This is a genomic window from Arthrobacter sp. P1_B11 (genome assembly GCF_056406715.1).
The window spans coordinates 110,569-224,295 of sequence record NZ_JBFTZQ010000009.1 but is presented as its reverse complement, the minus strand read 5'-3'; the positions used below and the strand labels follow the sequence as shown (position 1 = coordinate 224,295).

Sequence of the window (113,727 nt, the reverse complement as noted above, 5' to 3'; positions counted from 1 at the left end):
CGGCGAGCCGGAGCTGCGCGTGGCCGATGTCGTTGAGCTCCAGGCTGGACGCGCCCTCAAGCTTGAAGGTGGCGAGATCCAGCTTGCCGCTGACGCTGCGGACCAGGGCCTGCACGGTGCGCGTGCCGTGCTTGACCAGCACCTTGGCACCCTCGCGGAGCGGCTTCGGGGACAGCCAGCAGAGCGCGGCGTACAGGTCAGCCGAGCTTTCGCGGACGGTGCCTGCGGCGGCGATCGTGTCACCGCGGGCGACGTCGAACTCGTCGGCCAGGCGGATCGCCACGGACTGCGGCGCGACGGCTTCGTCCAGTTCGGCACCGGCGAAGTCGATGCCCGTCACCGTGGTAGTGCGGGGGTCCTGGCCGGGGGTCAGCACGCTGACCTTGTCCCCCACCTTGACCGAGCCCTCGGTGATCTGCCCGGCGTAAGCGCGGTAGTCGCGGTACATCTCCACGTCGAGTCCGCCGGCAACCGCGTCGGGTGCCAGCGCACCCTGCGGCCGGACCACCAGCTGCACCGGGAAGCGGAAACTTTCCAGGTGGCTTTCCAGCTCGTCGGCGGCGGGCAGGGTCTCAAGCACCTCGAGCAGTGCCGGGCCGGTGTACCAGGGGGTGCGCTCCGAGCGCTCCACCACGTTGTCGCCGTCGAGCGCGGAAACCGGAACCACCAGCAGGTCGGTGATGCCGTCAGCGCCGAGGCCGAGCTCGCGGCCCACCTTCTGCACGTCGGCTTCGATCTCGCGGAACACGCTTTCGCTGAAGTCCACCAGGTCGATCTTGTTCACGGCCACGATCACGTGGGCTACGCGCAGCAGCTGCAGCACGGACAGGTGCCGGCGGGTCTGCTCCAGGACACCCTTGCGGGCGTCAATGAGTACGACGACGGCATCCGCAGTGGACGCGCCGGTCACCGTGTTCTTGGTGTACTGCACGTGCCCGGGGCAGTCCGCGAGGATGAAGCTGCGGCGGTCCGTGGCGAAGTAGCGGTAGGCGACGTCGATGGTGATGCCCTGCTCGCGTTCGGCGCGCAGGCCGTCGGTCAGGAGTGCCAGGTCAATGCCGCCGGCCGAGCCGCCAAAGCCACGGTCCGCAGAGGTCCGGGCAACGGCGTCGAGCTGGTCGGCGAGGATCGCCTTGGAGTCGTGGAGGAGGCGGCCCACCAGGGTGGACTTGCCGTCGTCGACCGATCCGGCGGTGGCGAAGCGGAACAGCGAGGCGTGAGCGAGGGGTGCCTCGTCAAGAAGGGCCGCCGCGCGGGCTGTATCGATTTCGGTGCTCATTAGAAATAGCCATCCTTCTTGCGGTCTTCCATGGCGGCCTCGGAGATGCGGTCATCTGCACGGGTGGCGCCACGTTCGGTGATGGTGGAGGCGGCAACTTCGATGACGACGTCGCGCACGGTGGCGGCAGCTGACTCAACAGCGCCGGTGCAGGACATGTCGCCCACAGTGCGGTAGCGGACGGTCTTGGTGATGACTTCCTCATCGGGGCGGGGCTGGGACACTTCGCCCACTGCGCGCCACATGCCGTCGCGGGCAAAGACCTCGCGGTCGTGGGCGTAGTACAGGCCGGGCAGCTCGATGTTTTCGCGCTCGATGTAGCGCCACACGTCCAGCTCGGTCCAGTTGCTGATGGGGAACGCGCGTACGTGCTGGCCAACGGTGTGCCGGCCGTTGTAGAGGTTCCACAGCTCGGGGCGCTGGTTGCGCGGATCCCACTGTCCGAATTCGTCGCGGAGGCTCAGGATGCGCTCCTTGGCGCGGGCCTTGTCCTCGTCGCGGCGGCCGCCACCGAAGACGGCGTCGAACTTGTTGGACTGGATGGCGTCCAGCAGCGGGACGGTCTGCAGCGGGTTGCGGGTGCCGTCGGCACGCTCGGCCAGTTCGCCGCGGTCGATGAACTCCTGGACAGAGCCGACAACCAGCTTCAGGCCGAGGCGCTCAACGGTGCGGTCGCGGAAGTCGATGACCTCGGGGAAGTTATGGCCCGTGTCGACGTGCAGGACCGGGAAGGGAACCTTGCCAGGCCAGAAGGCCTTGGTGGCGAGGTGCAGCATCACGACGGAGTCCTTGCCGCCGGAGAACAGCAGCGCAGGCTTCTCGAACTCGGCGACGACTTCGCGGATGATATGGATTGCCTCGGACTCGAGGGTGTCCAGGCTGGAGAGGCGCGTGGAGGCTGCGACGTCAGTCACCTGGGTGGGCTCCTCAGTTAAGAAAGTGCTCATGCGTGTAGTCCGCATTCTGTCTTGTTGGTTCCTGCCCAGCGGCCGGCGCGGGGGTCATCGCCGGGTGCCACCTTGCGGGTGCAGGGCTGGCAGCCGATCGACGGGTAGCCCTGGGAGAGGAGCGGGTTGACGGGAAGGAGGTTGTCATCGGAGTACTGGACCAGCTGATCGAACGTCCAGGCCGCAACCGGGTTGACCTTAACCAGGCCGTTGGCTTCGTCCCACGTCACCAGGGGGGTGTTGGTGCGCGTGGGGGCCTCGTCGCGGCGGACGCCGGTGAACCAGAGCTCGTAGCCGGCGAGGGTGCGGCGCAGCGGAGCCACCTTGCGGAGGGCGCAGCACTGGGCGGCGTCGCGGGCAAAGAGGTCCTTGCCCAGGAGCCGGTCCTGCTGCTCCACCGTGTTCTCCGGGAGCACGTCCACCACGTTGACGCGGAGGTTGGCGGCCACCTCGTCACGCGTGGCATAGGTTTCCGGGAAGTGGTAACCGGTCTCGAGGAAAAGAACGTCGACGCCGGGAAGCTGGTCCGCCACAAGCGCCGGCAGAACGGCGTCGGCCATCGAGCAGGCCACGGCCACGGCGGGCAAGTCGAAGTTGCGCTCAACCCAGGCGATCACGTCGCGGGCCGGGGCGTCCCAGCCCAGCTCGGCGGCGCCGGCCTCGGCCAGTGCCTTGAGCTCCTCGACGGAGCGCTTGGCAGGGGTTTCAACCGGCTCAACCACGGGGTCAATCCCAAAAGAGGGGCCACGGCCGCCGGGGTCCCCGGCCGAGCTTGCGAGGTTGGGGAGTGGCTGGGGATTCACTGGAGTGCCTCCTCGTCTGCTGCGTGGGCCCACTCGGCGAAGGTCTGGCCTTCGGCGCGCTCGGCCACGAACTTGCGGACAACCCGCTCCACGTAGTCCGGCAGGTCCGCGACGTAGACCTTCAGGCCGCGGACGGTACGTCCGAGGCCGGCCTCTTCGCGGTCCGACGAAGCCAGCCCGCCGCCCAGGTGGACCTGGAAACCCGGGGAGGGGTCGCCGTCGGGCGTGGGAAGCATCATGCCCTTGAGCCCGATGTCCGCGGTCTGGATGCGGGCGCAGGAGTTGGGGCAGCCGTTGATGTGCAGGGACAAGGCATTCGGCAGCTGTCCGCTGTCTGCAAGGTCCGCGAGGCGGCGTTCCAGCTCGGCGATCGCAGTGGCTGCGGTGACCTTCGTTTCCACGATGGCCAGCTTGCAGTACTCGATGCCGGTGCAGGCAATGGTGCCGCGGCGGAAAACGGACGGCCGGGCGGAGAGGCCCAGGGTGTCGAGCTCGGCGACCAGCGGTTCCACCTCGTCCTTGGGCACGTCCAGCACAACGAGCTTCTGGTGCGGCGTGGTGCGCAGGCGGTAGGAGCCGCGGGCCTCGAGGGTGTCCGCGAGCTTCACCAGCTGCGCGCCGGAGAGGCGGCCTGCAATAGGGGTGGCGCCGATGAAGAACTTGCCGTCCTTCTGCTCGTGCACGCCCACGTGGTCGCCCGGCGTGGCCGGCTTGGGTGCGGCGGGGCCGTCGGCGAGCTTGTAGCCTAGGTATTCGTCCTCGAGGATCTGGCGGAACTTCTCGGGTCCCCAGTCGGCCATGAGGAACTTCAGGCGGGCCTTGGTACGCATGCGGCGGTAGCCGTAGTCGCGGAAGATGCTGGTGACGCCGAGCCATACGTCGGCAGCCTGCTCGGGCGTGACGAACGCGCCGAGGCGCTTGCCCAGCATGGGGTTGGTGGACAGTGCGCCGCCGGCCCAGAGGTCGTAGCCGATGCCGAGTTCGGGGTGCTTGACGCCCACCAGGGCGAAGTCATTGATCTCGTGCACCACGTCCTGGCTGGGGTGGCCCGTGATGGCGGTCTTGTACTTGCGCGGCAGGTTGGACAGGATCGGGTTGCCGATGAACCGCTCGCTCAGCTCGGCGATGAGCGGGGTGGGGTCGATGATCTCGTCCTTGGCGATGCCGGCCACCGGCGAACCCAGGATGACGCGGGGGACGTCGCCGCAGGCTTCCGTAGTGGACAGGCCGACGCCTTCGAGCCGGTTCCAGATCTCAGGGATGTCCTCGACCCGGATCCAGTGCAGCTGGATGTTCTGGCGGTCGGTGAGGTCCGCGGAATCGCGGGCGAACTCTACCGAGATGTTGCCGATCACGCGCAGCTGCTCGGTGGTGAGCGCGCCGCCGTCGATCCTCACGCGGAGCATGAAGTACTTGTCTTCGAGCTCGTGCGGCTCAAGCGTGGCGGTCTTGCCGCCGTCGATCCCGGGCTTGCGCTGGGTGTACAGGCCCCACCAGCGGAAGCGGCCGTGCAGGTCCTGGCCCGGGATGGAGTCGAAGCCGTCCTTGGAATAGATCGACTCGATACGCTCGCGGACGTTGAGGCCGTCGTCTTCCTGCTTCCAGGTTTCGTTGGCGTTCAGCGGCGTGGTTCCGTCCACCTTCCACTGGCCGTGAGGCTTTGCGGCGGGGCGGGAGGCACGGGCTGGGCGCGCGGGCTTGTCCGTGGCCGCTCCGGCTAGAGCTGTATCAGTCATGCATCGACTGTAGGGCCGCCCGGAAACCCGTCACAAAGGCCCCGGAAACGCTAAGTCACCTAGGGAAACATTTCGTCATGAATCGCCGAAGGGCCTTGAACAGCCGTCCCGCCTGTGCTTCGGGCTCGCGGCGGAATCACCCCTGCGAAACCAGCCCTGCGGGGCGTCAGGCCGGAACGTCAGTGCCGGGGCGTCAGGCCGGAGCGTGCTGCGCCGCAAGCGCCGCGTCGTAACGCTCCAGCGCGATCTCGGCGAGCACAGGCGACGGCAGCAGCGGTTCCGTCACCAGGTCCGCCCCGGCCTTGGCGAGCTGGTCATGGAAGAAGCCCGGCGCCAGGAGGTACGACGCAATGACCACGCGGCCACCCAGATCCACTGCCCCGGCGGACTCCCCCGCCCCGGCACCGCCCGAGGCCTCCTCGCGGAGCATGGCGACGGCATCGGGGACTGACGGCTTGGCGGAGGCGCCGTAAGCGGGCAGGATCCGGTTGGAGCGCAGCGCGCGGAGCTGGCCGGCGAGCTCCTCAACGCTGAGCGCGGCGTTGGGGTTCGAGGAGCCTGCGGCGGCGAGGACGATCGCGTCGTTGTCGGTGACGCCGGCCTCGCGGAGGCGCTGGTCCAGCAGCGCTGCCAGTCGCGGGTCCGGGCCCAGGGGCGCTGCCGCGATGCTGCCGGGCCGGCTCTTGACGGCCCGCGCGATGTCCACCTTCACGTGATAGCCCACGCTGAGCAGGAGCGGGACCACCACGGCGGAGGGGCCGGCCGATCCGCCGTCGGGGTCCTCAGGAAGTCCGGCCACCACGTCCACAAGATCGGGCTGCTGGACGTCCACATAGGCCTCACGGACGTCGAGTCCCGGGCGGAGCGCCGCGATGCCGCCGCGGAGGGCGTTGACCTCGGCAGCTCCCTGCGCGTTGGACGTCCCGTGGGCACAGGCGATCATGATCGGGCTATTCATAGGGGCTAGCGTAACGTTGGAGCCGCACTGTCCGCCCCTTGAAATAAGCCGGGACGCTCCATGACATTCCCTTTTGACATCGCCCTGGTATGGCTGGACTTGGCCGGTATCTTCTTCTTCGCCGTCTCTGGATCGCTGCTTGCGGCGCGGAAACAGTTCGACATCATCGGTTCCCTCCTCCTCGCGTCCATTGTTTCGCTCGGTGGCGGCGTGATTCGCGACATCATCCTCAACACCGGTCCGCCGGCTGCCTTCACCAACCCGGCCTACCTGGCGCCTCCTGTGCTGGCCACCGTGCTGGTGTACTTCCTGTTCTCCAGCGTCCAGCGCTTCACCTCCCTCCTGATCCTGTTCGACGCCGGCGGCCTGGCCCTGTTCTGCATCACCGGCACGCTCAAGGCACTGTCCTCCGGGATGAATCCGGTTGCGGCCGTCCTACTCGGCGTTACGACGGCGGTGGGCGGGGGCCTGCTGCGCGACATCACCGCCAATGAGGTGCCCCAGCTGTTCGACCCCAAGGACATCTATGCTCTCCCGGCCTTCACCGGTGCCGCGCTGACCACCGTGCTCTGGGTTTCGGGGGCCTTCAATGCGGTGACCGCGTGTGCCGTGGCGGCCGTGGTGTTCGCCTTCCGCGTGGCTGCCTGGCGCCGTTCGTGGCACGCTCCGCTGGCCGTCCGGGGGTGGCACCGGCTGGGGCTGGACTCGGGAAATTCTAGGGGCCGGGATTAGCTAGGATAAGAGCCATGACTGACATGTTCCTCGAGAAGTTCCGCGCGCTTGTTCCGAAGTATCTCGAAGACGAATGGCAGGAAGAGGACGGGCTTCCCGACGCGGAGCTCGACGCGGAACTCGCCGAACATCAGTTCACCATCCCCCTGGTGCTGCGCGAGTTTTACCTGGCCCTCGGCGGGTGCGAGGACCTCATGGAGGCCTACCACTACTTCTGGGACCCCGAGGAACTCGAGGTTGACGACGAAGGCTTCCTCATGTTCCTCGAGGACGAGGAGGAAAACTTCACCTGGGGCTTCCGCATCGGCGACCTCAGCGTCCCGGATCCCATCGTGTACCGCCGCAACAACGCCCGCGGCCAGTGGAAGAGCGAGGAAGGCACCTTCTCGGAGTTCGTCTTCGACATGTTCGACTGGGCGTTCAACGACGAGGACTGAGGCTCCGCCTCCGCCGGCGCTTCCTACTCCGCCGCCCTCCTGACCTCGAATGACGGTCTGGTGGCAACAACACGCCGTGGCACCTGCGTGTCTCCGAGGACGGACCGTCAAAGAAGGTCACGACGGCGGCACCCCCTCGGGCGCGGCGGGTCACCAGCCGGGGGCGAACCAGCCAGGCGCGAACCGGCCCAGGGCTCGGAGCCGGAGCACCGCCTGGACCTGCTCCACCATGGCCGTGGGGTGGTGCACCACATCGTCGTAGTAGTAGCGCAGGGTGAGGTGGCCGCCAAGCATTCCAACATTGTTCCTGCGATGGTCCTTCTTGACCTGCCGCGGCTCAAAATGCGAGGAGCCGTCCAGCTCCACCACGACACATTCCTCCACCAGGCAGTCCACCTCGCCCACGCCTGGCAGGATGACATGCATCCGGACGCGGAGGCCCGCCCCGACGAAATGGGTGTGGGCCAGGATTTCCAGCACCGAATCTGCCCTCGGAATGAGCAGGTCCAACACGGCGCGGGCCCTCCCGTTCCTGTTACCGGCAAGCTTTTTCCTGACGAACGCTGCCGAGATCTGGCCGCTGCCAGTGGCGGACTGCACCAGCACCAGTGCATCCAGCTCCGGCAGGCACCTCAGCGCGTGGAGAAGCACGTCTGCCAGGCCGGCCACAGGATAGGCCGGATGCGGGGCATGAGTGCAGGGCGCGTGGTCAACGACACCCGCCTTGGGAACGCCGTTCCCGCAGCTCAGGTGGAATGCTGCCTCCGGACGCAACGTCCACAGGTTGTAGAAGCGCGCTGCCGAGATGCACGTCAGCCGGGCGTTGGCGCGAAAGGCGGCCAGGACGCCGTCGTCCGCGTTGCGCGTCGCGTAGACGCCGCGAAATGGACGATACAGCTGGCCGGCGCGGACCGCACTGTCGAGCTGGAGACGCCGGAAGCCGGCCTGCAGGAGATCACTGCGCTTGACTGCCCCACCCCGGTGCCGGACAAATCCGAGAAGCTCCATGGAGCCATCGTGGCCAAGGTCCGCGGCGCCGGCTACCGACCGGTGGCCCTATGTGGACAATCCCTGGCTGCCGCTCCCGAACTGCTTTCACGCCCGATCGGTCGCGGCGCGCCACCTCGCCGGCGTGTCCCGGGCCCCCACCGTCCGAACAGGGTCACGACGGGAGCAGCAAGACCGTGACAGGCTGGTTAACAGCGGATTTGATGTTTATGACAAAGCTGTCATAGACTCATTCACGGATCCACTAAACGCCTCCGGTGGATCTGATGCGAACGGAGAAACGGCCCCGGTTCCTGGCAGTGTGGCGCTGCAGGGAACCGGGGCCGTTCCGTTTAAGCCCGTGTGGCCAAGCCCTTGTAGCCAAGCCTGTAGCCGGGGACGGAGCTAGCTCGCGCGGTCCACCACGGCCCGGGCGAAGCTGGTCAGCGAGTCCTTCACCACGCCCTCCGGCAGAGGGGCAAGGGCAGCAATCGCTTCGTCCGCCCAGGCCCGGGCAACAACCCACGACTCGGCGGTCACGGGGTGCTCGCGGAGGCCGGCAACAGCTTCGGCGAGTGCCTCGTCCGAGGTGAGGTCGCCGTCGATCAGTTTGAGAAGTTCGACGGCGGACTGGTCGCCATTCGTCGCAGCGCTGCGCAGCAGCAGCACCGGGAGGGTGGGAACGCCTTCGCGCAGGTCCGTTCCCGGGGACTTGCCGGACTTCACCTTGATGCCCGTGACGTCGATGACGTCGTCGGCCAGCTGGAAGGCCACGCCCACCTTTTCGCCATACTCAACCAGGAGCTCCTCGTAGGCTTCGTCGGCACCTGCGAAGATCGCGCCGAGCTGGCCGGAGGCAGCCACGAGCGAGCCGGTCTTGTCCGCGATGACCGAGAGGTAGTGCTCCACCGGGTCCTCGTCGGGGCGCGGGCCAACGGTTTCGTGCAGCTGGCCCAGGCACAGCCGCTCAAAGGTGCGGGCCTGGATTCCCAGTGCGCGCGAGCCCAACTCGGACACCAGGATCGACGCACGGGCGAAGATGAGGTCGCCGGTCAGGACGGCCACCGAGTTGCCCCAGACCTCGTGTGCCGTGGGGGCGCCGCGGCGGAAGGGTGCCGAGTCCATGACGTCGTCGTGGTACAGCGTGGCCAGGTGGGTCAGTTCCACCACCACCGCGGCCTGCACCACGGCGGGCAGCGAGGCGTCACCAAGGTGGGCGCAGAGCAGGGTCAGCAGGGGGCGGATGCGCTTGCCGCCGGCTTCCACGAGGTGGCGCGACGTTGCGTCAGCCAGCGGATCCGAGTTGGCGATGGCTTCGCGGAGTTTCTTCTCCACGCGCGCCAGGTTGTTGGTGATCGCAGGCCCGAGTTCGGGGTCCCCCGCAATGGCCGCGAAGCCTGCCGGCAGCTGCAGTCCGGTGGCGATGGCGGTGGTGTTGAGGCTGGGTTCGGACGTCGGCAGGCCATGCCCGGCGTGCGTCCAGCTGTGGTTCGCGGAGTTGGTCACGGGTTAACCCTAACTTTTTGTTGCGGAAACCGCTGATTTGAGGCCGGACGGCGGCTGGACAGACGAATTGGACGTGGCCGGCACCAGCAGCTCCAGCACCCGGATCACCCGGTCCTCGAAGCCTTTGGCGGACGGGTCGGTCAGGTTGGCCAGCAGCCGGACCACGAAGCGCATCAGCACGGGGAAGGGCATCCCGGTCCGCAGGGCGAGCTTCATCACCGCGGGCTTGCCGATCAGCGCGGCAAATGCGCGCCCCAGCGTGAAGTGCGATCCCCACTGTTCCCGCACATAGTCCGCATACCCCGCGAGGCGGGCATCGGCGTCGGACGCGTTCCAGCCGCCGGAAGCGGGCCGGCTGGAAGCCAACCGAGACGTGTCGATGATGAACTCGGCCGCGAAGCGGGCGGACTCCATGGCGTAGGAGATGCCCTCGCCGTTGAACGGGGACACCATGCCGCCGGCGTCGCCGAGCAGCAGCAGGCCGGGCGAGTAGTGCGGCGTGCGGTTAAAGCCCATCGGCAGCGCGGCGCCGCGGATCTCGCCCACCTGGTTTTCGGGCGTGAAGCCCCACTCGGCAGGCATGCCGGCAGTCCACTCACGGAGCACCTGCTTATAGTCGAGCTTGCCGAATTCCTTGGACGAGTTGAGGATGCCGAGGCCCACGTTGGAGGTGCCGTCGCCCACGCCGAACACCCAGCCATAGCCGGGCAGCAACTTGCCGTCGCGGCCGGGAAGCTCCAGCCAGCCCTCCATCCAGTCGTCGTCGTGGCGCGGCGACGTGAAGTAGGTGCGCACCGCGACTCCGAGCGGGCGGTCATCGCGCTTTTGGATGCCGAGCGACACGGCGGTGCGGGTGGAGTTGCCGTCCGCGGCGAGCACGACGTCGGCGGTAAAGTCGCGCGTCTCCCCCGTCTTGCGCCCGGACTCGTCCAAGAGCGCTGCGCGGACGCCGCTGACGCGGCCGTCCTCGCTGCGGAGCGCTTCGGTGACGCTGTGGCGTTCGAGCACCACGGCGCCCGCGGCCTGCGCGTGCCGGGCCAGCTCCTCGTCGAAACCGAGGCGGGTACGGATCAGGCCATACTGCGGAAAGTCGGACACCTCGGGCCAGGGAAGTTCGATGGAGCGGCCGCCGGCGAGGAGGCGCAGGCCCTTGTTGCGGCGCCAGCCGTCCTCTTCAGGGTGCGGCAGGCCGAGCTTCTGGATCTCCCGGACGGCCCGCGGAGTGAGGCCATCGCCACACACCTTTTCCCGCGGGAAGCTGGTTTTTTCGAGGACCGTGACATCCACGCCGGCCTTGGCGAGGTAATACGCAGCGGTGGATCCGGCCGGGCCTGCGCCGACAATCAGTACGTTCACGGTGTCAACGGGCGCCGCGCGGGATGTTGCGGCGCAGCTTGGCCACCGGCCCGGTGTGGGCGGCGATTGCGGCAGCCCCGCCGTCGGCCAGCGGCTTGTGCGCGCGGTGCACCGCCACGATTCCGCCGCTGAGGTTGCGGTAGGTCACGTCTTCCCAACCGGATTCCTGCAGCCACGCGGCGAGGTGGTCCTGGTCCGGCCAGGCGCGGATGGATTCAGCGAGGTACACGTAGGCGTCCGGGTTGGAGGACACCTTGACAGCGATGGCAGGCAGCGCACGCATGAGGTATTCGGTGTACATCGTGCGCCACAGCGGCACTACCGGCTGGGAGAACTCGGCGATGACCACCTTGCCGCCGGGCTTGGTCACCCGGAGCATCTCGGCCAGGGCCTTCTTGGGCTCGTTGACGTTGCGCAGGCCGAAGGAGATGGTGCTGGCGTCGAAGGTGTTGTCCGCGAACGGCAGGTTGGTGGCGTCACCGGCGATGAAGTCGATGTCCGGGCGGCGGCGCTTGCCCACCTTGAGCATCCCGAGGGAGAAATCGCAGGCCACCACATCTATGCCTGCATCGGCATATGGCTCGCTGGACGTGCCTGTTCCGGCGGCCAGGTCCAGCACGCGCTGGCCTGCCCTCACATCCATGGCTTCCACCACGACCTTGCGCCAGCGGCGGGTCTGCCCCATAGAGAGGACATCGTTAACGACGTCGTATTTAGCTGCGACGTCGTCAAACATCGTGGCTACTTCGTCCGGACGCTTATCCAAGGATGCTCGGTTCACCCTGACAATCTACCTGAATCTACCGTTTTGTATTTGCCGCCACGGGTAGGAACAGGCAGCTTCAAGTACCGGAGAGTACTGTTGATCCATCATGACCAGAACGCTCCGCACCTTGACAGTCCCTTTGGATGGAGAATCGACTCCCGGGGGGCTGCCGTCGTATCTGGTGCGGGACGATGTCCTCTGCTGGACCCGCCGCGAAGCCGGCCTTGTGGGCTTCGGCGAGGTGGCACGGTTCACGGCCACCGGCCCGGAGCGCTTCCTGGAGGCCGACATCTGGTGGCGTCACCTCGTCATCGAGGCGGACATCACCGACCACGTCGAATGCCCGGGCACCGGCCCGGTGGCCTTCGGCTCGTTCGCGTTCTCCAAGGTTTCGGCCCACGAGTCGCGGCTGATCGTGCCGGAGATCGTGGTGGGCCTCCGTGACGGCCGCACCTGGCTCACCCAGATAAGGGCCGACGACGGCGAACTCACCGAAGAGGGCGCCCTCGCCGCACTGAACGGGTGGCTGGAGGCGTCCGGGCCCGCCGCCCCTGGTTCCTCCGCTCCTGGTTCGTCCGCTCCGACCGCCTCCCGGGGTACCCCCGCTGCCTCCCGTGGCGACGTGCCCGCTGAGGCGGGGACCGCCGTCGGGCGTTCAGAGACTGCCACCCTGCAGACCGGTTCTCTGAGCGAAGAGGACTGGATGACCGCGGTCGCCGCCGGGGTGGCCGAAATCCGCACCGGCCGGCTGGAGAAGCTGGTTCTTGCCCGGGACGTCGTCGCCACAGTCCCGGACGGCGTTAACGCGGCGGAAGTGCTCCGCGAGCTCGCCGTGCGGTACCGCGAATGCTGGACCTACGGAGTGGACGGGCTGGTGGGTGCCACGCCCGAAATGCTGATCCAGGTGGAAGGCCGCACAGCGCAGGCCCGCGTCCTGGCGGGAACCCTGGACCGCCGCGACGCTGTCGGCGAGGCCGGGCTCCCGCTGGACTATGCCGAGCGCGTGCTGGCTGGCTCCGAAAAGCAGCGGCACGAGCACGAGATCGCGATCCAGTCACTGACCACGCAGCTGGCGCCATTCTCGGAGGCGATGAACGCGCACAGCGAACCGTTCATCTTGGAGCTCCCGAACGTGTGGCATCTGGCGTCGGACGTCAAGGCGGAGCTCACCGAGGTGGAGGGGCACGTCCCCACGTGCCTTGCCCTGATTAACGCGCTTCACCCCACGGCGGCGGTGTGCGGCACGCCAACGCAGGTGGCCGGTGCCCTGATCCGCAAACTCGAACACCTGGACCGCGGGCCGTACGCCGGGCCTGTGGGGTGGCTCGATGCCGCGGGGAACGGCGAATGGGGCATCGCCCTGCGCGGAGCCGTCATCGAATCACCGAACACCGTCCGGTTATATGCCGGCTGCGGAATAGTCGAGGGATCGCATCCGGAGGCCGAGCTGGCGGAGACGTGGGCCAAGTTCCGTCCGATGCTGGAATCGCTGGGCATCAGCAGCTAGGGCTACCGCAAAGCCAGGGTAGGACTGGGCTAAGCGGGCGGGGTGGCGTAGATTGACAGAGTCCGGGATTCCAGACACGTGACGGTGCCAAGGTCTTGAAATCCGGTGTGCTTTAGTTGTCCAATGGTGAAACTAAGTTTTCTGTGATGCACATCTCTTATTCAGAGATACACTATGAACCGCTTTAGACCCGCATACTCCTGCAACAAAAGGTAAGAAACATGCAGCTCAAGTCCCTTGCCACGGCCAAGCTCAGCGCCAAGGCCGCCGCAATCCTCGCTGTCGGGGCCCTGAGCCTCACCGCATGCGGCGGGGGCGGCTCGGCTCCCGCGGCAAGCAGCAGCACTGGCAGCGTTCAGCTCATCAACGCCGGCAAGCTCACTGTCTGCTCGGACATTCCCTACGAGCCGTTCGAATTCCAGAAGGACGGCAAAAACGTCGGCTTCGACATGGACATCGCGGCCGAGCTCGCCACGGATATGAAGGCCGAGCTCAACGTGGTGGACAGCTCCTTCGAGGCTATCGAAACCGGGACGGCCCTGACCCAGTGCGACGTCTCGATCTCCTCCATCTCCATCACGGACACCCGCAAGTCCGTCATGGACTTCTCCAACCCGTACCTGAACGATGACCTGACCCTGGTTGCCACCGAGGCGTCCGGCATCACCAACATCGACAGCGCCAAGGGCAAGAAGGTGGGCGTCCAGCAGGCCACCACCGGTGCGCAGTACGCCAAGGACAAGGGCCTCGACGCGCAGCAGTTCGAGGACACCGGACTCCTGGTCCAGGCCCTCAAGGCAGGCACCATCGACGCCGCGCTCGGCAACCAGTCGGTTCTCGGCTATGCCATCAAGGACGATGCCAAGATCAAGCGCGTCGAAAACTACGCCACCGGTGAGAAGCTCGGCATCGCCATCAAGAAGGGCAACACCGCTATGGCTGATCAGGTCAACTCGACCCTCAAGCGCCTGGCCGACGGCGGCTCCTTGAAGAAGTACGAGACCACCTGGTTCGGCGAAGCAGCCAAGTAAGCCAGCGCTTCGGCCTGAGACCTACGCAGCCGGGGCCCCGTTCAGGATCTGCTCAGCAGTCCGTGCGGGGCCTCAACTGCGCAAAACGAATGTGAGCACACCATGGCAATGACCGCACGTCAACGAGCCAAAGTCAGTCTGTACATCCAAGCCGGAATCTTCGTCGTGGCCGTGGCCGCTCTGATTCTGGCAACGGACTGGAAGACCGTCGGCAACAGCGTCTTCAACTTCGGCAAGATCGGCCCGATGTTCCCCGGAATCATCCTCGTCGGCCTGAAGAACACCCTGATCTACACCGCGCTGGCGTTTGTCGTCGGCCTGTCCGGCGGCCTCCTGCTGGCACTCATGAAGCTGTCCACCTTCCCCCTGTACCGCTGGATTGCCACCGGCTACATCGAATTCTTCCGCGGCGTGCCGGCGCTGCTGGTGTTCATTGCGTTCGGCTACGGCGTGCCACTGGCCTTCGGCGTTTCATGGGACGTCAACATCGTGGTGATGGTTTCCCTCGGCATGGTGGCCTCCGCCTACATCGCCGAGACCCTGCGCGCCGGCCTGCAGGCCGTTCCGAAGGGACAGATGGAAGCCGCGCGGTCGCTCGGCATGCCGATGTGGCGGGCCATGGTCACCATTGTGATCCCGCAGGCCTTCCGGATTGTGCTGCCCCCGCTGACCAACGAGGTCATCCTGCTGACCAAGGACTCCTCGCTGATCTACGTGCTGGGCCTGACCGCCTCGCAGTACGAGCTCACCAAGTTCGGCCGTGACGGCATCTCCAGCTTGGGCGCGGGCCTCACGCCGCTTCTGGTGGCCGGTGCGTTCTACCTGGTGATCACCATCCCGCTGAGCCTCCTGGCCCGGAAGTTCGAAAGCCGCTCCGCGCGGACCAAGCGATAGGCAGAGAAGTCATGAACGACGTCGTAATTCCCTCCCGCAACCACACCGGGTCTGTCCATGCCGCCGGGGTCTCCATCAAGGACCTGCGCAAGTCCTACGGCTCCAACGAGGTCCTCAAGGGCATCAGCCTGGACGTTGCCCCGGGCGAGGTTGTCTGCCTGATCGGCCCGTCCGGCTCGGGCAAGTCCACGCTGCTGCGCTGTGTCAACCTTCTGGAGCAGCCCAACGAGGGCACCATCCACGTGGGCGGCTTCGAGGCCACTGACCTGGACGTGGACATCGACAAGATGCGCCGCAAAGTGGGCATGGTGTTCCAGCAGTTCAACCTTTTCCCGCACCTGAATGCGCTGCGCAACTGCACCGTGGCGCAGACCAAGGTGCTCAAGCGCTCCCAGGCCGAGGCTGACAACGTGGCCCAGGCCAACCTTGACCGCGTGGGGTTGGGGCACCTCGCCGACCGCTTCCCGGACCAGCTGTCCGGCGGCCAGCAGCAGCGCGTGGCCATCGCCCGGGCGCTGAGCATGGACCCCGAGCTGATGCTTTTCGATGAGCCCACGTCCGCTCTGGACCCCGAGACCGTGGGCGATGTCCTCTCTGTCATGCGGAACCTGGCCAAGGAAGGCATGACCATGCTCGTGGTCACGCATGAGATGGGATTCGCCCGGGAAGTCGCCGACCGCGTGGTCTTCATGGACGGCGGCGTGGTGGTGGAGGAAGGCGTGGCCGAGCACGTCATCAGCTCGCCCACGCAGGGCCGCACCAAGGAATTCCTCAAGCGCGTGCTGGACCCGACGCACATCGAGATCGCAGAGTAGGCTTCTTCGCTGCGCTTCTCGCTTGACGCTGCGCAAATGCCCTGACGCTACTGGAATTCCGGTAGCGCCGGGGCATTTGGGTGTCACGGGGGAATTTGCGCATCCGCTGAACGGGCGCGACGGCGGGGCACGCCGGCCGTCGCCAGCTTCCGTTCCAGTCGCCCGGGGGTCGTTAGGTCCGACCAGATCCACCGGACTACGGCACGACCGGTCGCCCGGATCCGGTCCTCCCTGTACTTTTCATCGACCACGGCTTGGGACGGGCTCCGGCCTTGGAGGTACTCCGGCTTCAAGTACTTGTCGACGCCGTCGAACTCGCCGGCAACCCGGACGCCGCGCCAGTAGTAATCTGCGTAACCAACGAGCCCATCCGCATCACGGACCTCGTACTGCAAGACCGGTGGCTCAAAGCCCTTAACGCTCATGAGGGCACGGCCGTACGACTCTCCCGCTGAACCAGAAAGCGGATCCGCAAAATCAACGGCCGCCGCGATCCTGCGGGCGGCCGCGGACGTGTAGTTTCCAGCGACACCAGCCAAAAGCGCTTCCTTGGACAGAGCCGGTAGCCCCTTCCCCTTGTCCGGCCTGAGCACGTGGTCCGGCGGAACGATGGCCTCGGCAAAGGACGTGAACGCAGCGAGATCCAGCACGGTGCGCACCCGTCCGGTGACCAAAAGTCCCTCGCGCCGGACCGCCGTCAGGCCAGCCGGATCCGCGTAGTGCCGGCGGACACCGGCACGGGACAGGCCGCCGTCGTTCTGGAGAGTCAGGGCATGCACCACTTCCTGGCGGCCAACCGTGGGGATGCCCCAGACGCTGGCTGCGGAATGGCGGGCAAACACCGTGGGTGAACCGCAGGTTTCCGCTGCGGCACTCACCCGTAGCCGCTATTGCTCCCAGGGTTTGAGGGCATGCCAGGCGACCCCATCCACGTACACGCCGTGCCGGATCCTGACCAGCGCGCCGGCATTGGAGCGCCGCGCGAGGTCCTTGGGTGTCAGCCCCTGCTGTATGTGATCGCGGGCGAGAATCAGTCGCGGCAGTTCGGTCATGGATGGAACAATCGCAGCTTTGGGCAGCGCCGAACAGCGGCGATCGGGGCTATGTGGAAAATCCGGCCGACGCCCTTTGACGACGCGCACCTTGCTCCGCGACGCGCACATTGCCCCGCGCCCATGGAATTCCCGTAGCGTCAGGTATTTTCCGCGTCGAAGGGCGGAAAGCTAGTCCGCAAGCACGCCCGCCACGGCCGCGCTCACTGCCGCCTTGATCCGTGCGTGCAGGGCACGGAGGTCGTGCCGGTCGGTGCGCACTTCGATGATGGTGCGCCCGGCGAAGGGTGCGGCAAGCGCTTCGGCGAGTCCCGCCGTCGTACTCACCGCGCAGTGCCCGACGCCGTACGCTGCGGCGAGTGCCGCAATGTCCACTGAGTGGGGGGTGCCGAAGAGGCGTTCGACGGCGTCTCCGTAGCCGCCTGCCTCGGCCACCGCGCCGTGCTCCAGGAGGCTGAAGATGGCGCCGCCGGAGTCGTTGAGCACCACGATGCGCAGGTCGGGCTGAGCTTCGTCGGCGCCGAGGAGGAGGCTGCCGGCGTCGTGCAGGAAGGTGACGTCGCCCAGCAGCAGGGTGGTTTCTTGGTGGCCGCCGAGCGCGATGCCGGTGGCGGTGGAGACGGTGCCGTCGATTCCGGCGAGGCCGCGGTTGGCGAAGACTGTGGCCGACGGTCCGGGGGCGGGCTGGCCGGCGAGGTCAGCGTCGCGGATGCCGTTGGACGAGCCGAGGACCAGTTGGCCGCGCGAGTGCTGCCAGACGAGGGCGCCGACGGCCGGGCCGGTCGCCGCTTCGGCGTCGGCGAGTATGCCGTCTATGGCATGCTGGGCGGCGGCCCCCGCAAGCAGCCAGGCGTCGAGCCACGCCGAGGAACCGCGGCCCGCGAACTCCGCCAGTTCGGTCAGGCTTGTGATCGGGGTTTCGCGGCGGCGGCCCGGCTCGTGCCAGGCCACCGGGACGGGCTCGTACAGGGCGGCGGGGATGTCTGCCCGGGCCAGCAGTGCCGAGACGGGCCTGGAAAGTGTGGGACGTCCGAACACCACCGCGCGTTCGATCGGCTGCGCTGCCTCGGGGCCGAAGTGCTCCAGCAGCAGCCGGTACGGGCCCACAGCGTTCGGTCCGAACCGCGAGTTGGACGACGGCTCGGCCAGCAGGGGAAGGCCGTGCGCGCGGGCGAACGCCTCGGCGACCGGCCCGGCGTCGTGCCCTGCGAGCACTACTGTGCGGCACTCGGGCAGATCTGACGTTGTGTGCGTCAGGGTCATGGTGAGCGGCTCGGTGCCGATCCGGAACGTGCCGTGTCCGCGCTGTTCGGGCAGCCGCTCCCCCGCCTCCGGGACCAGCGGATCGCGGAACGCAAGGTTGAGCTGCACGGGCCCGGGCGGCGAGTCCTCGAAGGCCCCCGTGGCGGCGGCGAGGGCTGTGTCCACGGCGCGTTGGGGGCTGTCGCCGGCTGGGACGTCGACGGCGAAGCGCACGTGCTCGCCGAAAAGGTCCAGTTGGACGGTGGTCTGGTTTGCGCCGGTGCCGCGCAGCTCCTCCGGCCTGTCGGCCGAGAGCACGACGAGCGGCACAGCGGCGTGGTTGGCTTCCATGACCGCAGGCAGGAGATTCCCGACGGCGGTCCCTGAAGTGGTCAGGACAGCCACCGGAGCGCCGGTGGCCAGGGCAAGGCCCAGGGCGGTGAAGCCGGCGGAACGCTCATCGATCCGGACCAGCAGGTCCACCCTGCCCGCCGCCGACGCTTCCGCCAGCGCGTACGCCATGGGGGCCGACCGCGAACCCGGTGCGACCACCACGTACCTGACACCGCCGTCGAGCAGCGCGGCGACCGTGATTCTGGCCGCGGCCATCGATGTCAGACGGCTTTGGGGGCCGGCCAGCGGGGTGGAGTGCGTCTCGCTGCCCTGGCCGGCGGGCGGGGTGGAGTGCGCTGGAATGCTGACGCTGCCCGCACGGGCCTGCCTCGTAGGTGCCGCGCTGCCGGCGACGGGCCCTGTGGGCCTGGAGATAGCGGGCGCGGAAGGCTCGGTTTGGTCCTCGGAAGTCACCGAACCAGTCTGCCACCATCCCAACCCTCCCGCAGATCCCGCCCTCCCCCGCCACAGGACCTGCGAGAGGGTCGGCCAGAAACCCACAGAACCTGCGAGAGGGTCGGCCAGAAACCCACAGAACCTGCGAGAGGGTCGACCAGAAACCCACAGGACCTGCGAGAGGGTCGACCAGAAACCCACAGGACCTGCGAGAGGGTCGACCAGAAAGCCACAGGACCTGCGAGAGGGTCGGGAGCGGAGCCCCTACGCGCTCTTGCGGAAGACCTGGATCACGGACGGCCGCGGTGCCCGGACCTGGCCGCGCTTCGGTGTGGCACCGGCAGGCACGTAGTCCGGGAAGTACGAGTGCGGCGCCTCGAAGGTGCCTTCCTCGCCCGGGTGCTGCACGGAAACGAAAACAGTGCGTTCGTCGTCGTGGACGATGGGGCCGCACGTTTCGGCGTCGCGCGGGACGGCGAGGAACTGCTCCACGCGGCCGCGCTCGGTGCCTTCCAGGGTGACTTTGAAAAGCCCGTCCGCCTTGCCGATCCCGGAGGGGGCGCCGTCGGTGGAGATCCAAAGGTTGCCCACGGAGTCGAAGGCCAGGTTGTCCGGGCAGGAGATCGCCGAGACCTGGTCTGCCGGGAAACCGGAGAAGTAGGTGACGTCGCCGGTAGCGGGATCACCGCAGACCATCAGCAGGTTCCACGTGAACTTCGTCGAGGTCTGGTCGCCGTTCTCGGTGATCTCGACGATGTGGCCGTCCCGGTTTTCGTTGCGCGGGTTGACCTCCGTGGCGCCTTCCTTGCCCACCTTGCCGCGGTCGGAGTTGTTGGTGCAGGCCACGTAGACCTTGCCGGTGTGCAGACTCGGCTGGACGTCCTCGCAGCGGTCCATCTTGGTGGGGCCCACCTTGTCCGCGGCCAGTCGCGTGTAGACGAGCACTTCCTCCACGGACATCCCGGCGACCTTGGACTTCCCGCTCACCACGAGGGGCAGCCATTCGCCGGTGCCGTCGAAGGAACCGTCGGCCGGAACCGAACCGGAGCCGTCGATCTGGGACGCCGGTGCGTCGCCGGTGAACTTGGCCACGTACAGGTCGCCCTCGGAGAGCAGCGTCATGTTGTGACGGCGGTTCCCGTCGATGAACTTGTTCTTTGAGACGAACTTGTACAGGTAGTCGAAGCGCTCGTCGTCGCCCATGTAGGCCACAACGTGCCCGGACCTGGCCACGATCACGTTGGCGCCTTCGTGCTTGAAGCGGCCCAGGGAAGAGTGCTTCTTCGGGGTGGAGGTGGGGTCGAACGGGTCGACTTCCACGATCCAGCCGAAGCGGTTGGTTTCGTTCTCGTAGCCGGAGTTGTTGGCGTCGAAGCGCGGGTCATCAAGTTCCCACTGGCGGGCCGTGGGCTTGTTGGTGAGGCCGTAGCGCTTATCGGCGGCGGACGTGCCCGGGGCGACGAAGTAGCCGTTGAAGTTCTCCTCGCCGGACAGGACGGTGCCCCACGGCGTGGTGCCGCCGGAGCAGTTGCCCAGCGTGCCGTTGATCCAGCGTCCGGCCGGATCGGCAGTCGTTTTGACGAGGAGGGAGCCGGCGACGGGCCCCGTCAGCTCGTAGCGGGTGCTGTTAAGGTACCGCCGGTTCAGGCCGGCGCCCTTCACGTAGCTCCACGGCTGGTTCTTGTTCTTACGCTCCAGCTCCACCACGGTCAGCCCGTGGGCGGCGGCACCGACGGCCCGCATCTCGGCGGCCGGCATCGTGGCCGGGAACATGATGTTCTCGTTGGTGTACTCATGGTTGGCGAAGAGCAGGGCGCGGCGGCCCTTGCTGCCCGGGATCTCCAGGATGTCCGAGTAGTCGTTGTTGTAGCCGAACTGCCGCGACTGTGCAGCGGCGGTCTGGTTCGTGAGATCGAACGCGGGGGCGTCGTTGAAGATCGGGTCACCCCAGCGGATGACTGGCTGCCAGGTGAAGCCTGCCGGAACGGTCACGGCGTCGACGTCGGTGCCGATGGAGGGAATGGCGGTGAACTGAAGCTTGGACGTGCCCGCGCGGCCGTAACCGTTCGTCGCGGCGGCCGACAGGCCGGTCCCGCCGTCGGCAACGGCAGTTTCGGAAGAAGTCAGGGAGCCGCCGAGTACGACGGCGAGAGCACCGGCGGCGCCGAAGCCCAGGGCGGCGCGGCGGGACAGGGTGGTGGACGCGATGTCACGGAAGTAGCTGTTGGAGCTGGTGTTGCAGACGTCGCCCGAGCAGGCGTTGTCGCACTTCAGCGCACAGGTGACGGGGCTGCGCTTGCCTTTGGTGTGGCCGAGCATAGGCAGCAGGGCAAACTTGCGCCCGGGGATTTCAGACATGGAGAGACCTTCCAAGGGGTGAGATGCGGTCCCGGCCACCCTTCCAGCGAGAACTAAATGTGAGAGGACGCTCTGGTTAAGATCCGGTGAACTTACAGACCTGTAAGTTCATGTTCGCAGCGCAGGAAGAAGCAACTGCCGGGCGCCGGCGGGTCAGCTGATCCGGGCCGGGTTGAGCTTCAGCCGGCGCAGCAGCTGGGCGTTGAGTGCAACGACGATCGTGGACAGGGACATCAGCACCGCGCCGGCGGCCGGTGAGAGCACCACTCCCGCGAAGGCCAGCACACCGGCGGCCAGCGGGACGGAAATGATGTTGTAGCCGGTGGCCCACACCAGGTTCTGCCACATCTTTCGGTAGCTTGCCCTGGACAGATCCACCATGGACAGCACAGACCGGGGATCGTTGCCGGCCAGGATGACGCCCGCTGACTCGACGGCCACGTCCGTGCCGGCGCCGATCGCGATGCCTACTTCCGCCCTGGCCAGCGCCGGCGAATCGTTGACGCCGTCGCCCACCATGGCCACCTTCAGGCCGCGGCCCTGCAGCTCGGCCACCTTCTTGTCCTTGTCCGCAGGGAGCACCTCGGCGAATACCTCGTCGATGCCCAGCTCGGCGGCCACGGCCTGTGCCACCTGCCGGGCGTCGCCGGTGATCATGGCCACCCGGATACCCCGGTGCTGAAGTGCGGAGACAGCCCGCCTCGATTCGTCGCGGACGGCGTCCTCAAGGCTCACCGCTCCGAGAATCCTGTCGCCCTCCACCACGTGCAACACCGCCGCCCCGCGGCCCTTCCAGCGGCTGGTGGCTTCAGCCAATTCTCCGGTTTCCGCAATGCCTAGCTCCCGGAGCAGCGCAGGGCCGCCCACCTGAACGAGGCGGCCGTCCACGGCGGCCCGCACGCCCCTGCCCGTCAGTGACGTGAAGTCAGTGGCCAAGGGAATACGCAGTCCCTGCTCCCGTGCTGCCCGCACAATCGCCCGGGCCACGGGGTGCTCACTGTCCGCCTCAACCGCGGCGGCGAGACCCAGCAGCTCTTCCCTGCCCACGCCGTCCGCGCTGGCCGCATCCTTGAGTTCCGGCTCGCCCCTGGTCAGCGTGCCGGTTTTGTCGAACAGCACGACGTCGATGGTCCGCATGCTTTCCAGGGCCATCCGGTCCTTGATCAGCACGCCGACGCGGGCGGCCTGCTCGGTGGAGATGGCGATGACCAACGGGATGGCCAGGCCCAGGGCATGCGGGCAGGCGATGACCAGCACGGTGACCGTGCGGGTAACGGCGTCCGGAACGCTGCCGAGCAGGGTCCAGACAATGAACGTGATGACGCCTGCGCCTGCTGCGAAGTAGAAGAGGAAGGCCGCAGCCCTGTCGGCCAGGGCCTGCGCTTTCGACGACGACGCCTGCGCTTCCGCGACCAGCCGCTGGATGCCGGCCAGCGCCGTGTCGTCGCCGACGGCAGTGATGCGGACGCGGACGGAACTGTCCGTAGCTACAGTCCCGGCGACCACGGGGTCGCCCACGCCACGGGGAACAGTCCTGGACTCGCCGGTGATCATGGATTCGTCGAATTCAGCCTGGCCACCGATAATCGTGCCGTCCGCGGGCATCCTGGCTCCGGAACGGACCAGCACGGTGTCGCCGCTCCGGAGCTCCAGGACGCTGACGGTTTCGGTGCCGTGGCCGGTGATTCGCTCGGCCTCGTCCGGCAGCAGTGCCGCTAGCGCGTCGAGCGCCCCCTGGGCGGAACCGAGGGCGCGCATTTCGATCCAGTGGCCCAGCAGCATGATGGCCACGAGCAGTGCCAGCTCCCACCAGAAATCGAGGTCAAATCCGCCGATGCCCAGGCTCGTGGCCCAGGAGGCAGCGAAGGCGACGCTGATGGCCATGCCGATCAGCAGCATCATGCCGGGGCGCCGGGCCTTGAGTTCGGACAGGCCACCGTTGAGGAAGGGCTGGCCACCGTAGAAGAAGATCACTGTACCCAGCACTGGCGGAATCCATGTGGATCCGGGGAACTCGGTCGGCATGTAGCCGAGCAAGTCCCCAAACATGGGGCTGAAGTAGACGACGGGAAAGGACAGGGCAAGGCTGAGCCAGAACCTGTTCTTGAACATGGCAGTGCTGTGCCCGGCATGCTGGCCGTGCGTGTGCACCTCATGATCGCCGTCCGGCCACGTGGCATTCATCGCGTGGTCCGAGTGGCTTTCGGTGAGGCCGTTGGTTCCGCGCCCTAAATGCGCGTGAGTTGGTGCGTCTGATCCAGGCATTTCAGTTCGTTCCTTCACGGAAAGAGGTGATGAGGATGCTGGGGTTGAACGGCTGTAACGGCCCGGGACGGGAGGCCTGGACAAACCACTTCACTGACAACACGATTAACATACCCCAGGGGGGTATGTTCGTCAAGGACCGCCGGTCACTCGATCTCCGCGTAGGCGCGGCGCAGCCGGGCTAGCCACCATTCCCTCCTCTCCGAAGAGGCGGCGTACTGCTCCAGCAGCCCCTGGTCGGCGAAGGCCTCACGGAGCCGGATGGCGCCGTCGTCGGCCACCAGCGGATCAACGGTGACGTCCCCGGCCAGGAGTGACACCGTCCCCAGGCCGCACGCGTAGGGCAGCTCCGGCAGGGCGGCAGCAAGCGCAAGGCCCGCACGGATTCCCACGGACGTGTCCAGCGCGGAACTCACCACGGCGGGCATCCCGGCCTGCGCGACGATGCTGAGCGCACGCCGCACTCCCCCCAGTGGCGCCACCTTGACCACGATCAGATCGGCGGCGCCGGCGCGGGCCACTTTGAGCGGATCGTCTTCCTTGCGCACGCTTTCGTCGGCCGCGATCAGCACCGGAATACCCGCCGAGCGCAGACGGCGGCGGACCTCGGCAAGGCCCTCGATGTCCGGCGCCGGCTGCTCCGCGTATTCCAGCCCGACGCCGGCCAGCCTGGTGAGTGCTTCCACGGCCTCCGGAACGTCCCAGCCTCCGTTGGCATCCACACGGATGGCGGCGTCCGGCAGTGCGGCGCGGACCGCGTCCACCCGGGCGGCGTCGTCGTCGAGGGTCTGCCCGCGCTCGGCGACCTTGATCTTGACGGCGTCCACGCGGCCGAACCGGGCCAGGATTTCCGGCACCTGCGCGGCGGGGACCGCCGGCACCGTGGCATTGACGGGGATGCTGGTCCGGAGTGGCTCCGGGAAACCACGCCAGCCGGCCTCAATGGCGGCGGCGAGCCACCGGGAGGCTTCGGCGTCGCCGTATTCCGGGAAGGCGCCGAACTCGCCCCAGCCTACGGGTCCCTTTAACAGGAGCGTTTCGCGTTCGAGGATGCCGCGGAACTTCACCCGCATGGGCAGCACCACCACGTGGGCGGCGCCGATCAGCTCCTCAACAGGGGGCATGTCGCCCGGAGAACGCAACGCCGGCGCGGAAAGCGACGGAAAATGGGAAGGCCCGGGAGGCCGTTCGGCAGGCATGGCTTCACTGTACCGGTGCCCCAAGCCGCCGCCTCAGCAGGAATCACGCTATGTGGACAAGCCTCCCGAACGAGCCGCGTCCCTCACTCCGGTCGGGTGGCATGCCCCAGAATGTGAGCCACCGGCGGGGCGAGCGGATGACCGGAGAAACCGAAACGCTCGTTGTCCTTCACCTGAAATCCTGCAGCACTGATGGCCTCCAGCGTGTCCCTGTTGGGGTGGCAGCCGCCCGCCACCCGCTGCCAGCCGGGCGCCAGCACGTCCTCCGCCGCGGCAATGATCCGGCGGCTGGAGCGGACATGCTCGTAAAAGGCCAGCGTTCCACCCGGGCGCAGCACGCGAAAGACTTCCGCCAGGACGCCTGCTTGGTCCGCAACGCTGCACAGAACCAGGCTGCAGACCACCGCATTCGCGCCGGCATCCGGCGCCGGGATGTGTTCGGCCGATCCCGCAACCAGGACAACGGGTACCGGGGCCGAAGCCGCCCGCCGGTCGGCCAGTCCGCGCAGATAGTCGTCCGGTTCAATGGCCAGGACGTCCGTCACGGTCTCCGGGTACAGCGCAAACGATGACCCCTCGCCGGCCCCGATTTCGATTACGCTTCCTTGCAAACCGGACAACAGGCGCCGGCGGTGGTCGGCGCCTCCTCGGCGGTTCATCCCGACGACGGCCCGTGCGTATGCGCGGGCAAAGCGGGGGTGCTGCAGTCCAGCGGGACCTTCCGGGCTCTGCGATGTCATTTGACTGAGCTTTCTTTGAACGACGCCGGCCCCCCAACGTCGTGGGGGGACCGGCGGCTTTTGGGGCGGCGCCCTGTTGACGAGGGAGCCGCGATTGAGACCTAGCAAATTGTGTGGTGCAGGAATGTTGTGCAGAAATTAGGAGGGAAACCGAGAAACGGCCTTTTGGGCCTGCAATTGGGCGCGTTGCCGTTATGGCCTGGGAAGTCCGGGCCAGATCGCGACCCCCAAGACCGCAATCCAGCCGACGGGCAAGTGCCACGACAGCAGGACGAGCCGCTGCACCCCAATGCAGCAAGCCTAAACCTTCAAAAACGGCGGCACCGCCGCTGCACCCAAGACCCAAAGGACCCACAGAAATCCAAGGATCCCAAGGCTCCTAGGAACCCCAAGCGCCGAAGGTTCCTAGGGAACCGGCTGCGGCACCCCAGGGACGTCCCCCGGGACGTCGTCGTCGATGTCATCGTAGACGTCGGCGGCCAGATCCGCCTCGACGCCGACGCCGAACCGGGCAATCACTGTGGTCCCCCGTCCGGGAGCCGACATCACCTGCAGGGTCCCGCCGGCCTCGCAGATGGTGTCCCGCATGATCCGCAGGCCGAAGTGGCCCTCGGGTGATCCCAAGCTCTGGTCAAAACCGCAGCCGTCGTCGTGGATCCGGATTTCGGAGCGTTTCCCGTCCTGCCTGAGCTGGAGCTCGGCGTTGGCCGCTTTGGAATGCTTGGCCGTGTTGGCCAGGGCCTCCCGCGCCACTCGGTAGAACAGGGCGGCACGGTCCCGGTCCAGCTCGCACTTGGCCGGAAGCTCGAGCGCGAGGCTGATTCCGCGTTCCTCAAGTGGATCACCCAGTCTGGCAAGGGCGCCTGACAGGCCCAGCCGGTTGAGGTCCGGCGGGTAGAGCTCGCTGGTCATCGCGCGCAGGCTCCGGACGTTATCCTGCAGGATCCGCCGGGCATCAGCGAAAAGCTGGCGCTGGCCTACCGGACCGTGCAGCTCCTCGGATTCCAGCACGTAGGACAAACCCGAGAGGTCCTGGATCACTTCATCGTGCAGGTCACGCGCAATCCGCTGGCGTTCCAGTTCCGAGGCTTCAATGGCTCGGTGCAGGAGGCGGCTGCGGGCGGCCTCATAGGCCTGGATACGCTTTGCGAGCCTAACGGCCGGGAAAAGTTGTGCCAATTGCAGCACGCCCAATGCAAGGAGGAAGGGCGGCGCCATGCCGAACAGCACCGCAGTCTGCTCCAGGCGGACAGCACCGACGTCGTAGTAGGCCTCGAACACGAGCAGCTCACCGTTGGGTGCAGTGACGGGAACGTAGACCTCAACCAATTCCTCGGTGGAGGCTCCTGGCGAACTGACCTCGTCCTTCTGCATATCCAGGTTGGCCGGCACATCCTGGCCGTTCAGCACCTCGGCGGCCTCCCCGGGCAGCTCGAACGTCTGCCCGATCAGCTTGGGGTCCTCCGAGTAGACGATGCGCCCGTTCTTGTTCCAGAGCCTGATTTCAAAGACAGACCGGTCATCCATCCAGGGACGAAGCCGCGCATCGAGGCGCGCCACCGCGGCCGGGTTTCCGGACAGCACTGATTTGTCCAGGAGCGGCCCCACCACGTTCTGCGCCAATTGCTCCGTGGAGTGCTCCGAATTCTGCAGCGCATGTCTTTCGGCCTCGGACCAGATCCAAAAGGCCACTGGCGTGATAACCACAACCAGGGCCACCAGACCCATGAGCAGGAAACGACGGACGGCCTTGAAGACTTCGGAACGCTCGGATGCCGGCGATTCCAGCGGACGGAACAGTACAGGCCTCCGGAGGGATGGCCTAGCCATTGGACGGCTGCTCGAGCATGCCGCGCCGTGAAGCTTCCATAACCGATTCGAGCTGAGAATGGGTTCCCAGCTTGGCGAAGATTGCCTTCACGTAGCCCCGGCAGGTGTTGAGCGAGATGTCCAGCTTGCTTGCCACTTCCTTTGAACCGTGACCGCCGGCCATCAGCCTGAGCACGTCCAGCTCGCGCGGCGTCAGCACCGGACCGCCCGGCTCCACTTCGCGGACAGCCGCGGCGGGCTTCGGAGTGCTCATGCCCAGCTGTGCGACCAGCGACGGGTGAACAACCATGTTGCCGGCCCGTGCGTACCGGAGCGTATCCAGGAGCGTGGACAGCGAGCCGCCCTTGGGAAGGAAGGCGCAGATGCCCATCGAGGCGGCTGTGCGCAGCGCCTCCGGAGTCGGGTCGCCGGTCAGCATCACGATCCGCGTCTGTGGAGCATCCGCCAGGATGCGGGCAGCGGCGGTGAGGCCGTCGCCGTCGGGCAGGTGGTAGTCCATGATCACGACGTCGGGCTTGAGCGCCATGCTCTGCTCGACGCCGCTCTTGGCGGTGGTGGCCGAGGCCACGCTGCGCAGGTCCGGCTCGCGGTCCAGGGCAGCGGTGAGCAGCTCGGTGAAGGTGCTGTGGTCGTCGATGGTCAGGATGCTGATCTCCCGCATACGCTGAGAAGAAAGCGGGGGAAGCGGTGAATCCCCGTCGGACAGGTCAGCAGCTTCATCATCGCTCACGGCGGTTGCCTGGAGCAGCCGGGCGTGCGCATCGCGCAGAGCCCGCCCGGGCAGGCAGCCGATCTCCTGGTCCATGACACGGCGGCAGCGTCCGTACGCCCGAAGCGCCTCCATGTACTGTCCGGATTCCTCGAGGCCCAGCACCAGTGCGGTCCAGGCCCTTTCGTTGATGGGGTCATCCAGGAGCAGTTCGCTGGCGAGGGCCACGGCGCGCTCCGGCTGGCCCACGGTGACGGCGGCTTCGGCGGCCCGGGCCTTGATGCTGGCCACGCGGGCTGCGTGCAGCGCCCGTTCCTCTTCGGCCCAGCCGGCTAGGAGCTCATCGCCGAGCAGCGGCACCGAGGCGATCTCCAGTGCCTTCTCAAGCATCTTGTAGGACTCCGCGGGGGCGGCGTGTCCGGCCTGCTTCAGGAGATCGTCGAACCGGTCAAGGTCCAGGTCCACCGCGGCGCGGTCAATCAAGTATCCGCCGGTGACCGTCCGAAGCGCTCCGCCCTTGCCGGAGCCCGGCTGCAGGTGGCGCCGCAGGACGCTGACATAGCTTTCGAGAGTGGACAGGGCCTCGGCGGGAGGCTGGCCGTTCCACAGGACGTCGATCAGGTGGTTCTTGGAAACCGGTGTTCCGAGCTTGAGCAACAAGATCTCAAGGACCTGCCGCGGTTTCGGGCCGCCCAGCTCGTGGGATCCGATGACCACGTTTCCGCGGCGGACCTTGAGCGGACCCAGGATGCTGATCGAGAGCCGCGCCGGCGCTCCACCCTCACCCTCTGAGGCTGTCGGAAAGTGCTCGTCTTCGTGGACTCTCCTTGACCAGCGAGTGTCCTCTGCAACTGTCTGAACCATCTTGCACCTACTATCCCCATGACTGCATTCCCCATGAATGGCTTGGACTCATACTTGTCAATCAGGCAAGCACGGGCACGAGTAGCGGGTACTCGAATTTTCGGGAAAGGACTACTTGGTTGCTTCCCCAGCCAAGGGGTGACCACTTGGCTTGGCCCCTTCAGGCATCCCCCTTAAACCTTGGGGATGGGGCGTCTGGGGCTACAAAAGTGCAAGTTTTTCCCAAGAACTCAGGCGTAGTTTGGTATTACCGCAGTTCCCAGCGGCGTTCATGCGATCCTCACCCCGGAGGACCGCCAGATATGCATGAAATGGGTGACCTCATGACGCTGACCGTGGCCGTACCCAGTACAAGCAAGTACTCCGAGTACCCGGCAATGCGTGGTGTTTTCGGTGGCCCCTGGACTCAAAAAAAATCTTCGGCCCGAGGGAAATTGCGTGCACCGTTACGCGGTCAAGTCTGTAGGCACGCGCGTAAAGAGCTGTACGGGCCGCGCTTCCACCGGCCGTCGCCGCATCCGCAGATAGAAGAGGCACAACGGTGAAGGCCGACGGCGAGCATCGGTCAAGGCTGCGGTTTGCCCGGCGGCCAGGCCTGCGGCCGGCTCAGCGCCACGGCCCGCGGCCGGAAAAGCGACTAGAAAAGCGACCGGAAAGGCGGTCAGACGTCCGGGCCGAGCTGCACGCCGAATTCCATTCCGTCCGCTTCCGGGTGCTGGCCACGCTTCTGGTCTTCATGGGAGTGGGACTTTTCGGCTCGGGGGCTTTCACGCACGCCGCCCAGCTCAGTGCCCTCAACAACAGGGTCAACGCGGAGCTGCGCCTGCCGGCCGCACAACTTGAGGACCTGGCAAAGAAAGGCGTGCCGGGTTCCGGGGGTGCTTCATATGGCAGCCTGGATGACCTTTTCACCACGTTCCTGCGGAGCGGCACACCGGGCGGGTACGAATCGGTCATGACCACGATCCGGGGCGGGAACACCATCCTTCCGTCCGTGCCGCAGGGTACCAACCTGAGCTCCGGGCCCCTGATCCAAAGGATCTGGAACATGCGCGCTCCCGGCCGGACCGTTCTTCGGGACACGACCATCGACGGCAGGACGGTCCGGCTGGCAATCACGTCGGTGTCTTTGGAAGGCACACAGGACGAAGGGCTGCTGGTTGCAGCCAACGAGATCGGCAAGCAGCGCCACCTGGTGTTCGTGTCGATGTGGAATTATGCGCTGGCCTCGGCTGCGACGCTGTTGTTTGCCGGAGTTGTCGGGTGGATGGTCATCGGGCGCCTGCTCAGTCCCGTCCGGCGCCTGCGGGAGGCCACGCAGGCCACAACGTTCGAAGACCTGACCAAACGGGTCGAGGTCCCCGCCAGCACGGATGACGTCGCCCAGCTGGCCAAGAACTTCAACCATATGCTGGAGCGGCTGGAGTCCGGCTTCGAGAACCAGAGCCGCTTCGTGCACGATGCCAGCCACGAGCTCCGGACGCCCATGACGATCATCCGCGGCTACCTGGAACTCCTCAACGCCGGCGATCCCGAGGACGTCGGCCAGACCCGCGACCTGCTCCTGGATGAGCTGGACCGGATGCAGTCGCTCGTGGACGAGCTGCTGATCCTCGCCCGCAGCGGCCGTCCGGATTTTGTCTCCCCGGACTGGATCGAAGCCGACGATTTCTTGGATGACATCTTGAACCGGATCAAGGTTCTGGGCCCGCGGCACTGGCAGCTGGACGCCAAGCCCGGCGGCCTCATCCATGCGGACCGCCGCCGGCTCACCCAGGCGCTGGAACAGCTCGCGGCGAACGCAGTGAAACACACATCGGAGGCGGACCGGATTTCGGTAGGGGCGGCCTGGGAAGAGAACGACGGCGGCATGGCTTACGGCGCGCGGGCCGGCGCGGCTAAGGACTTCGAAATCTGGGTGGCGGACACCGGCACCGGCATTCCGGCGGACGAGCACGAGCACATCTTTGAACGCTTCGGGAAGGGCCACAATTCTGCCGGCACCGAGGGCTCGGGGCTGGGCCTCTCGATCGTCAAAGCCATTGTTGAGGCGCACGGCGGAACGGTTCGGCTGGAATCGGCCGTGGGCGAGGGAAGCCGCTTCGTGCTGAGTATTCCGTCCGGGGGCGGTGACGGCACCGAAGAAAAAATCAGCGATGCTGAGACAATCACAGCGGCCCCCGCCGCCAAACCGCGGCTGGCTGGACCGGCGTCGGGCCCTGCGGTGGTGGCCAGCACGGTAGGCACTCCGTGACCCGGATTCTGATCGCCGATGACGAGCCCCGCATCGCCGCGTTCCTCGCAAAGGGGCTCACCGCGGCGGGTTACACCACCACCCAGGTAGCTGACGGCGTGAAGGCCCTGGACTATGCCACGTCCGGCGAGTTCGACCTCCTGATCCTGGACATCGGTATGCCAAGGATGGACGGCCTCGCCGTTCTAAGGAATCTCCGCGCCATGCACTCCACGGTTCCGGTGATCGTGCTGACGGCTGCAGACAGCCTGGAATACACCGTTGCCGCGCTTGAGGGCGGGGCGGACGACTACATGACCAAGCCCTTCCGGTTCGAGGAGCTGCTGTCCCGCGTGAAGCTGCGGCTCCGGGGCACGGCGACCGCTGCCCCCACTCCGGCGCTTGTTTACGGGGATCTGACGCTGGATATCAACCTCCGCACGGCGGGAATTGGCGGACGCGTGATCGACCTGTCCGCCCGGGAGTTCGTCATGGCGCGGACCTTCATGGAGAACGCCGGCCGCGTGCTGAGCCGCGAACAGCTCCTGAGCCGTGTGTGGGGCTATCACTTCGAGGGGTCGTCCAACGTGGTTGACGTCTACGTGCGGTATCTGCGGCACAAGCTCGGTCAGGAGCGCATCCAGACGGTCAGGGGTGTGGGCTACCGGCTCATGCGTCTGCCCGGCGAGCAGGAGTCCCTCCCGGCCGACGGCTCCAGCCCCACGGAGGCCGAGGTCGACGGGAGCGCCCAGGAGGGTCACGGCGGGGAAAACGCCGATGGCGGCACCTCGGGAACGCGGCGCAACGGTGAGCCAAATGGACAGGAGCCTGCGCCGGTCTAGCCATTGCATGAGAGGACTCTCATGCAGGTCTCATCCGCGCTTCACCTTCGCACCGCAGAGTGGAATCAACAGCAAGGAAGGCGGACCGGTGAGGGAAGGCGGAGCGATGAAGAAATGGTCGTTGCTGAGCATTCCGCTGGTTGCGCTTGCCGGCATTTCGGTGTGGAGTCAGGCAGTCGTCGGGGCACCTGACGAAAAGTATTCCGGAGTTGTGGTGCGCGAACCCGATCCGCGCTCTGCTGTCCATGGTGACGGCCTCACCAGGCATCCCGGCGTGGCTCCGCTCGGCAAACCGTCCGCGTCCGCCCGGCCCAATTCGCCGAACCTCAAGTCCGCGCCGCTCAATCCCGCATCCTCGACGCCGATCCCCACGGCGACCAGGCTGGCCGAGCCGGCGCAGCCGCAGGAAAGCAGCCCTGCCACCGATCCGGATTCCGGCATGGTTCAGCGCGTTGACCCGACCCAGATCACGTCCCCAGCCGTGGCCCCTACCGACGACCCCACTTCCCATGTCCCCTTCGACGACAGCGGGACAGGCCATGACTACTAGCCAGCGGCGGCACCCCGGATCAGCTTCCCCTCAGCTGAAGGAGCCCGGGATACACAGGGAAGTTCGGGATCTGCACGAGCCAATCCCGCAGGAGCGTTGGGGATACACCGTGGGAGTTCCGAACAGTCAGCCTTCCACCATCACGATCGACGATTCGGAACTCCACCAGCAGGTCCTGGACATTATTCAAGGCGTGCTGGCAACCGCCGATCCCCGTTCCGAAGTCCGGCGCCGTCTGCTGCGGCATCTGGCAGAGAATCCGGGGCATCCCGAGCAGGCGCTGCTGGACCATCTCCGGGACAGGAACCGGCGTGGTGGGAACTCGCCGGGCCCGGCCGGGCACGGCGCGCGGCTCGATTCGCACACTTAATAACGACGTGCGGCCGGTGCGGCCCGGCCGCACGGCGCGGCCCCTGCAGGCCGGCGCCGTCCACTGGCAGGCCCTCGGCGCGGCCCGGGAGTTACGCGACCTCCGCCGGGCTGCACCGCCATTCGGCCGGCCCGGCAGGAACTGGACAACACCAGATTCTAGAAGAGCAGCAGCAGGAACCCTCCGACTGTGCTCAGGATGCCGACGCCGGTGAGGATCCAGCCCAGGATCAGGACGGTGTTGTCGTGCTTGGGCGGTCCGAGGCCCCAGCGGGATGGGTGGCAGACGTCGTAGTGGAGTTTCACTGCGTTTCCTGCCACCCTTCCTTCCGCCACGTCGGCATCCACGAGCGTCTGCCGTGAAACGTTGTCATGGTCGGTCCAGCGGAATCCGGTGAATCCTCCGGCCGTGTATACCTCCGCCGTCGTGCTGGTCCAGACACATCGCCGCCTGCTGATGACCAGGCCCCACACGAGCAGCGGCACCCCAGGAACGAACCCCACCCACGTCATCATTTCCAGGATGGGGCCCAGTGCATCCACGAATCCGGCCATGCCCAAACTCTATCCGTCGGCTGGGCTCCCCAGCGCTGCAAGTCGTACTTTTGCGGCGGCGGCAGACAGGCGACTCCCAGCAAACTGTGACACCCTTGTTACGATGACTTTCCAGCTCAGGAACCCCAGACGCCAGCAGCCCGCGGGCCGGATGCGCCTTGCCAGGGGCACCGGCTTCCTCTTTGCAGTGGCCACCCTGGCCTGCATGACCGGGCTCGCGGCCACGTATTACTACTTTGTCCGCACCACCACCGGGCAGTTCATCGACGAGTCCGCCCTGGTGGAGGCTGTGGCCATCCACGGGCCCGCGGGCAAGGTCACCACCCAGTTCCTGGACTGGCTGCCCACCATCTCTCTGGTGATGGCCGCCGTCGTCGTTCTTCTGGTCACGGTGATACACCGACGCTGGCGGGCCGCGAGCATTGCGATGGTGGCGTGCGTTGGCGCGAACATCGCCACGCAGGTGCTCAAGGACCTGCTGCCGGCGCGGCCGTATCGGGGCGTGGAGACGCTCGAGCTGAACTCGCTGCCTTCCGGACACACCACACTGGCGGCGTCGGCGGCGGCGGCAGTGTTCCTGATGGCGTCACCGCGCTGGCGGCCGCTGGCGGGGTTCGTGGGCGGCAGTTTCGCGATTGCGTCGGGGATGTCCACGCTGGTGAACCAATGGCACCGGCCCGCCGATGTGGTGGCCGCGTTCCTGCTGGTGGGCTGTTTCATGATTCCGGCGGGCTGGCTGATCATCCGCACGGGCAGCCACGAATGGAATGTCTGGGACGGCTTCAACGGGCACTGGGCGTCCGCGCGGTTGTGGATCGGGCTTCCCGTGGTGCTGGGGCTGGTGTCGGCCGCGGTGGCTATGTATTCGCTGGTCAAGATCGCGCCGCTGCCGGGCCAGGAGGGCAGCACCACCAACTACTTCTGGGCCGGGATTTCACTGATCGTGATCGCCGGGTACCTGGCCACCGTGGCTACGACGTCGCTGTTCGCCTACGCGGCACGACGGCGGGAACCGGCAGGGCGGTAGCCGCACGTCCCGCCGTGCCCGGTAAGTGGCAGTCCGGTTAAGGGGCAGTCCCGCGTAAGTGGCAGCTCGCGCCGTTCTCGCCGCTGAAAACGGCGCGTGCTGCCACTGTCAGTTAGGCGCGGGGACGGTCTCAGGGGAAGAGCCGGCCCGGCCGGTATGGGCGAGAAGAACCAGGGCCGCCGAGATGAGAACGGCATTCTTCATCACAAACTCGCCGCTGGCGGTCAGCATCAGGGGGTCGCCCTGGCTGAACATGGCGTCGGGGACCATGACAAATGTCGCGAACGTTCCGGCCAGATGCAGGGCCATGACCAGCAGTGTCAGGCGAACAAAGACCCCGGCCATGAGCATGGCTCCGAGCAGCGCCTCCCCTGTTCCCAGCACGATCACAACCAACTGGTCGTTGCCGAACGGCAAAGTTTTGGCGACCAGTCCGGCCACCGGTGAGTTGCCGGTGATCTTTAGTGCGCCGAACCAAATGAAGACCACGCCGAGCACTACCCGCAGGAGGCGCAGCGCCACCGGTCTGAGTGCCTGGCAAGCCGCCGTCTCCCACTTTTGTGCCTTGGCCGCGAGTCCCGGGCCGCGTGGTGCCGCCATGCCGCCGGGCTGCATTGCCGAGCGGCGTCTGGTGCTGCTTTCATAAAACATCGGAGCTCCTTCCTCACTCAGCCGGACGCGGTGCCCGGCAGTCCCCAGCGAAGTGTGTTTGAAGTGTGCGGGCGCCCGCTTGGGGAAAACTTGGGCGGTCAGCCGGCATGTGAGGCCCCCCGCCGTGCGGGCAACGGGGAACCGGAGGCTTCCGGGAAAGCCCGACGGCGGGACGCACCGCCGTCGGAAGGGAACCCCGTACGCGTCCCGGGAAGCCGTTTCCGAATTGCGGAATTAACCTTGTAGCATTGGCGCATCTTGACTTGAATAATGGGGGAAATTCATTGCGCTTCCGTGGTGTTTCACGTTCCTTAACGGCTCTTATTGCGGTGGCAGCAATTCTCTTGGCAGCCGGGGTGTCATCCCAGGCGGCGCCGGTCAAGCTCACTCATGCAAATGCCGGCTACACCATAAACACGGCACTCGGATCGCCGTACATCGGCAGCTCCGTGGTCCCTTTAACCGCCACAACGTGGGGCACGGTGAATAGCCAGGGCGTGGTGCAGGTCAAGATCAACAACGTGGTGGTGTATCACCCGGTGAACAGCGCCTGGTTCATCAACCAGATGCTCTCTTCGTACCGCGTGACCAAGAACCGGGAGTATCTGCGGCGTGCCGAGGCCACCACCCGGTACATCCTGTCGGGCTCGTTCTCGGATGCAAGCGGGGCCACGTGGTTTCCCTACAACTTCCGGCACACCCCGGGAAACAAGATCGACATGGGCCGTCCGTGGTACTCGGGAATGGCCCAGGGAATGATGCTCTCAACGCTCGTAAATCTTTATGAGACCACCGGAAACACCTATTGGAAAACCAATGCCGACCGCGTTTTCAAGTCCTATCAGGTGCCGAAACGGAACGGCCAGCCGTGGTTCCAGGACCAGGTCCTTGAGGGCAGCAAAATATACATGTGGTTCGAGGAATATGTAGGCAAGGACATTCCCTCCGCACACGTGGTCAATGGGCACATTTACGCGGCTTGGGGAGCCTACGACTATTACCGCCTCACGAAGAATCCCACCGCCCAGTTCATGTTCAACACCGCAGCAACAGCCATCCGGGACCACTTCAATGTCTACCGGCGCCCCGGCAGCATCTCGTGGTACGCGGCCAGTGCCTTCGGCCAGTACGTGTGGCGGACCCCGGCGTCCTATCACAAGGGTGTGATCAGCCAGCTGGCCATCCTTGGCCGCCAGACCGGCGACCCCATCTTTGCGAACCAGTCAGCCCTGCTGAAAGCGGACTACGCGGGTTAAGCGGCCTCGTTGGCTCGCCCACACACCGGCCCGCCCCACCCAACTTGGCAGCCCGGTTGCGAATTCTCCTTTACAACCCCTTGGTCGAAGCCCACAATATAGCCCACCACAGCCTCCACTGGCTCTCCAGCGCGCTGCCACCGATCCTGCACCAGCAGAGGGGCGCCGACATGAAGAAGCACCACGTTTCGGCCGGGGCTGACCGCGCCCTGAAGGAGAAGCGCCGGGCCATGTGGGCGCAGGGCGACTATCCCGCCCTTGCCACCGAGCTCATCCCGGACCTCGGCGCCATCCTGGTGGAGGCGTGCGGGGTCAAGCCCCGCCAGCGGGTCCTGGACGTCGGGGCCGGCGCCGGCAATGCGGCCATTCCCGCTGCCGTGATGGGTGCCGTGGTGGTGGCCATCGACCTCACGCCGGAGATGCTCGACGCCGGCCGGCGCCAGGCTGCCGATCGCGGCGTGGAGCTGGACTGGGTGGAAGGGGACGCCGAGTCCCTCCCGTTTCCGGACGGCGGGTTCGACGTCGTGATGTCCTGCCTAGGCGTCATGTTCGCCCCGCACCACCAGGCGGGCGCCGACGAGCTGGTGCGGGTGTGCCGGCCGGGCGGCACGATTGGGCTGCTGAGCTGGACGCCCGAGGGGTTCATCGGGCAGATGATTGCCGCCATGAAGCCGTTCGCTCCGCCGCCTCCGCGCGGCGCCCAGCCGCCCCCGCTGTGGGGCAGCGAGGAGCATGTGCGGGAGCTGCTCGGTGACCGCGTCATCGACGTCCAGGCCCGTCGGCAGCACGTCACCATCGCCAGCTTCCACGAGCCCGAGGACTTCCTGCACTACTTCAAGTCCCACTACGGCCCCACCATCTCGGTGTACAAATCCCTTGCCGGTGACGAAGGCAAGGTGAAGGCCCTGGACGAGGCACTCACGCAGCTCGCCGAGGACTTCAGCGACGCCCACGCCGATGCGGCCTACCAGATGGACTGGGAGTACCTGCTGTTCACCGCCAGGAAGAAGACGGCGAGGGAGGCCGGGCAATGACCGGTCTGCCAGCTTCCCGCCGGGCGAAGGCCTTGGCGTCCATCCCGTCGCTTCAACGGATCCAGTCCTTCATGGGCAACTCCACCTACTCCCGGCGACAGCACGTCCCCGGCATCTGCGACTTCACGCTGGGCAACCCGCACCAGATGCCCCAGGACGCCTACGTGGACGCCTTGCGGGATGCACTGACGCCGCGCAACGACCAGTGGTTTGCCTACAAAGCCAACGGGGAGGAAGCACGGGCCGCCGCCGCGGAATCGCTTCACCGTTTGCTGGACGTGCCCTTTGATCCGCGGGACCTGTATCTCACCACCGGCGGGTTCACCGCTATCGCCCTGGCGCTGAAGGCCTTTGCGGACCCCGGCGACGAGGTGATCTACAGCCTGCCGCCGTGGTTTCTCTACGAGCCGCTCGTGGTTGAAGCCGGGCTGGTTCCCGTGAAGGTCCGGATCAACCTGGAGACGTTCGACCTTGATCTGGAAGCCATCGCGGCTGCCGTCACGGCCCGCACCCGGGTGGTCATCATCAATTCGCCGAACAACCCCACCGGCCGGATCTACGCGCCGGAGCTACTGCAGCGCCTAGCCCGCTTGCTCGAGGACGCCTCGGCCCGCAACGGCCGGCGGATCTATCTGGTCTCGGACGAGCCGTACAACCGGATCGTCTTCGACGGCACGCGGTTCCACAGCCCCACGGAGTTCTATCCGCATACACTGCTGGCCTATTCGTACGGCAAGACGCATCTGGCTCCGGGCGAACGGATCGGCTACCTGGCCCTGCCGCCCACCATGCCCGAGCGCAAGGAGCTCCGGGAAGAGATCAGCGCCCTGCAGCTGGCCATGGGCTGGATCTACCCCAACGCCGTCCTCCAGTACGCACTCCCCCGGCTGGAACAGTTCTCCATCGACGTCGGGCAGCTGCAGCGGAAGCGGGACAGGCTGGTTGAGGCGCTCGGCAGCATGGGCTACCGGCTGCGCCCGGCCGAGGGCACGTTCTACCTGTTCGTCCACTCGCCCATCGCGGATGATGAGGCCTTCACCGAGTCGCTGAGCCGGCACGACGTCTTCGTGCTCCCCGGCGTCCTGTTCGAGACGCCCGGGTTCTTCCGGGTGTCCCTCACCGCCAGCGAGGACATGGTGGAGCACAGCCTCCCGGTCTTCGCGGCCGCCATCGAGCGAGAAGGGGTGTGACCCCCACATGAGGTTGACGACGACGACCAACGTCTCGGTGGACGGCGTGATGCAGGGGCTGGGCGGACCTGACGAGGACCGCAGCGGCGGCTTCGACCGCGGCGGATGGGCCATTCCGCTTCTCGATCCCGAAGCCGGGAACTATCTCAACGAGGTCTACGGCGGCGCGGCCGCGTTCCTCTTCGGCCGGCGGACCTACGAGATCTTCGCCGGCTACTGGGGCGCGATGGTCGATCCGAGCACGAACCCGATTGCCGCCGCGCTGAACAGCCGGCCCAAGTACGTGGTATCGACTACCCTCACGGATCCGCAGTGGGCGGGCACGAGTGTCCTGGCCGGCGACGTCGCCGCGGCCGTCGGTGATCTGAAGGCGCAGCAAGACGGCGAACTGCTGGTGCCCGGCAGCGGTGCCCTCGTCCGGTGGCTGCTCGCCAACCACCTGGTGGACCAGCTCGACCTGCTCACCTATCCCGTCGTCGTCGGCCAGGGCACACGGCTGTTCCCCGATACCGGTCCGGACATGGCGCTCGAACTGGTCACCTCGCGGACCACTTCCCGGGGGATCACCATCCAGACCTATCGGCCTGCCGGGCGCCCGGAGTACGCAACGTCCACGGCCGACCCGAACACATGACCTGCGTGCGTCGGTTACCCCAACGAACTAACTAGTAGTTCCGCCGGTGCTTCAGCTTGGGGAGTACGACGGCGAACACACCTGCCGCTACGAACCCCAGTACCCCGGTGGCCGTCACGCCGGCACCGAGAGAAGCCACGGCGGTCACGGCTGACAGCAGCACCGGGCCGCCGGTGGATCCGGCGTCGGCGATGAACCGCCACAGGCCCAGGAACTGCCCGCGGCCACGGTCGGGCGAGAAGTCGGCGCCCAGCGTCATCACCAGCCCTGAGCTGATCCCGTTGCCGAAGCCGATCAGCAGCGCCACGAGGAGCAGCCCGAGAAAGCCCGCGGTCATCGGAATCAGCATCAGCGCCGTGCCCATGATCAGCGTGGACGGGACCGCCACCCAGAGGCGGCCGCGCCGGTCCATGACCTTGCCCGCCGGGTAAAACACCAGCATGTCGATCGCCCCGGAAAGCCCGTACACGAGGGAAGCCTGCGACGCGTCGAGGCCCAGGTGGTCTGCCCACAGCGGGATCACCACCTGCCGGGAGGCTCGCAGGGCTGACAGCAGCAGGATGCCGGCGCCGGCTGTCAGGAAAACGCCGGCGTGCGAGACGGCCACCCCGCGCAGCGTTGGCGCAGGGCCGGCAGGACCGGACGTCCCTGCGTGTGCCACCAGGTCGCGGACGGTTACGGCGAGCACGGCGGCCGCCGCCATGCCGGCCACGCCCACCCAGTACGCCCCGCTGATGCCGGCGAACTGCATCACGGCCGCTCCCACGAACGGCCCGATGAAAACGCCGATCCGGCTCACGCCGCCCAGTGTGGACAGCGCCCGGGCCCGGAATTCCAGCGGCACCGCCTCGGTGAGGTACTTCTGCCGGGCCAGGCTGAAGACGCTCGCGGACATCCCGACGACGGCCATCGCCGCTGCGAGCAGCCAGAGTCCGTCGTCAATCACCAGTGACAGCCCCGCGGCGAGCAGCGCCAGCGCCCCGGCGGCTGCTGCGGCCACGATGGACCAGCGTTCGCCGAACTTCAGGGTGATGACGGACGCGGGCAGGTTGAAGAACCAGGAGCCCAGCCCCATCAGCGTCACGATCAGCGCGGCCACGGCCACGGAGGCACCCAGTTCACGGGCGGACAGCGCCACCACCGGCAGGATCGCACCCTGGCCAACACTGAACAGGAGCGCCGGGCCGAACGCCGGGACAGCGATGCTGCGGAGGCTGAAGGGCGGCGGGCTGTCAGGCGGAGTCATCCCCTTCATCCTAGGCAAGCCGGCAGGCGGAGAAGGGGCTGCAGGGCCCCGGTGTGACGAATCAGGCATCACCTTTCCGGATTCGTCATAATCGGACAGTCCTTGGCGAGCGTACTAAGTCTGCTTAGCATTAGCCTACGACGGTGGCCAATGGCGGCCCCTGAACAACTGAACAGCCGCAGGAGTGATCATGGAAGTCTGGCCGGGAAACGCGTATCCGCTGGGTGCAACCTTCGACGGGGCGGGAACCAATTTCGCGGTGTTCAGCGAGGCGGCCACGGCCGTCCAGCTGTGCCTCATCGCCAGCGACGGCACCGAGACGCGCGTGGACCTCATCGAAGTGGACGGATTCGTCTGGCACTGTTACCTCCCGCAGATCCAGCCCGGTCAGAAGTACGGCTACCGCGTGCACGGTCCCTACGATCCGGCCAGGGGCAAGCGGTGCAACCCGAACAAGCTGCTCCTGGACCCGTACGCCAAGGCCATCGCCGGGCAGGTGGACTGGCACCAGTCGATGTTCTCCTACAGCTTCGGCGACCCTTCCTCCCGTAACGATGAGGACTCCGCCGGGCACACCATGCTGGGCGTGGTGATCAACCCGTTCTTCGACTGGGCAGGTGACCGCGCGCCCAAGATCCCGTACCACCGCTCGGTGATCTACGAGGCCCACGTCAAGGGGCTCACGCAGCTCCACCCGGAGGTGCCCAAAGAGCAGCGCGGCACCTTTGCCGCCGTCGCGCATCCCGCCGTCATTGCGCACCTGCAGCGGCTGGGCGTGACGGCGATCGAGCTGATGCCGTGCCACCAGTTCGTCAACGACGGCACGCTGCAGGAGAAGGGCCTGGGCAATTACTGGGGCTACAACACCATCGGGTTCTTCGCGCCGCAGAACACGTACAGCTCAATCGGTGAGATGGGCCAGCAGGTCCAGGACTTTAAGGCGATGGTCCGCTCACTGCACCGTGCGGGGATCGAGGTGATTCTCGACGTCGTCTATAACCACACGGCGGAAGGGAACCATCTGGGGCCCACCCTGAGCTTTAAGGGCATCGACAACGCGGCGTATTACCGGCTGGTGGACAACGACCAGCAGCACTACATGGACTACACCGGCACCGGCAACACGCTGAACGTGCGGCACCCGCATTCGCTGCAGCTGCTCATGGATTCGCTGCGGTACTGGGTCACGGAGATGCACGTGGACGGGTTCCGCTTCGACCTCGCCTCGGCGCTGGCCCGGGAGTTCTACGACGTCGACCGGCTCTCCACGTTCTTCGAACTGGTGCAGCAGGATCCCATCGTGTCGCAGGTCAAGCTGATCGCCGAGCCGTGGGATGTGGGGCCCGGCGGGTACCAGGTGGGGAACTTCCCGCCGCAGTGGACGGAGTGGAACGGCAAGTACCGGGACACGGTGCGGGACTTCTGGCGGGGCGAGCCGGCCACGCTGGGCGAGTTCGCGTCGCGCCTGACGGGGTCGGCGGACCTGTATGAGCGGTCCGGGCGGCGGCCGGTGGCGTCCATCAACTTCGTCACCGCGCACGACGGCTTCACACTGCGGGATCTTGTTTCCTACAACGGGAAGCACAACGAGGCCAACGGGGAGGGCAACCGGGACGGCGAATCGCACAACCGTTCCTGGAACTGCGGGGCGGAGGGCCCTACGAACGATCCGGAGATCCTGAAGCTGCGCGCCCGCCAGCAGCGGAACTTCGTGGCCACCATGCTGCTCTCGCAGGGCGTGCCGATGATCCTGCACGGCGACGAGCTCGGCCGCACGCAGCAGGGCAACAACAACGTGTACTGCCAGGATTCGGAGGTCAGCTGGATTGACTGGGACGCCCTGGACCAGCCGCTCATGGACTTCACGGCGGCGGTGAACCGGCTGCGAGCCGAGCATCCCACGTTCCGGCGCAGCACCTTCTTCGACGGCCGGCCGGCGCTCCGCGGCGAGGACGAGAAGCTGCCGGACATCGTGTGGCTGAACGAGGACGGCACGGAAATGGTGCCGGAAGACTGGGGCAGGGGGTTCGGCCGCACCATCGGCGTGTTCCTCAACGGCGATGGAATCCAAGGCCAGGACGACCGCGGCCGGCGGATCACTGACGTGAACTTCCTGCTCTACTTCAACGCGCACGACGACGACATCAAGTTCACGCTCCCGGCAGGAGAGTTCGCCACATCCTGGGACATGGTGATCAACACCGCCGGAACCGGGGTGGACCGCGGACCCATTGACGCCGGCTCGGTGCTGAAGGTGGGCGCGAAATCCATGACCGTGCTCCGCGCCCGCGCCCTGAGCCAGCCCGAGCCGAACCTGTCCATCGCGCCGTCGCTGGCCGTGCTGTCGCAGAACCACAACCCGGAGGCAGCGGCGGTGACGGCCCCGGCGGCTCTGCAGGCGGGGGTCGGGGCGGCGGCTGCTGGGACGGTGTAGGCGGCACTCCTGTTCATACCCGTGGCGTACGTGAAAGTAGGTCACGGAGAAATGACCTGGCCGAAACGCAGCCGCAACGTGGCGGCTCCATCCTGAAGGTGCGCCGATAGGCGTAGGCCGGTTCGGCGTAGACCCCCGGGCTGAAGGGTCGAGGCGCCAGCGTCGCCAAGGGGATGGAGCCCGCCATGAACGAATCAACAATGCCCAGGGTCATCAGCTGCCGTGAACTGTCCCCCGGCGACCTCATTGAGGCCCGCTACAACGGCCACATGTATTACCACGGCAAGGTGACCGAAACGGTGCCCGTCCTGGGCATGTTCTGGATCCTCGAGTCTCGCACCGGGACCCGAAAGCTGCTGGATCCGCTGGCATTCGAGGTGATCAGGTTGCCGGCGGCGTCCGCGGATCCCGGGGCCTAGGGCAGCCCGATGACGGCGCGCGAAGAAAGGACCGCCATCATGATTGCCACATCCCCGTTTGCTCTGTATTTTTAGCTTTCACAGCGATCTTTCGGACGGCTTTCAGGTAACTCTGAGGTCTCGCCGTCTTACACCGGATGATCAGCAGTACGAGCGTCTCACCTGCTTGGATAGTCCGGTGCCTTCGGAGGAAACCACAAGGGCCGTTCTACCGCGCGCTGAACACCGCTGGGGCCGTCCTGGCGGCCGCTTCGTGTTTCAGGAGACGCACAACCTATGACCGCTGTATCGAAATGGGTCGCCGCTGGTTCGTCAGCAGCAGTTCTTGCCGGGGGGCTCCTTCTCGGTGCACCGATGGCCGCCGCCGCGCCGGGGGACGCCGCATGCCTGCAGGCATCAACCCAGTTCGAGGCCGCGCTCGGTGCCGCGGGGATCACCGAAGCATCTGTGGCGCGGATCGACGCCACCTCACAGGCCGCGGCAACCGCGCAGGCAGCCTACGCTGCACTCGTGGAAGCCGCCGGTGCTGACGAGAGCGCCGCCGTCGGTGCCGCCATCGACCGCCTCGAAGCTGCCCACGCAGCCGCAGACGCCGCCGAGGAAGCTGCGGAAAACGCCGAGGATTCCGGCGACCCGGCCGCCATCGCAGCGACAACAGCCGCCGCCGACGAAGCAGAAGCCGCGGTGGACGCTGCGGAGCAGGACCTGCAGGATCTTCAGGACGCGTACAACGCCGCGATTGACACCCCGGAGATCCGTGAAGCGCAGGGTGCGTTGGAGGCCGCAGTGCGAGACTTCGAAACGGCGCTGGCCGCGGTCTCGCTCGACGAGGGCTCCGCCGCCGGCCTCACGGGACTCTTCGAGGCCTTCCTGGCTGCCTGCGGTCCGGATGGCATCGGCGTGGACCCGGTGGTCGCCCCGCCGGTCACCACACCGGGAAGCACGACGCCGGTAGTCACCAATCCGGTCATCGCAGCTCCCGCCGGGGCCCTCACGGCCAATACGGCCGTGGTGGCCACGAACAAGGGCCTGAACGTGCAGACCGTCGCCAAGGCTGTACCCGGAGCCCACCCGGACCTGGCGCTGCTGGCCGGGCTGCTCGCGGCCGGCACTGCGGTTCCCGTGGCCGTGGCGTTGAGGATGCGCCGGCTGGAGCGCGGCCGCAGCTAGTCGGGCATGGAGTCACAGAGTATGGACCCGCAAGGCTTGGAGCCACAGAACGCCTCCAGCGTCCGGCCGCGCGTCGGCAGGCGCTGGCTTGCCGTGCCCGCCGTGGCCGCGGCCGGGCTGGCGGCTGCGCTGTTCCTGTTCCCGCCAAATGCCGGCGGCAGCTCCGCCGTCGTTCCTTCCGTTGCTCCCTCATCGGCGAGCGCAGCGGCCACCCCAAGCGGGCCCGCTGTTGCTGCCCGCCCCGCGGCCAAGACTGCCGGACCGGCGGCCGCGGCGCCTACCCGGCTGTCCATCGCGGCAGCGAACATCGACGTGCGCATCCTGCCGCTGACGCCGAGCGCGGACGAGCTGTCCTCGCAGTCCCTGGTCCCGCCCCTCACGCTGGACGCCTACTGGCTGACCTCCTACGGCGTGCCCGGCGCAGGCTCCAAAAATACGACCTACATCGCCGGGCACAGCTGGGACGGCAGGGATGCGCCGTTCAACAGGCTCAGCGACAGGTCCCTGGTGGGCAAGAACATCACGGTGACCACCGTAAAGGGAACGCTGAAGTACGTGGTGGATTCCGTCACCACACATCGCAAGGACACCCTCAAGGACAGCGACATCTGGAACATCGTGCCCAACAGGATCGTCCTGATCAGCTGCTACACCGAGGATCCCTGGGGCAAAAACGTGGTGGTCACGGCCTCCCCCGCCGCACGCTGACCCACCGACGCTCTCTCACTTCCTGTCGCCAAACCCCCAACCCTCTCTCACTTCCTACCGCCAATCCCCCAACGCTCTCTCACATCCTGCAACCAAACGGCGAACCCTCCCGCAGATATAACGCGGGAGGGTTCGATCAGTTAGTCGGGAAAAGTGCAGGACCCCTCGGCCAGCGCCATAGAAAAATGTTCCGGAGGGTTGAGCCGTCCCGTGCGAAGTGAGCGAGGCGTCCGAGAGCGTGCCTACTGCCCCTGTGCCCCGAGGAATATGTCCAACGCGGCGAGGTCGTCAGTGTTGATGTTGTCCACCCCGGCGTTGTGCAGCTCAGTCCATACGGCGTCGCGGGCCTGTCCCGGCTGGTCCGGTGTGGCCCAAAAGCGCACCTTGTAGCCCTTGGAGTGGGCGGTGTTCACGTAGGCACGCAGCTTGGCCCGCTCGATCTCCGGCATCGGACCTACGCCCTGCCAGCTGAACAGCTTGGTCCAGTTGTCGCTGACCAGCGGCATCAGCTCGGCCGGCATGCAAGAGGCGAGGTCGGTGGAGCGGCCGTCGTAGAATCCGACGCGCTTGTCCGCCGCCGTCATAGTGGCCAAGGGACGGTTCCCGCTGATGACGGCGGTGACCGGACCTGTCATGACCTTGCCCTTGGCATAACGGGTCATGAGCCCAGGATGTTGAGAAAGTTCCTTCTCCACCGCCGCGTAGGTGGCTTCGCCCTCACTCTTGATGTCGATCAGCAACTGCAGGCTGCCATCCCAGCCGGGGTAGACGCTGTGGCCTTCCTGCCGAACAACTTCGTCCAGCGGATCCAGGTACAGGCTCTCGAGCGTCACGCCGGCGCGGGCGTCCGCAAGGTCGTGGGCAACCCGCAGTTCGCCGTCCACAAGCCAGACGTCGGCTTCCACGCTGGTGAAGCCGTGTTCGAGCGCGTCGAACAGCGGGCGGCTGTGCTCGTAGTCGTTGTGCGCGTGGGCTGCGGCGTGCGGCTGCCCTAAAACGACGCCGGGCGGCGGCGCAGCCGACGATGGGGCGGCGATGCCTGCCACGGCCGTAAGGGCAACAAGAGCGGCGAGGGTGCTTTTGAGCAGCACAGGGTTCTCCTTCAGTGCGGGATGGGTCCGCCGGCCGCCTTCCGGATAGGGAAGGTCCGACGGCGTGCCCCACCACCCTGCCGCCCGTCAGGTAACGTCCGGCCACCTGATGTTGTCGCCGCGGTGAACAGGACATGTCGTCGGCCCACGTTGGTGCCGGGCCGATCCCCAACCGTCCCGACAGGACCTGCGAGAGCGTCCCGGAAAAAGCGACAGGAACTGCGAGAGCGTCGCCAAAAACCCGACAGGACCTGCGAGAGCGTCCCGGAAAAAGCGACAGGACCTGCGAGAGCGTCCCGGAAAAAGCGACAGGAACTGCGAGAGCGTCCCCAAAAAAAGGCGTCAGCCCACGTGGATGCCCGGGCGGCGTTCGGGGTCGGGCTCGTTCTCGCGGATGATCTCGCGGACCACGGGTGCGGTGTCGCCCCGGCCCAGCAGCAGGTACCTCATGAGGTGCGCCAGCGGATTGCCCTCGGCCCACTCGAAGTATGCGTGCGGCCGGACTCCCGTGGCATCCCGCAGGGCGAGGAGGATGGCGGCAATGGCGTTGGGCGCGGCCGGGCTTTCCGCGCGGAGAACACGGTGCCCGCCCACTTCGACGCCGCGCACCTCGAGGACCTCGCTGAATCCGGAGGGGTCGGTCACTTCGATTTCCAGGAAGATCACATCGTTGGAGCCGGGCACGGGGTTGGTTTTCCGCTGGGCGGCTTCCTTGTCGGAGTATTCTGCCGCGTCCCGGGCCTCGGGCCTGTTGGCAACGAGGTCCAGCTGCCCGTCGTAGTCCAGGGAGTCCTTGATGAACCGGCGCGCAGCGTCGTCGAACTCGATCCGGTCCACGCGCAGCTCGGTGGTCCGGGTGACCCGCGAAACCAGCGACACCACGACGATTCCCAGGATGAATAAGCCGGAGATGGCGATGCCGTCCGGTTTTTTGATCACGTTCTCCACAAGCGCGTAGAGCAGGACCAGGGTCAGAATCGAAAAGCCGACGGCGGCCAGACGGCGTTTGCGGCGCAAGGCCGAGATGCTGACCGCCACGGCCCCGGAGACCATCATGGCCAGGATCCCGGTGGCGTAGGCTCCGGCCTGGGCGTTGACGTCGGCCCGGAAGGCGATGGTGATCAGGACGCTGATGACCGTGTAGACCAGGACCACAGGCCGCACCGCCCGGGTCCAGTCCGGGGCCATGCCGTAGGAGGGCAGGTACCGCGGAACGATGTTGATCAGTCCGGCCATGGCGGAGGCGCCGGCGAACCACAGGATGAGGACGCTGCTGATGTCGTAGACGGAGCCGAAGCCGTTGCCGAGCAGTTCGTGCGCCAGATATGCCAGGGCGCGGCCGTTGGCTTCGCCGCCCTCCTGGAACGCGTCGGCAGGGATCAGCACGGTGGTGACGAAGCTGCTGCCGATCAGGTACACGCTCATGATCAGCGCCGCCATGGTCAGCAGCTTGCGAGTGTTCCGGATCCGGTCCTGCAGCATGTCCTCAGGCGTGGCCCCCGAGGCCGCAACCAGGGGCATCATGCTGACGCCGGTCTCGAAACCGGAGAGCCCCAGGACCAGTAGCGGGAACGCCAGAATGGCGGGCCCGGCGATGTTGCCCAGGCCAGTGCCGCCCGACGTGATTGCAGCGGTCCAGTCGGACAGGGCACCCGGCCGTGTCACGGCGTCGAACAGTCCCACCCCGATGATCACGGCGTTCAGCAGCAGGAAGACCCCCACCAGCGGAATCGCCACCGCCACCGCCTCGGAGAAGCCCAGCAGGAACACCCCGCCGAGGATCAGCAGCATCACCACCGTGATGGACACGGCCTGGCCGTGCAGGAACGGCGGAAGGTAGGGGTTCTCCAGCATGTGCACCGTGGCGTCGGCGGCGGACAGGGTGATGGTGATGATCCAGGACGTCGCCACGAACCCGAGCAGGACCAGCACGAAGATCTTGCCCCGCCAGAACGGCAGCAGGTTCTCCAGCATGGCCACCGAACCCTGGCCGTGCGGGCTTTCGTGCGCCACCCGCCGGTACATCGGCAGCATGCCCAGCAGGGTCAGGGCCACAATCAGCAGTGTCGCCAAGGGAGACAGCGCACCGGCGGCGAGGGCCGCGATGCCGGGAAGGTAGGACAGCGTGGAGAAGTAGTCCACACCCGTCAGGCACATGACCTTCCACCAGGGCTGCTGGTGCGCCCCGGCCTCGGCTGATTCGGGTCCCACCGGCTGGTGCACCTTGTGCTCCAGCAGCCACCTGACCAGCGGGCTGCCAGGCTTGGATGCCGGCTCCGGGTTCGGCACGCTCGCGGGAATCGAATACTGGTCGGCTGCGGTCATGATGTCTTTCTGGAGTTCGGGGCTGCGGTTCAGTTCCGGCGTTACGGCCGACGGCGGGGGCTACTTAGTTGCCTTGATAAGCCGGTAGATCATGTAGCCGGTGACACCACAGCCGAGGATCAGCAGGAGCAGGGGGAAGCTCTCTGTCAGCATGGCCGGACACAGCTTTGCGCGCTTCGGGTGGCCACGGGTTCCTTCGATTCAATTAGAAAGTTTGCTGATGAACCTTGGGAGCGTAGCACCGGCACCTTCCCGGCGCAGGCCTGAACCCGGGATCTTAACGCTTTCTTAACGCCTGCTTCAGGGCGTCCCCCAGCGGCCCCCAGCGGATTCTCCGGTGGTAGCGTGACGCGTATGCACGACGTTCGCGGTTCCAAGGCCCGGCCTGCCGCTTCCGGCGGGGCCAAGCGTGGCCGCCGGTACGGGGGATCGAAGGTTTTCCCCCGCATTCTGGACGTTTTCGCACCCCAGCATCCGGCCCAGGTGATCGTCCTCGGATTCGCGGCGGCGGTGGCGGTGGGGACTCTCCTGCTGATGCTCCCCATGTCCAGGAACGGCACCGAGCCTGCGCCCTTCCTGGATGCCCTGTTCACGTCCACGTCGTCGGTCTGTCTGACCGGGCTCATCACCGTTGACACCCCGGTGTACTGGACCGGATTCGGCAAGGTAGTCATCCTGGCCCTGATCCAGGCGGGCGGGTTCAGCGTGATGTCCTTCGGCACCCTCCTGGGCGTGCTCATGGCCCGCAGGCTGGGCTTTCGTTCGCGCCTCTCAGCGGCCGCCGAAACGAAAACCACCGGCTTCGGCGATGTCCGCCGGGTGCTGCTCGGCGTCCTGGCGATCAGCCTGACAGTGGAGGTCCTGCTCGCCGGGATCCTGGCGGCCCGGTTCGTGACCGGCTACGGCTACGCCCCCGCCCGCGCGCTCTGGCACGGCGTCTTCCACTCCGTGTCCGCGTTCAACAACGCCGGATTCGCCCTATACACGGATAAGCTCATCGGGTTTGCCGGTGACCCTTGGATCTGCCTGCCCATCGCCGCGGCGGTGATCATCGGCGGCCTCGGCTTCCCGGTGCTGTTCGAACTCCGCCGGCAGTACCGCCGGCCCATCCACTGGAGCATGAACACCAAGCTGGTCCTGGTGGGCACGGCCGTCCTTCTGGTCGCCGGCACCGTCTTCGTCACCGCCGTCGAATGGTCCAACCCGGCAACGCTGGGCGGACTCCGGCCCGGCGAGCGCGTCCTGGCCGGGTTCTTCCAGTCGGTCATGACACGCACGGCGGGGTTCAACAGCATCGACATCGGCCAGATGCAGCCGGTGTCCTGGCTAGGGATGGACATCCTGATGCTCATCGGCGGCGGCCCGGCCGGAACCGCCGGCGGCCTGAAAATCACCACGTTCGGCGTGCTGTTCTTCATCCTCTCCACCGAACTGCGGGGCGGAACCACCGTCAATATCTTCGGCAAGCGCCTTTCCCGCGCCGTTCACCGCCAGGCCATCACGCTGGTGCTGCTGGCCATGGCACTGGTGGTGGGCTCCACCGTGTTCCTCATGCTCATCACGGACTTCGGGCAGGAACGGATCCTGTTCGAGGTCATCTCGGCGTTCGCCACCGTGGGGCTCACCACCGGGATCACGGCGGCCATGCCGCCCGCCGGCGAGCTCGTCCTGATCCTGCTGATGTTCGTCGGACGCCTCGGCCCGGTCACCCTCGGCGCCGCGCTGGCGCTGCGCGAACGCCAACCGCTCTACGAGTACCCCAAGGAAAGGCCCCTCATTGGCTAAGAACATCTTCTCCCGCTCCGCCAACAGTGTTGCCCAGGCAGACTCCGTGGTGGTGATCGGCCTGGGCCGCTTCGGCGGTTCACTGGCCCTGGAACTGGAGGCACAGGGCACCGAGGTGCTCGGCATCGACTCCAACGAGGAGACCGTCCAGTCCTACAACGGGCGGCTGACGCACGTGGTCCGAGCAGACTCCACCAGGGAAGAAGTGCTGCGCCAACTCTCCGTCCACGAGTTCGACCGCGCCGTGGTGGGCATCGGCAGCGACATCGAGGCCAGCATCCTGACCACGTCGCGCCTGCTCACCTTCAAGAAGCCACAGATCTGGGCCAAGGCCATCAGCGAGCCCCATGCCGAGATCCTGAACCAGCTCGGCGTTGACCACGTGATCCGGCCGGAGCACGACATGGGCAAGCGCGTGGCCCACCTGGTCCGCGGCTCCCTGCTGGACTACGTCGAGTTCGAGGACGACTTCGTGATGATCCGCACCAGCCCGCCGACCGAGGCACGCGACCGCCCGCTTGGCGTGCTGGGCCTGCGGGACAAGTACGGAATCACCATCGTGGCGGTCAAGCGCCCCGGCGGCATCTGGGGCCACACCACTGCGCAGACCGTCCTCTACGAGGAGGACCAGGTCATTGTCCAGGGCAGCAAGACCCAGGCCGAGCGCTTCAGCAACCTCACCTGACGGACGTCACCCCGCCTCGATGAAGGCGATCTGCCTCAGGCTGGCGGCAGGCTTCGGTTTCGGGGCGGCTGACGGCTTCCGTTTTGCGGCGGCGGCCGGCTTGGGACTCCCGACGGCGGCGGCTGGCTTTCCCATCGGAATCCGCCTGACGCTGAGCTGCTCGAGATCCAGCAGCCGGCGCGCACCGGTCCGGGCATCGATGATCCAGATCAGGTCGATCTCTTCGAGCGTGCTGGCCACTGTCCCCCGGTGTGCCAGGCGTCCGCGGTGCCAGGCCTCGATCTCCTCCCCCGCCGAAAGCTCCGCGCACGAACGCACCTCAAGGTCCTCATCCGTCATCATCACTGGGCTCCTTTCACCGATCCGGTTCTGCATGCCCAGCCTGCACCACGGAGTTTTCTGCAGGGTTTCGGAATGGTGCTCCTTCTGTGTCGGCGCTGTTTCCTGGTGGGGCATCAAACCGCACCACTCTTTTGCAAACCCGACGCAGGTTTCGCGGGCCGGACAATAGCACCGGAAGATCAAATTAAGGATCATTTTCCAAAAACTGCGCTTTTCTTGATCCAATCCTGCGTCGTTCTTAGCTTAAGAACTACTCGCTTCGAAATGTTTATAGCGAGTTCAATTTACGGACCACTAATTTCCCCCTGGACAGAGCAATATGTACCGGAGATCGACGGCTGGTAATTATGCCTAGCGGCCGGACAACGTATCTGCATGCTGACTGGCGGCCTGCGCGGCTTCGGCGTTGCCCATCCGCACATAGATGTTGGCGAGGATGCGCCAGGGCGTGTCCAGCCCGGGATCGAGGGCTGCCGCGTGCTCCAGGTCCGCTATCCCCCCGGCCGTCTGCCCCAGGCCGAACCGGGCCACGCCGCGGTGAACGTAGAGCCCGGTGGAGTGTGGGGCCTCCCGGACCAGGCCGTCCAGCAGATTTTTGGCCGCGCCAAGATCCCCGCTGTAGAGGTATCCGATTGCCAGGGCCGTTCCTGCCTCCTGCGAGCGCGGCGTACGTTCCCGCGCGAGGCTCCCCCATTCGACTGCGTACCGGGCCGCCCGCTGGTCCCCCGCCGTCGCCGGGCCGGCAAACGCCTGGGCGGCGAGCAGTGCGGTGTCGCTGTCCCACGGCCTGAGTTGGTGCGCCTGCTGGAACTCCTGCTCGGCGAGGGCAACGTCGCCTGCCGCGGCAGCCTTGGCGCCAGCGCCCATCGGCCATTCTGCAAGAGTGGCGGGGACGGCAATGGCCAGGGCCGCCGCGGCGAGAACCAGGCCGGCCGCCGTCGAGGCCGCGGGCCGGAACATGCCCGCTGCCATTGCCGTCAGCTTGGCCGGAATCTCGCCGGCCATCGCCCGCGCACCGAAGACAGAGAAGCCTGGTCCATCGCGCCCCACCAGCCCGCCGCACAGGAAGGCCACCAGAGCCGTAGTGCCGATCGACGTAAAGTGCGTCAGCAGCGCCAGACCGTATGCGGCCACGGTCACCACCACCACAGCAAGGTAGCGGCGGTCTGTACCGCACGGGGCTTCCTTCATGCGCCTGGCCACGGCCAGCACGGCAACCGCCCCGAGAACGAGGACCAACAACAGCAACGGAACGCCGCCGGCGGCCAATGCCTGCAGCGGCCAACTGTGGGGCGAATCAGCAGGGAAACTGTCGCCCACTGATCGCGCCCACTCCTCGTTCAGATACGCCGGCAGCGCGTCGACAAAGCCGCTGGGCCCAACACCAAAGACCGGATCGGCGCCGATCAGGCCCAAGGTCCGGTCCCACAGCAGCCAGCGCCCGTCCACGGTTCCTGCCGACAGCAGGCGGTCACGCGCAGCGGGGACCAGCAGGACTCCGATGACCACTCCCGCGGCAGCCAGCACGGCACCGGCCGCGATACTTGGCCGCGACCAGGACCGGCTCCGCATCCACATATAGCTGCCAAACAACGCCGCGATCAGGAGCCCCGCGAGGGCGGCCCGGGAGCCAGAAAGGACCGCCACCCCGGCAGCGGCAAACAGACCTGCCCGCCGCAGCCAAAGCTGCCAGCCCCGCTCAGAGCCAGCACCGGCGGACAGCACTCCGGCGATGACGAAGCCGACCAGGCCCTGGTCAGTGGCGTTCCCCAAGGTTGCGCCCGGCCGGACGTCGGAGGCCCCGCCCAGCGGCCGCAGCCCAGCGCTTTCCAGCACAGCGATGACGAACAGAATCAAGGCGACGGCGGCTAGGGAGAGACTGAGGAGCCTGCGTCTCCGGACGGCCGACTCACCGCCAAGGACTTTCGCGCCCACCGCGAAGACTGCCACATAGACGCCAAGCGTCAGCAATCCCTCATAACGCGGCCAGCGTCCGGCCATGCTGGCCAGCGGCGTATCAGACAAGAGAATAGCGACGCCGATCCATACCACGCACGCGGCCGTCGCCGCCTGCACTGCCAGGGGAATCCGGGCCCGCAGCGGAGACAGCAGGCCTGCGAGGACGGCGATGATCACCAAGAGCAGCTTGATCCAGACGAACCTGAAGAGCCCTCCGGGCTGGAACACCAGGATTGATCCTGTCATCAGGATGATGCAGAGGCCGGGCAGCCGGGTCATCGCTTGCTTCATGCTCGGGTGGCGACCTTTCAGGGAGAGGACTCCAATATAACGGTCGTCTCCTGACCCAGGTCTATTTAAACCGGGCAGGAAGACATGGTTACTAACTCATTTGGACATACAGAGCTGGTTTTGGGAAACACTGCTTTGAATTCCTTTTTGGCGGTTACACTGAAGCGTTCTTTGACAATTAAATGATGCGGCCCAGCCGCTGCATGACCCATGGGGGGTAAAAATGCTCGCTTTGAGCAGGCGATTCCGTTTTCGGATCGCCGTTTTATTATCGGTTCTGTCAGCGCTGGTGCTGCTCGGCATAACGCCTGCCAACGCAGCCGACCTGTCAGATGCATCCATCAGCGGAAAAGTGACGGCACCTGCAGGAGTGGTGCTCACCTCCGTCGGCGTTTCGGTCAGCAGCACCGGCCTGGACTGGTATTCCGGTTACGGACAGGTCGCCGCGGACGGCAGCTATACGGTCAGCGGCCTTCCGGCAGGGTCCTACAAGGTCCAATTCGGTGGTGACTCCGGTGCAATGGGCCAATGGTACTCAGGCGCAACGTCCTTCCAGTCAGCCACACCCGTCACCCTCACGGCCGGCCAAAGCCTGCCCGGCATCAACGCAACCCTCGTCAAGGGCGCCTCCATCAGCGGCCGCGTCACCGTCCCCGCTGGCATCGACCCCAGCTCTGTCGGCGTTTCAGTCAGCAGCACTGGCGCCGACTGGTATTCCGGTTACGGACAGGTTGGCCAGGACGGCAGCTACACGGTCCGCGGCATACCGGCAGGCAGCTACAAAATCCAGTTCTCCGGAAACAACTCGGGCGTCATTACCCAGTGGCATTCGGGAGCGTCGTCCTCCGAGACCGCCACGCCGGTGGCGCTCAGCGCAGGCCAGGATCTTAGCGGAATCAACGCGACGCTCGTCATGGGCGCCTCCATCAGCGGCAAAGTTACGGTTCCTGCCGGTGCGGAGGCTGGCTCCTTGCAGGCCGACGTCACCTCGGCAAGCGGAGGCTACGCGGGATCCTCCCAGATCAACGACGACGGCACGTACAAGGTCAACGGCCTGCCGGCAGGCAGCTACAAGGTCCGGTTCTCGGGGTACAACAGCGGCACTTTGCAGCAGTGGTACGCCGGCGCCTCCTCCGAAGCCGCAGCCACGCCCGTGACCCTCGTCGCGGGCCAGGACCGTACCGGGATCGACGCGGCCCTGGTCATGGGCGCGTCCGTCAGCGGAACAGTCACCGCCCCAGCAGGCGTGAACCTGGGCTCCATTCAGGCCACGGTCTACCAGGCCGGCGGAACGAACCCCAACTACGTGGCTTCCTCATCGGTCAACGACGACGGCACGTACAAGGTGGCCGGTCTCCCGTCAGGCAGCTATAAAGTCCAGTTCGCCGGCTACAACACCGCCACGCTGCAGCAGTGGTATTCCGGCGCCTCATCGTTTGAAACCGCAACGCCCATCAGCCTGACAGCGGGGCAGGACCATCCCGGCGTCAATGCCGCCCTGGTCAAGGGCGCGTCAATTTCCGGCAAGGTCACGGCCCCTGTCGGCGTGAACCTGTCCGCGGTGCAGGCCTATCTCTATACGTCAGACAGCTACTCCTACGCGGGATCCGTGCAGGTCACGGCCGACGGCACCTACAACTTCGCCGGCCTTGCGGCCGGATCCTACAAAGTCCAGTTCAGCCCAGGAACCTCGGGGGCACTCGATCAGTGGTACGGCGGCCTGTCGTACACCGAGGCCACGCCCGTCCCCGTCACGGCGAGCCAGGAGCTGACTCTCAGTGACACGCCGCTCATCAGGGGCGCATCCATCAGCGGCAAGGTCACAGCTCCTGCCGGCGTCGATCTGGCCCGAGTAGAAGCCTCCGTCTACAACGCTGACAACTTCAGGGCGTATCCGATCAGTGCCCAGGTGCAGGCCGACGGCACGTATAAGGTCGCCGGCCTCCGCGCCGGAAACTACAAAGTCCAATTTTCGGGCTATGACTCTGGGGCGCTGAACCAGTGGTACGCGAACGGCACCACCATTGATACGGCCACGGCACTGCCCGTCACGGCTGGCCAGGATCTCACCGGCATCAACGCGACCCTGATCAAGGGCGCGTCGATCAGCGGCAAGCTCACGGCTCCCGCCGGCGTTGATCTGGCGATGGTCAACGTGTCCGCCACCGCAGAGGGAAGCACCTACGGCAGCTACGGGCGCGTAAACGCAGACGGTACTTACGCCGTCAAGGGACTTCTCGCGGGAACCTACAAAGTCAACTTCTCAAACTACAACTCCGGGGCCCTGGACGAGTGGTACAACAACGTCCAGACCCAGGCGGAGGCCACGCCAATCACGCTCACAGCGGGCCAGGACCGCACGGCAATAGACGCCACTCTTGCCAAGGGCGCCACCATTAGCGGCAAGGTCACGCTGCCGGCAGCCGAATACTCCTCGAACACCTCCGTCACTGCCTTCAAGGCCAGCGACAACACCATGGCCGGCTCTACCTACTCGAATTTCGACGGCACGTACTCAATCCGCGGGCTGAGGCCGGGCAGCTACAAAATCCAGTTCAGCTCCTACGGCTCCGGAACGCTGCCGCAGTGGTACAACAAGGCGTCCAGCATGGACACGGCAACCCCGGTGACAGTGACCGAAGGCCAGACCCTGACGGTGGCCGACACCACTCTGGTCAAGGGTGGCGTCATCAGCGGCAAGATCACCGCTCCAACGGGAACGAACCTCACCGCGTCACAGGTACATGCCACCAAGACCGGCGTCATCGACGGATCCTCCAGCCCCGGCTGGGTGAATCCTGACGGCACATACTCCGTCATCGGACTGGAACCCGGCACCTACAAACTGCATTTTTCCGGCGGCCAAAGCGGTGCTGAAGACCTTTGGTACGGGGGCACCAGCGCCGCAACGGCGAAGGCCCTGACCGTTGCTGCCGAGCAGACCATGCCCGGCGTCGACATGACAGTGACTACCGGCGCGTCCATCAAGGGCAAGGTCACCGGCACCGGCACGAATGGCTACCCGCTGTCCGTGCTCGACTCTGCAGGCAAGACCGTCAAAAACGGCTTCACGGACGCCACCGGCAACTACAGCGTGGTCGGCCTCGCGGCGGGTTCCTACAAGGTGGCCTTCAACCGCTCCAGCGGGTATTCGCAGGAAGAAGCGCAGTTCTACCAGAACAAGCCCGAGTCCGCCGGCGTTTCACAGGCACAAGCCATCCCGGTGACCACGGGCCAGGCCGTGCAGAACATCGATGCCGCACTGACAGCAGGCGGGTCCGTCACGGGAACCGTCCTGGACAAGGCCGGGCAGCCAGTGGTCAACGCGTTCGTCCAGGCCTACACGCCGGACGGCTCGCTGGTCACCCGGGACGGCAGCACCACGGCAGCCGGAAAGTACAGCATCAGCGGTCTCACGACGGGCAAGTACGTTATCCGCGTGCATGGCGGCCTGGCTGCCGGTGACCTCTATTCCGGCAACGCGACCACCGAAGCCACAGCCACTCCCGTCGCCGTTGTCAGCGGCAGCGCCACCACGCACGACCTTTCCTTCGCGGCCGCGAACCTGCCCCTTACTTCCCCGGCGCCTACCATCACGGGTACAGCCAAGGCCGGGTCCACGCTGACGGCAGTCCCGGGCACGTGGGGACCGTCACCGGTCGCGCTGACCTATCAGTGGAAAGCGAACGGGACTGCCAGCGGGCTCGCCATCGCCGGCGCCACCGCCAGCACCTACAAGCTGACGACGGCGGACGTAGGCAAGACCATCACGGTCACCGTAACGGGGACCAAGACCGGGTACACCACGGCGGCCAAGACCTCGGTGGCAACAGGGACTGTCATGGCCCTCAACCCGGTCCTGACCGCACCGGTCCCGAAGGTCACCGGCACGGCCAAGGTGGGCTCCACACTGACCGCAACCCCGGGCACCTGGGGTCCAGCACCGGTCACGCTGAAGTACCAGTGGAAGGCAAACGGCGTCGCCATCACGGGCGCCACCGCAAGCACCTACAAGCTAGCGGCCACGGACCTGGGCAAGACCGTGACTGTTAGCGTCACGGGGGCCAAGGCCGGCTACACGACCGCGGTCAAAACGAGCACGGCAACAGCCAAGGTGGCCCTCGGCACTCTGGCCGCGCCCACGCCCGGAGTTTCCGGCACCGCCAAGGTTGGGTACACCCTGACGGCAACGGGCGTCTGGGGTCCGGCACCGGTCACGCTGAAGTACCAGTGGAAGGCGAACGGCATCGCCATCACCGGCGCCACCGCAAGCACCTACAAGCCGGCCGCTGCAGTGATAGGCAAGGCGCTGACCGTCACGGTCACCGGGAGCAAGGCCGGCTACACCTCCCTGGCCAAGACCTCGGCGATCACTGCAAAGGTGGCCGCCGGCACCCTGACCGCACCCGTACCGGTCATCACCGGAACGGCCAAGGTCGGGTCCACCCTCACCGCAACAGGCACCTGGGGTCCGGCACCAGTCACCTTGAAGTACCAGTGGAAGGCCAACGGCATCGCCATCACCGGCGCCACCGCCAGCACCTACAAACCGGCAACCACCGTGTTGGGCAAGACCCTGACCGTCACCGTCACCGGCTCCAAGGCCGGCTACACCACGGCGGCCAAGACCTCGGCGGTTACGGCCAAGGTGGCGGCCGGAACCCTCACCGCGCCGGTGCCCGCCATCACGGGCACCGCCAAGGTCGGGTCCATCCTGACGGCGGCGCCCGGCACCTGGGGTCCGGCGCCGGTCACGTTGACGTACCAGTGGAAGGCGAACGGGGTCGCCATCACCGGCGCCACCGGCAGCACCTACAAACCGATACCGGCCGTCAGCGGCAAGACCTTGACCGTCACGGTCACCGGTGCCAAGACCGGCTACACGACGGCGGCCAAAACCTCCGCGGCCACGGCCGCGGTGAGCTAGGCAAACCGCCCACTCGGGGCACAAACAAAGGCCACGGCCGTTGCAGCACCTGAACACACCAGGCGTTGCGGCGGCCGTGGCCGCTTTAACAGAGAATCCGGCCAGGGCGTGGAACCGCCTTCGCCAGGAAAGCTGGCGCCCCGCGCAGGATCTTTCTGGGTAGTCCGCCCGTAAAATATAGACGTGGCCTACGCGCCAGTAGGGTCGCACTGGCCACTCGAGAAGGAGGTCATGATGGGTTTGGGAGACAAGATCCACAATGCCGCCGAGAAACTCCACGGCAGAAGCAAGGAAGCAGCCGGACGCACTACCGGTAACGAACGGCTTAGGGCTGAAGGCCGAGGGCAGCATCTCCGCGCCGACCTCAAGCAGGCGGGCGAAAAGATCAAGGACGCCTTCAGGCGGCACTAGGTCCCAGCTTGAGACGTGAGGCCCCATTCAGCCGATCCTGGACGGGGTCTCATTGTGTGCGGGGACGGCGCACCTCGCCACAGGCGCGCCTCGCCACGGCGTTCCCACCAACAAAAAGTGCACCGAATCACAATTCCACCCATCCGCCCCCCAACATCGCTCCGAACTGCATGTGTCCCTGTCAGGGGAGAACCACCACCACTTGCACGAGGAGAATGCTTTCCGATGAACAAGACACTTCGCTTCATGGCAGTTCCCACCCTTGCCCTGGGCGCACTCGCCCTCTCCGGCGCTCCCGCCATGGCCCATGAAGCCCCGGCTCAAACCGGCACCACGCACTCCTACCAGGCCACGCTCGGCCAGCTCAACGGCAGCTCCGCCTCAGGCACCGTCACCATCGACGTCACCGGCAACCAGGCCCACGCCGTGCTGAACGTCTCCGGCCTCGCCCCCACCTTCATGGACGCACCGTTCCCGCACGTCCAGCACATCCATGTCGGCGCCGCGGGCCAGTGCCCCGGCCCGGCCGCGGATGCCAATGGCGACGGCGTCATCTCCACCACCGAAGGCGCACCCTCCTACGGCAAGATCGGCACCACACTCTCCACCAAGGGCGACACCAGCCCGGCCGCAGGCCTGGACCTCAAGGTCGCCGGCCAGGGCGGCAGCTACACCATTGACCGCACCTTCGACCTCAACGCCGAAACCAAGGCTGCGCTGGATTCCGGCACCGCCGTGGTGGTAGTCCACGGCCTGGACCCCGCCACGCTGAGCGCGGCCGGCCAGGCAGCCAAGAGCGACCTCGTCCCGTCCCTGCCGCTCGCCGCGACCTCGCCGGCACTGTGCGGAACGCTGGCCATGGGCCAGATGATCATGCCGGTCGGCGGCGCTGACACAGGCGTCGCGCAGCAGCCCGCCGGTACAGCAGCCGGTACCGACGCCGGGACCCTCGCCCTGGGCGGCGGCCTCGTCCTCGCCGCCGCTGCCGGCGGCACCTACGTGATCCGTCGCCGCAAGGCCGCACAGGCAGCCTAAGCCAGGACTGACCACTCCGGCATCGACACGGGCATGAGTGCCGGCTGCTGCGGAGCCCGACGCATCCGCAGCAACCGGAGCTCTGCCCGTGCCGCCGGCTCCTACAGGTTCCTGCAGGTTCCCGTGCAGGACACATTGCGAAGGACAAGGCGCCACCATGAGCAAGGCAAACAGAAACCGTAATCACCTGCTGGGATCCCTGGCGGTGGCGTCCCTGCTGCTGTCGGGATGCGCGGCAGCGGCCGGAGCGCCCGGATCAGCATCCACTGCATCGGCCTCGGATTCCCCGGCAACGCAGCACTCCGTCGACCATTCCGCAGCAGCGGCGTCCTCCGCCACCCCCGCCACCGAGTCCCAGGACAGCCCGTCCGGGGCCGCCAGGATGGTCTGCGGGCCGGAGACCCAGGACAACGTCTCCGAGATTTTGCAGCTGAAGGCCGCACCGCACAGCGTCTCCACTTGGGCCGACAAGACCTTTACCTGCACCTACCACCTCGCCGAGGGGCCCTTGGTGATCTCCGTCAAGGAATCAGCAGACCCAGCCTCGGCGCGGAAGTACTTCGACGCCCTGGCAGGCAAGATCGGCGGAACAGAGCCGATCAAGGGTCTCGCCAATCTGGGTTTCCCCGCCTACCAGACGGACGACGGATCGGTCGTCTTCCTCAAGGACAACAACACCCTGTACGTCAACGCCACAAAGCTGCCGGCCGCCGTCGGCCCCCACGGCGCAACCCCCACCGCGTTCGCCTACCAGGTGTCCACCACCATCCTGGCGTGCTGGAAGGAACACCACTAAGCCATGGCACCCCCATCGACGCGGCCACACCGAGGCATCCCGCGCAGAGGCGCCCTCCCGTCCGCCGCGGTCTCCCTCCTGGTCCTTTGCGGACTGGCCCTGGGCGGCTGCGGGGCAGCCGGTCAAGCGGCCGCCCCTTCGGCAACCGGCGGACCGCAGACCGGAGCCGCAGCGTCGGGTGCCGCATCGCCGTCGGCCGTTCCGTCCACAAAGGCACCGCAGATTAAGAGCCCGACGGCGGCAGCCGCCAAGGCGGCCAAGATCCCCTCCCCTGCCCGGCCGGCTCCGGCACCCGTGGCACTGAGTGTTCCGGCCATCGGCGTGCAGTCGCCGCTCGTGAAGCTGGCGCTCCGGCCCAACAAGTCGCTGGAGGTGCCGCCGGACGGCCCTGGCGCACCCGCCGGCTGGTACAGCGGCTCCCCCGCGCCGGGCGACACCGGTCCGGCCGTGTTCCTGGGCCACGTCAACTCGACAAGCGGCGGCCCCGGGGTCTTCGCGAACCTCCGCAGCCTGAAACCCGGCGACGAGATCGCGGTGCAGCGGGCCGACCACAGCACCGTGGCCTTCACGGTTGCAAAGGCTGCCGCCTACAGCAAGAACAGCTTCCCCACGCTTCAGGTGTACGGCAACACCAAGGGGCCCGAGGTGCGGCTCATCACCTGCGACGGGTACGACCCCGCAACCGGCCTGTTCAACGACAACTACGTGGTGTACGCCCAGCTCAAGGCCAAGTAGGCCGGCCAAACCACCCCGCTGCGCAGTTCCAATCGCTCAGACGGTCCCGACGGGCAACTCCGACGCACGCGAATACTGCGACCAGCCGCCAACGAACAGCTTGCCCCGGCCCATGCCGAGGTACTCCAGCACCAGCAGGTTGTGGCAGGCTGTCACCCCGGAGCCGCAGTAGTTGACCGTGTCATGAGCAGAGCTAATCCCGGCCCGGCTGAAGTTCTCCAGCAGCTGGGACCGCGGGACCAGCTTTCCCGAGGGCCCCAGGTTCTCCCTGCACGGCACGTTTACCGCACCGGGAATGTGCCCGGGACGGGGATCGACGGGGTCCTGCATCCCAAGGTAGCGGTCACGGTTCCGGGCGTCGATGACTGTGGCTGCGGCTGACGCTTCCGTGATGTCGGCCAGCAGTCCGGTCGGCCAGGGACGGGCGGTGAAGTCTCCGGGCACGGCTGCCGGAATCGCCGTCTCCAGCGCGCCGGCATAGGACGTCATGCCGCCGTCCAGGACAGCGGCATCGTGTCCGGTGACCCGCAGCATCCAGACCAGACGGGCCGCAATGACGCCGCCGGCATCGTCGTAGGCCACCACCACATCCGAGCCGTTGATACCGCTCTGACGCATGCCTTCGGCGAAAACCTCCGGATCCGGCAGCGGATTGCGCCCGGATTCCTTCGTCGCCGGCGCGGAAAGCCAGCGGTCGAGGTCGACGAACACGGCGCCGGGGAGGTGGCCGCGGTTGTAGGCGTCCCGCCCGGACGATCCGTCCAGGTACCAGCGCGTGTCCGCGACGACCACCCGCCGTCCCTGGCCTGCGCACCATTCGAGGTCCACGAAGGGCTGAATATTGCTTGCTTCCGACATGGGCTCCAGCGTAATCCTCCGTCTCGGAGTTCGAGATGGCCATATCAACATGCGGACTCTGCGCGCCTGACGCATTTGCTGCCCGCGACGTCGAGGGGCCACGGCGGTCCCTGCCCGTCCGGCCGGACGGGCGGGGCCCGCAAATAGCCAACGGACAGAGCGGAACCGGCGTACGCTGGTGGATATATGAGTGCCCCAGCCAAGCCGTGTGACCATGCGTGAACTAAGTAAAATTTCGGTTCTGGGAGTCTCCCTCCTGCTCGCCTTGGCGTCGTGCGCCCCGCCGCCGTCGCCCGCGCCCGGCAAGCAGGCGAGCCGGGCCGCCGGCACCCACGTTGCCGCTCCCGCCCACATCACCACCGCCGCACCGGCGGCGATGGCACCCCAGGCGCTTGCACCGGCTGCGCTGACCCCGGCGCAGCAGCTTGCCAGGCTGACCCTGGCGCAGCGTGTGGGCCAGCTGTTCATGATTGCTTCTGCGGCCACCGGCGCCGACATTAACACCATGTCCGATATCACCAAGTACCACGTGGGCAGTGTGTACCTGGCGGGGCGCAGCCGCGCTGGCACCGGTGCCACGGCCGCCGTCGTCCGCCGGATGACCGCAACCGTATCGACGGCCACCACCGGGGGCATCCGGCTCGCTGTGGCGACCGACCAGGAAGGCGGCTTCGTCCAGGTCCTCGGCGGCCCGGGCTTCTCAGTGATTCCGACGGCGGTGGCCCAGGGCAGGCAGGCGCCGGCAGTGCTGCAGGCCAATGCGCGCGTCTGGGGGAACCAACTGCGCGCCGCCGGGCTTAACCTGAATCTGGCGCCAGTACTGGATACCGTCCCGAGCGCGCAGTTCGCTCCGCACAACGCGCCCATCGGCTTCTTCGGCCGCGAATACGGGTTCACGCCGCAGACAGTCTCCAGCCGCGGCGGAGCCTTTGCTGCGGGCATGCGCCAGGCCGGCGTCGCACCTGTGGTCAAGCATTTCCCGGGGCTTGGCCGCGTCACCCTCAACACCGACACCACCCGCAACGTCCACGACACCGTCACCACGCGCACCGATCCCTACCTGCTGCCGTTCCGGACGGCCATCCAGGCGGGCGCCCGCTGGGTGATGGTGTCCAGCGCCTACTACAACCGCATCGACGCCGCCCACATCGCCCCCCTGTCCCCGGTGATCATGCGCACCATGCTGCGGGGGGACCTGCACTTCACCGGGGTCATCCTGTCCGATGACCTGTGCAATGCCGCGCAGTTGGCTCCGTGGGCCAAGGGCGCCCGGGCCACCGGTTTCATCCACGCCGGTGGAACCATGCTGCTGTGCGCAAACCCGCGGGACATTCCGGTCATGACCTCCGCGGTGCTGCAGCTCGCGCAGCACAACCCCGCCTTCGCGGCCGAGGTCAACGCCGCCGCCCTGAAAGTGCTGACGGTGAAGGCCGGGCACTAGCGGCGGACCCCCAAGAGGCCGGTGACGCGCTGGGCACCGAGCCGCCAGATTCGCATGTCATAGACGCACCTATGGCCCCGGACGCCGTCTTACGAAATTGACGCCCAAGACATCCTCGGCCTGGCCCCTCAGCGGACTCTTTGCTGGTTTCGGGCCTCGGAAACGATGCGGGCCAGCTCCTTGGAAAGAACGGAACTGGCAGTCTCTGAACTTGGCCAGTGACCGATCTGTAACCGACGTTCCAGGGTACGGGCGCAGTCTTCCATCTGCAGGGCGCCGACCATTGCGGACGTAACTTTGAGGCTCACCACGGCATCCAACGTTTTTTCCAGGTCCTCGGCCGCGACACCGGCAACGATGTTGGCCGAGCGTGCCGGCAACAAATCCAAGTACTCGCTAAAGAATCTGTCCGCCACGCACTGTCCGGCCTGCTCGGCGAGTATGCGTAGAGCAACGGTGTCGAGGACGGGCGGCCGTTGTCCTGCCCTTGTCCCCGCCGCCTGCTGACCTGTCCTCATTTGGGACTACGGGTCAGGCGCTGCCCAAGAACTGCCTTGGGACGGCTGCGCTGTTGCGAGATGTTCACACTCATTCCGATCCGTCATAGGCACCACGACGCCGCTGTACGGCGCACTGTTAAGTGTTCTCCAGAAGGCTCAAAGTCTATGCAGCCTATCCCCAAGATCGGCTCAGCTTTCCCCAAGTTACGGCCGGACCCGCACTGGCGCCTGCCCCCCGGGGCGCTTCGGGCTTCCTCTTGGTAGGGTTTCGTCAAGGGCAATACTGGGGCGGCCCAAGGAGAATTTTGATGGCGGGTAGCCGGACGGCTGTTGTGGTTGAAGACGATGCGGACGTCGGCGGTCTTATTCATGCAATCCTGGGAGCCGGCGGCGTTACCGCCCGACTCGCAGAAACAGGCACCGCAGGTGTTGACGCCGTACGCATGCACTCCCCCGATATCGTAATCCTGGACTTCGGGTTACCGGACATCACAGGCCTGGAAGTCATCCGCCGAATCAGGAGCTTCAGCGACGTCTACATCCTCATGCTCACGGGCCATGAAGAAATGATGGACGCCGTGATCTCGGCAGGAGCCAACGCCGTCATGTCTAAGCCGTTCCGCCCACGTGCATTGCGAGCCCAAGTCGACGAGGCGCTCGGGCTGCAACTCCCTCGACCTTAGGCGCGCGTGTTCGCGGCCCCTCAGCGGACTCTCCGCTCAGCGGACCAGGCCGGAAACGAGGTTGATGGTGGTGGCCAGCACGATGGCTCCCAGCAGATATGAGAGCAGGGCGTGGCGCAGCACAGTGCCGCGGATGGCGTCGGTTTTCAGGTCGGTGTCGGAGACCTGGAAACACATGCCGACGGTGAAGGACAGGTAGGCGAAGTCCAGGTAGCGCGGCGGCCTGTCCTCGTTGAAGTCCACGCCGGCCTTGTCCCGGTAATGAATCGAGGCGTAGCGCAGGGCAAAGAGCGTATGCACCAGGAACCAGGACATCGTCACGCTTCCCAGCGCCAGGGCGATGATCGCTGCCTTCCCTCCGCCTTCAGTGGTGGAGGCGTCCAGCAGGATGAGGGCCACACCGCCGAAGCTGGCTATGGTTGCCGCGAGCACCAGCGCATCCGAAGCGGCCCTGCCGGGATCGTCGCGCCGGGCGTGCGCGGCCGTGGCTCCCGCGTCCAGTCCCCCGATGATGGTCCAGACCCAGATGAGGTAGGTGGCACACGCGGCCGCCCAGCCCATCGCAGGCGCGTACGACCACGATTTCAGGAGCCCCACGGCAACGGCCGCGCCGATACCCACCACGGCCATCACCAGAAGGCGAAGCCGGGAGTGATGGGCCGGCCTGTCGTATTCCGTGGCCTGGTGCCCTGCCCTGTCCGTTGCGCTCATGGTCTGATCATTCCAGTTCCGCGGCCGGAAGCCGGGCGGCGGCCTGGCCGTGGCCGCTTAGATGTTGGCGGTTGAGGGCGTCCAGCTCGTCATCCGTGAGGTCGTCGAAGGACCGGGCTTCGTGGCGGTCACTGCGGGCGAAGCGGACGAACATCAGGATGATCAGCGGCAGGTCGACTATTTCGGCGAGGAACCACAGCAGGTCTCCGGCCATCTGCTGGTCCCGGAGAGGACCCGGCTGCCAGCTGCGGTGTCCGGCCGCGATCCGCCCGGCCCCGTCCAGGATCCCCGGGCTCAGCCGCATCAGGATTCCGGGCACGGCATCGGCAAGGAGCTCGATAAAGACGTAGATGAACTCGACAACGATCAGCGCATTGACGGCCTTGGTTGATCCGTCCTCGATGATCGGCACCGCCATCAGCATCCCGAGCAGGGGCACGAATACGGTCAGGACCACGTCCCATACCGGGCTGGTCCGCAGCGGATAGAAAAGCGGTGTGAGGAACAGGCTGAACATGCCCAGCCCCAGCAGCGCAGCAACCACGGTGTTGCTCAGGGAGCGCACCACGCCGTGGTTCAGGATCTTCTCCAGCCGCGAAGCGCCGGCAGCGCCCAGGGAGTTCCGGGCCAGGGTTAGCGGCTTTCCCGCTGCCACGAGCAACGGGACGATGAAGAGGTAAGAGGTGACCTTCAGCGTGAAGACCCACCGGAGATCGTGGCTGTAGACGCCCGTGAAGCCGAAGCTGAGCACGGCGAAGCTGCCCAGGCCCAGCACGTAGAACGTCGCCGTCCGCCACCACGGCCAGGTGATGCCGCGGCTCCCTGCGGCCCGGACGCCGCGCGCGTAGAACGCAGCGGCCAGTAGCAGCAGCACAAGGGCCGGCCAGTTAGGCGTCCATGAAGTCCAGACGACTTCCCACGGTGGCATGGTCAGTTCCTTCGTGCGACTTCTTCAGCCGGCAATCCGTCCGCGGCGTCCCCGCGGACGTCTGCGTCAGCGCCGGCGTCGGCGTCGGCGTCGGCCTCATTGGCGTCCTCCTGGACGTCGGCTTTCCTGCTCCGGCGGTGCTTGAGGTATTCGATGCCCCAGGGCACCACGGAGACCAGGACCATGACGACGGCGATGACGTCGATGTTCTTGGCCACGATATCGAAGTGTCCCAGCCAGGTGCCCAGCAGCGTCACGGACGTGGCCCACGCGAGGGCGCCCACGATGTTCCACAGCGAGAAGGACTTGTAGCCGTAGCGGGCGATCCCCGCGCTCAGCGGCGCATAGGTCCGCACGATCGGAACGAAGCGGGCCAGCACAATGGCCGGTCCGCCGTGGCGGCGGAAGAAGTCCTCGGTCTTGTCCAGATGGGAGGTCTTCAGGATTTTCGCATCGTCCTTGAACCACCGGCGGCCCAATTTCCGTCCGAGCATGTAGCCCACCTGGTCCCCGGCCACCGCCGCCGCCGTGATGACGCCGATCAGCACCGGCAGCGCCAGGTTCAGCTGCTGGTGAAGCAGTCCCGCCGTGAAGAGCAGGGAGTCACCGGGCAGGAACGGGAAAAGGACACCGGATTCGATGAACACCATGACTGCGATGACCGAGAGGGTGGGCGGCCCCAGATCCTGCAGCAGGGCCGCCGGGTCCAGCAGGGACGGGATCCCGGCGGACCACGCCACGGCCGGGGCCAGCGCAAGGGCATGAAGAGTATGCATGGAACCACTCTCGCCCGCGGTCTCAAAGAAAACCCTAAGAAAACGGACGCCGGCCCGCCGTCGTGGACGGCGGGCCAGCGTTTCCGGTGGTGCGCGGCCTACTCGGCCAGTTTTGCCACCGCCTGGGCCCACAGGAAGAACTTGTTGGTGCCCAGGTCTTTGATGGTCTTGATGCCGAGGGCCTCCTGGAGCTTTTGGGCGTCGGACTCGGACAGGCCCTGGAGTGCACCGACGGGTGCCTTGGCCAGTTCCTCGATGCTCTTGCTTTCGTATTCAGAATCGAACTTACTGCTGAGGCCAGCCACTGTGAAGCTCCTTTGCTCAAGTGAAGCCCGGACGCATGCCGGGCAGGCGGTCCGCCCAAGGAACAGCAAAGCACGAGTCGGCGCCGGCGTCGAGACACCGGAGTTAAACGGGAAACGGCCGCCGCGTCAGCAGACGCGGCGGCCGTCTCCAAGTCCCAAGACTGTCCTGAGCGGGGGCGTCAGTTCCAGCCCGAGCCGGCAGCAGACCGCCCCAGGAAGCCGCCCGCGCCGTTGCCCTTGTACAGCCAGAGTGCGCCGGCGGAATCCACCGCGAGGACGTCGTTCCTGGCGTCGCCGTTGAAGTCGCCGCGGGCGGTGATGGCCGTCATCGCGTTCCAGCCGATGCCGGCCTTCAGCCTTCCGGAGAAGCCGCCGCGGCCGTTGCCCGTGTACAGCCAGAGCGCACCGGCGGTGTCGCGGGCCAGCACGTCGGCCCTCCGGTCGCCGTTCATGTCACCGGGACCCACGACGGCGGTCATCGAGTTCCAGCCGGAGCCCACCTTGACGCGTGCGAGCCAGCCGCCTCGCCCGTTGCCTGGGTACAGCCAGAGCACGCCGGCTGTGTCGCGGGCCAGGACGTCCGATTTCGCATCACCGTTAATGTCGCCCGGACCGATGATGCTACTAAAGGCATTCCAGCCGGAACCCACCTTCACCCGTGCGAGGAAGCCTCCACGCCCGTTGCCCGGGAAGAGCCACAGCGCTCCGGAACTGTCGCGGGCCAGGACATCGGCCCTGCCGTCACCGTTGAAATCGCCGGGAGCGACAATGGCCGTCATGCCGTTCCAGCCCGTGCCGGACTTCACCCGTGCCAGCCAGCCGCCGCTGCCGTTGCCGGGGTAGAGCCACAGCGCCCCAGAGTTGTCCCGGGCCAGCACGTCGGACTTCCGGTCGCCGTTCAGATCGCCGGCGGCCACCACGGCGTTGATGTGCAGAACCGCGCCGGCGGCGTCCACGAGGCCGGCCCCGCAGCCTGACGGGCAGCCGCCGGTAACTGGACGTGCTGTCCGCTTCAGGCGGGCCTCGACCGCGGCGGGCGTTGCGGTCGGCCCCATCTGCGCCATCAGCAGCGCGGCCACGCCGGCAACGTGCGGGGCGGCCGCGGACGTGCCCTCGGCAAAGTAGTAGGACGAGTCCGTCTGGGCGGTGGTCGCGCCGTCGTTGCGGATGGACAGGATGCCGCCCGAAACGCTGTCGTCCGGGTTCCCGCCGGGAGCCGGTGTCATGTCGCCGCCGGGGGCGGTGACGTCCACGTTGGGGCCGAAGTTTGAGTACGGGGCAAACGAACCGCTGGGACCACTGGCTGCAACAGTGATGACGTTCTGGCAATTCGCGGGCTCCGAGGTCGCGGCGGACACGCTCTCATTCCCGGCAGCAACCACCACAGCGGCACCCCGGCCGGTGGCGGTGTTAATGGCATCCTGCCAGGTCTGCGAACATGCTTCTGTGCCGCCAAGGCTGAGGTTGATGACGCGCGCCGGGGTGGGATTCAGGGGCGCATCAGCCACGGGAGCTCCCGACGCCCAGATCACGGCGTCCGTGATGTCCGAGGTGAAGCCGCCACAGGGTCCCATGGCCCTGACCGGCAGGATTTTGGCCTTTGGAGCCACGCCGGCAATGCCGTCAGCATTTCCGGTGACGGCACCAATGATGCCGGCCACGAAGGTGCCGTGCCAGGACGACTCGGTGGCAGCCGCATCGGCCGCGCAGAATCCGGGGTCGGTCCAGTCCCCTTCGTCCGTGGGGTCGGAGTCGCGGCCGTTGCCGTCGCGGGCTTCATCCGGGTCGGTGATCATGTCGTAGCCCTGCAGCACATTGGCGTTGACGTCGTCGTGGCGGGTGATGCCGGTGTCCACCACGGCCACCACCTGGCCCGCGCCCTGGGTAACGTCCCAGGCCCGGGTCACCTTGATGCCGCCCGTTTGCTGGGACAGGTTCCACTGGAACGGAAAGTAGGGGTCGTTCGGGTCGGCGACCTTGGGGTGCATCAGGACGTCGGGCTCTGCATAGGCCACGGCGGGATCGGCACGCAGTGACGCGAGAAGCTTTGCCGAATCGCCGGCGCCCAGTTTCTTGGCGGTCCGCAGCACGCGGGCGCCGCCGGACGTGGCGCGGAGGTCCTTCACGGTGGAGCCGAGTTTGACGGCGGCCCGCCCGTAGGTCTTTGCCCGCTCCGCGGGTACGGTAGCCGCCCCGGCCTTGAACTTCACAATGAACTGGTTGGTCGCCGCTGCTGCACCGGAGGAGGGCCGCGCAATCGAGGCTGCGGGCGGCACTGCCGGCAGCGGCGCCGGCGCATCGTCTGCCGATGCCGGCGGGCCGATCAGCGCACCGGCGGCCAGCACCGCAACGCCGGCCGAGGCCAAGAGGGAGGAGAAATACGATCGGCGCGCGTGAGACATCGAGACCATTCCTGTTCGGCGCGTCAACCACAACTGGTCGGGCGCGGAAGTTAGGATGCGACCCCCTAGCCGCATCCAAAATGAGTGTAGCTGTTGGGTAGGACTTTTTGTTGGGCCAGCCGAAACCTGGCTGTCGGAAGAGAGCGACTTCCCTGAACCCCGTTGTTAAGGCTGCGGTTACCGGGGGTCCAGTCCCGCGTCTTCCCCCGGAGGCGGGAATGCCCCACACTGTGTGCAAGAGTCTTTTCCCCACTGGCCAAAGGCAGGTCATCCATGGTCCCTCTTATCTCCCTCGCGGCTCTCGTCGGGCCTCAGGAACACAAGCCCGACGCCCGTATTCCCCGGCCACTTGACGCCAGCGACTTGCCGGAGCTGAAAGACCTTTATCTGCGCGCCTACGACCCGGAAAAGGAGCATTCAGATGGCTTCCATTCCGTCGACAGGATCGGCACAATCTTCGACGGCGCGCACGGCACCCCCATCCCCGAAGCCTCGCTCCTGACGGTTGGCCCGGACGGCCGCATCACGGGGGCCATCATCATCACAGACCGGCACGTCGGAAGCTCGGGCCCGGGAACGGCTTTTATCGCCGAACTCTTCACCCACCCGGATCACCGCAGGCAGGGCGTCGCCGAAGACCTCCTGCGCCATGCCATGCACGTCCTGCACACCTTGGGACACAACATCCTCGCGGTCAGCGTCCACAGCGGTAACGCCGCTGCCATGGCCCTGTATCTTTCCCGGGACTTCCGCCGCCTGAACCACCGGACCGGGAACGACTGAACCGTTTCTGCGGCGTCACCCGGCGGTGGCTGCTCCGAGTGTGACGTCGGCGGCCTGAGTCTGGCCTCCGCGCAGGAACGTGATCTTGACGGTGGTTCCGGCAGCCTGTTCCCGTGCGGCCGCCGTCAGCTCAGAGGCGTCAGTCACGGTCCGTCCGGCCAGTTCTGTGATCACATCGCCGGCCTTCAGCCCGGCTTTGTCCGCCGCGGATCCCGCGGTTACGGACGCCACTTCGGCCCCGGTCGTAAAGTCCGACGAGGTTCCGGAGGCCTTGTCCTGCACCGAAAGGCCCAGCTGGCCGTGTGTCGCTGCGCCTGAGGCGATGATCTCCTGGGCCACGCGCTTGGCGGTGTTGATCGGGATCGAGAAACCGACGCCAATGTTGCCGGACTGGGAGGATGAGGAGGACGATCCGGCCGAGGCGATGGCCACGTTGACGCCGATGATCTCACCCTGTGTGTTGGTCAATGCGCCGCCGGAATTTCCGGGGTTGATGGCCGCGTCAGTTTGGATGACGTTGATGCTGATGGACCCCTGCCCCGACGTGGAGGAGTCGGTCTGCGAGGTGGCGGAGGAGTCCGTTTCGATGGTGCGGTTCACCGCCGAGACAATGCCGTCCGTCACGGTGCCGCTGAGTCCGAGGGGCGCTCCGATGGCTATGGCGGCGTCGCCGACCTTGACCGCGCCCGAGTCCCCCAGCGTCGCCGGGACCAGGCCCTGGGCGGTGATTTGAATGACGGCCAGATCCGAGAGCGGGTCCGTGCCCACAATTTTCGCCGTGTAGACCTTCCCGTCGCTGGTGCGGACTTCGATGGCTGCGTTCGCGGCCTGCCCGTCCAGGGTGACCACATGCGTGTTGGTCAGGATGTGGCCGTCCGTATCCAGAATGATGCCCGAGCCGGTGCCGCCGGAGCTGCCGGAACTTGCGCTGATGGTCACCACACTGGGCGTCGCCTTCTGAGCGGCAGCGGTCACCGCGTTGACGCTGGAAGTGTTGTTGACGATCACCGGCGTGTACTGGGCCTGCGCCGTGGCTGACCCCTGGGTTGGCGGGTTCAACAGAGCGGTAGTCCCGACGGCGGTACCTCCGCCCAGCAGACCTGCGGCCACCAGACAGGTGACGAAGACCGCAGGACCCACCCTTTTCCGGTCCCTCGGGCGGGTTGCCGTCATGCCTGCTGTGGTGGGGCCGGCCGCCGTGGTCCCGGCCGCCCAGGCGGGGACTGCGCTGGCAGTGGCTGCGCTGGCAGCCGCTGGGTTTGCCCCGGCGCCCTCGCCGGCGCCGCGCTCCATGTAGTCACCCTGCATGTAGTCAACCTGTGTGTAGTCATCCTGCATTGGACGTTCATACTCGTTCATCGGTCATCCTGACTTCTCGAAGGCTATGACCTCATACTCGACGCCGGTCCTATCGGCCGTCTGTCCGGCTCCTGTGACGAAGCTGTGAGCAATTCCCGGAGACGGTCAACCTATTTGGGAGGCACGCCTAGACTCCTGTGATGGCCACTCTTACTGAGAGCGTTTTCCTCAACGGGACAGTTGGATCCGGAAAGACCACCACGGGCGAGGCCCTGCACCGGCTGCTCGCCGACGACGGAATCAGCAACGCCGTCATCGATCTGGATGGGCTGCGGCGGAGCTGGCCCGTGCCCGCAACGGATCGGTTTAACCATGAACTCGAGCTCCGGAACCTCCAGTCCCTGGCATTGAACTATCGCGAGGTCGGCGTTCGGCGGTTCATCCTTGCAGGGGTCGTTGAGCACTCTGCCGAGGTGGATCGCTACCGTACTGCCCTGGGCGGAGGCGCCCTGACAGTGGTCCGGTTGGATCCGTCTCTCGCAACTATTCAGGACAGGCTCAGGAATCGGCACGAGCCCAACAGCCCGGAGCTGGCCTGGCACCTGGAACGCAGCGTGGAGCTACATCGGATCCTGAATGAAGCCCGCCTTGACGCCCATGTGGTGGCAATCGGCAGCCAGAGCCCCCAAGAGGCCGCCCATGCCGTTCGCACGCTCATCGGGTGGTAGCCGCGCTGCGGAGGCGGAAGGCGCCGGGAGATATTCGGCCCGCCGAGTCGCTCATCACCGCAAGTCACCAGCTCATCCTGCCCCAGCCTTGGACTGTCTGCACGAAGACCTGCGGTCCGCCACAGCTAGCGCAGTTGGATTAGTCCAGCATTGGTGGGACGGAAACCGCATGAATCGAAGTAGAAACTCTTCAGGTGGTCATCGAAGTCAACATGAAGCCATTCGCAGCCGGCCTTCCTCGATTGTTCGGTTGCAACGGCGAGGAGTGTTTTCCCGATGCCCTGACGGCGCGCTCTGTGTGCCACCAAAGTGTCTTCGATGAACGCGTGGACATGACCGTCCCAGATCACATTGACGAATCCTACGAGACCTACGTCGTCGCGTGCTGTGACCCAGCCCAGACTGAGGCGCCAGAGCACGTCACTCCAATCGTCTTCAACGTATTCATGATCGAAGCCCTCCGCGTGCAGCTGGTTGATCTCTTCGTTCTTAACCGCTCCGCGCCATTCAAAGGTGATCGTCATGCTGAACAGCATTACAGATGCCCTCGCTTGTAGCCCGCCTTTGCCCTCGCGTATGAGGACGCCGCGACCTTCTTCAAGAAGCAGCTCAATTCCTGATAAGGGCGTCGAACGTGGACCCGTCTCCTCCGGCCATATTGCGGGCTGCCCCGTTCGCTCTTCGTGTCACCGGTCGCGACGGCCGCGACGGCTCAGGAACTCGGACCCGGCATACCCGGCACCGAGGACAATGAGGCTGCCCAGCCATCCGAGCGCCAGGAAGATCATCGTGATCCGGTCCCTGTCCTCATAGGGAGCCAGCGACTGCCCTGCCACCACCACCCTTCCCACCGAGGACCGTGCCACAATGGCCATCCGCAGGCCGGGCTCCGGCTGCCACGTCACGGTGTCAACGCCGGAATCGCGTGCCGTCCGGAGCACGCCGGACGGCACAACCGGCAGGGATCCGTGAAGGGTCGCCGTCCCCGACTCCGGCTTGTCGTCCGACCCGTATACGACGACGAACACTCCGCTCTCAGGGGTCAGCTCCACCCGCGGCGCCGGTTCAGTTCCGGCAGGAAGCTGCACCAAGGCCGCGGCGGCAGCGGCCGGTGCGTCATTCGCCGACCGGCGGCCGAGCTGCTGAAACGCAACGTAGACGCTGCCGAAGATCAGCGTGACCACCACGGCTGCCGCCAGCCATCCGAGAATTCTTCCCATGTGCTCAACCAACCACGTCAGCGCCGGGCGTTGAAGACGTCGGGCCCGAAGCTGCTCACGCCGGCGGCGCGGGCCATCCCGAGGCGGGGCAGCGAGAAGATGTCCTCGATGGTGGCCAGCAGGCTGTAGTGGTTGTAGAAGCGGGTCGAGGTGGTGCCGCCCCGAACGAAGGGCGAGAGCACCAGGGCACCCACGTGTCCGCCGGCCGTCCCGCCGGGTTTCCCGGGAGGGCCGACCGATCGCCCTTCGGCTTCGTCGAAGGTGATGACCAGGACCCCGTCGCGCTGGAACGCCGGTGAACGCAGGATGGGCGGAACCTGCCGCAGGAGCCAGGCGTCCGCGGTCGCCAAACCGCCGGGACGCCCGTCCACGCACGGGCTGTCGTGGCCGTCGTGGCACAGGTTGGGGGTGATGTAGGAGAGGTTGGGCGTCGTCGCGGCTGACCTCAGATCGCTGGCCAACGCCCTGAAATCAACTACCCGCCGCCTGCAGTCCGGTGAGGACGTGATCGCCTCGAAATACACGAAGGGGTTGTGCCGCGTCGCGTACTGGTCACCGCGCTTGGCACTCTGGCTGCCGTCTCTGGCGCCGGGCTGCGGGTGGCGGCAGGGAATGCGCATGTCTTCCATGTACCCCTTCCAGCTCTTCCTGGCCGCAGTCAGCTGACCGGCAACTGTTGGAACGGACCTCGGGTAGAGGCAGCCGTTGCCCCTGAAGACGCCGCGGTACGGAGGACCGGCGGGCTTGAACCGCGCATAGGTCCCGCAGTCGGCACGGGTCATGGCATTCGGTGTCTGCCCGGAAATCTGCGCCAGATAGTTCGGCTGGGAATGGTGGGCAATCGCGTAGTACTGGGACAGCAGGACACCCCTGGCGCGCAGAAATTTGGACAGATAAGGGGTTTTCGACGCCGGACCCCAGACCGTGCCATAGCCCCTGTTCTCGAGGTTGATCACAAAGATGTGGCCGGGCCTCGCGGCCCGGAGCACCGCAGCCGCATTCGCCACCGACTCTGCGGCCGGGGCGGGCGCCGCCGCGGCCGGGACGGGCACAGGGGCGGGCGCCGGTGCTGGGACCGCCGTCGGAAGTGGGGCCGCCGTTGCCGCGGCGCTGACGGGAGGTGACGCATTCTGCGGGGACGGCGCCGGCTGGCTGGCCGCCCCCGACACGATGGCGGCAACGCCTAGGGCCAGCCACTGTGCACCCCGCGGGGCACCTCCGCCCGGCCTCCGACTGACCTTCCTGCCCATCGTGTCCTTCTCTCACGGACCTGTCCGGCAGTCGTCGGCAAACACCGCATCGGGAATCTTCGGAGTTCAGAGGCCCCGACGGCTGGCACCAGCATAGGCCTCCCCGAGCATTGTTCCCAGCGTCCTTTCAATATCCGGTGAGAGACTGCTGGCCGGCGCAACCTCCGTGAAGCTGCCGTGCCCGTGCCCGCATAGCCTGTGCCTGGCGCACCGCCCAGTAAGGAATGACATGAAGCAGCCCCCAGCCTCGGTGACTCCCCTGCACCTGCCCGGACGCTCCTGGTGGCTGCTTGCCGGATCTGCGTTCCTGTACGCCGCAGCGATCACGCTCGGAATCTTGGCGAAGCTGTACGGCTCGCCCGGCCCGGACCTCCTGTGGGATGAAGGCATGGCGAGGGACCGGACCACCGCACGGACCGGCCTGTCGCTGGCCCTGAATACCCTGTTCTCGCCGGCGGGCAACATCACCATCCTGCTGCTCGGCTGCGCCGTTTTGGCGTTTGTCTTCCGCAGGCCCCTGGCCGCGCTGGCCTTCGGGTCCCTTACCAGCGTCGGCTGGCTGTCCTCGGAAATCGGGAAGCTCACGGTTTCGCGGCTCAGGCCGCCCTCCGGGGCAACCCATGCGCTGCTCCTCGAGTCCGGCCACACCAGCTTTCCCAGCGGGCATACCGCGTTTGCCGCGTCCCTGGCCTGGGCCGTCCTCCTCGTGCTCGCCCGGACCCGGACGCAGCGCAACTTCGCCGCGATCGGCGGGATGGTCCTGACCGCGATCGTCGGGCTCTCCCGCCTTTACCTGGGCGTGCACTACCCCAGCGACGTCATCGGCTCCGTGCTGATCAGCACCGCGGGCATGCTGCTCTGGCTGCCCCTCTGGAACAACCTCATCGAACCCCGGCTCCGCGCAAGCGCCCTGATCAGGAAGCTGACGGCAGGCGCACCTCGGGAGCACCAGTTGGCTGTCCTGCCGACGAGGCGCTGACAGCGCGCGACTGCCGACAATCTGGGGGCTGGACCCCAGCTTTTTCCAAGCCTGAAATGTCAAAGTTGGGTGTCCGGCAGCCAGAAGATCCTCACACGTTTTCGCTGCAGGACTGTCGGGTCCGGCCGCATTCCCCCCAATACCGCCGGACCCGGCGCACCAATGAGGCCGGGCCCGTCCGGCAACTCCCGTGATTCTCCCGGGATGCACGACGGCGGCAATCACTCCCAGCCGACTCTCACCGTGATCCGCGCCGCACGGCGGCGGAAACTCTCTTGATGGACGGCTGCGTTGTCAGCCTGTCTTGATCAATTCTTGAGCAACTGCTGATCCGTTTTTGACCCGAAGCAGACTCTTTCCTGAGCAGCCCCGGGCATCGTTGGTCCTGTTCCACCCCAACGGTCTCGAACGAAACGGAAACGTCCCCATGGGCACTGCACCCAGCTCAGCCACAGCCCCCGGCACCAAACCGGTCACGGGCCGGTTTGCTGCAGTCCGCCGAGTCGTCAGCATCGTCGTCGGCACGGCAGCCACGCTGCTGTTCCTGGGCGCTTGCATCGCGGCCCCGCTGCTACACATCGGGTTTTCCCCGGTCCTGACCGGGAGCATGCGCCCCGCCTTCGCCCCGGGTGACCTGCTCATCACCGCCCCGGCGGCCGTGAGCAGCCTGCAGCCGGGACAGATCGCGGTCTTCACCCCGCCTGGTGAAACCACGCCCTTCGCGCACCGCATCACCGCCGTCGTCGGAAATCCTGAACATCCGGTGATCGCCACCAAAGGTGACGCGAACCCTGCTCCGGACCACTGGCGGGCCACGCTGAACCAGGACCAGGTGCCGGTGGTGGTCACCACTGTTCCTTATGCCGGCAACGTACTGCTCTGGACGCAGAACCCGGTCCAGCGGGCCATCCTCACCGCCCTGTTCGGGCTGGCTGTCACCGGGGCCAGCGTCCGCTGGATCCTCCGGGCACCGCCAGCCGCATCACCAGCTCAGACCAGCCCGTCCCCCACTACCTAAACCTTTTCCCCACCCCTCAAAGTAAGGATCTGTCATGTCTGAAAGCCCAGCCCGTTCCGTCCGCCGCCCCAACCCCCGTCTGCTCGCTGCCTTCGCAGTGGGCGCCGCCGGCCTGGCCATCACCGGCGGCGGCGTCTTCGCCGCACTGAACGCGACTGCTTCCAACACCACCGCCCAGAACGCCACCAGCGGCATTCTGAGCCTGACGATGGCCAACAACGGCACCGGCTTCAGCCAGGCGGTTTCCAACCTCGCCCCCGGCGACGTGGTGAACCGGTACGTCAACCTCACCCAGGGGGCGGACCTGGACGGCAAGGACCTGACCCTCGCCGTCGCGGACTCGACGCCGACGCTCCTCACCACCAGCGCCGCCAAGGGACTGCACGTCACCGTCACCCAGTGCTCCGGCGCCTGGACGCCCGGAACCGGAGCCGGTTCCTGCAGCGGCACTGCCACCCCGCTGCTCACCAACACGACACTGAGCGCACTCAGCACGGCGCCGGTATCGGTCAAGGCCGGCGCCAACGCTGCGGGCAGCACCGTGAACCTGCAGATTTCCCTGAGCCTGCCGGACCAGGCCGAGACGACGGTTAACGGGGCAGCACCGGCCGGCACCATCCAGGGCCTGTCCTCGTCCCTGACCTGGACCTTCGGCGAAACCCAGCGCACCGCTACCACCACCGGAAGCTGAGTGCAGTGAGCGTGCACGCGCCAGGCGGCAGGACGGGGGCCGCTGCGGCGGTCACCGTCCTGCTTCTGTGCACCTCACTTGCACCGGCAGACGCGGCGGGCGCCGCTCATGCGGCGTCACCCGTCAGGACCGTCAGCAGCGCCAGCTGGGGGGCGGTAGCGGCCACAAACGTCTCTCCCCCGTATACCTTGGCCCCACTGGTCTTGACGTATGCGAACGGCGGAGCGACCGGCAACGGCAACGGGCTGAAGGAACCGGCCGAGTTCTTCACCGTCGTGAACACGGGAACGCTCGTCATTACGTCAGCCACGTTCACGGTGACTGCATCTAACTCCGGAGCTTTCAGTATTGACGCGTGCAGCAACCAGTGGAATGAGTCGGCCGATACGTGCCCCGGAACGCTCACTGTGGTGACTACCAGCCCCTCTGCAAGCTCTACCACCGTGCCGTCCCTTCCCGGCGGGACTATCCGCCTACGGGCTCGCCTCACCAGTTCAGCGCCTAGAAACACCACGTTGACCATCGGCCTAACGGTCAGCCGGGCCCAGGTCCGTGCGGCCACCGTCACCGGAAGCTGATCCCATGCCCGCCGCACTCACCCAATCCAGGGGACCCGACGCACCATCCTCATCGAACGGAAAGACAATGGCACTTCAAGGCAATGAAGCCGTGTTCTCCGCCACCCGGCTGCTCCGGCTCGCCGAGGACGTCGAGAGCGATGCCGTCGCCATCAGCTATGCCGCCATGTTCCTGCGCATGCTGCCGGGACGGGTCGGGAGCATCCTTTCCACAGTCCGTGAGGAGGACATCCCCGCGGCCCTTGACGCAGCGCTCAGCCTCAAAGTCCGGGCCCACATGGTGGGCGGGATGGCGATGGAACGGGACTGCCGCACCCTGGAAGAGAATTTGCGCAGCGGAAATTATGAGGCCGCAGCCAGGTCCGCCGGCGAGGTGGCCAAAGACTGCCTGCCGCTGACCCGGGCCTTGGAGCAATTCCTTCAGGGCTGGCAGGACCTGGAGGACTCAAAGAGCAAACAGCCGTGACCACCCGTGCCGGGGTCCGTTCAGGGTTTACGCCGGCAGGATGCCCGACCGGCTGAGCAGGGCCCTGGTCTTGGGATGCTGCGGCGCGGTGAAGATCCGGCTTGGCGGCCCCTCCTCCACGATCACCCCCTGGTCCATGACCACAATGCGGTCAGCGATATCCCGGGCGAACTGCATCTCGTGGGTGACGATGACCATGGTGGTCCCCTGCTGGGCGATTTTTTTGATGACAGCGAGGACTTCACCCACCAGCTCGGGGTCCAAGGCGGATGTCGGCTCATCGAAGAGCATCACGCTGGGTTCCATGGCGAGGGCGCGGGCAATGGCAACGCGTTGTTTCTGGCCGCCGGAGAGCTTGCTGGGATAGTTCTCCATCTTGTCGGCCAGTCCCACCATTTCCAGGTTGGGCACGGCGACGCTCCGGGCCTCGGCCGCAGAGAGCTTCTTGACGTCCCGCAGCGGAGCCATGACGTTGCCCAGGGCCGTCTTGTTAAGGAACAGATTGAAGTGCTGGAACACGAAGCCAATGTCCGTGCGCTTCTGGGCAGTGATGGACGCCTTTTCAGCGATCAGCTCACCGTCGCGTTCCTCGTAGCCGATCAGGTGCCCGTTGACGTAAATACGACCGGCTTCGATGGTTTCGAGTTTGTTGATACAGCGCAGAAGCGTGCTTTTGCCGGAGCCGCTGGATCCGAGGATGGCGATGGTCTCGCCGCGGTGGACCACAAGGTCCACGCCTTTGAGCACTTCCACCCTCTTTTCCACGTGGTGCCGGCCCGTCAGCCGGTTCCAGAGGGTCCGTTTCGTCTCGGAGACGAAGGTCTTGTGGACATCGCGGACGTCGATGATGGTGTCCTCAGCCATTGGCCCGTGCCTTTCGTTCAAGCACTACCACGATGCGCGAGAGTGGGAGGCTGATAATCAGATACAGAATCGCCGCGGCAGTGTAGATGGCCGTGGTCTGGAAGGTCTGGCTGTTCAGGATGTTGGCGGTCTTCAGGATCTCGGTCACGGCGATCACCGATGTCAGCGCGGTGTCCTTGATCATGGCAATGAAGTAGTTGCCGATCGGTCCCATGGAGACCACAAAAGACTGCGGGATCACCACTTTCCACAGGGTCTTCGTCGGGGTGTAGCCAAGAGACAATGCGGCCTCGGTCTGGCCGTGTTCCACCGACAGGATTGCGGACCGGAAAACCTCGGACAGGTAGGCGGCGTAGTTGAGGCCCAAGCCCAGGATGCCGGCGGGAACGGGTTCGATGTCCACGCCGATGCTGGGGAGGACGAAGAAGATGTAGACGAGCTGCACGAGCAGCGGTGTTCCGCGGATGACCTCAAGGTAGAAGGTCGCAACCCCGCGGAGGATTCTGATCGTGGAAATGCGAGCCAGGGCGATCAGCAGGCCCAGCACCAGCGCCAGCAGCATGGCTCCCAACGCCAGCTGCACCACCACGGGTACGGCCACCAGCAGTGCCGGAAAAACGGCGAGGGTGTTGTTGATGAAGTCCATGAAGGATCCCTAAATTAGGGTCGGGCCGGCGGACAGCACTCCCATGAAGCGGTGTCCGCCGGCCGTGCCCGCTACTGAATGCTACTTGGACATGTTGGCTTCGCCGAGACCGTACTTCTTGAGGATCTCGAGGTATTTCGGGCTCTTCTTCAGGTCTGCCAGCCCGGAATTCAGGTCCTGCAGCAGCTGAGAATCGTCCTTGCGCACTCCGGCTCCGATGATCCCCGGGTAGAAGGGCTTGTAGGGCGTCACGAGCTTCAGCTTCGGGTTGGGCTTCTGCACCAGGCTGTAGCCAATCACGGCACTGTCGGTGAAAACGGCGTCAACCTGCTTGTTTTCCACGGCGGCCAGCAGTGAGGCCTGTGAGTCGAAGAGCTTGACCTGGCTGCCGCCCAGGCTGTCCACCAGATCCTTGAACACGGTGCCCGTCTGCGCCCCGAGGACCTTGCCCTTCACGTCGTCCCGGGAGGCGAGGGTGGAGCCCTCGGGGACCACCATTGCTTCCCCTTCGGTGTACCAGGGATCGGTGAAGTTGATCTGCTTCTTGCGGTCGTCCGTGATGTACATGGCATCTACGATGACGTCTGCCTTCTTCGCGTTCATCGCCGCGATCAGCGTGGCATACTCCGAGGTGAAGACCTTGATCTTCCAGCCCTTGGCCTCGGCGATGGCCTTGATCATGTCCCCGTCAATGCCTTTGAGTTCGCCGGACGCCTGATCGGTAAAGGAGAAGGGTGCATCGTTGGACGTTGCGATGGTAATGGTCTTCTGTTCAGCGCCGCCCGTGCTGCCGCCGCCCGTCCCGCCTCCTGAGCCGCATGCGGTCAAGGCCAGGGCAACGACAACGCCCATGGGCACCAAAGCAGCGAAGCGCCTGCGGAGCATCTTTGTATTCATCATGAACTGCCTTTTGTTAGTGGTGGGTTCTATCGGTTGAAGCGCTCGAGGCGAAGCGTGGCGGTGGCCTTGTGGGCTTCCATACCTTCGACGCCGGATATCGTCGCCACATAGTTGGCCAGGCGCGGGGTCGCGTCCTTTTCAACCCGCTGGTAGGTGAGCGGTTTGAGGAACCTGGAAACGGAGAGCCCTGCTGATGACCTGGCCCCGCCTCCGGTGGGCAGCACGTGGTTGGTGCCAGAGGTGCCTTTGTCCGAGTAGGCCACCGTGGACCACGGTCCCAGGAAGATGGACCCGTAGTTCTGCAGGTTGGCGTGATAGTACGAATCGTCCGAGGTCTGGATTTCCAGGTGCTCCGGGGCCAGTATGTCCATGATCTGCACTGCCGTTTCCCGGTCCTCCGCGACATAGACGGTGCCGTAGTCCCGCCATGCCGGCCCGGCAATGTCCCGGGTGGCCAGCGTGCGCAGCTGCTTGTCGATGTGCCTGATGACTTCTTCACCCAGCTCGCGGGACGTGGTCACGAGGGACGCCGGTGACTGCGGGCCGTGCTCGGCCTGGCCGAGGAGGTCCGCAGCGACGAGTTCCGGGTCCGCGGTTTCGTCGGCTATGACGGCGACCTCGGACGGGCCGGCCAGGAGGTCGATGCCGACCCGCCCGAACAGCTGGCGTTTGGCCTCGGTGACGTAGGCGTTGCCTGCGCCCACCAGGATGTCCGACGGTTGCTCGCCGAGAAGGCCGAAGGCCATGGCTGCCATGGCCTGCACACCACCGAGGACGAAGGCCCGGTCAACGCCGGCGAGGTACGCGGCGTACAGAACGGCCGGGTGTCCGTGGTCGGGCCCGGCAGGCGGAGTGCAGGAGATGACGCTGCGGACGCCGGCCGCCTTCGCGACCCCCACCGTCATGAAGGCACTGGCAAGGATGGGGAACCGACCGGCGGGCAGATAGGCCCCGACTCGTGCGACGGGAACGTACTTGTGTCCGGTGAAGACGCCCGGGATAAGCTCGACCTCGAAATCGGTGAGGTGCTCGCGTTGCTCGACGGCGAAAAGCCTGGTCCGCTCGGCGCTGGCCATCAGGGCTTCCCTCAGTTCCGGCGAGAGCGAGTCGCCGGTTCTGGCCAGCTCATCCTGGCCGAGCTCCATGCTTGTGCCCTGCCACCCGTCGAGCTGCTGTGAGTAACGGACGACGGCGTCAATTCCGTTCTTCTCGATGTCGCCGAGCATCTCCGAGACCGTTTGAATAACCTCAGGCAGCCGCTGGGCCGGGACGCCGCCGACCGCGGGATCCTTCAGCGTGCCGAAGTTCCCCCGGATGTGTCCCCGGTCACGTTCAGTTAGCTGCATGGGCTAAACGTACGTCCAGTCGAACCATCGCACAACGGGCCGTCAACCCGTGCGTGCCATAGGGCTGCCCTATAGGATGAGCCATGACCCTCGTGCAACTTCGGGCTTTCCTCGCCGCTTACGAGCTCGGCTCCTTTACTGCCGCTGCACGAAAGTTGGAAACAACCCAGGCGTCCGTCTCGGAGCTCATCAGCAGGCTCGAACAGGAGCTCAGCCACAGCCTCTTCACCCGCGGTGGGCGGCGGCTCATACCCACCACGGCCGCCGTTGAGCTGCAGGTCCATGCGCGGCAATCCGTGACGTCGTTTGACAACGGCGTGGAGGCCCTGAAATCCATGTCATCGCTGGACGGCGGCGTCTGCACCTTCGGTGTCCTGCGGTACGGGGCGCACTATGACCTTGCCGACCTCGTCCAGCGTTTCCACCGGCGCTATCCCAAGGTGAAGGTACGGCTGGTGGGCCTGAATTCCGTCGCCGTAGCCGAATCTGTCGCATCCGGTGAAATTGAGGCGGGGCTGATCGTTCTCCCCGTGGTGGAAACGGGGCTCCAGGTCCGGCCGCTCTTCCGGGATGAGGTGTTCTACGTCTCCGCCCAGCGTGATCCCTCCCGCGGTCCCATGACCATTGAGGAATTCGCGGCGTCAAAGCTGGTGCTGTATGACGCGTTTGCCGGCTGGCGGGACCCCACGCGCCGGCAGATCTTGGAGCGCGCCCGGCTCAAAGGCCTGAAGATCGATCCCGAAATCGAAGTGGAACACGTTGATACCGCCCTGGGCCTTGTGGCCACGGGGGCGGCAGACACTTTTGTGCCGCAGGCAATCGTCAACGGACCTGGCTTCCCGAAAAACGTTAGGGCCGTTCCCTTTGCCGAACCCTTGTACGACACCATCGCCCTGATCCAGCGGGAGGCCGCCTACCTGTCGCCGGCAACCCGCAAAATGGCCCAGATGGCCGAGCGGACGCTGCTGGCCAAGGTGGCGCCCGAGCAGAACGTCCGGCGGCAGAATCGGACTTGACGGAGCACGTCGCCAGAACAGGTTCAGCTCCTGGGAACCGGGCCTGTCCTTACCCTGTGCGGGGCCGAAAGACGACCGGACCGGCTGACGACGTCGCGAGGTAGATTTCCGATGCGCTCCCGGCTGCGGCCACCCGAAGGGCTGATACCTTGAATTGCCCGTCAGCCGAGCTCCCCGCAACTGCGGCACTGACGGGCGCGCCGGGCTGATCGGGTTGAACGTTGACGGTCAGCGACAAGGTGTCCGCCAATGGAGTCAGCGACGCTGTTGCGGCCCCCACGACCGGAACAACAGCGGACTGGATGGCGGCGGACGCGGTGGGCAACAATGCCCCGGGGCCAAAGAGTGCGCCATCGAGCGCGCCCGCCACAATCTTTCCTGTTCCAGAGAACAGGGCTGCGGTGATCGGATCAAGCAGTGCCTGCAGGCCGGAAAGCCCGGCGCCCAGCACCGAGGTGGACACCGACGGCGACGGCGGCGGGGACGAACGGAACGCTCCCAGGGTGGTGTCGTAGCGGATGGCTACTTCAGCCACATCGATTTTTCCTAGAAGAGGGACAACACTCTGCAGCGTTACCTTGGTCTCCATGGTGAAGGACGTGGCGGCGAGCGCCTTGTCGACCTCGGCGGTGACGGCCTTGCGCCAGGTATCCAGCAGGGCCGCGGTCCGTTGCGTGAGACTTTGAACCGTCCCGGCGTCGAGGATAACGCGGGTGTTCGGTGGCAGCTTGTTGAGGCCAGCAGGTCCGGAGGTGAGCTGGGCCAGATCGAACAGGATCCGGGCGTTGACAAGGTCCACCGTGACCACGCCGTCCGTCAGCGGAGTGGTGAGCAGCGGCGTCACTGCGGAAAGGTCGGGAGTCCCGAGGGTGATCTTGGTGGTGACTGGCCCCACAAGCAGGCCTGTGGTCGCTTTCGAGACCAGATCAGTGACGCCGCCGGTGACCGCTGTGGTGAGTGAACCTGCCGGCGTGGCGATGGCGGCCAGGTCCCCAGTGATGCCGTCCACTGTTTCACCCACACCGTATGTCATGGTCCGCACCGAGTCCGCGGACATGTTCAGCCGCAGCCCGGCGATGGCGTAGTCGCGGGTCACGGTGGGGCTTGCGCTCAGGGTGGGCCAGCCGTTGCGGAGCGTGCAGGCATCCACCTCGGAGGAGCTGGCCACAGCACCAACGTCCAAAGTCATCGCAGCATTCGACGCCGGCACAATCGACGCCAGGTTGATGCTGGCTGCTGTCGGCGAGGTAGTGGACCCGTTGGCCGTCCCCGTCCCGTCGATGGCGCCGGACTGGTCACTGACCAGGCCGGCCGCTCCGGTGGCCTGGCCGCTGGCGGTTGCCCGCGCCCACTGGGTGTAGGCCCCGGCCGTGCCAGCGGGTTGGTTCAGACCCAACGCCGCCGAGAGCAGCGGAGAGCCGAGGGCTCCTGCCTCCACGGCCGCAGTGTAGGTCACCGGGTCCACCTGCGTGGCGGTTGCCGGTTCCACTGCCACGGTGCCGCGGGTATTGCGGACGGTCAGGCCCTGGACGGCCGCCATAGCGTCCAAGTCGGACCCGCCCACCGCGCCGGACACCTGCCGCGCCGCGGACTCTGTCTGGAACAGGGTGGAAGTGCTGCAGTCGCCGGCCACCATCACTCCGGCGGTCGCGCTGACGTATTCATCGTCGGTCCATGCGGCGAGCGTGCCCGCGGTTGAGGTGAGCAAGGCTATTGATGCGGCGGTGAGCGCAGCCACCGGTGCCAGTATCCGGAGCCGCGGCCCGAAGCGTTTCACGTCAGCCTTCGACGGCGGGCCAGGAGTATGCCTGCACCGGCGGCAGCCAGCGCGAGGCCGCCCGCGACGTAACCGAGGACGTCGGCACCGGTGTAGGCGAGCGGCTGACCCGCAGGCTCGTCCCCGCCCCCGGCCACCACCCCGATGCCGAAGTTCAGTGTGCCGGCCTCAGGGCCCGCGGTAGGCGGGCGTTCCAGGCTGAACAGCACCCAGGGCGCGTCGCGTGCGGTGAAGTCGCCGACGGGATAACTCAATGGGCCGGCCGCCGAAAAGCTCTCGGCCGCCAGGATACGGCGTTCGGCAACGGGACAGCTCATGGAAGCGTTCCTGCCGCTGGTTCCCAGCCACTGCACGGGGCAGGAGCGGGCCGTGATCCGGTAGGCGCCGGGCCCCTCCGCCAGGGAGCCGGCAGCCTGCACCTGGAGAGTGGCGGAGGCGCTCTTCGGGCCGTCCAGCAGCACGCCCACCTGCCAGCTGAATGATTCCCCGGCCGAAAGCGGCGGAATGTCCAGCGGGTAGACCGACGACGTGAGCCGCAGCATGCCCTCCCCGCCCGTCTCGGGCACGGGCACCACGGGGTCGGCGGTGGCCGCACCCGCCCCCGCCTGGAGCAGGAGCAGGACCGCGGCGGCAAGTACGGCACTCCGACAGCGTTCCCGTCCCATCATCCTCACCCCTCCCGTGGTGCCGCTTGACTCTCAAGGGGCGGATCGACGTCGTACTTGGCGGTCTCTTGCCGAGGCCAAAAAACCCAGCCCACCAGCGCGGCCAGCAGCACCGTGCTGACCCCGATGGCCCAGGGTGAGCGCAGTCCCATGACCCAGGAGCCGACCGACGGAAGGGAAAAGAGCACCCTCCGTGCTGACTGGACCCGGTATTCCACCGGGTCCTCGGAGCTGTTGGCGTCGCCCTTCAGGATCAGGACTGCGCCGTCTTTCGACGCCGGGTCAGGTTTCACCGACACGACGCGGTGCGTGACCGGCATGGAGCCTGCCGTCCGCTGCACGGTTGCGACGTTCCCGGGCTTTAAGGACGACGCCGGGACCTCCTGTACGGCGGCCATCGCACCAACGGGGTACACGGGTTCCATGGAACCGGTGCGGAAAACCACGAAGGTGACGCTGAAGATCGCCGCGGCAGCGATGCTGGCGATGCAACCCGCACCCAGCACCGCCAGCAGCGTCAGTCCCCAGGAGGACGCCCTGCCGAAGAAGCGGTTCACCGGAACGCGCTAGGACCCGTTGATACTGGTGAAGCGCCAGAGTGGGACCACATTCTTACCCTGCAGCGAGACGTCGACGGTGGTGGCCGGCAGGGTCATGGCGAAGCAGATGTTCACCGGGGCGCCGGCTGCGTTGGATGCGCCGGCGGCGAGCGAGAATTCGTTCAGCCCGAGGGTATCCAGCTCGGACCCCGCCGGGACCAGAACCGTTCCCGCGGTTTTGTCTCCCAAAGCACTGCAGTCCGCGGCGTCCAGACCGACCCACGCCTGGTAGCGCATGGCGGCGTAGAGGGCCGTGCTGTTGGCGTCCCCGATGGCAGGATTCGTAGCCTGCCGGGCCTCGGCCAGCGACACCGTCAGGGCTTCGGACCCGGTCTTGGCGCGGAGTTGGAAGGGTGCGTAGACCGTTTCCCCCGGCAGCAGGTCAGCTGCCTCCAGGGTGAAATCCAGTCGGCCGCCGTTCGCGTTCGGCTGGTCAGTCCAGGAGCCGTCAGCGAATGGAGCGACCGTATTCTGTTCCATGGCGTAGGTTTTGGTGCCCGGGTTGTTCGCGGGGCCGGCGCCGCCGAACACCCATTCGTTGTCGGTCCACGCAGCGAGCGTGAAGGCAGCCCCGACGCCGAGGACCAAGCCTGCCGCCAAAATGGCGCGGACCTTCCCGGGACGAGAAGCGGATTTTGTGGCAGTGGTATTGCGAGCAGACATTTATCCCCCAGGACAGTCCGCTGCCCGGGCGCCAAGCGCGGTGCGTGGGGCACCGCGCTCAGGCAGGCGCGCCCACGCAGGGCAGCGGATAGACGACGTTGAATTTCCAGTGCAGAAACTGTAATTAGCCTATTACTTCTTATTTGCGACTTGAGGCGCTTTTGATCAACGTTGGCCAAGGATTTGCGCAGGAATTATGGGGATAAAGAATAGACCCGTTATTCAGGACTGAAACGGCCGGAACGTAGCGTTCCGCTGAGCGGCCGTCACATCCTTGACCACGAACGTCTGCTCCGCTCATGCTGGATTTCCGTTTGGCGAAAGCCACGACCGAAGGACGACGATGTCACCTCATACCCCAGCTGCTCCCACGCGGCGCTTCCGGTTGCTCCTGGTCGCGGCCGCAGCGGCAGCCCTTTTGACGGTTGCAGCCCTGCCGGCCCAGGCAGCCACAGCTCCCCTCCCCGGCAACGACGTGTCGTGGCCCCAGTGCGGCAAAGCCTTGCCGAAAGCCCAGACCTTCGGCATTGTCGGCGTGAACAACGGCCTGGCCAACACCACGAACCCGTGCCTCAGCACGCAGCTTTCATGGGCCGGCACATCGACAGGCGGTACGGGCCAGCCGTTGGTGGCCCTGTACGTCAACACCGCAAACCCCGGCGCAGCCGGGTCATGGTGGCCCACCAGCAACACCTATGGCGGCACTACCGTAAGTAACCCGTACGGAAAATGCGCCCAGGGCTCGTACGGCGCCGCCTGCTCCTACATGTACGGATACGCCAAGGCCTACGACAATGCGAACATCCGGGGCGTCAGCAACCCGTCGTCCTACCTGTGGTGGCTTGACGTGGAGACCGGCAACAGCTGGTCAACGGACACCACGGCGAACCGTGCCGACCTGGAGGGGATGGCAGCCTATTACGCCAGCATCGGAGCCCGGACCGGCATCTACTCCACCGCGACACAGTGGCGCCAGATTGCCGGTACGGTGCCGTCGTCCAGCAACCTCTACAGACTGCCCAGCTGGCTAGCCGGCGCCAACTCCCTCGCCGTCGCCAAGCGCAAATGCGCCGACGCCCCGCTGACCGCCGGCGGGAAGGTCACACTCACCCAGTACGTCTCAGGCGGATTCGACTACGACCACTCGTGCGTCTAGATGGCGACGGCGGCCGTCGCGTGACTCACGCGGCGGCCGTTTCCTGTCAGGGGCTTCCCTGGCCTCCGGGCGTCAGTTCCAGCCGGTCGCTGCCTGCACACGGCCGAGCCAGCCACCGGTGCCGTTACCCCGGTAGAGCCAGAGAACTCCGGCTGAATCCACGGCCAGGACATCGTTCCGGCCATCGCCGTTGAACTCTCGGGCACTGACAATGAATGTCATGGCGTTCCAGCCGGGGCCTGCGCTAGTCCGTGACAGGAATCCGCCGCGGCCATTGCCACGGTAGAGCCACAACGTTCCACCGCTGTCGCGCGCCAGAACGTCTGATTTCCGGTCGCCGTTCATGTCGCCAGCACCGACGACGGCGGTGAACCCGTTCCAGCCGGTTCCCGCCTTGATCCGCGCGAGCCAGCCGCCCCGGCCGTTGCCTGGGTACAGCCACAATGTTCCGCCGGTGTCGCGGGCCAGCACGTCGGCTTTCCCGTCACCGTTCATGTCACCGGGACCTACGATGGCGGTAAACCCGTTCCAGCCGGTCCCCGCCTTGATCCGTGCGAGCCAACCTCCCCGGCCGTTGCCGGGGTAAAGCCACAAGGCCCCGGCGGTGTCGCGGGCCAAGATGTCCGCCTTTCCGTCGCTGTTCAGGTCGCCAGGCCCAACGATCGAGGTGAAACCATTCCAGCCGGTGCCCGCCTTGATCCGGGTGAGCCAGCCACCGCGACCGTTGCCCGGGTAGAGCCACAGTGCGCCGCTGCTGTCGCGGACCAGGACGTCAGCCTTCCGGTCGCCGTTGAGGTCGCCCGTTCCCACGACAGATGTAAAGCGGAAAGTCCCCTTGAAGGTCAGGGACCAGGATGACACCGTGCTGGCCTTGAGCACGTAGTCCGGCTTCGCCTTGGCTGTCACCGTGACCGTGCCGGCACCCAGGTATGAGCCGGCAGCGACTATCTTGCCGCCTACGAGGTAATCAACGCCCTGTGTTGAAGGAACTGTATACCTGTCCTGTGCAGTGCCATCCTTGTCCGCGAACGTCACAGCTGCCGGAGTCACGACGTATGGAGTCGCCTTGAAAGTGGCTGTCCATGAGGCCGCAGCGCCATCCGCCAGAGCGTAGTCCGGCGTGGGCCTGGCAGTGACAGTCACTGTGCCCGTCCCTGGGTACGTGCCAGCCGGAATGACCTTGTCACCAAGCAGGTAAGCGACGCCCTCGGTGGCGGGAACGGTGTATGTGTCGGCCCCCATGCCTTCCTTGTCTGTGAACACAACCGCCGCCGGAGTCACCAAGAGCGGGGTGGCCTTGAACGTCGCCGTCCATGATGCAGCACCCTCGGACAGAACGTAGTCCGGCTTGGCTTTCGCAGTCACCGTCACCTCGCCAGTGCCCGGATACGTGCCAGCCGGAACAACCTTCTCGCCCACAAGGTAGTCCACGCCCACGGTCGCGGGAACCGTGTACGAATCCTCAGTCGTGCCGTCCTTGTCTGTGAACACCACAGCTGCGGGGGTCACGGGTTTTGCGAGGAGCGCGGTCACGGTGGACTTGGGAAACTCGCTTCTGATCAGTTCGATTCCGACAAGCGAGACGGAAGCATTGACGTCGCCAGCGGTGTCCGCAGCCGTAATGGCGGGAGATTGAACCAGACCGTCGCTTGCGCTGGTGGCTCTGGCTTTCGGTGCATTGCCGAAGGCCGCGGGCCCTTCAAGGGCGAAATCAACCTCCGCCCCGGAAACGGCGTTGCCGTGCCCGTCCACGACCCGGCCGGCCAACGTCCCGAGATCCGATCCTGGGCTAACACTCTGGCCTCCGCCGCTCACGATATCGATGGCAGAGGCCTCGCCCGCGCTCACGTCTCCAAGGTCGAGAACAAACGGGGAAAGTCCTGGAGCCGCCTTCGCTGCCACTGTCAGGGTGACCGCGCCCACCTGAGTCCCCGCTGTAGGTCCGGGGACGGCGACGTTTCCGCTGTCATCCACGACGAGCTCCAGTTCGCGAGCGCCTGCCGCAAAGGCAGCTGGACCCGATAGCTTGACCAGGAGGGCGGTTCCAGCTGCTGGGCCACCGTTTGCTCCTTCGGCGTGCAGCTTTACGGCGGCGAAACTCTCGTCCACTCTTACAGTCTGGCGTGCTGAGCCGGGAGCCGTGATGCTGGCTGGGATCATGGTTGAGACGGTCATGCACGTCTCTTCAAGGCACCAAGGATCAAAGGCCACGGCCCCGAAGTAGGGCGCAACACCCGTGGCCCCGGTGGAGGGTCCGTTTTCGCTGCCCCACCAGTTGCTGCCGGCATCCACCGGGGTGCCGGTGTAATTCACAATCTGGTAGCCGTCTGCGAGGAGCCGGGATTTTCTTATAATCGGTTTGGCTGCACCGCCGATTTCGATTCCCTGCCCTGCACTTCGGACGGTGACGTCGTCAAAGTCGGGCTGCCCGCCGTGCGCAACGAGGGCCGGACCGTACCCTGCGCTGCTGAACTGGGACCTTTTGATGACCGACTTGGCTGCGCCATTGTCCCTGATGAGTCCGTAGCCCTGTCCGTCGGAATTGCTCACCGATGTGTCCGTGACCGTGATGTTTGAGCCGGGTTGTGCCTCGAGCAGGGTACGGGCGAAAGTGGCCTGAACGTGGCTGAGGCTTACTGACGCCCCCTCGTTGGCGGTGATACCGACCCAGTCAGTCGTGGTCGGCTCCCCTACTGTGGACTGATCTTCTGTTGGTCCTCCGACGGCGGGGTCCCGCCAGGATGTCCACCGCACAGGCTGGCTGCCGGTTCCGTTGAGCGCCAATGATCCAAAAACTTTGACTGGACGGTAATTAACGGACCAAGGGCCCATCCAGGTCAGGGACTTGAGCACCACGCCCGGCCCGATGTTTAGCGTGGCCGCGGCCGGCACGGTGAGCTGGTCCGAAACAACATAGGGCAGATCAGCATTCCACTCTGTGGTGCCGGCAAGCTCGCCGCCGGAGACGACGATGCGCCCGAGGCCGCCGTCGACCTTGGTGCCTGACATCGTCACGCCAGAGGTGGCCGGCTGGACGAGCACAGAACTGCGAACGTTCCGGAATGTAGTCCCGCCAATGGTCGCGTGGACGCTTCCACGCAGGTCCACAGCCGTTTGGGCGTTGGAGAAAGTGCTGTTGCTGATGAGCGGTTCTCCGGCAGAGCCGGAGACCTGCACCAGCGGTTGGTATCCGCCCGCCCCGTCGACGCTAATCCCGGTTAGCTCAAACTGCGCCGCATCTGCGGCGCGGAAAACGGCCTCGTAGCGCATCCGGTCTGCGTTCGACTGTTCGATCGAGCTGTCCCGCACAGTCACCACAGCTCCCGGATCGGCAGCTACGATCTGGGCCGCGAACCTCGCCCGCAGCCCGGTGATGTGCACCGCTGATCCGTCCTGGGCAACCACGCCGGCCCAGTCACCGGGAGCAGGTTCGGCAATGGTTGAGTCGCTCCGTCCTCTCACCGAGTCATCGTGCAGGGATGTCCACTGAACGGGGTTCGTAGGGGAGCCGTCCATATACAGGGTGCCCGCCACCCTAAGCGGAGTAAACGTCACTCCGAACCAGGAACTGCCCGAGTAACTTTTGACGGCCGTTCCGGCGCTGAGCCGCAAAGTCGAGCCCTGCGGAACGGTGACCTCGCCGCCCAAGATGTAAGGCAGCGAACCTGACCACGTTGTCGTTCCCGGTGCCAACTGCCCCGGCTGCACGGTAATCCTTGCAAGCCCTCCGGTTACAGTGACTCCCCGCAGCGGGAGACCGGAGGCGGCGGCGCTTGTGCGAACCGGTTCATCGAATCCCACAAACGCCGTATTGGCGATGGTGGGCCCAGCGTCACCGGTCACTGCCAGGCCTGTGCCGGAACCGCGCAAAGTGGAACCCGAGACACGTAAACCTGGCGAATTGTAAGCGGCGATTGCATAGCCGCTACCGTTCGCGGTGTTTTCAATATCGCTTCCCGTCAGTTGCAGGGAACCCGACCCCGTAGCGCTGACGATCCCAGTAGCGTAGCTGCCGTTCAGGGCACCGTAGACAAAGCCGCTGGAATTGCGGACCGTCAGGTTGTTCACGGTGGCCGTAGCGCCGTCCTGAACGTCGAGAAAGTTGGCCGAGTACTTCACCGAGACGTAATTCATCGTCACCGTGGATCCGGCTGTGGCGACGACGCCGAGGTAGTCACCCGCCTCTGGCTTGGTGAAATCTCCGTCCCTATTGGCATCACCGCCCAGCGCGTCATCGCGCCAGGACGTCCACTCAACCGGCGAACTCGCCGAGCCCCGGACTTCGAGCTCACCGTGGACTACCAAGGGGTTGTGATAGCGGCCCCAGGCGTCCGGATCATAGCTGCCTTTAATGCGGACCCCTGGCGGTATTGTCAGCTTGGCGCCCGCGGAGACGGTAGTGCCATGCGGCGATCCGTACCAAAGGCGTTGTGGAATCACATAGCCTGCGACCCTGGAGGTCAGCACCATGTCGTCATCGATGGTGAACGGGAGGGTGATCCATTCGTCGGTCCGCGCAACCTGCATGGGGTGTGCCTTGGCGTAGGCGGGGCAGCCGGTGTTGGGGTCGGTAATCTGCAGTGTGACCGTGGGGGTGCCCTTGGTCGGGAAAGCATGCTCCACCTCGAAACCCGACGCGGTTCCACCGTCGCCGAATGTCCAGGTGGCCTCGAGACCGGTGTCCCTCGGAATCGAAGGGTCTGCAAGCAATTTGACCGCGACGCCCGTGGCAGCCGCGTATTCTCCGTCCTCCGTTGACCAGTCCACCGTCCACGGCGCGTTTATGGTGACGGCGACTTTCCGGGTCATCGTTCCCGGCCCATGCTGGGCCGTGGCCTGGACGTTGTACGTGCCGTAGCACTTGAAGGCGTGGGTGATTTCCGAACCGGCCGCCGGCGTTGCGTCACCCAAATCCCACGCGACGCCCGTCGTGCCGTCGTAGTGGGACACCGGCGACACCTTGAAGAGTCGTTCCGCCGGGTTGGCACCTGCCGATACGCTGATCGAATCGAGCCACACGGTGCGGCGTACTTCCGACGCAGGTCTGGTTATGGCGTCGACGCCGGCTGCGCTGAAAGTGAATTTTGCGTCTGCTGTGAAGAGTGACGCCCAATCATTGTCCGGCACTGTTGTTCGTCCGTAGGCGCCGATACCTCCGGAAGCGGCGAGCTCCTTACCGCTTCCGTCCCTGAGTTTGATATTCGTCAGTGACGCGGGCCCGTTGTTGATGAGAGTAATGCTGGTCTTGCCCGTCTGGACAGCAATGAGGCCGAAGTCAGCATGCTGCGACGAGTAGCCGGCGATCAGCTTGCTCAATTTGGTGACGAGTGATTTGACGCCCTCCTTCGCGTCGGCACTGCGAGCAAGCTGAATGGCGTTGTAGGTGAACGCCAAATCGCTCTTCAGCTCGTTTCTTGCATTCGGAAGGTGTGCCTCCCTGGCCGCCAGCGTGCACAGCGGCAGGCCCAACCAGGTGCAAGGGTCGCGCATTTCGGCCACGTTGTTGATGTATTCAGTCGTGAGGAATTCTTCGACGTCCGCGAATGCAGCCTCCGGCGTCATTCCGCCGTTACGGCGTTCCTTGTAGTCGGAGAGGACTTGCCGGTATTTGTAGTCGCTGTATGCCTCTAAGCCCATCTTGGCCAGCGTGTTGACGCGGTCCGCGACCCCGGTGAGATGTTTGGCAATTTCGACTGCTTTGACGCTGCCGTTGAGAGCACTGACAAATCTGGAGTCAAGGTTGCCCTTTTCAAGCATACCTATGTCCCACTTGATGACATCCATCATCAGGCCTTCATAGTCGGGACCATATGAAGCGCCAAAAAGGTTGGGGATGTAGTTGGCGAGCTCGCCCAAGGCCCTTAGAGATACGTCCGTCGGCGCTTCGGCAGTTTCCCCAAACTCCGCGTCGGTCACATATGCCCGCAGCAGGTCCCCTTGGCCCGTTGCCAGCAGCTTGAGGAGTTCGTCAGTGGACAGTTCGATGCCAAAGCGCGTCCTCAGCTGGCCAGCAAACCACTCGTCAGACTTGGGTTCAGCCGCGGTCGGTAACGCGGCAGTTTGTACGGTTGGTGCGGGTCCCGCCAAGGCAGAAACGGCACTTCCCGCTACCAGACCAAGCGACACGGCAATAGCCACACCGGCACGAATCAGCCCAATCGGCACCCGCATACGAGACTCCCCCAGAAAATCGCTCAGAATGCGGACTTATCCGCGCTGGGAGAAGCATATAGTGACAAATCAATCGAAAGTCTAAGTTTTTCGAAAAACTGCGAAAAGGACACCGACAGGTACCCGTCCGCGATCGCCGCGGCATTCCCGTGTAAGGCCATCGCGTTTCCGGCTTCAGCACGTCCTGGGTTCACCAAGTCCCCGTCGGCCGCCCCCTGTCGTGCGGTGCGTCACGCCGGTGCCGCAGGCGGTCAGGGCCACGAAGTACTAGAAGGAGATCAGCTTCCGGGTCCGCAGGTATTCCTCGGCGGTGAGCGAGCCGGAAACCGGGATTTCCCGCTCGCCGGCGATGAGATGCAGGTCGCCTCAGTCCAGTTCAAGTAACCCTAACGGCCCCGGAACAGTCCTGCCTAGGCTACTTCGCCGCCAGACTTTCCTCGGGCTCACGGCTGTCCGCCACGGGGCCGCGACGCAGGAACATGTTCCTCAGCCTCGCCTCGATGGGGCGTTCAAACAGCGTGAAGAGGGCGCCGGCAATGGGGATGGATACTGCAATGCCGACGGCGGCAAAAACGGCGCGTTCGGCAAGGGTCACCGGGCCGAGTTCCAGAGCTGTCCGCAGAACGAGCTCGTGAACCAGGTAGAGGGCGAACGACCATTCGCCCAGCCTCACCATGGCGGGAGAACTGGCGAAGGTACGTCGGCCACCGCTGCGGTCGCGGTTGGCGAAGGCCGAGATCAGGAGGGCGAAGCCCGGGATGCAGAGCGTGCTCGCCAGCGCCGGGGCGATGTGCCACGCGACGTTGGCGGCGACGACTTCGAGCAGGAGGACAGAACCGGTCGCTGCGGCTGCTCCGACGCCCACACCGAACTTGGGCTTCCAGCCTTTCCTGAACGCGACGGCTAGGCAGACACCCACCATGAACTCTGACGCCCGGTACGCCGGGAATGTGTATAGCAGGGATCCCCAATCGAACGCCGGGAAGAACGCGAGCAGTGCCGACAAGAGAGCCGCGGCGACGAAAACCAGCACGCAGAGGCGAAGGAGTTGCCTCGCTCCAAAACGCGAAAGCCACAAGGCCAGGAACGGGAAAACCGCATAGAAGAAGGCTTCGCAGGAAAGCGACCAAGACACCCCGTTGTAGGCATAGACCCAGCTCGGGTCCGCGTGCCAGGACTGCACGAGCAGAAGCGAGGCGATCAGCTGGGGAACGGACTGCTCCCGCTGGGTGGCCAGAATCAGCACGAACGCAGCAGCCGTGGTGAGCGCATGCAGCGGCCAGACCCTGGCGAACCGGCGCCAGTAGAACTGCGCTTTGGGAGTGTTTGGCTTCATGGACCAGGCGAGCACGAATCCGGAGAGGATGAAAAAGAACGTCACGCCGGTCTGTCCCATGGACACCAGCCGGAACATCTCCGGCACCAGCGTCACAGACGCGTGATACAAGACCACGAGCATGGAGGCCAGAAACCGTAATCCTGTCAGCGAGTCCAGCCGGGTGCGCGTATCGTTCATGCTTCCCCCAAGTGAGACGGCGATGACCGCCCTACCGGTACCCGTCCACGATCGCCGCAGCAATCTCCTTGTACGCCCGGCGCGTCTCAGGCTTCAGGTGGTCGAGGGTCACCAAGTCCCCGTCGGCCACTCCCCTGTCGTGCGGCACGGCGATGAGCTGGCGGCACATGCCGGCGAGGTGCTCCTCGATCGCGTCCTTGTCCACACGGGTGGACACCTCGTCCTTGTCCGTGATCACCACGATCGCGTTGCGGGCCAAGTCCGCGTACCCGTGGCTGGCTAGCCACTGCAGGGTGCTGCGGGCGCGCTTGGCGCCGCTCACCGCGTAGCCGGCGGCGATGATCAGGTTGTCCGCGGACTGCAGGATCCCGCTCATCGCGTTGTGCGTCACGCCGGTTCCGCAGTCGGTCAGTGCCACGGAGTAATAGCTGGAGATCAGCTTACGGATCCGCAGGTACTCCTCGGCGGTGAGCGAGTCGGAAACCTCGGGGTCCTGCTCACCCGCGATCAGGTGCAACCGGCCGGAATGGTGCATGTACCGGGATAGCCCGGTCAACGAATCAATCGAGTCGATGTTCCTGAGCAGGTCCGTGATGGTCCGTGGGGTGGCCTGCTGGTAGATGCCCTCGCCCAGGGCGCGCTCCACGAGGTCGCCGGAGTCGGGGTTCGCGTCGATGGCGCAGGGCGGGTCTCCACGGAATTCGGCGAGCGTGAGGCCCACGCCAACGGTGGTGGAGGTCTTGCCGATGCCACCTTTGAGGCTCAGCACAGCGGTGTTGAAGCTGCCCTGCAGCTGGCGGGAGATGCGCCGGGCCAGCTCGTCCTCCTCGCGCTCCTGTGCGCTCGGGCCCATGTTCCAGGAGCCACCGGTCGCGCGGTACAGGAACCCGCGGAAACCACCCTTGGGGCGGGGCTTCTGCTCGCGGACAAACGACGTCGGCATGGCAGTGACGTCCGACGCCGGAACTTCCGTCTTCTGCGCAGGTTCCGGAGCGTACGACGGCGGTGCTCCCGCCGGCCTGCGGGCCGGAGCCGGCGGGGCCGGCGGCGTGTCCGCGAGGGCGTCCGCAACGGCGGCCGCTTCGGCCCAGGACGAGCTGCGGACCGGCAGAGCAGGCGTCGTGGCGGTTGTGTCGGGTGTCACGGCGTCGAAGGATCCTGTCCAGTCGTCGGAGGAGCCGCCGTCACGGCGGCGGGAGCGGCGGCGCCGGAGATCGGGCAGCTCCGGTTCGGTGTCTGCTTCAGCCAATTGGTTATCCGCTGGTTTGGGCATGTTTGGTCCCCCAGGACTCACAGCAGGGTGAGCTGCGCTTCTCGATTGGATTGGTTCAAACAGCAATTCTAGGCGCTGGCGCCTCTAAGCCTGTTACCAGCCTCGGAACAGGGCAGCCGCCACCACTGTTGCAGTGACGACCAAGAGCACAGCCAACAGAGCGTAGCTCCACCATTTGGGGCGGTTGCGGTGCGGGTTAATGTCGATGTAGGGCACGGCTACTTCACGCGAACCGCGGCGGCAGGGGCGACGGCGCGCCGCTTGAGGCGGAGCATCCAGTAGAGCCCGGCGAAAGGAACGAGCAGGCTGCCCAGCAGGCCGGACAGCGAGAGCACAAAGTCGGTGAGAGCCACGGTTGAACCTCCAGGAAGCGGCGACACTTTCGGCGCGTTGTCAGGTGTTCAGCCCTGGCCACGTCGTCAGTAACTTGCGGTGGAATCCCCCATTTGGATTTCCCACGACACTACCTAGACGTCACGCATTCGACAAATCCTGTCAAAGCACGGCGTGTCCGCCCATTGCTGCCCCCAACTCAACGCCGGAGGGCCATCACCACCACCAATGCGGTGACGACGGCCAGCACAGCCAGCCCCATATAGGCCACGATCCGAAGTCTGCGGCGCCGAAGTTCCCGGTGCGACTCCCTGGCGACTTGACTGCCTGCATAGTTCCCCATGGCGGTGATGGTACACACGCAAACTTGGAGCGGGATCAAGTCATGTGCTTTATGACGGCCAGCGTCCCCGGAACAGCTCATCCGTGCGCCGGTCCGCAAGCTCGGCGTCGTCGTGATGCGCAGGCATCATGTGTCGACCGCGAAGCCGATTAAAGGGGTGGGCTCGGCGGTGCCCGAAGTGCCTGCCGGGCAGAGGAAGCAGGGGAGTCACGGGCAGGCCTGACACCGTCTCGCGAACCTTCATTGCCAGCCGGGGCATGTCCTGCGCATCCAGCCAGGACCGCTCCGGGTAGGGGTCGTCCGCTACGACGTGCTTCTCGATGAAACGGCGGATAGCTGCGCTGATACCGGTCTTCATGACCCCAACCTAGAGCGAGCCGCCGGCCTCCCCCAGCGTAGTCACTACCCGTTTTTTGTACCGCATACCGCAGCACTACTTGGATTCAGTGCTGCGGCCGGGTCTCCTGCAGGCGCTTGATAAACCAGCGGGACTGCTCCGGACCATAGGGCAGGACCGGAATTGCCTTGGTCGCGTCACTAGGGGTGTCCCGGATCGACTGGCGCGCCTGCCGGACTGCAGTGGACATGGTGTCGGCCATGGTCTTGACGAAGCGGTCGCTGCACGGCTCCCCGTGGCCTGGGACCAGGAACTCGTAGCGGTGGCGCAGCGCGGACAGGTGCCGCAGGGCGTCGGCCCACTCCTCCGGGTAGGAGTCTTCGAAGGACGGGTGCGAGCCCTGCTCCACGAGATCGCCGGCGTAGAGCGTGGTGGTCGTGCCGACCAAAAGGTCTCCGTCGGTGTGTCCGCGGCCCAGGTAGAACAGGGTAACGGCCTGCCCGCCAAGATCGACCAGGACGGGCTGGTCGCGGACGATCGCGTTGGGCACCACGAGTTCCACGTTGTCGCCTTCGCCGGCAGCCATCTCGGGCTCCAGCCCGGTCACAGCGGCACGCTGCGCGTCCCCGTTTTCGCCGATCTCCTCGGCACAGTTTTCATGTGCCCAGAACTCGGTGGATCCTTCTTCTGCGAACACGGCGTTGCCGAAGAAGTGGTCGTAGTGCGGGTGCGTGTTAACTACAACCAAAGGCAGTGAGGTCTTCTGCCGGACCGCGTCCAGGATTTCCCGACCCTGCCTGGGCCCGCATCCGGTATCGATAACCATTGCCCGTTCCGTCCCTATGATCAGGCCGGTATTGAGGTGGGAACCTTCAGTTACCAGCACATAGTTGGCCGTGCCGACGTCGAGCCATCGTGACATTGTTTCTCCGTAAATCTGGGGAGCATCTGCGATCTTCAGGCCTTGATTCTACCCATCTAGCTCTACCGACCCGTCGTATCCGCGGCCCCTTCAGGCACATACTTGCGACTCATGCCCTTTGCGTGACTGTAACTCGGTCGAAATGTCCAGCTGAGTATGATCTGGTCTATGGGGACAAAACAACAGAGGCACTTCTGCGAGAAGTGCAACGCGACGACCAACCACGTCACTTCTTATAGCCAAGGCGGCAACGGTCTGGTGGCCAAAGTCAACTGCTCGGAGCACTCCGACTTGGCCAGCTAAACAGCTGTTCCTGACGTGCGCGTCGGTGATACCTTGCGGCCGGCCAGCGTCGGGGGCTGTTCTTGACTGTTTTTCGGCTCCCGGTCACGCACACGAAAGGGCACAAAATGCCGCTTTCGCCAGTTATGTGGTGAGCTAAATGGGTATCCTCGACGCTCCCGTAACCGACTGGCGCGGCAAGCCCCTGGCAACCATTGACCCGGCCAGGGACGTGCCGAACGCACTCGCATGGTTCGACGCCTCCACCCTCAGCGGATCGAACGGGCAGGCCCTCACGCAGTGGCCGGCGTCCCTCGGCGGGTTCTCCCTGAACATCACCCCGACGAACAAGCCGACACTGCTCACCAACGCGGCGAACGGGAAGAACGCAGTCCGGTTCGGCCCGACCTCATACTTCCGCAACACAGACACCTTCGGCGCGGGCGGCATGGGACTCATCTCCGGATGGGCGCAACCGATCTCCTTCACCTTCGTATTCTGCGTATCCGCTGACTTCGCCGTCCCCGGCAACATTGCCCTCATGGGTGCCTCGGGCTTGAACTTGAACATCGCGCAGGCGGGGCTCTGCATCTACGGCAACGGCGGCACAGCCGGGATCCACCAACTCGCCACAGGTCAACGACGGGCAATGGCACGTCGGGATCTTCAACTTTGGCACCGGCGGGGCGAACCTCTACATTGACGGCTACCTGGCCAGCGTCTCAGGCGCGAACCTCGGCGCAGGCACCCTCACCAACCTGTTCCTCGGCCCCGGCCTGTCCACCCCGCCCAGCGCGGGAACCATTGACATCGCTGAAGTCATCGTCGCCCAATCCGTCCTCACCCCGTCCAGGGTCGATCAGGTCACCACACAGCTGGCCAAGAAATGGGGTATCTCGTGAGCATCGGCCGGCAGCTTAACGGCGTCCACTACACCGACACCACCGACAGCGGCGGCGTCAACGTCCGCTACTGGGTACCGCCCACCCCGAACGGGCAGCTCGTCATCTTCTGCCGCCAGCTCGGCGGTTCAGAACTGATCGTCTCCTCGTACTGGGCCTACCCGCTGGTCCACGCCGCTATCCGGGCAGGTGCCTCGGTTGTGGCATCGCGGGCGCACTCCGATACCTGGGGCAACGACGCGTCCCTCACCGATGTCGTCAACGAGTACACCCTCATGAACGGCATCAACTCAGTATCTAGGGTCGTACTGGTTGGCGCTTCCATGGGTGGGCTGGATGCGCTGCTTACTGCGGCAAAGGGGAACCTGCCTGCGGGCAAGGTGAAGGGCGTGTACCTGATTGACCCGGTGACCGACCTGTCGTGGGCGTACACGGCGACGTCGGGCGGAACACCCAACGCGTTCCAGGCCTCCATCAACGCCGCCTACAGCGTGTCATCCTTCGCGTCCATCCCGGCAGGACATGACCCCCGGAACAGCTTTGCAGCCTCCGCCTATGCTGGCTTGCGGATGAGGTTCTACGCCTCCACCGCTGATACGACAGTGGCGAAGTCCTCCACCACTGACGCGTTCCAAACGTTCGTCGCCGGCACCGCCACGGAATCGGCAATCGTCACGCACAACGCCTCCACCCACACCCAGAACGCGTACGGCAAAGACTTCACCGACTTCCTCAGCCGGTGCGTCTAGCTACCTGAGGCTATTCAGGGCTGCTACGGTCTTCGACGCGAGGATGGCGTGCCCGGCGTTCGTCGGGTGCATCGTCGTCGGGTCGATCACCTTGCCCACGTTTGCCGCCGTGATCCAGTGCCCGGCGAACGGGGAGATGTAGTTCAAGGAGTTACTCACCGCTACCTGCCTCAGGTAGTTGTCGAGGCGGGTGATGCTCGGATCAGCGGGGAACGTATTCGGTGCCGGGCCGACCATCACGATCTGAGCGTGCGGGAAGTTCGCCTTCAACTGGCGGATGAACTTGTTTGCCGCACCCGGCAGGCCTATAGGGCTGAGGTTCGCGTCGTTGATGCTGCCCTGCAAAACGACCAACCCGGGATTCAGGTCAGCCGGAACCGAGTTCAACCGCTCCGAATACGTTCCCTCTTTGCTAGGGCCCGGGTTGAGGTAGCCAGTTCCGGGCCCGCCCATGACCGTCGCGTCAAGCTGTAGCTCATCGGCGGTTTGGTATGCGAAGCCCTGCGTCACGGGCTCCGCCGTCATCCCGAACGTCCACGAATCCCCGAAGAACAACGTCTTCGTACCCGGCCCGAACTTCAAAGCCGCCGGCGGTTTCGCGACCTTCGTCGCGGTTGGCGTCGGGGAAGGGTGGGCGAGGTTCTCCCGATAAACCTGGGCGACCCTATCCGACACGGGAGGCGGCTCTTGAGCACATCCTGCGGACGCCATGAGAACAGCGGATAGCAGAGCAGCGGTAAGAATACGGCGCAAGAGTCCCCCAGAAAACAAGAAGTGATTTCCAACATTCTACGACTCAAAGAGAGAAACCCCGCCAACCGAAGTGAGCGGGGTTCCTAACAACAGAGACGGGCTACCTAAACGGCAGGGTGCGCTGGATGCTCCCGGCGCAGGATCTCAACACGCTTGGCATGCTCAGCCGGGTCCTCCTCCTGGCCCATGCCCAGGCGGAAGTCCGACTTGTAATCGCATCCCTCTACCGGGCATTTGAATGTCAGGTTTGCACCCATGTTTCAGCCTCTCCTAACCGGACAATTGCAGGCTCACTCTACATGCGACCCGAGGGGCAAATAAGACCGGTTAAGTGCCGTAAACTCCAAGCATAAAATGGCGTGTAACTGATGGATCCTGGGCCGCCGCACGTGCCGGGGAGACCTTGGCTACGATCGTGATCCCGACGCCAGTCTCTTGTCCGACGGCGGCCTCCTCGCGGCGGGCAACTCACATTTCTACGAGCACGTAAGCCGGATTCTCGATTGCGTCAGCCACATAGCGAAGAAAGCCTCCGGCCTTTTCGCCATCGCAGATGCGGTGGTCGAACGTCAGGGTCAGCTCGGTGACCTTGCGGACCGCGAGCTCCCCGTGCACTACCCATGGCTTATCGATGACCCGGCCGACGCCCAGGATCGCCACCTCAGGATAGTTGATGATCGCAGCCGAACCGTCGACGCCGAACACTCCATAGTTGTTCAGCGTGAACGTTCCGCTTCCAAGTTCTGCGGGAGTTGCCTTGCCTTCGCGGACGACGACCGTCAGCCGGCGGATCTCCGCATCCAGCTCGCGAGCACTGAGTTTGTCCGCGTTGCGGACTGACGGAACCACGAGGCCGCGGTCAGTCTGAGCTGCGAATCCAAGGTTGACGCCATCGAAGGCGACGATCTCTTGGCTCTCACCGCCCGCGGCGTCCTCGGAAGTCACTATCCGCGTATTAAGTTCCGGAAACCTTTTCAACCCGGCTGTGACGAAACGGGCGATGAAGGCCAAAAGACCTGGTGTGTTGTGGGGGTCGGCCTTCTTGAGCCCGGCGCGCAACTCGACCAGAGCGGTTGCATCAACATCCACCCAGACTGTGGCTTCTGGAATCTCGGAGCGGCTTCGCGTCATGTTGGCGGCGACTGCTTTGCGGACGCCTCGGACTGGGGTGCGGCTTGCGATCCCGAGGCCGGTGCGGGGGTCGATGCCCCCGCCGGCCGAGCTTGTCGAGGCCCTGGTTTCGACAAGCTCCATCGGCGGACTCGGCTTGGTTTCGCCAGGCTCCACCGGCGCCGGCTTCGTGATGGCAGCTTCGACATCGCGGCGCATGATGAGTCCGCTGTCACCCGAGCCTTGCAGGTGTCCGAGGTCGACTCCGTGCTCTTTGGCCATTCGGCGCACGAGGGGCGAGATTACGGCTCCAAGCTTGCCTGGTACACGAGTGCGCATCAGGAGGAGGTCGTCGGCGGACGCGGTCAGCTTGGGTTCGGCGGTCGAGGTTTCGACGCCCTTGGTCTCGACAGGCTCGACCGGCGGAATGCGTCGGGGCCGGGTTCGGCGAGTTGTTGCACCGCCGCCCGGTGTTCCGTATCCGATGAGAACGTTTCCGGATCCTGCTTTTTCTTCCGTGCGGTAGGTCTCGGCTGCATTGGTTTCGACAGTCTCGACCGGCCGCGACTTGGTTTCGACAAGCTCAACCAGCGGTTCCTTTTCGACCGGCGAGCCCGCCGGCGTCACCGAGATCAGTGGCTTTCCCACGTCGAGGGTCTGGCCTGGTTCTCCGTGCAGCACTGCTACGGTGCCGGCGTACGGGGACGGGACTTCCACCATGGACTTTGCCGTTTCGACCTCGGCGATGGGCTGGTCTACACGGATTTCGTCGCCCACGGCTACGAGCCAGTTCACGAGTTCGGCTTCTGTGAGGCCTTCGCCGAGGTCGGGCAGCAGGAATACTTTCGTTTCGCTCATCTGATCAGTCTTCCCACTGGAGGTCGTCAACGGCGTCGAGGATGCGGTCCACGCCGGGCAGGTAGTAATGCTCGAGTTTCGGGGCGGGGTACGGCACGTCGAAGCCAGTGACGCGGCGGATGGGCGCGGCGAGGAAGTGGAAGCAGCGTTCCTGGACCCTGGCCACGATCTCGGACGAGACGGACGCAAACCCGTGCGCCTCCGCAATGACCACGGCTCGGCCGGTCTTGCGGACCGAGGCGCAGACGGTCTCGTCGTCGAACGGCACGATTGAACGGACATCGATCACCTCGAGCGAACGGCCTTCCTCGGCCGCTGCGGCCGCGGCAGCGAGCGCCATCGGCACGGACGGACCGTAAGCGATGAGCGTTGCATCCGTGCCGGGTCGGGCGACGGTGGCACGGCCTTCCGTGGAAGTTCCGGCCTCGGCATTCGCGGCATGCTGGTCGCGGAGTGCTTCGAGGTCCACGAGGTCCTTGGACCAGTACAGCTTCTTGGGTTCCATGAACATCACGGGGTCATCGGAGTCGATGGCTTCGCGGAGCATGCGGTAGGCGTCGGCAACGGTGGCCGGGGTGAAGACCTTCAGGCCGGCGGTGTGGGCGTAGTAGGACTCCGAGGAGTCGCAGTGGTGCTCCACTCCCCCGATGCCGCCGGCGTAGGGAACACGGATAACTATGGGCAGCTTGAGGGCGCCCTTTGTGCGGTTGTGCATTTTGGCGACATGGCTGACGATCTGCTCGAACGCCGGGTAGGCGAAGGCGTCGAACTGCATTTCAATAACCGGGCGCATGCCGTTAATCGCCATGCCTACCGCCATGCCCACGATGCCGGACTCTGCCAGCGGGGTGTCAAAGCAGCGCTGTTCGCCGAAGGTCCGCGTCAGGCCGTCGGTGATGCGGAAGACGCCACCCAGCATGCCGACGTCCTCGCCGAAGACCAGGACGGAGTTGTCCGCGTGCATGGCGTCGGTCATGGCGGTGTTCAGAGCTTTGGCCATGGTGACCATCTGCGGACCAGTAGCCTCGGCCGTGGCGGCGGCCGTGGCTGCCGCCCGGGCGGTGGCTGAGCTAACGTTGCCGTTGGCCTCGGAGGATGTGGTGATTGCGGGGCTCATTTTGGGGCCTCCGTGGTGGTTGAGGTGCCCGCGCCGGCCTCGCGCGCTAGTTCGTCGGCGAGCATGGCGGACTGTTCCTTGAGCTGCGGCGTCGGTTTGGAGAAGACGTACTTGAAGAGGTCCTGTGGGTCCACCGGGACGTCCTCGCTGAGTCCGTTGCGGAGCTGCGTCGCAACTGCTTCGGCTTTCTCCGCAATCCTGGACTCGCCGTCGTCGTCCAGTACCCCTTTGCCGGCGAGGTACGTCTTCATCCGCGTCAGCGGGTCCCGGGCCACCCACTGGGCGACTTCGCTGTCTTGGCGGTAGCGGGTGGCGTCGTCCGCGTTGGTGTGGGCCTGCATGCGGTAGGTGTGGGCCTCCACCAGCAGGGGGCCGGAGCCTTCGCGGGCCAGCCTGACCGCACGGTCAAGGACAGCGAGTAGGGCGACGACGTCATTGCCGTCCACCCGTTCGCCCGCCATGCCGTAGCCCACGGCTTTATGGGCTAGCGACGGCGCGACGGACTGGTGCGCCAGCGGCACCGAGATGGCGTACTGGTTGTTCTGCACGAAGAAGACGACGGGCAGGTGGAAGACGGCGGCGAAGTTCAGGGCCTCGTGGAAGTCGCCTTCGCTGGTGGCGCCGTCGCCGCACATGGCCAGGACAACGGTGTCCTCGCCGCGCAGCTTGGCGGCATGGGCGACGCCGACGGCGTGCAGCAGCTGCGTGGTGAGCGGCGTGCATTGGATGCCCACCTTGTGCTTGGCGGGGTCGTAGCCGCTGTGCCAGTCGCCGCGGAAGAGGATCATGGTCTGGACGGGGTCAACGCCGCGGGCCATGACGGCGACGGAGTCGCGGTAGGTGGGGAACATCCAGTCGCCGTCCGACAGGCAGAGGGCGGCGGCAACCTGGCACGCCTCCTGGCCGTGACTGGAGGGGTAGACGGCCATGCGCCCCTGCCGGACGAGGGCGGAGTTCTGGTCGTTGACGCGTCGGCCGACGACGAGCTGCTCGTAGGCGGCCAAGAGTTCCTCGTCGCTGGGCAGCGGGTACTCGTGGCCCGGCTCAGCGCCCTGCTCGGAGTGCGGCTTGAGGTTGCCGTCCTGGTCCACCATCTGGATCTGGTGGCGGGCCGGCAGCATGTAGTCCTCAACCGTGATGCCGAACTTGCGCACAGCCTCGGCTGCGGCGCCTCCGAAATCGGGTTCCTGGAGCTGGTCCGGCGCCTGCCGGCCTTGCGCTGCCTGATCTTGGGCAGCGTGGTCCGCGGAGATCGTCATTGGTCCGTCCTTCTGTAGCCACTATTCACTTTCAGTATGGTCCCGGACGATGTTTCGTATCCACCACTTGGGCGAACCGTGGAGAAGTAGGGCTGGTTCCCCTATTCTGAAAGACACATCGTAAGTGTGATCCGGATTACCGACAGGGATCGTAGACAAATGGCAGGAACGGAGACGGAGCAGGCGGCCGTACCTCTCGACGATGTAGACCGGAACATCATCGCGGAGCTTACGCGGGACGGGCGGATGTCCGTTACGCAGGTGGCGGAGAACGTCCACATCTCGCGGGCGCATGCCTACACGCGGATTGCCCGACTGACGGGCGAGGGGGTACTGACGAAGTTCACCGCGCTGGTGGACCCGATCAAGGCCGGCTTAAAATCATCCGCCTATGTGACGCTCAAGGTGCGGCAGCATTCCTGGCGCGAACTGCGCGAGCTGCTGCGGGCGATCCCCGAGGTGCACCACATTGCGCTGGTCGGCGGGGACTTCGACGTGATCCTCTTGGTGAGGGCAGTGGACAACGTGGACCTTCGGCGAGTGATCTTCGACCAGCTGCAGTCCATGCCTGGGGTGTTGGATACCCAGACGTTTTTGGTGTTTGAGGATGTCGATACGCGGTAGTGACTGGCGCGAACGCATGGTCAGAATAGACGTGAGACGGAGTAGGAAACCAGAGTCTCGAAGCAGCCGGTTCCTGTTAGCCGCGGCGCCTCAGAGCAGAGGCCCATATGAGGCCCGGGGATGGACGGCCTCTTATTCGAAGTCCCCGTCAACAAATGAGTGAACTACAGAATGACAGGGACCAACGCCGAAGCCAGGTCCCGCAGTTGAGCCGGACTAACACGCCCAAAAACCTTGTCGGAACGATTCAAGCGTCGCTGAGTCACAGCGCTTTGAGCTGATTTCCGTGCAGTGTCAGCGCCCTGACGATGGCGGCGATTTCACAAATGCAACGCTTGTTGGACGGATCGGTCGCCGCGGCAAGTACCGGCCTTGCGGTTTGACGAGGTTACCGAGAAAGCCCGGCCCTCGCACTCAACGAGCTGCTTGACCGCTACTCCCGGAGAGCGGTGTTGCTAGGTCCGAACTTTGAGTCGGACCAGGCAGGCGGGACGTTACTCCCGGTCGAAGCCCCGGAACTACATCCCACTACAATAAGTCCGGCGGCTGTTCCGATCTGGGGGAAGACATGAGCAACACACGCATTCTTGAAGTTGGCCGCGGCGGACTACGGGCAGGCTATCTACCACAACTCGATGGGCTTCGGGCATTGGCGATTTCGTTAGTCTTCGTACACCACGCGGTCTTCCCTCTGGCCTTCGGCGGGCAGATCGGTGTTGACGTGTTTTTCGCCCTATCTGGTTTCCTGATTACGACGGTCCTGCTGAGGGAAATAGCAGACAGCGGGGACGTAAAACTGCGTAACTTCTATCTGCGACGGATCATACGCCTCTACCCCGCGTTACTGGTCGCGATGCTCCTGCTCTTCGTTCCTGGCTTGTTGCTGGCTCAAAGCACAACGAAGTTCCTCTGGGAGACAGCGGCTGCCGTAACCTACACGACGCCGTACCAGATTCTGGTTGACGGGGGCGGAGATATTTGGCGGCACACCTGGAGCCTTGGAATTGAAGAATTGTTCTACCTCGCTTGGCCGGTTATTTTGGTGAACCTCAAGCGTCGGGTTGACCGTTTCGCGCCACAGATGCTCATGGTCGCTGGCCTACTGGCTCTGGCAGCCCTGCTCTTTGCGAAATCAAATACCGGTATGTTTCTCCGAATGGGAGGGATGTTGCTGGGGTGCGCTCTCGCCCTCTATCTCGAGCGGACACCAAACGCTCGCTTTGGCAAGCGGGCAGCCGTAAGTGGATTGGCCCTTCTCGTTGGCGCCGTTCTGGTGGGAACTAACACAAGGCTCGAAATGGTTGCGGCGTCGATGGCTGCCGTCGCTACGCTCGCCATAATCGCCCATCTCACCACAGACGCTGACTCGGTGATCACCCGCGCGCTTTCGCTGCGTCCGTTGACGTACGCGGGTCGAATCAGCTATGAGCTCTATCTTTTCCACTTCCCGTTGCTCGTCATCGGTTCATGGCTGATCGGCGGAACTCAGTCTCAGGCAGCGTATTTTGCAGTGCCGCTCGCAGTCTTGTTTAGCGCAGTCACCCACCGACTTCTTTCACCTGCTCAATTTCGGTGGCGGCAACTTCTGCCGCACTCTTGAAATGTCTACGTGGTGGGAGGTGGGCGAATATTTAAGCCGCATTCCGGCGCCGTATCGTCCTCCCGCTAGCTGTAATCCCCACGGAGGTTGCGAACGGAGAGGGCGTGATGCAGATCGCCCGTACGCCCGGCATCGAATTAGGTTGCCATACTCATCCCGACGCCAGAAATCCCTCGCGGCCTCGCCGCGCCCAGCCCATGGCCGACCAAGCATCTAAAGCACAGTCAAGGTCGCCCGCTGGTTCTTAGAATGTTTGGACACCTCGATGGGCAACGCACCCGATTAGGTGCTCCCGGGGCACGCAAGGAATGGGACCGATCCGTCACGGTCGGCCTGCATGAGTGACGGTTCCTCTCGCGGCTGCAGAGGACCACCGAACGCCTGCAACGGCTGCTCACGGGCTGCCGTCACACCTCGGTAAGATCTCATTGCGACGCAGCACTTCTGCCCCTCGCCTTCACGATTGTCGGCAAAGTTACCCCGGTACCAGCTAGGGCGATTGACTGCCCCAAGAGTCGCCAGGCCGACACTCGCTTCTGATGCAACACCGTCAGCCGCGTCCATAACGTCATTGGCAAACTGCAACCAGATGACGTCGTCGTCATGGCGGCCGACAGTCGCAACCATTTGCGCACCGCCGCCCAGCCTGTCTTTAGCTAACGCAAAGACGCCCAGGGGGCCATTATCGTCTCATCGGATCACCCAGGCCAAACGTTCACATTGAAGGGCGTTCGCCCCTGCCCTTCGCTCGCCTCTCGAGCAGGTACGGCAGTCGCAATGCAATCGGCGCATCTCACCGTCCATGATGAGCGGTCCGAAGCTTGCCTCCGGGGGATCTGTCTTGGCCGATTCATGCGATGTTCGTTCGGAGTGTTACTCAAGAAACGTAGGATGGCCTGCGACCGCTACAATTAGCAGGAATTGCAAGCTGGATGCGAACCGAGGGCAGGTCTGCCAGTACGGATGCATACTGGTCCATACACAGGGGGAAGCCGGACAATTGGAAATACGTGACTACCTTCGCATGTTGAGCCGCAGCTGGATTCTCATCGCCGTGCTCACGATGATGGGCGTGCTCGGGGGAGGGCTTGCGTCGATTCTGGTCAAGCCCAGCTATACAGCGGACACGCAGCTTTTTGTCGCTATCCAAAGCTCTGGCTCCGTCCAAGAACTCGCACAAGGCAACACCTTTAGCCAGGCGAGGGTGCAGTCGTACGTGAAGACGGTCACGACACCTATGGTTCTTCAGCCAGTTATTGACTCTTTGGGGCTCAAACTCACGCCGGACGAACTCTCGAAGGAGATCAAAGCCAGCAGTGACCTCAACACTGTCATAATCACTGTCTCCGTGACCGATACCTCCCCCGTTCAGTCGGCGGCCATTGCGCAAGAGGTAGCAAACAATTTGATAAAGACGGTGGAAAACCTCGAAAAGCCGAACACCGGCGGATCGTCGCCGGTCAAGTTGTCAGTGATTTCCCCGGCGACAGCGCCGTCCAGTGCTTCAGCACCAAATACAAAGGTGAATCTACTACTCGGCCTAATAGTCGGTTTGGGCATGGGAATTGGTGCATCCCTACTCTCGGCTACGTGGGACACGAAGGTTCGTGGTGAATCCGACATCCGCAAGGTCACGCCTGCACCAATCTTGGGCGGAGTTGCGTTTGACCCTGATGCCACGAAGAAACCTCTGCTCACGCAGGTGCCACCGCAAAGTGGACGTGCAGAATCCTTCCGTCAATTACGAACGAACCTGCAGTTCGCGCATGTCAGCCAGAAGAGCAAGACCGTGCTTATCACTTCATCGCTTCCTGGAGAAGGCAAAACGACCACTGCCGTAAACTTGGCCATATCTATCGCGCAGGCAGGGCAAACCGTCGCACTTATTGACGCCGATCTTCGGCGCCCCATGATCGCGGAATACTTGGGCTTGGAACGCCAAGTCGGACTGACCACGGCGCTAGTGGGCGATGCAGACGTCAATGAGCTACTTCAGCCTTGGGGCGAGAATGAGCTCTACGTCCTCGCTTCAGGCCAAATCCCTCCGAACCCGAGTGAGCTACTCGGCTCGGATGAAATGCGAAGCTTGATCGTGCGCCTGGAGGAGGCATTCGACTCCGTCATCATTGACGCGCCACCCTTGTTGCCCGTCACTGACGCTGCCGTACTCGCCCAACATGCAGGGGGCGTACTGCTCGTAGTCGGAAGTCAAAAGACCAAACTTGGCGAACTTGAAAAGTCGGTCAGCGCCCTTGAGATGGTCAATGCAGACATTCTTGGTATTGTGCTCAATCGTCTGCCGGTCAAGGGGCCGGACTCTTATGCATACACTTACCATTCGTACACCAGCGGCACGGCGCACTCCAGCCCACGGAAGTCGCCGTATAAGACGCGAAAGGGCAAGCGAACGAGCCAGCCGAAGTCTGAAGAATCTGATTTCAACTTCGCTAGCCGTTCCAACGACCAGACACTTCTATCGATCTCCGATGGCACGGGGCGAACTGGGCCCTCCGAGCAGCGAAAATAAGCAGGTGTTCCACAATTCTCACAATGGACTCTTAACAGTCCACCACCACACACCTACGTGTGCCATGAGAGCAGGGAAGAGTGGACCTTAGCCCCTCCAACACACCACAGGGACAGTTGGTGAACAATCAGCAAGGATTTGGTATCGGAGGCTTGAGGCATGCCCTCAGATCGAACCAAATGCTCCGAGACCTGCTCCTGAATGGGATCACGGGTTCCCCCTTAATGCCTCGACGTGTGCGGACGCGCCTCATGCAGCTTCTCGGCATGAGAGTAGGAGGGGCAACAATCAACCCCCTCTGTTGGTTCGGTACCTGGAATGTGACGATTGGTAGAGGATCCTTTGTCAATTACTATTCAAAGTTCGATGGTCCCACTCAAATCGGCGCCAACTGCAACATCGCCTACGACGTTCTCATATGCACGAGTACGCACCACCTGGGCGGCAGGTCCCGACGGGCCGGTAGCGCGACATTTAGACCTGTCATCATTGAAGACGGAGTCTGGATAGGTGCGCGAGCCGTCGTGCTACCGGGCGTGACAATAGGCAAGGGCTGCATCATTGCTGCTGGAGCAGTAGTCGTCACAGACTGCGAACCGGACTGGCTCTATGCGGGTGTTCCGGCAAAGAAGGCACGAAGACTCAGCTGAGAGTTTCCGGACCGTCGTGCTTAGCGGTGAACTGATATCGCGTAGGTGAACAAAGAGCCTGTTGGACTACCGGGTGAGACTGTCCAGGCATTCACACTGGAACCGCACAACGGCCTTGAATGAACCCGCCGGGGCGACGGTTGACCCGGGCACCAGCTTCCTTATCCTGTCCGACTATCGCGTCATTTCCGATCGCACGCCCTACCAATTGCGCGCACCATTTCATCGTCGAGACCGACCAGCATCGGGCTATCCCACCGGTGATTTCGTGTGTTAGCGGTCATGAAAAACTGCCCATCGCGGCTGAGCGGCGCTGCCGCTCCGGTGTTTTTCAGGGTTTTGATCCGGTTCTCGCACCGGCCCCGGGCGCGGTGTCTGGCGTCCAGGAACGGGCCGTGCCAGCGCGGTGAGTTGGTCAGGAACGCGGTGATCCGGTGCCCGTCGGTATCGAGCAGGGTCGGCTGCGCGCCGGGGTGCAGCGGCTCTGCGCGCAGGAACAATTTCGTGCCCGGCGGTTAGTCGGTGAGCGGAATGACGTCGGTGGCGTTGATGACCCACGCATCGGCGCGGTCCTTCCCGTGCTGGTCCAGGGCCGGCTGCCAGTACTGTTTGTTATTGATCCAATCGATCATGTGCGCTTTGCCGAACGGGAGGGTGTAGCTGGTGGAGAACTGCACGCCGAGGCTGTGCAGGTGCCAGAGGAACTTCCGTGAGGCCCCGGCGCTGTCGGTGCGGACCAGGACCTTCTCTCCGGCCAGTGCCCCGGTTCCGTTGTAGAACCCGTCGGGCAGTTGGGCCGCGGCGGTGTGGAAGACCCGGATGTGGTCCTAGGCGCTGTTCGCTCCCGCGTTGCCGGGCCGCAGCACCGCCGCGAGGATTTCCCCGGAGCCGTTGCCGGCACCGTAATCGACGCTCGCGATAAACGGGGCGAACCCGTAGCCGCCTTTGTAGGTGCCGGCGACGTTTTCCTTATCGGAGTGCGAAGTCACCAGGGTCGCGTCGAGATCGATGATGAGCGGGTCCGCGGCTGTCGCGGTCAGTGCCGGATTCCGGTTCCCGGCGGCATCCCAGGCACGGGTGCGCAGCTCCCGGGTGAGGGTCTCAAATCCGTAGCTGAACAGCTCCGGGTTTGTTACGGTGCGTTCGAAGAACCGGGAGACGGTCGCGTTCGAGGGCAGCTGACCGAAGGCACCGGGCGAGGAACGCAGGATGTCCAGGTCCGAGGCGTGTTCGCCTCCGGCGGCGAGCATCGCGGCCAGGGATCCGAGGAGTTTGCCGGATCGATGCCGTGCGCCGGAGGGAACAAACTGGCCGAGCCTGTCCTCGCACAACCTGCCGAAACCCAGGGCGTCCATGAAGCCGGTGAGGACCGCGACGCCGCCGTGCGAGATCAGCGACTGGCCGGTGAAAAACGACCGGGACGCACGGGAAAACAGGGGTAGAGTGGTGCATCGAAAAGGTGCTCCTTCACGACCGGGATAAATTGGCTTAGACACCACTATTTTCCCTTGTCAGAGCACCTTTTCGCCTTTTAAACACACCCCTCAACGGCCACCCGATGAAACCACGGGGCTAATGGGTTTTGTTCTAATGTCTCCGGTGTGGCGTTTATCAGGAGGGTGCGGACGGCCTCGGGAGCGACGGCAGTGCA

100 protein-coding genes and 1 pseudogene (2 of these 101 cut by a window edge) are annotated in these 113,727 nt (G+C 65.5%); 43 read left to right on the top strand and 58 right to left on the bottom strand.

The features are described 5' to 3' along the window. From AC1D14_RS10275 to AC1D14_RS10255, 5 genes are all read right to left on the bottom strand, one after another. On the bottom strand, positions 1–1,279 hold the 5' portion of the coding sequence (locus tag AC1D14_RS10275; protein ID WP_230121225.1) for a sulfate adenylyltransferase subunit 1. 143 nt of this gene lie to the left of the window's left edge; 1,279 of the gene's 1,422 nt are visible here — the first part of the coding sequence; its start codon is at positions 1,277–1,279; the stop codon falls past the left edge of the window. Continuing rightward, the gene (cysD, locus tag AC1D14_RS10270) at positions 1,279–2,226 is read right to left on the bottom strand and encodes a sulfate adenylyltransferase subunit CysD (protein ID WP_230121224.1); all 948 of its coding nucleotides are present in this window, start codon (positions 2,224–2,226) and stop codon (positions 1,279–1,281) included. The genes AC1D14_RS10275 and cysD overlap by 1 nt, the downstream gene beginning before the upstream one ends. Then, positions 2,223–2,948: a phosphoadenylyl-sulfate reductase gene (locus AC1D14_RS10265; RefSeq protein WP_476968440.1), complete on the bottom strand. Its 726-nt coding sequence runs from the start codon at positions 2,946–2,948 to the stop codon at positions 2,223–2,225. The genes cysD and AC1D14_RS10265 overlap by 4 nt, the downstream gene beginning before the upstream one ends. A gap of 77 nt (positions 2,949–3,025) precedes the next feature. After that, positions 3,026–4,765: a nitrite/sulfite reductase gene (locus tag AC1D14_RS10260; protein ID WP_230121223.1), complete on the bottom strand. Its 1,740-nt coding sequence runs from the start codon at positions 4,763–4,765 to the stop codon at positions 3,026–3,028. Between the two features lie 193 nt (positions 4,766–4,958). Next, on the bottom strand, positions 4,959–5,723 hold the full coding sequence (locus AC1D14_RS10255) for a sirohydrochlorin chelatase (RefSeq protein ID WP_230121222.1): 765 nt from the start codon (positions 5,721–5,723) through the stop codon (positions 4,959–4,961). A 60-nt stretch (positions 5,724–5,783) separates the two neighbouring features. Between AC1D14_RS10255 and AC1D14_RS10250 the strand changes: the two genes are divergently transcribed. Continuing rightward, the gene (locus AC1D14_RS10250) at positions 5,784–6,455 is read left to right on the top strand and encodes a trimeric intracellular cation channel family protein (protein WP_230121221.1); all 672 of its coding nucleotides are present in this window, start codon (positions 5,784–5,786) and stop codon (positions 6,453–6,455) included. A gap of 14 nt (positions 6,456–6,469) precedes the next feature. After that, positions 6,470–6,892, top strand: a complete 423-nt coding sequence (locus AC1D14_RS10245) for a hypothetical protein (RefSeq protein WP_230121220.1) — start codon at positions 6,470–6,472, stop codon at positions 6,890–6,892. 150 nt (positions 6,893–7,042) lie between these two features. Here the strand turns inward: AC1D14_RS10245 and AC1D14_RS10240 are convergent, their stop codons facing one another. From AC1D14_RS10240 to AC1D14_RS10225, 4 genes are all read right to left on the bottom strand, one after another. Further along, positions 7,043–7,900: a DUF559 domain-containing protein gene (locus AC1D14_RS10240; RefSeq protein WP_230121219.1), complete on the bottom strand. Its 858-nt coding sequence runs from the start codon at positions 7,898–7,900 to the stop codon at positions 7,043–7,045. A 384-nt stretch (positions 7,901–8,284) separates the two neighbouring features. Beyond that, positions 8,285–9,385, bottom strand: coding sequence for a polyprenyl synthetase family protein (locus AC1D14_RS10235; RefSeq protein WP_230121218.1), 1,101 nt, complete (start codon positions 9,383–9,385; stop codon positions 8,285–8,287). A gap of 9 nt (positions 9,386–9,394) precedes the next feature. Beyond that, entirely contained in the window at positions 9,395–10,741 is a 1,347-nt protein-coding gene (locus tag AC1D14_RS10230; protein ID WP_230121217.1) for a geranylgeranyl reductase family protein, read from the bottom strand. 4 nt (positions 10,742–10,745) lie between these two features. Further along, positions 10,746–11,522, bottom strand: a complete 777-nt coding sequence (locus AC1D14_RS10225; RefSeq protein ID WP_230121216.1) for a demethylmenaquinone methyltransferase — start codon at positions 11,520–11,522, stop codon at positions 10,746–10,748. Positions 11,523–11,613: 91 nt separating this feature from the next. On the opposite strand from AC1D14_RS10225, the gene AC1D14_RS10220 reads away from it, so the two are divergent. The 4 genes from AC1D14_RS10220 to AC1D14_RS10205 all read left to right on the top strand — a co-directional run bounded on the left by AC1D14_RS10220 (position 11,614) and on the right by AC1D14_RS10205 (position 15,754). Then, positions 11,614–13,014, top strand: coding sequence for an isochorismate synthase (locus tag AC1D14_RS10220; RefSeq protein WP_476968430.1), 1,401 nt, complete (start codon positions 11,614–11,616; stop codon positions 13,012–13,014). A gap of 221 nt (positions 13,015–13,235) precedes the next feature. Then, positions 13,236–14,045, top strand: a complete 810-nt coding sequence (locus tag AC1D14_RS10215; RefSeq protein ID WP_230121214.1) for an ABC transporter substrate-binding protein — start codon at positions 13,236–13,238, stop codon at positions 14,043–14,045. Positions 14,046–14,147: 102 nt separating this feature from the next. Then, on the top strand, positions 14,148–14,939 hold the full coding sequence (locus AC1D14_RS10210; RefSeq protein WP_230121213.1) for an amino acid ABC transporter permease: 792 nt from the start codon (positions 14,148–14,150) through the stop codon (positions 14,937–14,939). Positions 14,940–14,950: 11 nt separating this feature from the next. Then, the gene (locus tag AC1D14_RS10205; RefSeq protein WP_230121212.1) at positions 14,951–15,754 is read left to right on the top strand and encodes an amino acid ABC transporter ATP-binding protein; all 804 of its coding nucleotides are present in this window, start codon (positions 14,951–14,953) and stop codon (positions 15,752–15,754) included. Between the two features lie 83 nt (positions 15,755–15,837). Here AC1D14_RS10205 and AC1D14_RS10200 read toward each other — a convergent pair whose 3' ends face one another. The 9 genes from AC1D14_RS10200 to AC1D14_RS10160 all read right to left on the bottom strand — a co-directional run bounded on the left by AC1D14_RS10200 (position 15,838) and on the right by AC1D14_RS10160 (position 28,802). Then, complete coding sequence (locus tag AC1D14_RS10200; protein ID WP_476968429.1) at positions 15,838–16,632, bottom strand: hypothetical protein; 795 nt, start codon at positions 16,630–16,632, stop codon at positions 15,838–15,840. 9 nt (positions 16,633–16,641) lie between these two features. Beyond that, positions 16,642–16,806: a type IV toxin-antitoxin system AbiEi family antitoxin domain-containing protein gene (locus AC1D14_RS10195; RefSeq protein WP_230121210.1), complete on the bottom strand. Its 165-nt coding sequence runs from the start codon at positions 16,804–16,806 to the stop codon at positions 16,642–16,644. A gap of 171 nt (positions 16,807–16,977) precedes the next feature. Next, positions 16,978–18,657: a 2-succinyl-5-enolpyruvyl-6-hydroxy-3-cyclohexene-1-carboxylic-acid synthase gene (gene menD / locus AC1D14_RS10190; RefSeq protein WP_476968439.1), complete on the bottom strand. Its 1,680-nt coding sequence runs from the start codon at positions 18,655–18,657 to the stop codon at positions 16,978–16,980. A gap of 444 nt (positions 18,658–19,101) precedes the next feature. After that, the gene (locus tag AC1D14_RS10185) at positions 19,102–21,195 is read right to left on the bottom strand and encodes a PhoX family protein (RefSeq protein ID WP_230118973.1); all 2,094 of its coding nucleotides are present in this window, start codon (positions 21,193–21,195) and stop codon (positions 19,102–19,104) included. 153 nt (positions 21,196–21,348) lie between these two features. Then, the gene (locus AC1D14_RS10180) at positions 21,349–23,460 is read right to left on the bottom strand and encodes a copper-translocating P-type ATPase (protein ID WP_476968428.1); all 2,112 of its coding nucleotides are present in this window, start codon (positions 23,458–23,460) and stop codon (positions 21,349–21,351) included. 146 nt (positions 23,461–23,606) lie between these two features. Further along, on the bottom strand, positions 23,607–24,584 hold the full coding sequence (locus AC1D14_RS10175; RefSeq protein ID WP_230118976.1) for an o-succinylbenzoate synthase: 978 nt from the start codon (positions 24,582–24,584) through the stop codon (positions 23,607–23,609). A 158-nt stretch (positions 24,585–24,742) separates the two neighbouring features. Next, positions 24,743–25,399 (bottom strand): class I SAM-dependent methyltransferase, encoded by a 657-nt coding sequence (locus AC1D14_RS10170; RefSeq protein ID WP_230118971.1) that lies wholly within the window; start codon positions 25,397–25,399, stop codon positions 24,743–24,745. Between the two features lie 405 nt (positions 25,400–25,804). Next, positions 25,805–27,229, bottom strand: a complete 1,425-nt coding sequence (locus AC1D14_RS10165) for a sensor histidine kinase (protein WP_230118970.1) — start codon at positions 27,227–27,229, stop codon at positions 25,805–25,807. Continuing rightward, positions 27,222–28,802 carry a BTAD domain-containing putative transcriptional regulator gene (locus tag AC1D14_RS10160; RefSeq protein WP_230118969.1) on the bottom strand — a complete coding sequence of 527 codons (1,581 nt, stop codon included), beginning with the start codon at positions 28,800–28,802 and terminating at the stop codon, positions 27,222–27,224. The genes AC1D14_RS10165 and AC1D14_RS10160 overlap by 8 nt, the downstream gene beginning before the upstream one ends. A 712-nt stretch (positions 28,803–29,514) precedes the next feature. Between AC1D14_RS10160 and AC1D14_RS10155 the strand changes: the two genes are divergently transcribed. The 4 genes from AC1D14_RS10155 (at position 29,515) to AC1D14_RS10140 (ending at position 32,797) form a co-directional block, all read left to right on the top strand. Continuing rightward, positions 29,515–31,056, top strand: coding sequence for a sensor histidine kinase (locus AC1D14_RS10155; RefSeq protein WP_230118968.1), 1,542 nt, complete (start codon positions 29,515–29,517; stop codon positions 31,054–31,056). Continuing rightward, positions 31,053–31,877: a response regulator transcription factor gene (locus AC1D14_RS10150; protein WP_354962146.1), complete on the top strand. Its 825-nt coding sequence runs from the start codon at positions 31,053–31,055 to the stop codon at positions 31,875–31,877. Before AC1D14_RS10155 ends, AC1D14_RS10150 begins: the two co-directional genes overlap by 4 nt. 106 nt (positions 31,878–31,983) lie before the next feature. Continuing rightward, positions 31,984–32,427, top strand: a complete 444-nt coding sequence (locus AC1D14_RS10145) for a hypothetical protein (RefSeq protein ID WP_230118967.1) — start codon at positions 31,984–31,986, stop codon at positions 32,425–32,427. Between the two features lie 109 nt (positions 32,428–32,536). Continuing rightward, on the top strand, positions 32,537–32,797 hold the full coding sequence (locus AC1D14_RS10140; protein ID WP_230118966.1) for a hypothetical protein: 261 nt from the start codon (positions 32,537–32,539) through the stop codon (positions 32,795–32,797). Between the two features lie 158 nt (positions 32,798–32,955). Here AC1D14_RS10140 and AC1D14_RS10135 read toward each other — a convergent pair whose 3' ends face one another. Beyond that, positions 32,956–33,351: a hypothetical protein gene (locus AC1D14_RS10135; protein WP_230118965.1), complete on the bottom strand. Its 396-nt coding sequence runs from the start codon at positions 33,349–33,351 to the stop codon at positions 32,956–32,958. A 103-nt stretch (positions 33,352–33,454) separates the two neighbouring features. Between AC1D14_RS10135 and AC1D14_RS10130 the strand changes: the two genes are divergently transcribed. After that, entirely contained in the window at positions 33,455–34,378 is a 924-nt protein-coding gene (locus AC1D14_RS10130; protein WP_476968427.1) for a phosphatase PAP2 family protein, read from the top strand. Positions 34,379–34,486: 108 nt separating this feature from the next. On the opposite strand, the gene AC1D14_RS10125 is transcribed toward AC1D14_RS10130, so the two are convergent. Beyond that, positions 34,487–35,029: a DoxX family protein gene (locus AC1D14_RS10125; RefSeq protein ID WP_230118964.1), complete on the bottom strand. Its 543-nt coding sequence runs from the start codon at positions 35,027–35,029 to the stop codon at positions 34,487–34,489. Between the two features lie 329 nt (positions 35,030–35,358). Here AC1D14_RS10125 and AC1D14_RS10120 point away from each other — a divergent pair, with 329 nt between their 5' ends. The 4 genes from AC1D14_RS10120 to AC1D14_RS10105 all read left to right on the top strand — a co-directional run bounded on the left by AC1D14_RS10120 (position 35,359) and on the right by AC1D14_RS10105 (position 39,143). Further along, positions 35,359–36,285: a D-glucuronyl C5-epimerase family protein gene (locus tag AC1D14_RS10120; protein ID WP_230118963.1), complete on the top strand. Its 927-nt coding sequence runs from the start codon at positions 35,359–35,361 to the stop codon at positions 36,283–36,285. A gap of 170 nt (positions 36,286–36,455) precedes the next feature. Then, positions 36,456–37,319, top strand: coding sequence for a class I SAM-dependent methyltransferase (locus AC1D14_RS10115; protein ID WP_476968438.1), 864 nt, complete (start codon positions 36,456–36,458; stop codon positions 37,317–37,319). Further along, positions 37,316–38,509 carry an aminotransferase class I/II-fold pyridoxal phosphate-dependent enzyme gene (locus AC1D14_RS10110; RefSeq protein WP_476881336.1) on the top strand — a complete coding sequence of 398 codons (1,194 nt, stop codon included), beginning with the start codon at positions 37,316–37,318 and terminating at the stop codon, positions 38,507–38,509. The genes AC1D14_RS10115 and AC1D14_RS10110 overlap by 4 nt, the downstream gene beginning before the upstream one ends. A 7-nt stretch (positions 38,510–38,516) precedes the next feature. Next, entirely contained in the window at positions 38,517–39,143 is a 627-nt protein-coding gene (locus AC1D14_RS10105; RefSeq protein WP_476968426.1) for a dihydrofolate reductase family protein, read from the top strand. Positions 39,144–39,174: 31 nt separating this feature from the next. On the opposite strand, the gene AC1D14_RS10100 is transcribed toward AC1D14_RS10105, so the two are convergent. After that, on the bottom strand, positions 39,175–40,389 hold the full coding sequence (locus AC1D14_RS10100; RefSeq protein ID WP_230118959.1) for an MFS transporter: 1,215 nt from the start codon (positions 40,387–40,389) through the stop codon (positions 39,175–39,177). Positions 40,390–40,579: 190 nt separating this feature from the next. Between AC1D14_RS10100 and glgX the strand changes: the two genes are divergently transcribed. The 4 genes from glgX (at position 40,580) to AC1D14_RS10080 (ending at position 45,120) form a co-directional block, all read left to right on the top strand. Further along, entirely contained in the window at positions 40,580–42,823 is a 2,244-nt protein-coding gene (gene glgX, locus AC1D14_RS10095) for a glycogen debranching protein GlgX (RefSeq protein WP_476968425.1), read from the top strand. A gap of 185 nt (positions 42,824–43,008) precedes the next feature. Beyond that, positions 43,009–43,242 carry a hypothetical protein gene (locus tag AC1D14_RS10090; RefSeq protein WP_230118957.1) on the top strand — a complete coding sequence of 78 codons (234 nt, stop codon included), beginning with the start codon at positions 43,009–43,011 and terminating at the stop codon, positions 43,240–43,242. 276 nt (positions 43,243–43,518) lie between these two features. Further along, positions 43,519–44,412 (top strand): hypothetical protein, encoded by an 894-nt coding sequence (locus AC1D14_RS10085; protein WP_476968424.1) that lies wholly within the window; start codon positions 43,519–43,521, stop codon positions 44,410–44,412. Between the two features lie 6 nt (positions 44,413–44,418). Next, positions 44,419–45,120: a class F sortase gene (locus tag AC1D14_RS10080; RefSeq protein ID WP_476968423.1), complete on the top strand. Its 702-nt coding sequence runs from the start codon at positions 44,419–44,421 to the stop codon at positions 45,118–45,120. Positions 45,121–45,362: 242 nt separating this feature from the next. On the opposite strand, the gene AC1D14_RS10075 is transcribed toward AC1D14_RS10080, so the two are convergent. Together AC1D14_RS10075 and AC1D14_RS10070 are read right to left on the bottom strand one after the other, a co-directional pair. Further along, positions 45,363–46,211, bottom strand: coding sequence for a phosphatidylinositol-specific phospholipase C/glycerophosphodiester phosphodiesterase family protein (locus tag AC1D14_RS10075; RefSeq protein ID WP_230118954.1), 849 nt, complete (start codon positions 46,209–46,211; stop codon positions 45,363–45,365). Between the two features lie 342 nt (positions 46,212–46,553). Then, positions 46,554–48,536 carry an APC family permease gene (locus AC1D14_RS10070; protein WP_230118953.1) on the bottom strand — a complete coding sequence of 661 codons (1,983 nt, stop codon included), beginning with the start codon at positions 48,534–48,536 and terminating at the stop codon, positions 46,554–46,556. 354 nt (positions 48,537–48,890) lie between these two features. Here AC1D14_RS10070 and AC1D14_RS10065 point away from each other — a divergent pair, with 354 nt between their 5' ends. Together AC1D14_RS10065 and AC1D14_RS10060 are read left to right on the top strand one after the other, a co-directional pair. Further along, complete coding sequence (locus AC1D14_RS10065; protein ID WP_476968422.1) at positions 48,891–50,321, top strand: TrkH family potassium uptake protein; 1,431 nt, start codon at positions 48,891–48,893, stop codon at positions 50,319–50,321. After that, positions 50,314–51,006, top strand: coding sequence for a potassium channel family protein (locus AC1D14_RS10060; protein ID WP_230118951.1), 693 nt, complete (start codon positions 50,314–50,316; stop codon positions 51,004–51,006). The genes AC1D14_RS10065 and AC1D14_RS10060 overlap by 8 nt, the downstream gene beginning before the upstream one ends. A 6-nt stretch (positions 51,007–51,012) precedes the next feature. On the opposite strand, the gene AC1D14_RS10055 is transcribed toward AC1D14_RS10060, so the two are convergent. Beyond that, positions 51,013–51,348, bottom strand: coding sequence for a hypothetical protein (locus AC1D14_RS10055; RefSeq protein ID WP_230118950.1), 336 nt, complete (start codon positions 51,346–51,348; stop codon positions 51,013–51,015). 351 nt (positions 51,349–51,699) lie between these two features. Continuing rightward, positions 51,700–53,586 (bottom strand): O-antigen ligase family protein, encoded by a 1,887-nt coding sequence (locus AC1D14_RS10050; RefSeq protein ID WP_476968421.1) that lies wholly within the window; start codon positions 53,584–53,586, stop codon positions 51,700–51,702. Positions 53,587–53,830: 244 nt separating this feature from the next. Between AC1D14_RS10050 and AC1D14_RS10045 the strand changes: the two genes are divergently transcribed. The 5 genes from AC1D14_RS10045 (at position 53,831) to AC1D14_RS10025 (ending at position 61,502) form a co-directional block, all read left to right on the top strand. Then, a complete protein-coding gene (locus AC1D14_RS10045; RefSeq protein WP_476968420.1) occupies positions 53,831–58,525 on the top strand; it encodes a beta strand repeat-containing protein in 4,695 nt (1,564 codons plus the stop codon). Between the two features lie 234 nt (positions 58,526–58,759). Beyond that, positions 58,760–58,936: a CsbD family protein gene (locus AC1D14_RS10040; RefSeq protein WP_230118974.1), complete on the top strand. Its 177-nt coding sequence runs from the start codon at positions 58,760–58,762 to the stop codon at positions 58,934–58,936. A 225-nt stretch (positions 58,937–59,161) separates the two neighbouring features. Continuing rightward, on the top strand, positions 59,162–59,971 hold the full coding sequence (locus AC1D14_RS10035; protein ID WP_476968419.1) for a hypothetical protein: 810 nt from the start codon (positions 59,162–59,164) through the stop codon (positions 59,969–59,971). A 157-nt stretch (positions 59,972–60,128) separates the two neighbouring features. Continuing rightward, positions 60,129–60,767, top strand: a complete 639-nt coding sequence (locus tag AC1D14_RS10030; protein WP_230118946.1) for a hypothetical protein — start codon at positions 60,129–60,131, stop codon at positions 60,765–60,767. Positions 60,768–60,770: 3 nt separating this feature from the next. Further along, the gene (locus AC1D14_RS10025) at positions 60,771–61,502 is read left to right on the top strand and encodes a sortase domain-containing protein (protein WP_476968418.1); all 732 of its coding nucleotides are present in this window, start codon (positions 60,771–60,773) and stop codon (positions 61,500–61,502) included. A gap of 36 nt (positions 61,503–61,538) precedes the next feature. Here AC1D14_RS10025 and AC1D14_RS10020 read toward each other — a convergent pair whose 3' ends face one another. Continuing rightward, on the bottom strand, positions 61,539–62,360 hold the full coding sequence (locus AC1D14_RS10020; RefSeq protein WP_476968417.1) for a sulfurtransferase: 822 nt from the start codon (positions 62,358–62,360) through the stop codon (positions 61,539–61,541). 214 nt (positions 62,361–62,574) lie between these two features. Here AC1D14_RS10020 and AC1D14_RS10015 point away from each other — a divergent pair, with 214 nt between their 5' ends. Next, positions 62,575–63,801 (top strand): glycoside hydrolase family 3 N-terminal domain-containing protein, encoded by a 1,227-nt coding sequence (locus AC1D14_RS10015; protein ID WP_476968416.1) that lies wholly within the window; start codon positions 62,575–62,577, stop codon positions 63,799–63,801. A gap of 128 nt (positions 63,802–63,929) precedes the next feature. On the opposite strand, the gene AC1D14_RS10010 is transcribed toward AC1D14_RS10015, so the two are convergent. Further along, on the bottom strand, positions 63,930–64,319 hold the full coding sequence (locus AC1D14_RS10010) for an Hpt domain-containing protein (protein WP_476968415.1): 390 nt from the start codon (positions 64,317–64,319) through the stop codon (positions 63,930–63,932). A gap of 290 nt (positions 64,320–64,609) precedes the next feature. Here AC1D14_RS10010 and AC1D14_RS10005 point away from each other — a divergent pair, with 290 nt between their 5' ends. Next, entirely contained in the window at positions 64,610–64,984 is a 375-nt protein-coding gene (locus tag AC1D14_RS10005; protein ID WP_230118941.1) for a response regulator transcription factor, read from the top strand. A 36-nt stretch (positions 64,985–65,020) separates the two neighbouring features. Here AC1D14_RS10005 and AC1D14_RS10000 read toward each other — a convergent pair whose 3' ends face one another. The 5 genes from AC1D14_RS10000 to AC1D14_RS09980 form a co-directional block, all read right to left on the bottom strand. Continuing rightward, positions 65,021–65,695, bottom strand: coding sequence for a DUF1345 domain-containing protein (locus tag AC1D14_RS10000; protein WP_476968414.1), 675 nt, complete (start codon positions 65,693–65,695; stop codon positions 65,021–65,023). A 7-nt stretch (positions 65,696–65,702) separates the two neighbouring features. After that, positions 65,703–66,623: a cytochrome c oxidase assembly protein gene (locus AC1D14_RS09995; protein WP_476968413.1), complete on the bottom strand. Its 921-nt coding sequence runs from the start codon at positions 66,621–66,623 to the stop codon at positions 65,703–65,705. Between the two features lie 2 nt (positions 66,624–66,625). Next, entirely contained in the window at positions 66,626–67,399 is a 774-nt protein-coding gene (locus AC1D14_RS09990; RefSeq protein ID WP_476968412.1) for a DedA family protein, read from the bottom strand. A gap of 98 nt (positions 67,400–67,497) precedes the next feature. Beyond that, positions 67,498–67,704, bottom strand: a complete 207-nt coding sequence (locus tag AC1D14_RS09985) for a hypothetical protein (RefSeq protein ID WP_230118937.1) — start codon at positions 67,702–67,704, stop codon at positions 67,498–67,500. A 179-nt stretch (positions 67,705–67,883) separates the two neighbouring features. Continuing rightward, complete coding sequence (locus tag AC1D14_RS09980; protein ID WP_476968411.1) at positions 67,884–70,106, bottom strand: S8 family serine peptidase; 2,223 nt, start codon at positions 70,104–70,106, stop codon at positions 67,884–67,886. Positions 70,107–70,379: 273 nt separating this feature from the next. Here AC1D14_RS09980 and AC1D14_RS09975 point away from each other — a divergent pair, with 273 nt between their 5' ends. Next, positions 70,380–70,889 carry a GNAT family N-acetyltransferase gene (locus AC1D14_RS09975; protein ID WP_230118935.1) on the top strand — a complete coding sequence of 170 codons (510 nt, stop codon included), beginning with the start codon at positions 70,380–70,382 and terminating at the stop codon, positions 70,887–70,889. A 15-nt stretch (positions 70,890–70,904) separates the two neighbouring features. Here the strand turns inward: AC1D14_RS09975 and AC1D14_RS09970 are convergent, their stop codons facing one another. Then, positions 70,905–72,248 carry a S1C family serine protease gene (locus AC1D14_RS09970; protein ID WP_476968410.1) on the bottom strand — a complete coding sequence of 448 codons (1,344 nt, stop codon included), beginning with the start codon at positions 72,246–72,248 and terminating at the stop codon, positions 70,905–70,907. Positions 72,249–72,388: 140 nt separating this feature from the next. Between AC1D14_RS09970 and AC1D14_RS09965 the strand changes: the two genes are divergently transcribed. Next, positions 72,389–72,916, top strand: a complete 528-nt coding sequence (locus AC1D14_RS09965) for an AAA family ATPase (protein ID WP_230118933.1) — start codon at positions 72,389–72,391, stop codon at positions 72,914–72,916. A 125-nt stretch (positions 72,917–73,041) separates the two neighbouring features. Here the strand turns inward: AC1D14_RS09965 and AC1D14_RS09960 are convergent, their stop codons facing one another. The 3 genes from AC1D14_RS09960 to AC1D14_RS09950 form a co-directional block, all read right to left on the bottom strand. Further along, positions 73,042–73,440 (bottom strand): GNAT family N-acetyltransferase, encoded by a 399-nt coding sequence (locus tag AC1D14_RS09960; RefSeq protein ID WP_230118932.1) that lies wholly within the window; start codon positions 73,438–73,440, stop codon positions 73,042–73,044. A gap of 162 nt (positions 73,441–73,602) precedes the next feature. Further along, positions 73,603–74,136 (bottom strand): hypothetical protein, encoded by a 534-nt coding sequence (locus AC1D14_RS09955; protein ID WP_230118931.1) that lies wholly within the window; start codon positions 74,134–74,136, stop codon positions 73,603–73,605. Between the two features lie 17 nt (positions 74,137–74,153). After that, positions 74,154–75,386 carry an alkaline phosphatase family protein gene (locus AC1D14_RS09950; RefSeq protein WP_230118930.1) on the bottom strand — a complete coding sequence of 411 codons (1,233 nt, stop codon included), beginning with the start codon at positions 75,384–75,386 and terminating at the stop codon, positions 74,154–74,156. A 229-nt stretch (positions 75,387–75,615) separates the two neighbouring features. On the opposite strand from AC1D14_RS09950, the gene AC1D14_RS09945 reads away from it, so the two are divergent. The 3 genes from AC1D14_RS09945 to AC1D14_RS09935 all read left to right on the top strand — a co-directional run bounded on the left by AC1D14_RS09945 (position 75,616) and on the right by AC1D14_RS09935 (position 78,074). Next, positions 75,616–76,365, top strand: coding sequence for a phosphatase PAP2 family protein (locus AC1D14_RS09945; protein WP_476968409.1), 750 nt, complete (start codon positions 75,616–75,618; stop codon positions 76,363–76,365). A gap of 427 nt (positions 76,366–76,792) precedes the next feature. Further along, positions 76,793–77,383 carry a signal peptidase I gene (locus AC1D14_RS09940; protein WP_230118928.1) on the top strand — a complete coding sequence of 197 codons (591 nt, stop codon included), beginning with the start codon at positions 76,793–76,795 and terminating at the stop codon, positions 77,381–77,383. Positions 77,384–77,417: 34 nt separating this feature from the next. Beyond that, the gene (locus AC1D14_RS09935; RefSeq protein WP_230118927.1) at positions 77,418–78,074 is read left to right on the top strand and encodes a CalY family protein; all 657 of its coding nucleotides are present in this window, start codon (positions 77,418–77,420) and stop codon (positions 78,072–78,074) included. A 106-nt stretch (positions 78,075–78,180) separates the two neighbouring features. Here the strand turns inward: AC1D14_RS09935 and AC1D14_RS09930 are convergent, their stop codons facing one another. Further along, positions 78,181–78,516: a hypothetical protein gene (locus tag AC1D14_RS09930; RefSeq protein WP_230118926.1), complete on the bottom strand. Its 336-nt coding sequence runs from the start codon at positions 78,514–78,516 to the stop codon at positions 78,181–78,183. A gap of 203 nt (positions 78,517–78,719) precedes the next feature. On the opposite strand from AC1D14_RS09930, the gene AC1D14_RS09925 reads away from it, so the two are divergent. After that, positions 78,720–79,118, top strand: a complete 399-nt coding sequence (locus AC1D14_RS09925; protein WP_230118925.1) for a hypothetical protein — start codon at positions 78,720–78,722, stop codon at positions 79,116–79,118. Positions 79,119–79,145: 27 nt separating this feature from the next. On the opposite strand, the gene AC1D14_RS09920 is transcribed toward AC1D14_RS09925, so the two are convergent. The 4 genes from AC1D14_RS09920 to hisD form a co-directional block, all read right to left on the bottom strand. Beyond that, on the bottom strand, positions 79,146–79,982 hold the full coding sequence (locus AC1D14_RS09920) for an amino acid ABC transporter ATP-binding protein (RefSeq protein WP_230118924.1): 837 nt from the start codon (positions 79,980–79,982) through the stop codon (positions 79,146–79,148). Beyond that, on the bottom strand, positions 79,975–80,628 hold the full coding sequence (locus tag AC1D14_RS09915; RefSeq protein ID WP_476968408.1) for an amino acid ABC transporter permease: 654 nt from the start codon (positions 80,626–80,628) through the stop codon (positions 79,975–79,977). The genes AC1D14_RS09920 and AC1D14_RS09915 overlap by 8 nt, the downstream gene beginning before the upstream one ends. A gap of 81 nt (positions 80,629–80,709) precedes the next feature. Further along, positions 80,710–81,528, bottom strand: coding sequence for an ABC transporter substrate-binding protein (locus tag AC1D14_RS09910; protein ID WP_476968407.1), 819 nt, complete (start codon positions 81,526–81,528; stop codon positions 80,710–80,712). A 26-nt stretch (positions 81,529–81,554) separates the two neighbouring features. Further along, positions 81,555–82,874, bottom strand: a complete 1,320-nt coding sequence (gene hisD, locus AC1D14_RS09905) for a histidinol dehydrogenase (protein ID WP_476968406.1) — start codon at positions 82,872–82,874, stop codon at positions 81,555–81,557. Positions 82,875–82,957: 83 nt separating this feature from the next. Between hisD and AC1D14_RS09900 the strand changes: the two genes are divergently transcribed. Further along, positions 82,958–83,890 (top strand): LysR family transcriptional regulator, encoded by a 933-nt coding sequence (locus AC1D14_RS09900; RefSeq protein WP_230118920.1) that lies wholly within the window; start codon positions 82,958–82,960, stop codon positions 83,888–83,890. Positions 83,891–83,939: 49 nt separating this feature from the next. On the opposite strand, the gene AC1D14_RS09895 is transcribed toward AC1D14_RS09900, so the two are convergent. The 4 genes from AC1D14_RS09895 to AC1D14_RS09880 are packed head-to-tail and all read right to left on the bottom strand — an operon-like array spanning position 83,940 to position 87,594. Continuing rightward, positions 83,940–85,667: a choice-of-anchor G family protein gene (locus tag AC1D14_RS09895; RefSeq protein WP_476968405.1), complete on the bottom strand. Its 1,728-nt coding sequence runs from the start codon at positions 85,665–85,667 to the stop codon at positions 83,940–83,942. Further along, positions 85,664–86,335: an LPXTG cell wall anchor domain-containing protein gene (locus AC1D14_RS09890; protein WP_476968404.1), complete on the bottom strand. Its 672-nt coding sequence runs from the start codon at positions 86,333–86,335 to the stop codon at positions 85,664–85,666. The genes AC1D14_RS09895 and AC1D14_RS09890 overlap by 4 nt, the downstream gene beginning before the upstream one ends. Before the next feature lie 2 nt (positions 86,336–86,337). After that, positions 86,338–86,889: a signal peptidase I gene (locus tag AC1D14_RS09885; protein ID WP_476968403.1), complete on the bottom strand. Its 552-nt coding sequence runs from the start codon at positions 86,887–86,889 to the stop codon at positions 86,338–86,340. A gap of 9 nt (positions 86,890–86,898) precedes the next feature. Beyond that, positions 86,899–87,594 (bottom strand): SipW-dependent-type signal peptide-containing protein, encoded by a 696-nt coding sequence (locus AC1D14_RS09880; protein ID WP_476968402.1) that lies wholly within the window; start codon positions 87,592–87,594, stop codon positions 86,899–86,901. 343 nt (positions 87,595–87,937) lie between these two features. Between AC1D14_RS09880 and AC1D14_RS09875 the strand changes: the two genes are divergently transcribed. Continuing rightward, positions 87,938–88,750, top strand: coding sequence for a glycoside hydrolase family 25 domain-containing protein (locus AC1D14_RS09875; protein WP_476968401.1), 813 nt, complete (start codon positions 87,938–87,940; stop codon positions 88,748–88,750). A gap of 72 nt (positions 88,751–88,822) precedes the next feature. Here AC1D14_RS09875 and AC1D14_RS09870 read toward each other — a convergent pair whose 3' ends face one another. The 7 genes from AC1D14_RS09870 to AC1D14_RS09840 all read right to left on the bottom strand — a co-directional run bounded on the left by AC1D14_RS09870 (position 88,823) and on the right by AC1D14_RS09840 (position 99,645). After that, the gene (locus tag AC1D14_RS09870) at positions 88,823–94,876 is read right to left on the bottom strand and encodes an FG-GAP-like repeat-containing protein (RefSeq protein ID WP_476968400.1); all 6,054 of its coding nucleotides are present in this window, start codon (positions 94,874–94,876) and stop codon (positions 88,823–88,825) included. A gap of 460 nt (positions 94,877–95,336) precedes the next feature. Further along, entirely contained in the window at positions 95,337–96,437 is a 1,101-nt protein-coding gene (locus tag AC1D14_RS09865) for an acyltransferase family protein (protein ID WP_476968399.1), read from the bottom strand. A 31-nt stretch (positions 96,438–96,468) separates the two neighbouring features. After that, on the bottom strand, positions 96,469–97,710 hold the full coding sequence (locus tag AC1D14_RS09860; protein ID WP_476968398.1) for a MinD/ParA family ATP-binding protein: 1,242 nt from the start codon (positions 97,708–97,710) through the stop codon (positions 96,469–96,471). A 218-nt stretch (positions 97,711–97,928) separates the two neighbouring features. Beyond that, positions 97,929–98,063: a hypothetical protein gene (locus AC1D14_RS09855; RefSeq protein ID WP_476968397.1), complete on the bottom strand. Its 135-nt coding sequence runs from the start codon at positions 98,061–98,063 to the stop codon at positions 97,929–97,931. 179 nt (positions 98,064–98,242) lie between these two features. Then, positions 98,243–98,386, bottom strand: coding sequence for a hypothetical protein (locus AC1D14_RS09850; protein ID WP_476968396.1), 144 nt, complete (start codon positions 98,384–98,386; stop codon positions 98,243–98,245). A gap of 49 nt (positions 98,387–98,435) precedes the next feature. Then, on the bottom strand, positions 98,436–98,744 hold the full coding sequence (locus AC1D14_RS09845; RefSeq protein ID WP_476968395.1) for a hypothetical protein: 309 nt from the start codon (positions 98,742–98,744) through the stop codon (positions 98,436–98,438). Between the two features lie 85 nt (positions 98,745–98,829). Continuing rightward, positions 98,830–99,645 carry an MBL fold metallo-hydrolase gene (locus AC1D14_RS09840; RefSeq protein ID WP_476968394.1) on the bottom strand — a complete coding sequence of 272 codons (816 nt, stop codon included), beginning with the start codon at positions 99,643–99,645 and terminating at the stop codon, positions 98,830–98,832. Positions 99,646–100,087: 442 nt separating this feature from the next. Between AC1D14_RS09840 and AC1D14_RS09835 the strand changes: the two genes are divergently transcribed. After that, on the top strand, positions 100,088–100,630 hold the full coding sequence (locus AC1D14_RS09835) for a hypothetical protein (RefSeq protein WP_476968393.1): 543 nt from the start codon (positions 100,088–100,090) through the stop codon (positions 100,628–100,630). Between the two features lie 195 nt (positions 100,631–100,825). Next, complete coding sequence (locus tag AC1D14_RS09830; protein ID WP_476968392.1) at positions 100,826–101,578, top strand: alpha/beta fold hydrolase; 753 nt, start codon at positions 100,826–100,828, stop codon at positions 101,576–101,578. Here AC1D14_RS09830 and AC1D14_RS09825 read toward each other — a convergent pair whose 3' ends face one another. The 5 genes from AC1D14_RS09825 to pdhA all read right to left on the bottom strand — a co-directional run bounded on the left by AC1D14_RS09825 (position 101,579) and on the right by pdhA (position 106,675). Further along, entirely contained in the window at positions 101,579–102,253 is a 675-nt protein-coding gene (locus tag AC1D14_RS09825; protein ID WP_476968391.1) for an SGNH/GDSL hydrolase family protein, read from the bottom strand. A gap of 182 nt (positions 102,254–102,435) precedes the next feature. Beyond that, the gene (locus AC1D14_RS09820; protein ID WP_476968390.1) at positions 102,436–102,588 is read right to left on the bottom strand and encodes a hypothetical protein; all 153 of its coding nucleotides are present in this window, start codon (positions 102,586–102,588) and stop codon (positions 102,436–102,438) included. Between the two features lie 211 nt (positions 102,589–102,799). Beyond that, positions 102,800–104,299, bottom strand: coding sequence for a dihydrolipoamide acetyltransferase family protein (locus AC1D14_RS09815; RefSeq protein WP_476968389.1), 1,500 nt, complete (start codon positions 104,297–104,299; stop codon positions 102,800–102,802). Between the two features lie 4 nt (positions 104,300–104,303). Next, entirely contained in the window at positions 104,304–105,416 is a 1,113-nt protein-coding gene (locus AC1D14_RS09810; RefSeq protein WP_476968388.1) for an alpha-ketoacid dehydrogenase subunit beta, read from the bottom strand. Further along, a complete protein-coding gene (gene pdhA / locus AC1D14_RS09805) occupies positions 105,413–106,675 on the bottom strand; it encodes a pyruvate dehydrogenase (acetyl-transferring) E1 component subunit alpha (RefSeq protein WP_476968387.1) in 1,263 nt (420 codons plus the stop codon). The genes AC1D14_RS09810 and pdhA overlap by 4 nt, the downstream gene beginning before the upstream one ends. Positions 106,676–106,834: 159 nt before the next feature. Here pdhA and AC1D14_RS09800 point away from each other — a divergent pair, with 159 nt between their 5' ends. The 4 genes from AC1D14_RS09800 to AC1D14_RS09785 all read left to right on the top strand — a co-directional run bounded on the left by AC1D14_RS09800 (position 106,835) and on the right by AC1D14_RS09785 (position 112,076). Beyond that, entirely contained in the window at positions 106,835–107,299 is a 465-nt protein-coding gene (locus AC1D14_RS09800; RefSeq protein ID WP_476968386.1) for an Lrp/AsnC family transcriptional regulator, read from the top strand. Positions 107,300–107,867: 568 nt separating this feature from the next. Further along, entirely contained in the window at positions 107,868–108,899 is a 1,032-nt protein-coding gene (locus AC1D14_RS09795) for an acyltransferase family protein (RefSeq protein WP_476968385.1), read from the top strand. 1,000 nt (positions 108,900–109,899) lie between these two features. Beyond that, the gene (locus tag AC1D14_RS09790; protein WP_476968384.1) at positions 109,900–111,426 is read left to right on the top strand and encodes a tyrosine-protein kinase domain-containing protein; all 1,527 of its coding nucleotides are present in this window, start codon (positions 109,900–109,902) and stop codon (positions 111,424–111,426) included. A 179-nt stretch (positions 111,427–111,605) separates the two neighbouring features. After that, positions 111,606–112,076 (top strand): acyltransferase, encoded by a 471-nt coding sequence (locus AC1D14_RS09785; RefSeq protein ID WP_476968437.1) that lies wholly within the window; start codon positions 111,606–111,608, stop codon positions 112,074–112,076. 320 nt (positions 112,077–112,396) lie between these two features. Here the strand turns inward: AC1D14_RS09785 and AC1D14_RS09780 are convergent. Beyond that, a pseudogene (locus AC1D14_RS09780) lies at positions 112,397–113,528 on the bottom strand (IS1380 family transposase); the annotation flags it as partial. Between the two features lie 149 nt (positions 113,529–113,677). Here AC1D14_RS09780 and AC1D14_RS09775 point away from each other — a divergent pair. Next, a protein-coding gene (locus tag AC1D14_RS09775; protein ID WP_476968383.1) for an IS1634 family transposase crosses the window boundary here: on the top strand, positions 113,678–113,727 show its 5' end (the start). Its footprint extends 1,582 nt past the window's final position; the window shows 50 of its 1,632 coding nt (coding positions 1–50); it begins with the start codon at positions 113,678–113,680; its stop codon lies off the right edge, out of view.

What these genes read in the sequence shown, in the direction of transcription:
- AC1D14_RS10165 (WP_230118970.1), bottom strand. Translation starts at nt 27,229, where the DNA reads ATGGCTAGGCCATCCCTCCGGAGGCCTGTACTGTTCCGTCCGCTGGAA.
- AC1D14_RS09950 (WP_230118930.1), bottom strand. Translation starts at nt 75,386, where the DNA reads ATGGGCAGGAAGGTCAGTCGGAGGCCGGGCGGAGGTGCCCCGCGGGGT.
- AC1D14_RS09815 (WP_476968389.1), bottom strand. Translation starts at nt 104,299, where the DNA reads ATGAGCGAAACGAAAGTATTCCTGCTGCCCGACCTCGGCGAAGGCCTC.
- AC1D14_RS09850 (WP_476968396.1), bottom strand. Translation starts at nt 98,386, where the DNA reads ATGGGGAACTATGCAGGCAGTCAAGTCGCCAGGGAGTCGCACCGGGAA.
- AC1D14_RS09835 (WP_476968393.1), top strand. Translation starts at nt 100,088, where the DNA reads ATGGGTATCCTCGACGCTCCCGTAACCGACTGGCGCGGCAAGCCCCTG.
- AC1D14_RS10105 (WP_476968426.1), top strand. Translation starts at nt 38,517, where the DNA reads ATGAGGTTGACGACGACGACCAACGTCTCGGTGGACGGCGTGATGCAG.
- AC1D14_RS09810 (WP_476968388.1), bottom strand. Translation starts at nt 105,416, where the DNA reads ATGAGCCCCGCAATCACCACATCCTCCGAGGCCAACGGCAACGTTAGC.
- AC1D14_RS10185 (WP_230118973.1), bottom strand. Translation starts at nt 21,195, where the DNA reads ATGTCTGAAATCCCCGGGCGCAAGTTTGCCCTGCTGCCTATGCTCGGC.
- AC1D14_RS09925 (WP_230118925.1), top strand. Translation starts at nt 78,720, where the DNA reads ATGGCACTTCAAGGCAATGAAGCCGTGTTCTCCGCCACCCGGCTGCTC.
- AC1D14_RS10215 (WP_230121214.1), top strand. Translation starts at nt 13,236, where the DNA reads ATGCAGCTCAAGTCCCTTGCCACGGCCAAGCTCAGCGCCAAGGCCGCC.
- AC1D14_RS10070 (WP_230118953.1), bottom strand. Translation starts at nt 48,536, where the DNA reads ATGACCGCAGCCGACCAGTATTCGATTCCCGCGAGCGTGCCGAACCCG.
- AC1D14_RS10220 (WP_476968430.1), top strand. Translation starts at nt 11,614, where the DNA reads ATGACCAGAACGCTCCGCACCTTGACAGTCCCTTTGGATGGAGAATCG.
- AC1D14_RS10205 (WP_230121212.1), top strand. Translation starts at nt 14,951, where the DNA reads ATGAACGACGTCGTAATTCCCTCCCGCAACCACACCGGGTCTGTCCAT.
- AC1D14_RS09965 (WP_230118933.1), top strand. Translation starts at nt 72,389, where the DNA reads ATGGCCACTCTTACTGAGAGCGTTTTCCTCAACGGGACAGTTGGATCC.
- AC1D14_RS09945 (WP_476968409.1), top strand. Translation starts at nt 75,616, where the DNA reads ATGAAGCAGCCCCCAGCCTCGGTGACTCCCCTGCACCTGCCCGGACGC.
- AC1D14_RS10115 (WP_476968438.1), top strand. Translation starts at nt 36,456, where the DNA reads ATGAAGAAGCACCACGTTTCGGCCGGGGCTGACCGCGCCCTGAAGGAG.
- AC1D14_RS10030 (WP_230118946.1), top strand. Translation starts at nt 60,129, where the DNA reads ATGAGCAAGGCAAACAGAAACCGTAATCACCTGCTGGGATCCCTGGCG.
- AC1D14_RS09795 (WP_476968385.1), top strand. Translation starts at nt 107,868, where the DNA reads ATGAGCAACACACGCATTCTTGAAGTTGGCCGCGGCGGACTACGGGCA.
- AC1D14_RS09955 (WP_230118931.1), bottom strand. Translation starts at nt 74,136, where the DNA reads ATGGGAAGAATTCTCGGATGGCTGGCGGCAGCCGTGGTGGTCACGCTG.
- AC1D14_RS10020 (WP_476968417.1), bottom strand. Translation starts at nt 62,360, where the DNA reads ATGTCGGAAGCAAGCAATATTCAGCCCTTCGTGGACCTCGAATGGTGC.
- AC1D14_RS10010 (WP_476968415.1), bottom strand. Translation starts at nt 64,319, where the DNA reads ATGAGGACAGGTCAGCAGGCGGCGGGGACAAGGGCAGGACAACGGCCG.
- AC1D14_RS09980 (WP_476968411.1), bottom strand. Translation starts at nt 70,106, where the DNA reads ATGTCTCACGCGCGCCGATCGTATTTCTCCTCCCTCTTGGCCTCGGCC.
- AC1D14_RS09915 (WP_476968408.1), bottom strand. Translation starts at nt 80,628, where the DNA reads ATGGACTTCATCAACAACACCCTCGCCGTTTTTCCGGCACTGCTGGTG.
- AC1D14_RS10110 (WP_476881336.1), top strand. Translation starts at nt 37,316, where the DNA reads ATGACCGGTCTGCCAGCTTCCCGCCGGGCGAAGGCCTTGGCGTCCATC.
- AC1D14_RS09840 (WP_476968394.1), bottom strand. Translation starts at nt 99,645, where the DNA reads ATGTCACGATGGCTCGACGTCGGCACGGCCAACTATGTGCTGGTAACT.
- hisD (WP_476968406.1), bottom strand. Translation starts at nt 82,874, where the DNA reads ATGCAGCTAACTGAACGTGACCGGGGACACATCCGGGGGAACTTCGGC.
- AC1D14_RS09890 (WP_476968404.1), bottom strand. Translation starts at nt 86,335, where the DNA reads ATGATGGGACGGGAACGCTGTCGGAGTGCCGTACTTGCCGCCGCGGTC.
- AC1D14_RS10085 (WP_476968424.1), top strand. Translation starts at nt 43,519, where the DNA reads ATGACCGCTGTATCGAAATGGGTCGCCGCTGGTTCGTCAGCAGCAGTT.
- AC1D14_RS09910 (WP_476968407.1), bottom strand. Translation starts at nt 81,528, where the DNA reads ATGATGAATACAAAGATGCTCCGCAGGCGCTTCGCTGCTTTGGTGCCC.
- AC1D14_RS10250 (WP_230121221.1), top strand. Translation starts at nt 5,784, where the DNA reads ATGACATTCCCTTTTGACATCGCCCTGGTATGGCTGGACTTGGCCGGT.
- glgX (WP_476968425.1), top strand. Translation starts at nt 40,580, where the DNA reads ATGGAAGTCTGGCCGGGAAACGCGTATCCGCTGGGTGCAACCTTCGAC.
- AC1D14_RS09785 (WP_476968437.1), top strand. Translation starts at nt 111,606, where the DNA reads ATGCTCCGAGACCTGCTCCTGAATGGGATCACGGGTTCCCCCTTAATG.
- AC1D14_RS09940 (WP_230118928.1), top strand. Translation starts at nt 76,793, where the DNA reads ATGGGCACTGCACCCAGCTCAGCCACAGCCCCCGGCACCAAACCGGTC.
- AC1D14_RS09900 (WP_230118920.1), top strand. Translation starts at nt 82,958, where the DNA reads ATGACCCTCGTGCAACTTCGGGCTTTCCTCGCCGCTTACGAGCTCGGC.
- AC1D14_RS10255 (WP_230121222.1), bottom strand. Translation starts at nt 5,723, where the DNA reads ATGAATAGCCCGATCATGATCGCCTGTGCCCACGGGACGTCCAACGCG.
- AC1D14_RS09920 (WP_230118924.1), bottom strand. Translation starts at nt 79,982, where the DNA reads ATGGCTGAGGACACCATCATCGACGTCCGCGATGTCCACAAGACCTTC.
- AC1D14_RS09935 (WP_230118927.1), top strand. Translation starts at nt 77,418, where the DNA reads ATGTCTGAAAGCCCAGCCCGTTCCGTCCGCCGCCCCAACCCCCGTCTG.
- AC1D14_RS10015 (WP_476968416.1), top strand. Translation starts at nt 62,575, where the DNA reads ATGCGTGAACTAAGTAAAATTTCGGTTCTGGGAGTCTCCCTCCTGCTC.
- AC1D14_RS09820 (WP_476968390.1), bottom strand. Translation starts at nt 102,588, where the DNA reads ATGGGTGCAAACCTGACATTCAAATGCCCGGTAGAGGGATGCGATTAC.
- AC1D14_RS10145 (WP_230118967.1), top strand. Translation starts at nt 31,984, where the DNA reads ATGAAGAAATGGTCGTTGCTGAGCATTCCGCTGGTTGCGCTTGCCGGC.
- AC1D14_RS10195 (WP_230121210.1), bottom strand. Translation starts at nt 16,806, where the DNA reads ATGACCGAACTGCCGCGACTGATTCTCGCCCGCGATCACATACAGCAG.
- AC1D14_RS10240 (WP_230121219.1), bottom strand. Translation starts at nt 7,900, where the DNA reads ATGGAGCTTCTCGGATTTGTCCGGCACCGGGGTGGGGCAGTCAAGCGC.
- AC1D14_RS10180 (WP_476968428.1), bottom strand. Translation starts at nt 23,460, where the DNA reads ATGCCTGGATCAGACGCACCAACTCACGCGCATTTAGGGCGCGGAACC.
- AC1D14_RS10000 (WP_476968414.1), bottom strand. Translation starts at nt 65,695, where the DNA reads ATGAGCGCAACGGACAGGGCAGGGCACCAGGCCACGGAATACGACAGG.
- AC1D14_RS09990 (WP_476968412.1), bottom strand. Translation starts at nt 67,399, where the DNA reads ATGCATACTCTTCATGCCCTTGCGCTGGCCCCGGCCGTGGCGTGGTCC.
- AC1D14_RS10175 (WP_230118976.1), bottom strand. Translation starts at nt 24,584, where the DNA reads ATGCCCCCTGTTGAGGAGCTGATCGGCGCCGCCCACGTGGTGGTGCTG.
- AC1D14_RS09995 (WP_476968413.1), bottom strand. Translation starts at nt 66,623, where the DNA reads ATGCCACCGTGGGAAGTCGTCTGGACTTCATGGACGCCTAACTGGCCG.
- cysD (WP_230121224.1), bottom strand. Translation starts at nt 2,226, where the DNA reads ATGAGCACTTTCTTAACTGAGGAGCCCACCCAGGTGACTGACGTCGCA.
- pdhA (WP_476968387.1), bottom strand. Translation starts at nt 106,675, where the DNA reads ATGACGATCTCCGCGGACCACGCTGCCCAAGATCAGGCAGCGCAAGGC.
- AC1D14_RS10090 (WP_230118957.1), top strand. Translation starts at nt 43,009, where the DNA reads ATGAACGAATCAACAATGCCCAGGGTCATCAGCTGCCGTGAACTGTCC.
- AC1D14_RS10170 (WP_230118971.1), bottom strand. Translation starts at nt 25,399, where the DNA reads ATGACATCGCAGAGCCCGGAAGGTCCCGCTGGACTGCAGCACCCCCGC.
- AC1D14_RS10135 (WP_230118965.1), bottom strand. Translation starts at nt 33,351, where the DNA reads ATGGCCGGATTCGTGGATGCACTGGGCCCCATCCTGGAAATGATGACG.
- AC1D14_RS10130 (WP_476968427.1), top strand. Translation starts at nt 33,455, where the DNA reads ATGACTTTCCAGCTCAGGAACCCCAGACGCCAGCAGCCCGCGGGCCGG.
- AC1D14_RS10160 (WP_230118969.1), bottom strand. Translation starts at nt 28,802, where the DNA reads ATGGTTCAGACAGTTGCAGAGGACACTCGCTGGTCAAGGAGAGTCCAC.
- AC1D14_RS10025 (WP_476968418.1), top strand. Translation starts at nt 60,771, where the DNA reads ATGGCACCCCCATCGACGCGGCCACACCGAGGCATCCCGCGCAGAGGC.
- AC1D14_RS09960 (WP_230118932.1), bottom strand. Translation starts at nt 73,440, where the DNA reads ATGACGATCACCTTTGAATGGCGCGGAGCGGTTAAGAACGAAGAGATC.
- AC1D14_RS10210 (WP_230121213.1), top strand. Translation starts at nt 14,148, where the DNA reads ATGGCAATGACCGCACGTCAACGAGCCAAAGTCAGTCTGTACATCCAA.
- AC1D14_RS10065 (WP_476968422.1), top strand. Translation starts at nt 48,891, where the DNA reads ATGCACGACGTTCGCGGTTCCAAGGCCCGGCCTGCCGCTTCCGGCGGG.
- AC1D14_RS10125 (WP_230118964.1), bottom strand. Translation starts at nt 35,029, where the DNA reads ATGTTTTATGAAAGCAGCACCAGACGCCGCTCGGCAATGCAGCCCGGC.
- AC1D14_RS09860 (WP_476968398.1), bottom strand. Translation starts at nt 97,710, where the DNA reads ATGCCCAAACCAGCGGATAACCAATTGGCTGAAGCAGACACCGAACCG.
- AC1D14_RS09970 (WP_476968410.1), bottom strand. Translation starts at nt 72,248, where the DNA reads ATGAACGAGTATGAACGTCCAATGCAGGATGACTACACACAGGTTGAC.
- AC1D14_RS10245 (WP_230121220.1), top strand. Translation starts at nt 6,470, where the DNA reads ATGACTGACATGTTCCTCGAGAAGTTCCGCGCGCTTGTTCCGAAGTAT.
- AC1D14_RS09975 (WP_230118935.1), top strand. Translation starts at nt 70,380, where the DNA reads ATGGTCCCTCTTATCTCCCTCGCGGCTCTCGTCGGGCCTCAGGAACAC.
- AC1D14_RS10055 (WP_230118950.1), bottom strand. Translation starts at nt 51,348, where the DNA reads ATGATGACGGATGAGGACCTTGAGGTGCGTTCGTGCGCGGAGCTTTCG.
- AC1D14_RS10080 (WP_476968423.1), top strand. Translation starts at nt 44,419, where the DNA reads ATGGAGTCACAGAGTATGGACCCGCAAGGCTTGGAGCCACAGAACGCC.
- AC1D14_RS10035 (WP_476968419.1), top strand. Translation starts at nt 59,162, where the DNA reads ATGAACAAGACACTTCGCTTCATGGCAGTTCCCACCCTTGCCCTGGGC.
- AC1D14_RS10260 (WP_230121223.1), bottom strand. Translation starts at nt 4,765, where the DNA reads ATGACTGATACAGCTCTAGCCGGAGCGGCCACGGACAAGCCCGCGCGC.
- AC1D14_RS09845 (WP_476968395.1), bottom strand. Translation starts at nt 98,744, where the DNA reads ATGAAGACCGGTATCAGCGCAGCTATCCGCCGTTTCATCGAGAAGCAC.
- AC1D14_RS10005 (WP_230118941.1), top strand. Translation starts at nt 64,610, where the DNA reads ATGGCGGGTAGCCGGACGGCTGTTGTGGTTGAAGACGATGCGGACGTC.
- AC1D14_RS10050 (WP_476968421.1), bottom strand. Translation starts at nt 53,586, where the DNA reads ATGACCCGGCTGCCCGGCCTCTGCATCATCCTGATGACAGGATCAATC.
- AC1D14_RS09865 (WP_476968399.1), bottom strand. Translation starts at nt 96,437, where the DNA reads ATGAACGATACGCGCACCCGGCTGGACTCGCTGACAGGATTACGGTTT.
- AC1D14_RS10100 (WP_230118959.1), bottom strand. Translation starts at nt 40,389, where the DNA reads ATGACTCCGCCTGACAGCCCGCCGCCCTTCAGCCTCCGCAGCATCGCT.
- menD (WP_476968439.1), bottom strand. Translation starts at nt 18,657, where the DNA reads ATGGCCGCGGCCAGAATCACGGTCGCCGCGCTGCTCGACGGCGGTGTC.
- AC1D14_RS10040 (WP_230118974.1), top strand. Translation starts at nt 58,760, where the DNA reads ATGGGTTTGGGAGACAAGATCCACAATGCCGCCGAGAAACTCCACGGC.
- AC1D14_RS09875 (WP_476968401.1), top strand. Translation starts at nt 87,938, where the DNA reads ATGTCACCTCATACCCCAGCTGCTCCCACGCGGCGCTTCCGGTTGCTC.
- AC1D14_RS09880 (WP_476968402.1), bottom strand. Translation starts at nt 87,594, where the DNA reads ATGTCTGCTCGCAATACCACTGCCACAAAATCCGCTTCTCGTCCCGGG.
- AC1D14_RS09800 (WP_476968386.1), top strand. Translation starts at nt 106,835, where the DNA reads ATGGCAGGAACGGAGACGGAGCAGGCGGCCGTACCTCTCGACGATGTA.